99 protein-coding genes and 1 tRNA gene (2 of these 100 cut by a window edge) are annotated in these 115,343 nt (G+C 64.9%); 50 read left to right on the top strand and 50 right to left on the bottom strand.

The genetic code is table 11. The features are described 5' to 3' along the window. Positions 1 to 29, bottom strand: partial view of a helix-turn-helix domain-containing protein gene (locus GQB03_RS07735; protein ID WP_159686954.1) — the start only. Its footprint begins 991 nt before the window's first position; 29 of the gene's 1,020 nt are visible here — the first part of the coding sequence; its start codon is at positions 27 to 29; its stop codon lies beyond the left edge, outside the window. 359 nt (positions 30 to 388) lie between these two features. Here GQB03_RS07735 and GQB03_RS07730 point away from each other — a divergent pair, with 359 nt between their 5' ends. The 12 genes from GQB03_RS07730 to GQB03_RS07675 all read left to right on the top strand — a co-directional run bounded on the left by GQB03_RS07730 (position 389) and on the right by GQB03_RS07675 (position 12,784). Beyond that, positions 389 to 1,537: an amine dehydrogenase large subunit gene (locus tag GQB03_RS07730; RefSeq protein ID WP_159686951.1), complete on the top strand. Its 1,149-nt coding sequence runs from the start codon at positions 389 to 391 to the stop codon at positions 1,535 to 1,537. Beyond that, positions 1,537 to 2,088, top strand: a complete 552-nt coding sequence (locus GQB03_RS07725; protein WP_159686948.1) for a MauE/DoxX family redox-associated membrane protein — start codon at positions 1,537 to 1,539, stop codon at positions 2,086 to 2,088. Before GQB03_RS07730 ends, GQB03_RS07725 begins: the two co-directional genes overlap by 1 nt. Then, a complete protein-coding gene (gene mauD / locus GQB03_RS07720) occupies positions 2,085 to 2,678 on the top strand; it encodes a methylamine dehydrogenase accessory protein MauD (protein WP_159686945.1) in 594 nt (197 codons plus the stop codon). Before GQB03_RS07725 ends, mauD begins: the two co-directional genes overlap by 4 nt. A 14-nt stretch (positions 2,679 to 2,692) precedes the next feature. Continuing rightward, the gene (locus GQB03_RS07715) at positions 2,693 to 3,229 is read left to right on the top strand and encodes a methylamine dehydrogenase light chain (protein ID WP_159686942.1); all 537 of its coding nucleotides are present in this window, start codon (positions 2,693 to 2,695) and stop codon (positions 3,227 to 3,229) included. Between the two features lie 7 nt (positions 3,230 to 3,236). Next, entirely contained in the window at positions 3,237 to 3,701 is a 465-nt protein-coding gene (locus tag GQB03_RS07710) for a c-type cytochrome (RefSeq protein ID WP_200832140.1), read from the top strand. Then, positions 3,698 to 4,126: a c-type cytochrome gene (locus GQB03_RS07705; RefSeq protein ID WP_159686936.1), complete on the top strand. Its 429-nt coding sequence runs from the start codon at positions 3,698 to 3,700 to the stop codon at positions 4,124 to 4,126. Before GQB03_RS07710 ends, GQB03_RS07705 begins: the two co-directional genes overlap by 4 nt. A gap of 31 nt (positions 4,127 to 4,157) precedes the next feature. Continuing rightward, positions 4,158 to 5,534 (top strand): DUF1329 domain-containing protein, encoded by a 1,377-nt coding sequence (locus GQB03_RS07700; RefSeq protein WP_159686933.1) that lies wholly within the window; start codon positions 4,158 to 4,160, stop codon positions 5,532 to 5,534. A 19-nt stretch (positions 5,535 to 5,553) separates the two neighbouring features. Then, complete coding sequence (locus GQB03_RS07695; RefSeq protein ID WP_159686930.1) at positions 5,554 to 7,329, top strand: DUF1302 domain-containing protein; 1,776 nt, start codon at positions 5,554 to 5,556, stop codon at positions 7,327 to 7,329. Between the two features lie 50 nt (positions 7,330 to 7,379). Beyond that, positions 7,380 to 9,743 (top strand): efflux RND transporter permease subunit, encoded by a 2,364-nt coding sequence (locus GQB03_RS07690; protein WP_159686928.1) that lies wholly within the window; start codon positions 7,380 to 7,382, stop codon positions 9,741 to 9,743. 11 nt (positions 9,744 to 9,754) lie between these two features. Next, the gene (locus tag GQB03_RS07685; protein WP_159686924.1) at positions 9,755 to 10,714 is read left to right on the top strand and encodes a WD40/YVTN/BNR-like repeat-containing protein; all 960 of its coding nucleotides are present in this window, start codon (positions 9,755 to 9,757) and stop codon (positions 10,712 to 10,714) included. A 16-nt stretch (positions 10,715 to 10,730) separates the two neighbouring features. Continuing rightward, positions 10,731 to 11,213, top strand: a complete 483-nt coding sequence (locus GQB03_RS07680) for a tellurite resistance TerB family protein (RefSeq protein ID WP_159686921.1) — start codon at positions 10,731 to 10,733, stop codon at positions 11,211 to 11,213. 68 nt (positions 11,214 to 11,281) lie between these two features. Beyond that, positions 11,282 to 12,784 carry an aldehyde dehydrogenase family protein gene (locus GQB03_RS07675; RefSeq protein ID WP_159686918.1) on the top strand — a complete coding sequence of 501 codons (1,503 nt, stop codon included), beginning with the start codon at positions 11,282 to 11,284 and terminating at the stop codon, positions 12,782 to 12,784. 128 nt (positions 12,785 to 12,912) lie between these two features. Here the strand turns inward: GQB03_RS07675 and GQB03_RS07670 are convergent, their stop codons facing one another. From GQB03_RS07670 to flgA, 3 genes are all read right to left on the bottom strand, one after another. Continuing rightward, positions 12,913 to 13,389: a flagella synthesis protein FlgN gene (locus tag GQB03_RS07670; RefSeq protein WP_159686915.1), complete on the bottom strand. Its 477-nt coding sequence runs from the start codon at positions 13,387 to 13,389 to the stop codon at positions 12,913 to 12,915. Beyond that, the gene (flgM, locus tag GQB03_RS07665; RefSeq protein WP_159686912.1) at positions 13,386 to 13,676 is read right to left on the bottom strand and encodes a flagellar biosynthesis anti-sigma factor FlgM; all 291 of its coding nucleotides are present in this window, start codon (positions 13,674 to 13,676) and stop codon (positions 13,386 to 13,388) included. Before flgM ends, GQB03_RS07670 begins: the two co-directional genes overlap by 4 nt. A gap of 133 nt (positions 13,677 to 13,809) precedes the next feature. Beyond that, a complete protein-coding gene (flgA, locus tag GQB03_RS07660; RefSeq protein WP_159686909.1) occupies positions 13,810 to 14,502 on the bottom strand; it encodes a flagellar basal body P-ring formation chaperone FlgA in 693 nt (230 codons plus the stop codon). 353 nt (positions 14,503 to 14,855) lie between these two features. On the opposite strand from flgA, the gene flgB reads away from it, so the two are divergent. The 12 genes from flgB to GQB03_RS07600 all read left to right on the top strand — a co-directional run bounded on the left by flgB (position 14,856) and on the right by GQB03_RS07600 (position 25,612). Next, complete coding sequence (gene flgB, locus GQB03_RS07655) at positions 14,856 to 15,257, top strand: flagellar basal body rod protein FlgB (RefSeq protein ID WP_159686904.1); 402 nt, start codon at positions 14,856 to 14,858, stop codon at positions 15,255 to 15,257. Between the two features lie 12 nt (positions 15,258 to 15,269). Then, on the top strand, positions 15,270 to 15,674 hold the full coding sequence (gene flgC / locus GQB03_RS07650; protein WP_159686899.1) for a flagellar basal body rod protein FlgC: 405 nt from the start codon (positions 15,270 to 15,272) through the stop codon (positions 15,672 to 15,674). Between the two features lie 27 nt (positions 15,675 to 15,701). Next, positions 15,702 to 16,385, top strand: coding sequence for a flagellar hook assembly protein FlgD (locus tag GQB03_RS07645; protein ID WP_159686894.1), 684 nt, complete (start codon positions 15,702 to 15,704; stop codon positions 16,383 to 16,385). A 15-nt stretch (positions 16,386 to 16,400) separates the two neighbouring features. Further along, complete coding sequence (gene flgE / locus GQB03_RS07640) at positions 16,401 to 17,651, top strand: flagellar hook protein FlgE (protein WP_159686892.1); 1,251 nt, start codon at positions 16,401 to 16,403, stop codon at positions 17,649 to 17,651. A 49-nt stretch (positions 17,652 to 17,700) separates the two neighbouring features. After that, positions 17,701 to 18,444, top strand: a complete 744-nt coding sequence (flgF, locus tag GQB03_RS07635; RefSeq protein ID WP_159686890.1) for a flagellar basal-body rod protein FlgF — start codon at positions 17,701 to 17,703, stop codon at positions 18,442 to 18,444. Between the two features lie 135 nt (positions 18,445 to 18,579). Further along, positions 18,580 to 19,362, top strand: coding sequence for a flagellar basal-body rod protein FlgG (flgG, locus tag GQB03_RS07630; protein ID WP_159686888.1), 783 nt, complete (start codon positions 18,580 to 18,582; stop codon positions 19,360 to 19,362). Between the two features lie 24 nt (positions 19,363 to 19,386). Then, the gene (locus GQB03_RS07625) at positions 19,387 to 20,061 is read left to right on the top strand and encodes a flagellar basal body L-ring protein FlgH (RefSeq protein WP_159686885.1); all 675 of its coding nucleotides are present in this window, start codon (positions 19,387 to 19,389) and stop codon (positions 20,059 to 20,061) included. 11 nt (positions 20,062 to 20,072) lie between these two features. Then, entirely contained in the window at positions 20,073 to 21,200 is a 1,128-nt protein-coding gene (locus GQB03_RS07620; RefSeq protein ID WP_159686884.1) for a flagellar basal body P-ring protein FlgI, read from the top strand. 58 nt (positions 21,201 to 21,258) lie between these two features. Further along, complete coding sequence (flgJ, locus tag GQB03_RS07615; protein WP_159686881.1) at positions 21,259 to 22,206, top strand: flagellar assembly peptidoglycan hydrolase FlgJ; 948 nt, start codon at positions 21,259 to 21,261, stop codon at positions 22,204 to 22,206. Between the two features lie 72 nt (positions 22,207 to 22,278). Beyond that, on the top strand, positions 22,279 to 24,210 hold the full coding sequence (gene flgK / locus GQB03_RS07610; protein WP_159686878.1) for a flagellar hook-associated protein FlgK: 1,932 nt from the start codon (positions 22,279 to 22,281) through the stop codon (positions 24,208 to 24,210). Between the two features lie 11 nt (positions 24,211 to 24,221). Then, complete coding sequence (gene flgL, locus GQB03_RS07605) at positions 24,222 to 25,133, top strand: flagellar hook-associated protein FlgL (RefSeq protein ID WP_159686875.1); 912 nt, start codon at positions 24,222 to 24,224, stop codon at positions 25,131 to 25,133. 17 nt (positions 25,134 to 25,150) lie between these two features. Continuing rightward, positions 25,151 to 25,612, top strand: coding sequence for a hypothetical protein (locus GQB03_RS07600; protein WP_159686873.1), 462 nt, complete (start codon positions 25,151 to 25,153; stop codon positions 25,610 to 25,612). 6 nt (positions 25,613 to 25,618) lie between these two features. On the opposite strand, the gene GQB03_RS07595 is transcribed toward GQB03_RS07600, so the two are convergent. Beyond that, positions 25,619 to 27,550, bottom strand: coding sequence for a cation:proton antiporter (locus GQB03_RS07595; RefSeq protein WP_200832139.1), 1,932 nt, complete (start codon positions 27,548 to 27,550; stop codon positions 25,619 to 25,621). Between the two features lie 123 nt (positions 27,551 to 27,673). On the opposite strand from GQB03_RS07595, the gene recQ reads away from it, so the two are divergent. Then, positions 27,674 to 29,485: a DNA helicase RecQ gene (gene recQ / locus GQB03_RS07590; protein WP_235026983.1), complete on the top strand. Its 1,812-nt coding sequence runs from the start codon at positions 27,674 to 27,676 to the stop codon at positions 29,483 to 29,485. Between the two features lie 101 nt (positions 29,486 to 29,586). On the opposite strand, the gene GQB03_RS07585 is transcribed toward recQ, so the two are convergent. The 13 genes from GQB03_RS07585 to GQB03_RS07525 form a co-directional block, all read right to left on the bottom strand. Continuing rightward, a complete protein-coding gene (locus GQB03_RS07585; protein ID WP_159686866.1) occupies positions 29,587 to 29,931 on the bottom strand; it encodes an FKBP-type peptidyl-prolyl cis-trans isomerase in 345 nt (114 codons plus the stop codon). 73 nt (positions 29,932 to 30,004) lie between these two features. Next, positions 30,005 to 30,784, bottom strand: a complete 780-nt coding sequence (locus GQB03_RS07580; protein WP_159686864.1) for a flagellar brake protein — start codon at positions 30,782 to 30,784, stop codon at positions 30,005 to 30,007. A gap of 130 nt (positions 30,785 to 30,914) precedes the next feature. Continuing rightward, a complete protein-coding gene (locus GQB03_RS07575; RefSeq protein ID WP_159686860.1) occupies positions 30,915 to 31,259 on the bottom strand; it encodes an EscU/YscU/HrcU family type III secretion system export apparatus switch protein in 345 nt (114 codons plus the stop codon). Further along, positions 31,246 to 32,373: a flagellar hook-length control protein FliK gene (gene fliK, locus GQB03_RS07570; RefSeq protein ID WP_159686857.1), complete on the bottom strand. Its 1,128-nt coding sequence runs from the start codon at positions 32,371 to 32,373 to the stop codon at positions 31,246 to 31,248. Before fliK ends, GQB03_RS07575 begins: the two co-directional genes overlap by 14 nt. 45 nt (positions 32,374 to 32,418) lie before the next feature. Further along, the gene (locus GQB03_RS07565) at positions 32,419 to 32,754 is read right to left on the bottom strand and encodes a flagellar protein FliT (protein ID WP_159686854.1); all 336 of its coding nucleotides are present in this window, start codon (positions 32,752 to 32,754) and stop codon (positions 32,419 to 32,421) included. Between the two features lie 10 nt (positions 32,755 to 32,764). Beyond that, the gene (fliS, locus tag GQB03_RS07560) at positions 32,765 to 33,172 is read right to left on the bottom strand and encodes a flagellar export chaperone FliS (RefSeq protein WP_159686851.1); all 408 of its coding nucleotides are present in this window, start codon (positions 33,170 to 33,172) and stop codon (positions 32,765 to 32,767) included. A 14-nt stretch (positions 33,173 to 33,186) separates the two neighbouring features. Continuing rightward, complete coding sequence (fliD, locus tag GQB03_RS07555) at positions 33,187 to 34,581, bottom strand: flagellar filament capping protein FliD (RefSeq protein WP_159686847.1); 1,395 nt, start codon at positions 34,579 to 34,581, stop codon at positions 33,187 to 33,189. A gap of 58 nt (positions 34,582 to 34,639) precedes the next feature. Beyond that, a complete protein-coding gene (locus GQB03_RS07550) occupies positions 34,640 to 35,014 on the bottom strand; it encodes a flagellar protein FlaG (protein WP_159686843.1) in 375 nt (124 codons plus the stop codon). 77 nt (positions 35,015 to 35,091) lie between these two features. Continuing rightward, complete coding sequence (locus GQB03_RS07545; RefSeq protein ID WP_159686838.1) at positions 35,092 to 36,504, bottom strand: flagellin N-terminal helical domain-containing protein; 1,413 nt, start codon at positions 36,502 to 36,504, stop codon at positions 35,092 to 35,094. A gap of 575 nt (positions 36,505 to 37,079) precedes the next feature. Further along, entirely contained in the window at positions 37,080 to 37,727 is a 648-nt protein-coding gene (locus GQB03_RS07540; RefSeq protein WP_159686834.1) for an HAD family hydrolase, read from the bottom strand. 70 nt (positions 37,728 to 37,797) lie between these two features. After that, complete coding sequence (locus GQB03_RS07535; protein ID WP_159686831.1) at positions 37,798 to 39,555, bottom strand: GGDEF domain-containing protein; 1,758 nt, start codon at positions 39,553 to 39,555, stop codon at positions 37,798 to 37,800. A gap of 64 nt (positions 39,556 to 39,619) precedes the next feature. Continuing rightward, positions 39,620 to 40,261 (bottom strand): response regulator, encoded by a 642-nt coding sequence (locus GQB03_RS07530; RefSeq protein WP_159686826.1) that lies wholly within the window; start codon positions 40,259 to 40,261, stop codon positions 39,620 to 39,622. After that, the gene (locus GQB03_RS07525; RefSeq protein ID WP_159686823.1) at positions 40,258 to 41,787 is read right to left on the bottom strand and encodes a hybrid sensor histidine kinase/response regulator; all 1,530 of its coding nucleotides are present in this window, start codon (positions 41,785 to 41,787) and stop codon (positions 40,258 to 40,260) included. Before GQB03_RS07525 ends, GQB03_RS07530 begins: the two co-directional genes overlap by 4 nt. A 177-nt stretch (positions 41,788 to 41,964) precedes the next feature. Here GQB03_RS07525 and GQB03_RS07520 point away from each other — a divergent pair. Both GQB03_RS07520 and GQB03_RS07515 read left to right on the top strand, forming a co-directional pair. Continuing rightward, positions 41,965 to 42,040: transfer RNA gene (locus GQB03_RS07520), tRNA-Thr, on the top strand. Positions 42,041 to 42,150: 110 nt separating this feature from the next. Further along, entirely contained in the window at positions 42,151 to 42,837 is a 687-nt protein-coding gene (locus tag GQB03_RS07515) for an alpha/beta hydrolase (RefSeq protein ID WP_159686819.1), read from the top strand. 6 nt (positions 42,838 to 42,843) lie between these two features. Here the strand turns inward: GQB03_RS07515 and GQB03_RS07510 are convergent, their stop codons facing one another. Continuing rightward, a complete protein-coding gene (locus GQB03_RS07510) occupies positions 42,844 to 43,782 on the bottom strand; it encodes a LysR family transcriptional regulator (RefSeq protein WP_159686815.1) in 939 nt (312 codons plus the stop codon). 149 nt (positions 43,783 to 43,931) lie between these two features. On the opposite strand from GQB03_RS07510, the gene speB reads away from it, so the two are divergent. Then, positions 43,932 to 44,906 (top strand): agmatinase, encoded by a 975-nt coding sequence (gene speB, locus GQB03_RS07505; protein ID WP_159686810.1) that lies wholly within the window; start codon positions 43,932 to 43,934, stop codon positions 44,904 to 44,906. Positions 44,907 to 44,971: 65 nt separating this feature from the next. Continuing rightward, positions 44,972 to 46,381, top strand: a complete 1,410-nt coding sequence (locus GQB03_RS07500) for a sodium:solute symporter family transporter (protein WP_159686807.1) — start codon at positions 44,972 to 44,974, stop codon at positions 46,379 to 46,381. A gap of 137 nt (positions 46,382 to 46,518) precedes the next feature. On the opposite strand, the gene GQB03_RS07495 is transcribed toward GQB03_RS07500, so the two are convergent. Next, complete coding sequence (locus GQB03_RS07495; RefSeq protein ID WP_159686803.1) at positions 46,519 to 47,550, bottom strand: AraC family transcriptional regulator; 1,032 nt, start codon at positions 47,548 to 47,550, stop codon at positions 46,519 to 46,521. 142 nt (positions 47,551 to 47,692) lie between these two features. Here GQB03_RS07495 and GQB03_RS07490 point away from each other — a divergent pair, with 142 nt between their 5' ends. Continuing rightward, positions 47,693 to 48,865 carry an isovaleryl-CoA dehydrogenase gene (locus GQB03_RS07490; protein WP_159686800.1) on the top strand — a complete coding sequence of 391 codons (1,173 nt, stop codon included), beginning with the start codon at positions 47,693 to 47,695 and terminating at the stop codon, positions 48,863 to 48,865. Positions 48,866 to 48,928: 63 nt separating this feature from the next. Here the strand turns inward: GQB03_RS07490 and GQB03_RS07485 are convergent, their stop codons facing one another. After that, a complete protein-coding gene (locus GQB03_RS07485; RefSeq protein ID WP_159686797.1) occupies positions 48,929 to 49,297 on the bottom strand; it encodes a VOC family protein in 369 nt (122 codons plus the stop codon). 160 nt (positions 49,298 to 49,457) lie between these two features. Here GQB03_RS07485 and GQB03_RS07480 point away from each other — a divergent pair, with 160 nt between their 5' ends. The 11 genes from GQB03_RS07480 to GQB03_RS07430 all read left to right on the top strand — a co-directional run bounded on the left by GQB03_RS07480 (position 49,458) and on the right by GQB03_RS07430 (position 66,283). Beyond that, positions 49,458 to 50,168 carry a helix-turn-helix transcriptional regulator gene (locus GQB03_RS07480; protein WP_235026982.1) on the top strand — a complete coding sequence of 237 codons (711 nt, stop codon included), beginning with the start codon at positions 49,458 to 49,460 and terminating at the stop codon, positions 50,166 to 50,168. A gap of 197 nt (positions 50,169 to 50,365) precedes the next feature. Continuing rightward, complete coding sequence (locus GQB03_RS07475) at positions 50,366 to 51,586, top strand: hypothetical protein (protein WP_159686794.1); 1,221 nt, start codon at positions 50,366 to 50,368, stop codon at positions 51,584 to 51,586. Positions 51,587 to 52,226: 640 nt separating this feature from the next. Then, positions 52,227 to 52,511, top strand: coding sequence for a type II toxin-antitoxin system HigB family toxin (locus GQB03_RS07470; RefSeq protein ID WP_159686791.1), 285 nt, complete (start codon positions 52,227 to 52,229; stop codon positions 52,509 to 52,511). Positions 52,512 to 52,553: 42 nt separating this feature from the next. Next, positions 52,554 to 53,795: an ImmA/IrrE family metallo-endopeptidase gene (locus GQB03_RS07465; protein WP_200832138.1), complete on the top strand. Its 1,242-nt coding sequence runs from the start codon at positions 52,554 to 52,556 to the stop codon at positions 53,793 to 53,795. Positions 53,796 to 54,792: 997 nt separating this feature from the next. Next, the gene (locus GQB03_RS07460) at positions 54,793 to 55,044 is read left to right on the top strand and encodes a DUF2061 domain-containing protein (protein WP_159686788.1); all 252 of its coding nucleotides are present in this window, start codon (positions 54,793 to 54,795) and stop codon (positions 55,042 to 55,044) included. Between the two features lie 285 nt (positions 55,045 to 55,329). After that, the gene (locus GQB03_RS07455; RefSeq protein ID WP_159686785.1) at positions 55,330 to 56,949 is read left to right on the top strand and encodes a carboxyl transferase domain-containing protein; all 1,620 of its coding nucleotides are present in this window, start codon (positions 55,330 to 55,332) and stop codon (positions 56,947 to 56,949) included. Between the two features lie 14 nt (positions 56,950 to 56,963). Next, the gene (locus GQB03_RS07450; RefSeq protein ID WP_159686782.1) at positions 56,964 to 58,964 is read left to right on the top strand and encodes an acetyl/propionyl/methylcrotonyl-CoA carboxylase subunit alpha; all 2,001 of its coding nucleotides are present in this window, start codon (positions 56,964 to 56,966) and stop codon (positions 58,962 to 58,964) included. Next, the gene (locus GQB03_RS07445; RefSeq protein WP_159686779.1) at positions 58,961 to 59,860 is read left to right on the top strand and encodes a hydroxymethylglutaryl-CoA lyase; all 900 of its coding nucleotides are present in this window, start codon (positions 58,961 to 58,963) and stop codon (positions 59,858 to 59,860) included. Before GQB03_RS07450 ends, GQB03_RS07445 begins: the two co-directional genes overlap by 4 nt. Positions 59,861 to 60,050: 190 nt before the next feature. Further along, a complete protein-coding gene (locus GQB03_RS07440; protein ID WP_159686776.1) occupies positions 60,051 to 63,632 on the top strand; it encodes an indolepyruvate ferredoxin oxidoreductase family protein in 3,582 nt (1,193 codons plus the stop codon). A gap of 95 nt (positions 63,633 to 63,727) precedes the next feature. Then, positions 63,728 to 64,777, top strand: a complete 1,050-nt coding sequence (locus tag GQB03_RS07435; protein WP_159686773.1) for a Glu/Leu/Phe/Val dehydrogenase dimerization domain-containing protein — start codon at positions 63,728 to 63,730, stop codon at positions 64,775 to 64,777. Positions 64,778 to 64,903: 126 nt separating this feature from the next. Then, positions 64,904 to 66,283 carry a sodium-dependent transporter gene (locus tag GQB03_RS07430; RefSeq protein WP_159686770.1) on the top strand — a complete coding sequence of 460 codons (1,380 nt, stop codon included), beginning with the start codon at positions 64,904 to 64,906 and terminating at the stop codon, positions 66,281 to 66,283. 164 nt (positions 66,284 to 66,447) lie between these two features. Here the strand turns inward: GQB03_RS07430 and GQB03_RS07425 are convergent, their stop codons facing one another. From GQB03_RS07425 to gcl, 8 genes are all read right to left on the bottom strand, one after another. After that, positions 66,448 to 67,437: a hypothetical protein gene (locus tag GQB03_RS07425; protein WP_159686767.1), complete on the bottom strand. Its 990-nt coding sequence runs from the start codon at positions 67,435 to 67,437 to the stop codon at positions 66,448 to 66,450. Between the two features lie 309 nt (positions 67,438 to 67,746). Beyond that, positions 67,747 to 69,171, bottom strand: a complete 1,425-nt coding sequence (gene pyk, locus GQB03_RS07420; protein ID WP_159686764.1) for a pyruvate kinase — start codon at positions 69,169 to 69,171, stop codon at positions 67,747 to 67,749. Next, a complete protein-coding gene (locus tag GQB03_RS07415) occupies positions 69,168 to 69,584 on the bottom strand; it encodes a GlcG/HbpS family heme-binding protein (RefSeq protein WP_159686761.1) in 417 nt (138 codons plus the stop codon). Before GQB03_RS07415 ends, pyk begins: the two co-directional genes overlap by 4 nt. Before the next feature lie 30 nt (positions 69,585 to 69,614). Continuing rightward, entirely contained in the window at positions 69,615 to 70,877 is a 1,263-nt protein-coding gene (locus tag GQB03_RS07410; protein ID WP_159686758.1) for a glycerate kinase type-2 family protein, read from the bottom strand. Positions 70,878 to 70,896: 19 nt separating this feature from the next. Continuing rightward, on the bottom strand, positions 70,897 to 71,319 hold the full coding sequence (locus GQB03_RS07405) for a DUF3830 family protein (protein WP_159686755.1): 423 nt from the start codon (positions 71,317 to 71,319) through the stop codon (positions 70,897 to 70,899). Positions 71,320 to 71,370: 51 nt separating this feature from the next. Beyond that, on the bottom strand, positions 71,371 to 72,255 hold the full coding sequence (locus GQB03_RS07400; protein WP_159686752.1) for a 2-hydroxy-3-oxopropionate reductase: 885 nt from the start codon (positions 72,253 to 72,255) through the stop codon (positions 71,371 to 71,373). A gap of 56 nt (positions 72,256 to 72,311) precedes the next feature. Continuing rightward, positions 72,312 to 73,091, bottom strand: a complete 780-nt coding sequence (gene hyi / locus GQB03_RS07395) for a hydroxypyruvate isomerase (protein ID WP_159686749.1) — start codon at positions 73,089 to 73,091, stop codon at positions 72,312 to 72,314. Positions 73,092 to 73,128: 37 nt separating this feature from the next. After that, positions 73,129 to 74,904, bottom strand: a complete 1,776-nt coding sequence (gene gcl, locus GQB03_RS07390; RefSeq protein WP_159686746.1) for a glyoxylate carboligase — start codon at positions 74,902 to 74,904, stop codon at positions 73,129 to 73,131. Between the two features lie 143 nt (positions 74,905 to 75,047). Between gcl and GQB03_RS07385 the strand changes: the two genes are divergently transcribed. Continuing rightward, a complete protein-coding gene (locus GQB03_RS07385; protein WP_159686744.1) occupies positions 75,048 to 75,962 on the top strand; it encodes a LysR family transcriptional regulator in 915 nt (304 codons plus the stop codon). Positions 75,963 to 75,999: 37 nt separating this feature from the next. Here GQB03_RS07385 and GQB03_RS07380 read toward each other — a convergent pair whose 3' ends face one another. From GQB03_RS07380 to GQB03_RS07355, 6 genes are all read right to left on the bottom strand, one after another. Continuing rightward, positions 76,000 to 76,518, bottom strand: a complete 519-nt coding sequence (locus tag GQB03_RS07380; protein WP_159686741.1) for an AmiS/UreI family transporter — start codon at positions 76,516 to 76,518, stop codon at positions 76,000 to 76,002. 10 nt (positions 76,519 to 76,528) lie between these two features. Beyond that, entirely contained in the window at positions 76,529 to 77,812 is a 1,284-nt protein-coding gene (gene eno, locus GQB03_RS07375) for a phosphopyruvate hydratase (protein WP_159686738.1), read from the bottom strand. Positions 77,813 to 77,974: 162 nt separating this feature from the next. Next, positions 77,975 to 78,502, bottom strand: coding sequence for an ureidoglycolate lyase (locus GQB03_RS07370; RefSeq protein ID WP_159686735.1), 528 nt, complete (start codon positions 78,500 to 78,502; stop codon positions 77,975 to 77,977). 136 nt (positions 78,503 to 78,638) lie between these two features. Continuing rightward, positions 78,639 to 80,078 (bottom strand): YfcC family protein, encoded by a 1,440-nt coding sequence (locus GQB03_RS07365; protein ID WP_200832137.1) that lies wholly within the window; start codon positions 80,076 to 80,078, stop codon positions 78,639 to 78,641. Between the two features lie 125 nt (positions 80,079 to 80,203). Further along, positions 80,204 to 81,250 (bottom strand): allantoicase, encoded by a 1,047-nt coding sequence (gene alc / locus GQB03_RS07360; protein ID WP_159686732.1) that lies wholly within the window; start codon positions 81,248 to 81,250, stop codon positions 80,204 to 80,206. 77 nt (positions 81,251 to 81,327) lie between these two features. Next, positions 81,328 to 82,665, bottom strand: a complete 1,338-nt coding sequence (locus tag GQB03_RS07355; protein ID WP_159686729.1) for a C4-dicarboxylate transporter DctA — start codon at positions 82,663 to 82,665, stop codon at positions 81,328 to 81,330. Positions 82,666 to 82,954: 289 nt separating this feature from the next. Between GQB03_RS07355 and GQB03_RS07350 the strand changes: the two genes are divergently transcribed. Beyond that, a complete protein-coding gene (locus GQB03_RS07350) occupies positions 82,955 to 83,617 on the top strand; it encodes a GntR family transcriptional regulator (RefSeq protein ID WP_159686726.1) in 663 nt (220 codons plus the stop codon). Between the two features lie 132 nt (positions 83,618 to 83,749). Here GQB03_RS07350 and GQB03_RS07345 read toward each other — a convergent pair whose 3' ends face one another. The 7 genes from GQB03_RS07345 to uraH form a co-directional block, all read right to left on the bottom strand. After that, positions 83,750 to 85,270: a nucleobase:cation symporter-2 family protein gene (locus tag GQB03_RS07345; RefSeq protein ID WP_159686724.1), complete on the bottom strand. Its 1,521-nt coding sequence runs from the start codon at positions 85,268 to 85,270 to the stop codon at positions 83,750 to 83,752. Between the two features lie 374 nt (positions 85,271 to 85,644). Continuing rightward, entirely contained in the window at positions 85,645 to 86,145 is a 501-nt protein-coding gene (locus GQB03_RS07340) for an ureidoglycolate lyase (protein WP_159686721.1), read from the bottom strand. Between the two features lie 13 nt (positions 86,146 to 86,158). Further along, entirely contained in the window at positions 86,159 to 87,205 is a 1,047-nt protein-coding gene (gene alc / locus GQB03_RS07335; RefSeq protein WP_159686718.1) for an allantoicase, read from the bottom strand. Positions 87,206 to 87,227: 22 nt separating this feature from the next. Next, positions 87,228 to 88,160 (bottom strand): allantoinase PuuE, encoded by a 933-nt coding sequence (gene puuE / locus GQB03_RS07330; RefSeq protein WP_159686716.1) that lies wholly within the window; start codon positions 88,158 to 88,160, stop codon positions 87,228 to 87,230. 21 nt (positions 88,161 to 88,181) lie between these two features. Next, positions 88,182 to 88,709: a 2-oxo-4-hydroxy-4-carboxy-5-ureidoimidazoline decarboxylase gene (gene uraD / locus GQB03_RS07325; RefSeq protein ID WP_159686713.1), complete on the bottom strand. Its 528-nt coding sequence runs from the start codon at positions 88,707 to 88,709 to the stop codon at positions 88,182 to 88,184. Positions 88,710 to 88,749: 40 nt separating this feature from the next. Continuing rightward, entirely contained in the window at positions 88,750 to 89,943 is a 1,194-nt protein-coding gene (locus tag GQB03_RS07320; protein WP_159686711.1) for a urate hydroxylase PuuD, read from the bottom strand. 38 nt (positions 89,944 to 89,981) lie between these two features. Next, complete coding sequence (gene uraH / locus GQB03_RS07315) at positions 89,982 to 90,332, bottom strand: hydroxyisourate hydrolase (protein ID WP_159686708.1); 351 nt, start codon at positions 90,330 to 90,332, stop codon at positions 89,982 to 89,984. Between the two features lie 193 nt (positions 90,333 to 90,525). On the opposite strand from uraH, the gene GQB03_RS07310 reads away from it, so the two are divergent. Continuing rightward, complete coding sequence (locus GQB03_RS07310) at positions 90,526 to 91,452, top strand: LysR family transcriptional regulator (protein ID WP_159686705.1); 927 nt, start codon at positions 90,526 to 90,528, stop codon at positions 91,450 to 91,452. A gap of 37 nt (positions 91,453 to 91,489) precedes the next feature. Here GQB03_RS07310 and GQB03_RS07305 read toward each other — a convergent pair whose 3' ends face one another. Then, the gene (locus GQB03_RS07305; RefSeq protein WP_159686702.1) at positions 91,490 to 91,966 is read right to left on the bottom strand and encodes a universal stress protein; all 477 of its coding nucleotides are present in this window, start codon (positions 91,964 to 91,966) and stop codon (positions 91,490 to 91,492) included. A gap of 465 nt (positions 91,967 to 92,431) precedes the next feature. On the opposite strand from GQB03_RS07305, the gene katG reads away from it, so the two are divergent. Continuing rightward, positions 92,432 to 94,642: a catalase/peroxidase HPI gene (gene katG / locus GQB03_RS07300; RefSeq protein ID WP_159686700.1), complete on the top strand. Its 2,211-nt coding sequence runs from the start codon at positions 92,432 to 92,434 to the stop codon at positions 94,640 to 94,642. Between the two features lie 149 nt (positions 94,643 to 94,791). On the opposite strand, the gene GQB03_RS07295 is transcribed toward katG, so the two are convergent. Continuing rightward, entirely contained in the window at positions 94,792 to 95,715 is a 924-nt protein-coding gene (locus GQB03_RS07295) for a LysR substrate-binding domain-containing protein (protein WP_159686699.1), read from the bottom strand. Between the two features lie 188 nt (positions 95,716 to 95,903). On the opposite strand from GQB03_RS07295, the gene GQB03_RS23165 reads away from it, so the two are divergent. The 4 genes from GQB03_RS23165 to GQB03_RS07275 all read left to right on the top strand — a co-directional run bounded on the left by GQB03_RS23165 (position 95,904) and on the right by GQB03_RS07275 (position 99,433). Beyond that, on the top strand, positions 95,904 to 97,337 hold the full coding sequence (locus tag GQB03_RS23165) for a DUF1302 family protein (RefSeq protein WP_235026981.1): 1,434 nt from the start codon (positions 95,904 to 95,906) through the stop codon (positions 97,335 to 97,337). A gap of 27 nt (positions 97,338 to 97,364) precedes the next feature. Further along, a complete protein-coding gene (locus GQB03_RS07285; protein WP_235026980.1) occupies positions 97,365 to 98,138 on the top strand; it encodes an SDR family NAD(P)-dependent oxidoreductase in 774 nt (257 codons plus the stop codon). Between the two features lie 18 nt (positions 98,139 to 98,156). Then, on the top strand, positions 98,157 to 98,588 hold the full coding sequence (locus tag GQB03_RS07280) for a tautomerase family protein (RefSeq protein WP_159686695.1): 432 nt from the start codon (positions 98,157 to 98,159) through the stop codon (positions 98,586 to 98,588). 350 nt (positions 98,589 to 98,938) lie between these two features. Further along, on the top strand, positions 98,939 to 99,433 hold the full coding sequence (locus tag GQB03_RS07275) for a transposase (protein ID WP_159686694.1): 495 nt from the start codon (positions 98,939 to 98,941) through the stop codon (positions 99,431 to 99,433). Here the strand turns inward: GQB03_RS07275 and GQB03_RS07270 are convergent. Further along, positions 99,387 to 101,030, bottom strand: a complete 1,644-nt coding sequence (locus tag GQB03_RS07270) for a PcfJ domain-containing protein (RefSeq protein WP_159686692.1) — start codon at positions 101,028 to 101,030, stop codon at positions 99,387 to 99,389. The genes GQB03_RS07275 and GQB03_RS07270 overlap by 47 nt on opposite strands. A gap of 501 nt (positions 101,031 to 101,531) precedes the next feature. On the opposite strand from GQB03_RS07270, the gene GQB03_RS07265 reads away from it, so the two are divergent. After that, positions 101,532 to 102,137: a hypothetical protein gene (locus GQB03_RS07265; protein ID WP_159686691.1), complete on the top strand. Its 606-nt coding sequence runs from the start codon at positions 101,532 to 101,534 to the stop codon at positions 102,135 to 102,137. A 404-nt stretch (positions 102,138 to 102,541) separates the two neighbouring features. Here GQB03_RS07265 and GQB03_RS07260 read toward each other — a convergent pair whose 3' ends face one another. The 5 genes from GQB03_RS07260 to GQB03_RS07240 all read right to left on the bottom strand — a co-directional run. Then, the gene (locus tag GQB03_RS07260; RefSeq protein ID WP_159686688.1) at positions 102,542 to 108,040 is read right to left on the bottom strand and encodes a tetratricopeptide repeat protein; all 5,499 of its coding nucleotides are present in this window, start codon (positions 108,038 to 108,040) and stop codon (positions 102,542 to 102,544) included. 77 nt (positions 108,041 to 108,117) lie between these two features. Beyond that, positions 108,118 to 110,094: a hypothetical protein gene (locus tag GQB03_RS07255; protein ID WP_159686687.1), complete on the bottom strand. Its 1,977-nt coding sequence runs from the start codon at positions 110,092 to 110,094 to the stop codon at positions 108,118 to 108,120. A gap of 88 nt (positions 110,095 to 110,182) precedes the next feature. Further along, the gene (locus GQB03_RS07250; RefSeq protein WP_159686685.1) at positions 110,183 to 110,908 is read right to left on the bottom strand and encodes a metallophosphoesterase; all 726 of its coding nucleotides are present in this window, start codon (positions 110,906 to 110,908) and stop codon (positions 110,183 to 110,185) included. After that, entirely contained in the window at positions 110,909 to 113,317 is a 2,409-nt protein-coding gene (locus tag GQB03_RS07245) for a hypothetical protein (RefSeq protein ID WP_159686682.1), read from the bottom strand. 6 nt (positions 113,318 to 113,323) lie between these two features. Next, a protein-coding gene (locus GQB03_RS07240; RefSeq protein ID WP_159686681.1) for a hypothetical protein crosses the window boundary here: on the bottom strand, positions 113,324 to 115,343 show its 3' end. The gene runs 3,068 nt beyond the window's last position; the window shows 2,020 of its 5,088 coding nt (coding positions 3,069-5,088); the start codon falls outside the window, past its right edge — the gene reads right to left on this strand; its stop codon occupies positions 113,324 to 113,326.

Raw genomic sequence — 115,343 nt, 5'->3', positions numbered from 1 at the left:
GCCTGCAGGGCTTCTGCAGCAGTGGTCATCAGGTCTCTCCTTGGGGCGGTCTCGCGTCTTTGGCGAGACGTCTCGCAACCCCGTTTTTTACTTTAGACATAAAGCGGATCCGTTTGCAAGCGTTTCCTCCGCATGCTGCAGCTGCGCACGGAAATGGTGCGTCGCACACAAAAATCCCCAATTTGGACAATGACTTGCACCAAATCGGGGTTGCCGATTTGGGATACCGCCCGGCACGCGTCGTGGGTCAGCATGGATTCCGGCAGCTGGCTCGCAGGCAATACAAGGAGCCCGCCAAGGCATCGCGGGGACACCGCGGTGAATGACTCAGAGGCGCCAGGCGAGGCTCGCATTCCTGCCTGGCGCCGCGAACACAAAGGAGGTTCACGTGCTTCGAAAAACCCTGGCGGGAATCTCGGTCGCAGGCCTGCTCGCGCTCACCGGCAGCCTTGCGCATGCCGAGTTCACGCCCGAGATCGTGTCGGTCGGCAAGCTTGCGCCGGCAGATCCGTACCGCATCTACCTGTCGGACGTGGCGATCAACCACATCGTCGACGGCAAGCTGCATGTGATCGATGGCAAGAACATGCATTACCTCGGCATGGTCGCCACCGGCTATGCGGGCCAGTCGACGCTCTCGCCCGATCGCAAGACCATCTACGTCGCCACCACCTACTACTCGCGCTTGAATCACGGCGAGCGCACCGACGTGGTGGACATCCATGATGCTTTGACGCTGGCGCACACCGGCGAGATCGTCATTCCGCCGCGCCACGCCCAGTCGCTGAACTACAAGGGCACCATCCGCACCTCGTCCGACGGACGCTGGCTGTTCGTGCAGAACGCGACACCGGCCACCTCGGTGACGGTGGTCGATCTTGCGGCGGGGAAGGTGGCGTCGGAAGTGCAGACACCGGGCTGCTGGATCGTGCTGCCGGCCGCGGGCACGCCGGGCCGCTTCTCGACGGTATGCGGTGACGGCACGATGCTCACCGTCACGCTCGATGCGGACGGCAAGCCGGCGACGCAGAAGCGCAGCGCGAAGTTCTTCGACGCCGACAAGGATCCGATCTTCATCCATGGCGAGCAGGACGGCGACGTGTATCGCTTCGTCTCCTACGGCGGCGATCTCTACACCGCAAACGTCGGTGGCGAGACGGCCAGCTTCGAAGCGCCGTGGTCGCTGCTTTCGGCAGGCGAGCGCAAGGCCGGTTGGCGCCCCGGCGGTTACCAGGTGCTCGCCGAGCACAAGGCCAGCGGCCGTCTCTACGTGGCGATGCACGACAAGTCCTACGAGGGCAGCCACAAGAATCCGGCCAAGGAGATCTGGGCCTTTGACCGTGCCAGCCACAAGCGCCTCGGTCGTGTCCCCGGCAGCAACGCGATCGCGGTCGCGGTCAGCCAGGGGGAGGCAGCGCGGCTGTTCGCCTTCGACGCGGTCAAGGGTGGCATTGCCTCGTACGACGCCAGTGGCCTCAAGCCGCTGGGCCGCATCGAGGGCGTTGGCGACACCCCCAACCTGATGGAGATGCAGTGATGGATGCCTTCATGACCGACCCGGTCCTGGCGCGCAGCTGCGGTGCCCTGCTGGCGGTGGTGCTGCTCACCGGTGCCTGGCAGAAGCTGCGCGACCTGGCCGTCTTCCGTGCCCAGGTCGAGCTCTACCGGCTGTTGCCCGAGGTGTTGGCGGGCGGCTTCGCGCTGGCCTTTCCGGTGCTCGAAGTCGCGGCCGGCACGGCGCTGCTGTTCGAGGCCAGTCGCGGCATCGGGCTGGCGCTGACCCTCGTGGTGCTGGGTGTGTCGACTGCCGGCGTGGTGATCAACCTGCTGCGCGGCCACACCGCGATCGACTGCGGCTGCGGCGGCGCGGAAGGCCACACCGAGCTGTCGTGGGCCTTGCCGGCACGCAATGCGGTGCTGCTGGCAGTGGCGATCGTCGCCGGCCAGCCCGGCAGCGACCGCGCCCTGATGTGGATCGATTACCTCTCGGTGGCGGGGGCAACGCTTGCCTTGTTCGCCCTCTACGCCACCGCCAACCAGCTCATTGCCAATCAACCCCGTCTTGCCCAATTGAGGAGCGGATCATGAACGAAGCCCTGATGATTTCGAACGTCTTGCTGTGGATCGCCGTACTTGCGGCACTTGTCGGGCTGTTTGCCCTGGCCCGCCAGATCGGCGTCCTGTACGAGCGCGTGGCCCCGATGGGGGCGCTGATGATGGATACCGGTCCCAAGGTCGGCGAGCCTTCGCCGGTATTCGACCTCACCACCATCACCGGGAACGCGGTGGTCAGCATCGGTCGCGCGCGCGACAAGAGCACCCTGCTGTTCTTCCTCTCGCCGACCTGCCCGGTATGCAAGAAGCTGCTGCCGATCCTGCGTTCGATCCGCTCGAACGAGGGGAGCTGGCTCGACGTGGTGCTGACCTCGGACGGCGAGCAGCCCGAGCATCTTGCCTTCATCGAGAAGGCCGGGCTGCAGGCCTTCCCCTACGTGCTGTCGCGCGATCTCGGGATCGGCTACCGCGTTGCCAAGCTGCCCTACGCGGTACTGCTCGATGAGCACGGACGCATCGTCGCCAAGGGCCTGGTGAATTCCCGCGAGCAGCTCGAGAGCCTTTTCACCGCCAAGGAACTGGGCGTCGCCTCGGTGCAGCAGTTCATCGACCAGCAGGCCTGAGAGGAGACATCGACATGAAATGGCTGGACAACTTCTTCGAACGCAAGACCCGCACGGTGGCGCAGCAGAGTTCGCGCCGCGGGGCGCTGATCCGCATCGGCAAGCTGATGGTGGGGACCGCCTTCGTGCTGCCGGTGCTGCCGTTCGATCGCAGTGCCCAGGCTGCGGCCGGCGCTGCCCACAAGGCTGCCGCGGCCGGCAAGCCCGGCGACGAGGATTGCGAATACTGGCGCTACTGCGCGCAGGACGGCTACCTGTGCTCATGCTGCGGCGGCTCGTCATCGACCTGCCCGCCCGGCACTACGCCCTCCAAGGTGAGCTGGATCGGTACCTGCCACAACCCCGAGGACGGCAAGAACTACCTGATCAGCTACAACGACTGCTGCGGCAAGACTGCCTGCGGGCGCTGCCTGTGCAATACCAACGAGCGCGAGCGGCCGGCCTACCGCATGGGCGTGCACAACGACATCAACTGGTGCATGGCCAACGATTCGACGATGTTCCACTGCACGCTGGCCGCGGTCGTCGGGCTGGCCGACGGGGAAGGGTGAGGCGGTGATGAAGACGCTCCTTGCCATCCTGCTTGCCGCGCTGGCCTTGCCAGCGGCGGCGGCCGACGGTGCCGCGGTCTACGGTCAGCGCTGTGTCGCCTGCCACCAGGCGGGCGGCGTCGGTGCCCCCGGCCTGGCCCCCCCGCTGGCCGGCCAGCTCGCGCCGCGGCTGGCCACCGAGGAAGGTCGCGCCTATTTCCCGAGGGTGCTCGTGTCCGGGCTGTCGGGCCCGATCAAGGTCGGCGAGGAACGTTTCATGGGCGTCATGCCCTCGTTCGCTCAGCTCGACGACGAGGAGCTCGCGGCCGTCCTCAACACCGTGATGGGTGAATACAACGCGGCCGGCCTCCCCGCCGGGCACCGCCCCTACGAGGCGGCCGACATCGCCGCGGCGCGGGCGGAGAAGCTGGCGCCGCACCAGGTGCTGGCGCTGCGCAAGAAGGTGCTGGCCGCGCTTGGGGGCAAGCCATGAAGGCCGTCGCGCTTCTCGCCCTGTTGGTGGCCGGCGGCGCCTTGGCGGCAAGCGATGCGGTGGTGGCCCGGCACCAGTACATCCTCAACTGCGCCGGCTGCCATCAGGTCGATGGCCGCGGCGCACCGACCGGTGACGTGCCCACGCTGCGCGGGCAGCTCGGCCATTTCCTGAAACTGCCGGAGGGACGTGCCTTTCTGGTGCAGGTGCCGGGTACGTCGAATTCGGCACTCAACAACGCCGAGGTGACGCGGCTGCTCAACTGGATGGCAAACGCCTTTTCCGGCGACACCCTGCCGGCCGACTTCACGCCCTACACCGAGGAAGAGGTCACGCGCTACCGCAGCCATCCGCTCGAAGACGTAAGCGCGACCCGTGCGGCGATCGTCGCCTCGCTGGCCGCGCGCGGCATCACGATCAAGTAACTGCAAGAACCTAGACCAGGGAGAAACCCAAATGAATCTCGAACACTTCAGAAGGACCTGCTCAAAGCCGCTGGCATTCGCGCTGGCCGCGCTGCTTGCCAGCGGGGCCGGCGCCGCAGTCAGTGAGCAGGAGGCTGCCAAGCTCGGCAAGGAGCTCACCCCGGCGGGCGCTGAAATGGCGGCCAGTGCCGATGGTCAGATTCCCGCGTGGACGGGGGGGCTGACCAAGGCCCCAGCCGGCTGGAAGCCGGGCCATTCGGACCCCTACGCCGCGGACAAGCCGCTCTACAGCATCGATGCGAGCAACGTCGACAAGTACGCGGACAAGCTGCCCGAGGGGCAGGTCGCCTTGATCAAGGCCTACAAGGGCTATCGTCTCGATGTCTATCCGACCCGCCGCAGTTGCACCTTCCCGGACTGGTTCATGGCGCAGACGAAGAAGAACGCCACCTACGCCAAGACCAGCGCCGATGGCTGGAAGCTCGAGCAGGCGTATGGCGGTGGCCTTGCCTTCCCGATCCCCAAGACCGGCTACGAGGTGATGTGGAACTTCAAGACGCGCTACGTCGGTTCGGCCCGGCGCACCCAGATCTCCGCGATCCTCCCCGAGAAGGACGGCAGCTACACCGAGAACAAGCAGTGGTTCTATGACTGGTACCCATTCGTCGATCCCAAGATCAAGAGCCCGGCGGAGGTCGGTTCGAGCGAATCCAAGCAGATCTACGAGGTGCTGACCCCGCCGTCGCGCGCCGGCGAGGTGTATCTGATCCACACTTTCCATGACCGCGTCTCCGACGCCTGGATCTACTTCCCGGGGCAGCGCCGCGTGCGCCGTGCGCCGGCCTTCGCCTACGACAACCCGATCGCCGGCTTCGACAACCTCTACTTCGTCGACCAGATCAACATGTTCTCGGGCGCCATGGACCGCTACGACCTCAAGCTGATCGGCAAGAAGGAGATGGTCGTTCCCTACAACTCCTACAAGCTGATCGACAAGAAGAACAAGTTCAAGGACCTGCTCGGCCCGGATTTCACCAACCGCGACAAGACCCGCTACGAACTGCACCGCGTGTGGGTGGTCGAGGCGACCGTCAAGGCCGACAAGCGCCATTCCTTCGCCAAGCGCCGCTTCTACGTGGATGAGGATTCCTGGGCGCTGCTGCACGTGGATATGTACGACGCCAAGGGCAACCTCTGGCGGGTGCAGGAAGGCAGCCTCTGGGCCTCGCCCGACATCAAGGCCTGCGTGACCTTCGAGCAGCAGATGTACGACCTCGTCGCGCGTCGCTATGCACTCGACAACTGGACCCAGGAAGGCGACGTGATCGAGCTCGAGGCGGCCAACCGCGACAACTACAACGACGGCTTCTTCAGCGCCGATTCCATCCGCCGCATGGGCGAACGTTGATCGACAAGGGGATGAGGACATGACTACGCATGCATCGGTCCGCCGCGCGCGGACTCCGCAGAAGTCGCTTCTGGCGCTGACCCTCGGGGTGGCGCTGGCGAGTCTGGCAACGCCGTCGCAGGCGGTGCGCTTCGGCTCGGGCGACGGCATCAACGGCAGTATCGACAGCACCTTGTCATTCGGCTTCTCGACGCGCATGTCGGGCCGCGATTGCGAGATCATCAGCAACGACAGCGGCGGCTGCAACCGCGGCACCAACAACGAGCTGCAAAGGAAGCAGGGTGCCAACGGCTACGCCAATGCCGACTTCAACTACACCAACTTCGACAACGGCGATCTCAACTACAACAAGGGCGATGTATTCTCGGCTGCGGTGAAGGGTACCCACGAGCTGTCGGTGCGCGCGCCGGGCGGGCTCTCGGCGCTGGCACGGGTGACCTGGTTCCATGATTTCCAGGCCGACCAGACGCGCCGCACCGATGTGCACGAGTCGGCGACCGACGATGCGACGCTGCTCGACGCCTGGGTTGCCAAGGAGTTCTACATCGGCGACCGGCGCGCCAAGGTCAAGCTCGGCAACCAGGTGATCTCGTGGGGCGAGGACATCTTCCTGATCGGCGGTACCAACCAGATCAACGCTTTCGACCTGCAGAAGTTCCACGTACCGGGCACCCAGCTCAAGGAGATCTTCGTGCCGGCGCCGATGATCTCGCTGGCCAGCGGGGTGACCGACAATCTCGGCGTTGAGGCCTATTACCAGTTCCGCTGGAACGGCTTCAAGTTCGATCCGGTCGGCACCTTCTTCTCCGGCGCGGACGTGATCGGCAAGGGCCGCGGCGCGGCCTACCTGCCCACCTCGGTGTGTAACGACTTCGGTCTGCCGCTGCCCTGCGGTGACCATTCGGGGCTCTCGGATGCGGCGATGATGGCGAGCGGCACGGCGATTCCCTTCGTCGGCGAGAAGAAGCCCAAGAATGGCGGCCAGTACGGTATCAACCTGCGCTACTTCGCCGAAGAGCTCGACACCGAGTTCTCGTTCTCCTACCAGCGCTACCACGACAAGCTGCCCTTCCTCGGTTTCACCGGCAACAACACCGGCGCGGTGACCGGCTATTACGTCGCCTATGGCGAAGACAAGGATCTGTACGCGGTGTCGCTCAACACCAAGGCGGGACCGGTGGCGGTTGGCGCCGAGCTCTCCTATCGCCCGCGCGACAGTGTCGGGGTGGATCCGACGGTGCCGTTCGGCTCGCTGTTCGGTGGCGCCTTCGACAAGAACAGCGTCTATGACGTGGGTTCGCACCCGGGCTATGTCGAGGAAGAGAAGTGGCAGATGCACCTCACCGGCTTCTACACCTTCTCCCATAACGACACGCTGGGCGGGCTGGCCAAGGCGCTGGGCTCCTCCGACGGCTTCATCCTCACCGAGCTGGCGGTGGCGCACTATCCCAACCTCGACACCAGCGGGCACGTGCCGTACTTCCTGCCCAACTATGCGCTGCCCGACCGCACCTCCTGGGGCTACGTCTTCGAGATGGGCCTGAACTACCCGAACGCCTTCGATTCGGGCATCACCATGACGCCGCAGATCGACTGGTACCACGACGTGAGCGGCACCAGCCCGAACGCGATTCCCTTCGTCCAGGGGCGCAAGTCGCTGGCCCTGTCGGTGCTGTTCAACTACCGCGATCGCTGGAAGGGGGCGGTGCAGTACGTGAATTTCTGGGGTGGCGGCGACAACAACCTGATGAGCGACCGGGATTTCCTCGGCGCCAGCATCTCCTACTCGTTCTGACGTAGCAGGCCGGGCGCCCGCGCGGCGTCCGGCCCTCCCTGGATTCCAACATGATCGAGAAACTGGTACTTCGGCTGCAGCGCCTGTTCTTTGCGCATCGCCTCGCCACGCTGGCCGCACTGGCGGTGTTCACCGTGGTGATGGGGGCGTTCGCCGCACGGCTCACCATGTCCGCGGGCTTCGACAAGCAGCTGCCGCAGAATCACGAATACGTACAGACCTTCAATCAGTATCGCGACGTGCTGTTCGGCGCGAACCGCATCATCGTCACGGTGCATGCGAAGCACGGCGACATCTGGAACGTGAAGGCGATGACCCGCCTGTATGAGGTCACCCAGGCGCTGTTCTTCATGCCCGGCGTCGATCGCCGCACGGTGACCTCGCTGTGGACCCCGAACACCCGTGCGGTGCAGATCACCGAAGAAGGCATGAAGGCCGAGGATGTGGTGGGCGGCGACGTCACCGTCAAGTCGCTCACCCCCGAGGCGATTGCCGGCATCCGCGAACGGACCGTGATCGGTGGCTTCATCGGCAGCCTGGTGGCCAACGACTCCACCAGTGCGATGGTGGTGGCCGAGCTCGCCGACCCCGATCCGGCCACCGGCAAGCGGCTCGACTACCTCGATTTCAGCAAGCGCCTCGAGAAGGAGGTGCGCGACAAGTTCAGCGATGCCGACACGCAGATCCAGATCATCGGCTTCGCCAAGCAGATGGGCGACATCTCGGAGGGCGCGACCTCGGTGATCGAGTTCTTCGCGCTGGCCTTCGTGCTCACCGCCATCGCGGTCTATTGGTACACCCGCTCGCTGGCGCTGACCTTCCTGCCGTTGGTGTGCTCGCTGGTGTCGGTGGTGTGGCAGTTCGGCACCATCACCCTGCTCGGCTTCGGCCTCGACCCGCTGGCGGTGCTGGTGCCCTTCCTGGTGTTCGCCATCGGGGTCTCGCACGGCATCCAGCAGGTGAACTACATCGCCAAGGAAGTGATCAATGGCGCCGACGGCTACACCGCCGCGACGCGCAGCTTCTCCGGCCTGCTGGTGCCCGGCACGCTGGCGCTGATCACCGCCTTCGTGGGATTCGCCACGCTGGTGCTGGTGCCGATCCCGATGATCCGCGAGCTGGCGATCACCGCCTCGGTGGGCGTCGCCTACAAGATCGTCACCAACCTGATCATGCTGCCGGTGCTCGCCAGCTACTTCCGTTTCGACAACGCCTTCGTCGAGCGCGCGGGCCGCATGGAAGGCCTGCGCAACCGCCTCATGGCCGGCCTCGGGGTGCATATCGCCAATCCGCGCAATGCCGCGCTGGTGGTGATCGGCTGCACCGTGCTGTTCGGCGTGGCGGTGTGGCAGAGCCAGGGGCGTCACGTCGGCCACGTGCTGCCCGGTGCGCCCGAACTGCACAACGATTCGCGCTACAACCGCGACGTGGAGGATGTGGTGAGCCGCTTCGCGCTCGGCCTCGACCTGCTGACCGTGGTGGTGGAGACGCCCAAGGACGGCTGCTATCGATACGACACCATGGCCTATGTCGACCGCCTCACCTGGGCGCTCGCCAATGTCCCCGGCGTGCTCTCGGCGCAGTCCCTGCCAGTCATGGCCAAGCTCGCCAGCTCGGGCGTGAACGAAGGCAATCCCAAATGGGCCGCGCTGCCGCGCGAGGAACTCACCCTCGGCGAGGCGGTACGCCAGGTGCCCGAGGGCATGCGCCTGTTCAACGCCGACTGCACGGTGCTGCCGGTCAATCTCTATCTTGCCGACCACAAGGCCAGCACCATCAAGGAGGTCGTTGCGGCGGTGAAGGCATGGCGCAGCGCGCACCCGATGGAAGGGGTGACGGTCCGCCTCGCAAGCGGCAACGCCGGGGTGCAGGCGGCCACCAACGAGATCGTCGAACACTCCGAACTGCCGATGATGCTTTATGTATACGCCACCATCCTGGTGCTGGTTTTCCTGGTGTATCGCGACTGGCGGGCGATGGTCGCCTGCTGCGTGCCGCTCACCCTGGCGACCTTCCTCGGCTACTGGTTCATGAAGTCGCTCGACATCGGCCTCACCGTGGCGACCCTGCCGGTGATGGTGCTGGCGGTAGGCATCGGGGTGGACTACGCCTTCTACATCTACAACCGCCTGCAGATGCACCTGGCCCACGGCGAGGACATCGTCACCGCCTTCAAGCAGGCGCTGCGGGAGGTCGGCGTGGCCACGGTGTTCACCGCGGTAACGCTGTCGATCGGGGTCGCGACATGGTCCTTCTCGGCACTCAAGTTCCAGGCCGACATGGGCATGCTGCTGACCTTCATGTTCATGGTGAACATGATCATGGCGATCACCCTGCTGCCGGCGCTGGCGGTCACCATCGACATGCTGATTCCGCGTCGCGGCCCGGTCCGCGCACCGCTGATGGCTCACTGAAAGGAAGCGACATGAAACGCAATCTTGTGGCCGCGGCGCTGCTCTGCGCGCTGGCGGCGAGTGCCGGCGCAGCCGATGCACCGCAGCCGGCGGTGCCGGCAATCTCCGCGCGGCTGGCCGCGCGGGTACCGATCACCGCGATGAGCCGTGCCGGCGACACGCTGGTCGCCGTGGGCGACTACGGCACCGTGGTGCTCTCCAAGGACAACGGCAAGAGCTGGAAGCAGGCGCATTCGGTACCGGTGTCGAGCCTGCTCACCGCAGTCAGCTTCGCCGACGCCGAGCACGGCTGGGCGGTGGGCCACGGTGGGGTGATCCTCAAGAGCGAGGACGGCGGCGAGAACTGGGTTTTGCTGCAGCGTGTCGCCGACGAGCCGGTGCTGCTGTCGGTGAGCTTCGTCTCGCCGGAGCACGGCTTCGTCGTCGGCGGTTATGGCACAGCGCTGCAGACACGTGACGGGGGCGCCAGCTGGACGAAGCTCAAGGTCGGCGAAGGCTACGATGCCGACCTCCACTTCAACCAGATCCTCGCGACCCGCGATGGCAGCCTGCTGATCGCGGCGGAAAGCGGCGCGGCCTTTCGTTCGCGCGACGACGGCGCGACCTGGACGCGGCTGCAGACCGGTGCTACCGGCTCCCTGTGGGGCGGCCTGCAGCTCAAGGACGGCGCATTGGTACTCTACGGCATGAGCGGCCGGGTGCTGCTCAGCAGGGATGGCGGAAACACCTGGAAAACGATTTCGAGCGATACGGAACAGGCTTTCGCCGCCGCGGTCCAGTCAGGGGACGGGCAGCTGGTGCTGGTCGGCGGTGGCGGTGCGGTAGCGGCCCTCGCCAGCGGCGCCGAACGTCTGTCGGTGAACATCCGCGAAGATCGCCAGAACCTGGCCGCGGTGGCCGTGGCCGCCGACGGCCATGTGCTGATGGCCGGGCAGAACGGCATCCTCGACGCGGAAACCAAGAAACCCTGAACGCATAGGAGTGCACATGCTGGAACGACTGGTCAGTCTGCTCAAGGGCGAGCTCAAGGCGGAGGGCAGCGAGCGCGGCCCCTTCGAGCGACGCATGATTGCGGTGGCAGCCCTGCTGCTGGAGGCGATGCATGTCGATCACGTCGACAGCCCGGCCGAGCAGCAGCGCGTGAGGCAGCTGCTGCGCGAGCGCTTCAGCCTGCGCGACGAGGCGGTTGATGAACTCGTGGACATCGCCGAGCAGCGTTTCAGCGAAGCGCTCGACGACTGGGAGTTTGCCGAAGCGGTGCGGGTCGGTTTCGGTATCGCCGAGCGCCAGGAAATCCTCACCATGCTGTGGGAGGTGGCCTATGCCGATGGCCAACTGCTGCAGCTCGAGGACATGCTGCTCGAGCGTCTGGCCCCGCAGCTCGATCTTCCCGAGGAGGCCTCCGAGGCCGCGCGCGCCGAGGCGGTGGCGCGGGCCGGCCTCATGCGGGCACGCCGCGACGGGCAGTAGCGGTATCGCGGGTGGTTTCGTCCATCCGCATTCTTTCATCATAAGACGCAACATCAGGAGACAGTGACATGCAGCTATACCCCGAGCATCCGGTCGGCGAGAACACGCGCGCATTTCTCGAGCGTGCCGGAAGAATGTTGATCGGCGCCGACTGGGTCGGTGCCGCCAGTGGCGAGACGCTGGCGGTGATCGATCCGGCCAGCGGCGAGACCTTTGCCCGGGTCGCCGCGGGCGATGCGGCAGACGTCGACCGCGCAGTGGCGGCCGCACGCAAGGCTTTCGAGCACGGCGAGTGGTCGCGTGTCCGCCCGGTGGACCGCGAACGGCTGTTGCTGCGCCTCGCCGACCTGATGGAGGAGAACGCGCAGGAGCTCGCCGAGATCGAGGCGCTCGACAATGGCAAGCCGGTGACCATGGCGCGCCATGTCGACGTGGCGCTGGCGATCGATTTCATGCGCTACATGGCCGGCTGGGCGACCAAGATCGAAGGCTCGACGATGGAGGTTTCGGTGCCGCTGGTGCGCGACCGTGAGTTCTTCGGCTTCACCCGACGCGAGCCGGTCGGCGTGGTCGGCGCAATCATTCCGTGGAACTTTCCGCTGCTGATGGCTGCGTGGAAGGTGGGGCCGGCGCTCGCTACCGGCTGCACCATGGTGCTCAAGCCGGCCGAAGAGACGCCGCTGACCGCGCTGCGCTTCGGCGAACTGGTGCTTGAGGCGGGCTACCCGGCCGGCGTGCTCAACATCGTGCCCGGTCTCGGCCACACCGCCGGGGCGGCGCTGGCGGGCCATCCGGGCATCGAAAAGGTGGCGTTCACCGGTTCCACCGAGATCGGCAAGCTGGTCGGCAAGGCCGCACTCGACAACATGACCCGCGTCTCCCTGGAACTTGGCGGCAAGAGCCCGGTGATCGTGCTCGACGACGCCGATCCGGCGGTGGCGGCAGCGGGCGCGGCCCAGGCGATCTTCTTCAACCAGGGGCAGGTGTGCACCGCGGGTTCGCGGCTGTTCATTCACAAGAGCCGTTTCGACGACGTGGTCGAGGGGCTGTCCGGCATCGCTGCGGGCATGAAGATCGGGCCGGGTATCGATCCGTCGACGCAGATCGGCCCGCTGGTTTCCTCGGTGCAGCAGAAGCGGGTCATGGGCTACATCGATAGCGGCTTCGAGGAGGGCGCCCGGGCGGCGACCGGCGGTGCGGCCGGTGACGGCCTCGGCTTCTTCGTCAAGCCAACGGTGCTGGTCGATGTGCGCGACGACATGAAGGTGGTGCGCGAGGAGATCTTCGGTCCGGTCGTGGTGGCCTTGCCCTACGAGGACCTCGACGAAGTGGCGCGGCGCGCCAATGACACGCCGTACGGACTGGCCGCATCGATCTGGTCGAACGATTTGTCGCGGGTGCATCGCCTGATTCCGAAGATCAAGGCGGGCACGGTATGGGTCAATTGCCACAACATGCTCGACAGCGCGATGCCCTTCGGAGGCTACAAACAGTCGGGTATCGGACGCGAGATGGGCCGTGCGGTCATCGACCTCTATACCGAGTCGAAGTCGGTCGTGATGATGCTCTGATTCTCCCCTCGTGCAGCCGCCTCGGTGGCTGCTTGAGCTTTTTGCCGCCTTGCCGCTGCCGTGATTCCTCCTCCGGCATCGACACGGCGGTTTCTTTTTTCGGAGGGAGGCCGCCTGGGCCGGCTGCGTCAGGCGCTGCCGAAATGGCGGCCGGAGACGTGCGGGCGCGACTGACCATCGGGCCCGTAGGTGGCCGCGGGCTGTTCGGCTGCGGCCAGCAACACCGCCAGCGCCTGCTGGTTGTGCTGCATGCGCTGGGTGATGAGCCGGCCGTTGAGGGCATTGAGGGCGTGCGCTTCGCTGGCGAGATCGAGTGTGTCCTGCCACTGGGCGAGCGCTGCGGGATTGCCCTCGAGAATTCGCCGCATCACTTCCGCATCCGGCTTGAGCCGGGCCGCGGCGAGCAGGCGGGTACGTTCGTCGGCGGTAAACTGCAGGCGCCGGTACAGCTGGGTCTTCTGTCCGGCCAGGGCCATCAGGGCATCGACGTCGCCGTCGAGCAGGAGGGCCTGCTCCTGACCGAGCAAGGCGACAAAATCCCTGAGCAGGACGTTTTCGTCCTGCACAAGGCGCGCCATGCGGGTGCGGTCGATACCGGGTGTCACGCTCGGCCGGGTTGCGCCTGAAGCATCTGGCGGACGCTCTCGATCAGACCGTCGGCGACCTTCTCGGCATCGACCTTGAAGCGACCTTCGCTCATCGCTGCCTTGATTTCATCGACGCGGGACTGGTCGACCACCGGCGTTGCGGAAATCGTTGCCTCGGCCTGCTGGAGGCTGGAGGACAGCGATGACAACTGGACCTGCGCACCGGGCGCGGCGGAAGCGGGCGCGCCTGCCGCACCTGCCGGCTTGGCCCGGTTGTCGCCGCCGACGTTACCGAGCGACTTCATTGAATTGTCGATTTTCACAGCTTTAACCTCTCTCACGGTTTGGCTGCTCTAACGGCAGGTCGATGGCGGAACTTTAGTCCATTTCCCGCCGCGTGTGGGTACGGAGCTTGGAGAGGCGCAGGCAAGCAATCGTTCAGCGGCCGACCTCGACGACGCCATCGGGCCGTGCAATCCCGCTGATCACACGCCCGCTGGCGAGCCGTACCTTGACCACCTGGCCGGCGGCTGCGCTGTTCAGTGCCTTGCCCTCGTTGCTGACGCTGAAGCCGGCGCCGTTGGTGACGACCCGTACCTGGTCGCGCTGCCTCACCACCGGCGGCAACAGCAGCATGCCCGCACGCAGGGGCTGGCCGGCGGCCACGGCGTATCGCATCGGGTGGCCGATGGCCTGGACGGGGTCGGAGAGGATGTCGCCGGGCAGCGCCGCGATATCGCCATGTGCGCGGTCAAGGTCCTCCGGGCCGAGCGTCTGGCGGGCGGAGAGTGCCCGTGCGGTGGTCAGGTAGTCGGCCTGGACCCTGACCCGCGACGGCACGTAGAGGGTCCAGTTGGCGGGCGCGATGCAGCGTACTCCGACCGTCACCGCACCCCAGGCTCTTGCACCGGCCGGCAGAAAGGCCTGGAGCTGGCGGCAGGGCGGGAGCTGGTTGCGATCGTCGATGCGCCCGGTCTCGATGACGACTTCACCTGCAAGCCCCGCGGTCTGTTCGCCGAGGAATCGTTCGACGACTTCCCTGACCGGCGCTTCGGGCTGGCGCGCCATGACCGGTGGGGCGAGACAAATCAGCAAGGCCAGAACGGAACGGCGGGTGCTTACATGTTTCATGGTGCCATTTGACCATGGCGGGCAGTGCCCGGGCCCGCCGAACAAACCGGTAAATGCCCGCCAATTCCGGCTTCCGCGCCTGCTTTGCCGCAAGGGGGCAAGCGGAAGAAACAATGGACGTGCGCACATGCGCGCGAGGAGGGCGACGTTATTCGCCGCGGCGGCAAAAGCTGCCGGCCGGCTTGCCGCATTGCCGGCAAAACGGTCTGAATTGGATGGTTTTTAAGGGTTTTATCGGGTGATGAGGCGTGACAAGCGGGTCGTAGCATGGCTGGCATGGAAGGTGCATTAGGCAGTACGACAGCCGACGAACCTGATTGCGGCAAGTGCGGCGAATACTTGAGGTAAAGATCATGTCGAACTCGATCAACTCCGATCTCGCGTTTCATCAGCAGGCACTCAATACACGTGCCTATCGGCAGCAGTTGCTGGCGTCCAACATCGCCAATGCCGATACGCCCAACTACAAGGCGCGTGACATCGATTTCGGCAGCGCGCTCAAAGGCGCGCTCGGTTCGCGCATGGGGCCGCTCGCCCTGGCTACCACCAACGCCTCGCATCTGCGTGAGGCGGCGAGCAACCCGCTCGATGCCATGGCGCGCTTTCGCACCGAGCGTCAGGGTGCCGTCGATGGCAATACGGTCGACATGGATGTCGAACGCAGCGCCTTCGCCGAGAACGCGGTCCATTACGAAGCCAGCCTGACCTTCATCAATGGTCTGCTGCGTACCATGCAGCAGGCGATCCAGGGCTGAGGGAGGCGGATCATGAGCATGCTCAACGTTTTCCAGATTGCCGGTTCGGCGCTGACGGCACAGTCGGCCCGGCTCAACGCCACCGCCTCCAATCTCGCCAATGCGGACAGCGTTACCGGTTCGGACGGGCAGCCCTACAAGGCCAAGCAGGTGGTGTTTGCGGCCAAGCCGGTGGCGGGCGGATCGGGTGTCGGCGTCGAGGTCACCCAGGTGGTCGAGAGTGCCGCGCCGATGCGTCTGGTCTACGACCCGGCGAGTCCGGCTGCAAACGGCGAAGGTTACGTGGAGATGCCGAACGTCAATGTGGTCGAAGAGATGGTCAACATGATCTCCGCTTCGCGCGCCTACCAGAACAACGCCGAGATGATGAATACCGCGCGCACGCTCCTGCAACGCACCTTGCAGATCGGCCAGTAAGCGCCGGCACGTACAAAGGACTGAATCATGGCAACCACATCGACCACCGCGCCCGGCACCGCCGCTGCCGACATCTATGCTTCGCTGGCCCGTGCGGCGGAGAAGAAGGATGCGACTGCGACCGACGAGGCGCAGACCAATTTCCTCACGCTGCTGACGACCCAGCTCAAGAACCAGGACCCGCTCAATCCGCTCGACAACGCTCAGGTCACCTCGCAGCTCGCGCAGATCAGCACGGTGGATGGTATCGAGCGTCTCAACCAGACGCTCGCGACGATGATGGACGGCATGCTCGGCAGCGAAACCATGCAGGCAGCGGCGCTGGTCGGGCGCTCGGTGCTGGTGCCCGGCCAGCATCTGACCCTCGGCGAGGGCGGGGCGCTCGGCGGCGTGACGCTCGACGACGCGGCCACCGATGTGACCGTGTCGATCATGGATGCCACCGGACGAGAGGTCGCGGTGATCAACATGGGCGCGCTGGAAGCCGGCACCTATGCCTTCCGCTGGGACGGCACCGCCATCGACGGCAGTGCCGCGGCCGGTGGTCGCTACTCGGTTGCGGTGAAGGCACTCGCCGACGGTGAAAAGGTAACGGCACAGACGCTCGAGCAGGGCACGGTCACGAGCATTACCCGCGGTACCGCCGGGGTCGCCGCCGAAGTGGGTTCATTGGGCATGTTCGGCATGTCCGAGATTCGTCAGATTCTCTGATTCAGGAGTCGGAAAATGGCTTTCCAGCAAGGTTTGAGCGGACTCAACGCGGCATCCAAATCCCTCGACGTGATCAGCAACAACGTGGCCAACTCTGGCAACGTCGGCTTCAAGTCGGGCAACACGCTTTTTGCCGACGTCTATGCGGCGGCGCTCAACGGCGCTTCGGCCGGGACCCAGGTGGGTATCGGCACGACGATCGGCGGTGTGAACCAGCTCTTCTCGCAGGGCAACATCACACCGACCAACAATCCGCTCGACATCGCCATCAACGGCTCGGGTTTCTATCGCGTTACGGAGCCCGACGGCGGCGTCGCCTATACCCGCAACGGCCAGTTCGACGTCGACAAGGACGGCTTCATCGTCAACGTACAGGGCTATCAGCTCACCGGCTACGGTGCCAACGCCGCCGGCGTGATCCTGCCCGCCTCGCCGACCAGCCTGCAGATCGACACCGCGGACCTGACGCCGAACGTCACCTCGCAGATCCTTGCCGGCCTCAACCTCGACTCCCGTGCGCCGGTGTTCGGTACCGGCTCTGCGGTCTTCGACGAGACGGACCCGACCACCTACAGTTCATCGACCTCGGTGTCGGTGTTCGACAGTCTCGGCAATGCGCACGTGACCACCCTGTATTTCCGCAAGGCCGCGTCGGCCACACCCGATGTCGGCACCTGGGAGCTTTACACGCAGGTCGATGGCGCAGCTGCTTCGACCACGCCGATCACGCTCGAATTCAACAGCTCCGGCGCGTTGAACACGACGATGCCGCTGAGCCTGGATATCGACTTCGACAACGCGGCATTCGGCGGCGCGCCCGACATCACCGGTGTCGAGCTCAACTTCACCGGCAGCACCCAGTACGGCAGTCCCTTCGGGGTCAATCGCCAGACCCAGGACGGCTACGCCTCCGGGCGCCTGTCGGGGATCACCGTGGGTCAGGACGGAACCATCCAGGGACGCTATTCCAACGGTCAGTCGCGCAATCTCGGCCAGGTGGTGCTGGCCAACTTCCAGAGCACCAATGGCCTGATCTCGCTGGGCAACAACCTGTGGGCCGAATCGCCCGACTCCGGCCAGCCGCTCATCGGCACGCCGGGCAGCGGCAGCCTCGGCACCCTGACCGCCGGCTCGGTGGAGGAGTCGAACGTCGATCTCACCGCCGAACTGGTGAACATGATCACCCAGCAGCGTGCCTACCAGGCCAACGCCCAGTCGATCAAGACCCAGGACCAGGTGCTGCAGACCCTGGTGAACCTGAGGTAAGGCGCGCCGCGCCGGGCCGGCAGCACACAACCGATAGCGAGCATCGATAATGGACCGACTCATATACACGGCAATGACCGGGGCGAAACATACCCTCGGTCAGCAGGACGCGGTCACCCACAACCTCGCCAACGCGACCTCAACCGGCTTCCGCACCGAGATGCACCGCCTGCGGGCGGTCGAGGTACAGACCGAGGCGCCACTGCATACCCGGGCTTTTGCCGTGGATGCGTCGGTGGCCACCGATTTTTCCACCGGGCCGCTGCAGCAGACCGGTCGCGCCTACGACGTGGCGGTGCAGGGCAAGGGCTGGCTCGCGGTGCAATTGCCCGATGGCAGCGAAGCCTATACGCGCAATGGCAGTCTCGAGGTGTCGGCGAACGGCATCCTGCAGACGCGTGACGGCATGCCGGTGGTGGGCGGTGGTGGGCCGATCACGATTCCGCAGGACAACGAGATCGTCATCGGCCGCGACGGCTCGATCTCGGCAGTGCAGAACACCGGCGCCCGCAACGCAGTGAACATCGTCGGCCAGCTCAAGCTGGTCAATCCGCCCGAGGCCGATCTGGTGCGCGGCGAGGATGGTCTTTTCCGGCTGCGCAGCGGCGAGCCGGCAGCGGTGGATGAAAGTGTCCAGGTTGCCGGCGGCTACCTCGAGGGCAGCAACGTGAATGTGGTCGAGCAGATGGTCACGATGATTTCGCTGGCCCGCCAGTTCGAAATGCAGACCCGCATGCTGAGCAACGCCGAACAGAACGACGCGGCCGCCACGAAGATGCTCGGCACCGGCTGAGCTGCCTGATTTAGGCCGGTTTCCGGCCGGTTTTCGTGCCTTTGCTGCGCGGTTCGGCGATTTAGCATGAAAGCATGGAATCGCGGGTCGGCAGGTGCCGCCCGCACATCGAATCTCTAGACCAGGAGTACCGCCATGATCCGCTCGCTCTGGATCGCCAAGACCGGACTCGATGCCCAGCAGACCCAGCTGGACGTGATCTCGAACAACCTCGCCAACGTCTCCACCGCGGGGTTCAAGCGCTCGCGTGCGGTATTCGAAGACCTGATCTACCAGAACCTGCGCCAGCCCGGCGCCCAGAATACCCAGCAGAACCAGATCGGTTCGGGCCTTCAGCTGGGCACCGGCGTGCGTCCGGTGGCCACCGAGCGCATCCATACCCAGGGCAACCTGAGCCAGACCGGCAACGATCTCGATGTGGCGATCAGCGGCGAAGGCTTCTTCCAGATCACCCAACCCGACGGCACCACTGCCTACACGCGCGACGGCTCGTTCCAGCGCGACAGCACCGGGCAGTTGGTCACCGCCAGCGGCTATCCGCTGGCCGACGGCATCGTGATTCCGTCCGACGCCCAGTCGGTGACCATCGGCAAGGACGGCACCGTCAGCGTGACCCTGCCGGGTACCGCGACGGCAACCCAGATCGGCACCATCCAGGTCGCCACCTTCGTCAATCCGGGCGGTCTGCAGAGCGTCGGCGAGAACCTCTTCGTCGAGACGGCCTCGAGTGGCAATGCCTCGCCCAACACCCCCGGCCTCAATGGCGCCGGCGTGCTCAACCAGAAATACATCGAAACCTCCAACGTGAACGTTGCCGAGGAACTGGTGAACATGATCCAGACCCAGCGCGCCTACGAGCTCAACTCGCGCGCGGTGCAGACGTCCGACTCGATGCTCGGCCGTCTGACCCAGCTCTGATCGCAGGTGGCAACGGGAACGTCGATGAAACGCTTCAGTGACCTTCTCCTGCTCTCACTGGCGCTGCTGAGTGGCTGCGCCAGCCTGCAGTCGACGCCGCCGACCGCGGTACACCAGCCGATGAGTGCGCGGCCCCAGCCACGCTCCGAGATGGCGCCGGCGAACGGCAGCATCTACCAGGCGACGTTTACCCGACCGCTGTTCGAGGACCGTCGCGCGCGGCTGCTCGGCGACACGCTGATCATCAACCTGGTCGAGCGCAATACCGCGACCAAGGCCTCGGACGCGAGCGCGAGCCGCGCATCGACGCTCGATGCCGGCATCTCGGCGGCAAACAAGGTGCCGCTGGCCGGTCTCGCAGGCTTGAGCGTTTCGGGCAACAACACCTCGGATTTCTCGGGGCAGGGTGCGGCCGCGGCCAACAATGCCTTCAATGGCACGATCTCGGTCACGGTCATCGAGGTCTATCCGAACGGCAACCTGCTGGTGTCGGGCGAAAAGCAGATTGCGATCAACCAGGGCAACGAGTTCATCCGCTTCTCCGGGGTGGTGAACCCGAGCCAGATCACCACCAGCAACACCGTACAGTCCACCCAGGTGGCCGACGCCCGCATGGAATACAAGGCCAGCGGCTATATCAACGAGAGTCAGGTGATGGGCTGGCTGCAGCGCTTCTTCCTCGCCGTGCTGCCATTCTAGGGAAACCGCTCATGACCTCCTCGCGATGCTTCCTCACGACCCTGCGCCGAGTGGCAGTGGTGCTGTCCGTGTTCCTCGCGCTGGTGCCCGCAGCCAGGGCCGAGCGCCTCAAGGACCTGGCCTCGATCGCCGGTGTCCGCGACAACCAGCTGATCGGCTACGGTCTCGTGGTGGGCCTCGACGGCAGTGGCGACCAGACCACCCAGACGCCCTTTACCGTGCAGAGCATCATCAACATGCTCGGCAACATGGGTGTGACCATGCCGCCGGGCACCAGCCTGCAGCTCAAGAACGTCGCCGCGGTCATGGTCACGGCCAACCTGCCGCCCTTCGCCCGGCCCGGTCAGCAGATCGACGTCACGGTGTCATCGATGGGCAATGCCAAGAGCCTGCGTGGCGGCACCCTGCTGATGACCCCGCTCAAGGGCGCGGACGGCCAGGTGTATGCGCTTGGCCAGGGCAACGTGGTGATCGGCGGGGCGGGGGCGTCGGGCGGCGGCGCCTCGAAGACCATCAATCATCTCTCGGCAGGGCGCGTCCCGGGCGGCGCGACTGTCGAGCGCAGCGTACCGACCGCGCTCGGCCAGGGCGAATTCGTGCATCTCGAACTCAACGACAACGACTTCGGTACCGCGCAGCGGGTGGTCGATGCGATCAATGCGGCGACCTTCCCGGGGACTGCCCAGGCACTCGACGGCCGGACCATCCAGGTGCGCGCGCCGCAGGATTCCACCAGCCGGGTGGCCTTCATCGGCCGACTCGAGGGGCTCGACGTCACGCCGGCGCAGCAGGTCGCCAAGGTGATCGTCAATTCGCGGACCGGCTCGGTGGTCATGAACCAGGCCGTCGCGTTGCAGAACTGCGCGGTGGCGCATGGCAACCTCTCGGTCACGGTCGGCACCGAGACCACGGTGAGCCAGCCGAATCCCCTGTCCGGCGGGCAGACCGTGGTCGGACAGCGCGGCAACGTCGACGTCCAGCAGGCAGGCGCGAGCCTCATCAACGTCAAGTCCGGCGCGAACCTGTCCGAGGTGGTCAAGGCGCTCAACGCGGTCGGCGCCAATCCGATGGATCTGATCAGCATTCTGCAGGCGATGAAATCGGTCGGTGCGCTGCGCGCCGAGCTCGAGGTGATCTGATGCGCGCCGGGTGCGCCTCGACGCAGTCGTCCCGCGGTCCTTGCGCGAGGCGCAGCGAATGAACACCCTTGACACCGCCAACGCCCTCGACCCAAGAAGCTTCAACGAGCTCAAGCGGCTCTCGAAGGAAAACTCCCCCGCGGCGATCGGTGCGGCGGCGAAGCAGTTCGAAGCCCTGTTCCTGCAGATGGTGCTCAAGTCGATGCGCGATGCCGGGCCCAAGGACGGTCTCATGGATTCGGAGCAGACGCGGATGTTCCGTTCGCTGCTCGATCAGCAGCTTGCCATCCAGATGGCGGGCGCCGGCGGCACCGGGCTGGCCGAGGCGATTGCGCGGCAGCTTGGCGGCACGGTCGGTTCAGCCCCCGGTCAGGCGGGCGGCAGCGGCGAGATCGCGGCAGGCTTCGACGCGCTCGCCGGTGCGGCAATCCGGCAGGCGGCAAAAGCTGCCGCCGAACGGCAGGGGAGCGGCGAAGGCTTGCCGGCAGATGCCGTCACCGAGGCGTTTTCCGGCATCGACGCTGCCGCCATCCCGCAGGGTGCTAGGGAGTTTGTCGGGAAGCTGTGGCCGCATGCCATGGCCGCCAGCCGCGAGACCGGCATTCCGGCGCACTTCATGATTGCCCAGGCGGCGCTCGAGACCGGCTGGGGCAAGGCCGAGCTCAGGCATCAGGACGGGCAGCCCAGCTACAACCTCTTCAACCTCAAGGCCGGGCGCAGCTGGCGCGGCGAGACGGTGGCGCTCGACGCGCTCGAATACAGCAATGGCCAGGCGATACGCGAGCCTTCGCGGTTCCGCTCCTATGGCTCCTACGCCGAGGCTTTCCGCGACTACGCTCGTCTGCTCAAGGACAATCCGCGCTATTCGGAAGTGCTGGGCCAGCAGGATGCGGCGGGGTTTTCGCGCAGTCTGCAGCAGGCCGGCTATGCCACCGACCCGATGTATGCCGACAAGCTGACCCGCATCATCGGCGGCAATACCTTGCGTACCGCGCTCGGCGGATAGTCGATTCGTCGACCTGGCAAAGGTTTTGCTTTGGAGTGACGTAAACACCCAGGCAAACGGAGTACACCCACCATGGCCAGCCTTCTGAACATCGGCGTCACCGGTCTCAATGCCGCCCAGGCAGGCCTGGTGACGACGGGCCACAACATCTCGAATGCGGCAACCCCAGGGTTCACCCGCCAGAGCGTGGTGCTGGGTACCCAGCAGCCGGTGTTCTCCGGTGGCGGGTTCTTCGGGCAGGGCACCCAGGTCGAAACCGTGCGGCGCAGCTACAGCGCGTTCCTCGAGGGGCAGGTGCTCAGCGCCGACACCCAACGCTCCCAGCTGTCGGCCTATTCCGAGGCGATCGCGCAGATCGACAACCTGCTCGCCGATCCGGAGGCCGGTCTGTCTCCTGCGCTGCAGTCGTTCTTCGACGGCGTTCAGGAAGTTGCGGCCAACCCCAGCAGCATACCTGCGCGCCAGTCGATGATCTCGAGCGCCAACTCGCTGGTGTCCACATTCCAGTATCTGGACGGGCGCCTTTCCGACATCCGTGATGGCGTCGAGGCCCAGATCGCGTCCACGGCGACCGAAATCACTGCCTACGCCAAGGAAATCGCGGACATCAACCATCGCATTGCCGTGACCGAATCGGCCGGCACGAGCCAGCAGGCCAACGACTTGCGCGACCAGCGCGATACCCTGATTCGCGACCTCAACCAGTACACCCGGGTCACGACGGTCACCGAGAGCGACGGTTCGATCTCGGTCTTCATGGGCAGCGGCCAGCCGCTGGTGATCGGCACGACCGCCAGCACCCTGGTGGCCCAGTCCTCGAAGGCCGATCCGGGGCGTCTCGAGATCGCGCTCAAGACGCCGGGTGGCGGATCGGTGACGATGCCCGAGTCCTTGCTCGATGGCGGACGGCTTGGCGGCCTGCTTGCCTTCCGCAGCGGCAGCCTGGACAGCGCGCAGAATCAGCTCGGGCTGATCGCGGCCGGCGTGGCGCTTACCTTCAATGCCCAGCATCGTCTTGGCCAGGACCTGGACGGCGCGCTCGGCGGAAGCTTCTTCGGCGAACTCAGCCCCTCGGTGCTCGGCATCGACGGTGCGAGCAGCAATGTGACCGTCGCCTATGGCGATCCGGCCGGCCTGACCGGTGACGATTATCTGCTTACCATCACCGGGGCCTCTAGCTTCACGCTCACGCGGCGCTCGGACGGCAGCGCGGTCAACGCCGCCGACGTGGGGCTGGACATCACGCTCGGCGCGAGCGTCACGCCAGGTGAGCGCTTCCTCATCCAGCCTACCCGCAGGGCCGCCCAGGACATCTCGGTGGCGATCGTCGACACCCGGCAGGTGGCCGTGGCGGATCCGGTACAGGTCGCCGCCAGCAACAGCAACGCCGGGACCGCCAAGATCAGCGCGGTGGCTACGACCGACGTGAGCGGCATGGATGCCGTCGGGGTGCCGGATGGCAAGCCCGACTTCTCGGACATCGTCCTCACCTACGATGCCTCCGTTCCGGGTTTCAATATCAGCGGTGCGGCAACGGTCGGCCCGCTGGCGTTCGACCCGGCGACCGATTCGGCGGGTAAGGACTTCACCATTACCGGCCCGGGCGGTTTCAGCTTCAGCTTCCGCCTGGCGGGCACGCCGCAGGCGGGCGACTCCTTTACCTTCTCGACGAACGACGGTGGGGTGTCGGACAACCGCAATGGCGTGGCGCTGGGGGCCTTGCAGCTCGACAAGACCATGCTGGACGGCAAGGCCAGCTATCAGTCGGTCTATTCGCAGCTGGTGACGACGGTGGGAACCAAGGCGCGGGAAGTCCAGATCGGCGAGAAGGCCCAGACCAGTCTGCTGGAGCAGGCGACCATCGCCCGTGATTCGGTCTCCGCGGTCAACCTCGACGAGGAGGCGGCGAATCTGGTGCGCTACCAGCAAGCCTATCAAGCATCGGCCAAGGTGATGTCGATCGCCAATACCTTGTTCGACGAAATTCTCGCGATCTCGCGATAGGAGCAGACGTCATGCGCGTGACCACAGGCATGATCTTCAATAGTGGCATCAACGCCATCCAGAAGCAGACGGCCTCGCTTCTGGAAACGCAACAACAAGTCTCCACCGGCCGGCGGGTCGTTTCGCCGTCGGATGATCCGATCGCCTCGGCACGCGCGCTGGAGGTACGTCAATCCAGGTCGGTCAACGCGCAATTCACAGTCAATCAGGGGGCGGCCCAGGATGCCCTGGCGCTTACCGAAAGCAGTCTCGGTTCGGTGGAGGATCTGCTGACCTATGTCCGTACGCGGGCCGTGGAGGCCGGCAACGGGACCTACAACCAGAGTGAATTCGAGTCGCTCGCTGCGGATCTGCGCGGGCAGTTCGATGCGCTGATGGGGCTGGCCAACAGCCGTGATGCGGCCAACGGCTATCTGTTCGCGGGATACAAGACCGATACCCAGCCTTTCGTGGGCGATCTCTCCGGCGTGAGCTACCAGGGCGATCAGGGCGACCGGACGCTGCAGGTTTCGACTGCACGCAATCTGCCCATCAGTGGCAACGGCAACGAGCTGTTCGTCAATATCCCCGGTGCGGGTGCCGGTCGCGACGTGTTCTCGATGATCTCCGACTTCATCACCGCGCTCGACTCGGGTACCGGTGTGGCGGCCGCGGCCGGCACCGCCATCGACGAGATGGATCTCGCTCTCGACAATGTGCTCGCCAAGCACGCGGCGATCGGCTCGCGGATGGTCGAACTCGAGTCGCTGAGCGCCATCGGCTCGGACCTCGATGTCCAGTACGCAAGTACCTTGTCGCGCCTGATCGATGTCGATTACGCGCAGGCGATCAGCGATCTGACCATGCAGCAGGGCTATCTGCAGGCGGCCCAGCAGTCTTACCTGCGAGTCACCGGGCTCTCGCTGTTCAACTACCTGAGCTGACTGCCGCGGAGCCGCTAATGAGGGGCATTCGAATCGGACGCGTTGCCGTACTGTCCTTGAGCCTGGCGTTGCTGGGCGCTTGCAGCACTTCGCCTCCGCTTGCCACGAGCACGCTGGTGGCGCCCGCCAGCGTGGCAATGATGCTGCGCGGGAATCTTTCCGGGCAGACCCTGCTGGCGACCGGCGTGGCCTATCTCGCCTACGATCCGCTCGCGCCCAACTGGGAAATCGTCGAGCAGCCGTCGGGCGAGGGGCGATACGTCATGCTGCTGCGACAGCGCAGCATCAACAGCGGTGGGGACGGCGAAGCGCGTCAGGTGCTGGCAAGACGCGCGAACGTCCTGATGCGCGACGGCGGCTACAGCAGCTACCAGTTGTTGCGTCTCGAGGAAGGAGTGGAATCGACCCGACCGTTTGCCCAGCGGGTGGCTGAGGCCGAAATCCGCCTGCTGCGTTCGACGACCTGGCCCGAGTTCTGATCGGGCTCAGGTTCCGGACGGCTTCTCCGTCGCGGCCCGGCGCTCGTTTTCTTCATGGCGGCGCTCTTCGTGGCGACGTTCCTCGGCATGCTGCTTCTTCTCTTCGGCCTGCGCGCGCCGTTCCTCGGTGCTGGGTTTCCGTTCGCCCGGTGGGGCAGGGTCGACCAGGGCGATGATGGTCCAGCCCGGGCCCGGTTCCAGCGGCATCGTGGTGTTGAAGACCTCCAGCTTGCCTTTCGGGTCCAGTGCGAACAGCGGTACCGCGCGTTCGCCATGCATCTCGTGGAAATTTTCGAAAGTGAAGGCCTCGGAAAGATTGGTACGACGGATTTCCGCTCCGCGGTGCACCCGCCGGGAGAGCTCGACGAAATTGGCGCCCTCGATGAATGCCGAGCGGCCGTTGGCCATGGTGCTGGTCCGGGTACGGCCGTTGCCCGCCCCGCTGCCCTTGCTGCCCACGGGCAGGGCAAAGACGTTCTTCGCGCCGAAATCGCCCTTGAAACGGGTGCACGCCAGCGCATTGAGGTGCTCGTCCGCGGTCAGCGCGAGCAGCCGCCCGAGACCGGAGGTGTCGAGATAAAGCTCCGCATGCTCGGACAGCGGCGTGCCGTAGTAGCTCTTGAGGCCGGCCATGCGGGCGCGCGAGACGTTGTCCCAAAGGGTGTCGGTGAGCGTCACCTTGATCTTTTGCTGCTCGAGGGCTCCCGCGATCGTGCGCGCCAGCGGATTGGCTCCGACGATCAGGAATCCGCTCGAATCCGGTTCGGAAACCCTGAGCAGGCGTGCCAGGGGGCCCGCCGTCAGGCTTTGCAGCACGACTGTGCCGATGATGATCACGAAGGTGATCGGTACCAGCAGATCGGCACCCTTGTAGCCTTGTGATTCAAGCTTGATCGCGAACAGTGCGCTGACCGCTGCGGCAACGATGCCGCGAGGCGCGATCCAGGCCAGCAGCGCCCGTTCGCGCCAGCTGAGACTCGAGCCCCAGGTGGTATAGGTGACCTTGAGCGGACGTGCAATGAACTGGACGACCAGGAAGACACCGACCACCGCCCAACCCAGTTCCGCAAAGCTGCCGAAATCGAGCCGTGCGGCAAGCAGGATGAACAGTACCGTGATCAGCAGCAGGCTGAGACTTTCCTTGAATTCGAGGATTTCCTCGATCGGCACGCCCTTGCGGTTGCCGAGGTAGATGCCCATCACCGTGACCGCGAGCAGGCCGGATTCCTCGGCGACCGCATTGGACACGGCAAAGGCGCCGAACACGGCGGCGAGCGTGGCGACATTGAAGAGATAGGCCGGCAACCAGTCGCGCCGCAGTGCGAGCCCGAGCAGGTAGCCGGCAGCCAGGCCCACCAGTGTGCCCATGCCGATCAGGGTGAGGAAGACGATCAGGGTCTGGCTGAGCGCGCCGCCGGCCTCCGACGAGACGATGAACTCGAATACCAGCACCGCCAGCAGGGCTCCGATCGGGTCGATGACGATCCCTTCCCAGCGCAGGATGTTGGCGATCTTGGCATTGGGGCGCACGGTGCGCAGCATCGGCACGATCACGGTCGGTCCGGTGACCACCATGATGGCCCCGAAGAGCAGGGCAAGCCCCCATGAGAACCCGACGAGCCAGTGGGTGGCGATTGCGGTAACGCCCCAGGTCACGAGGACCCCGCTGGTGACGAAGCGGCGAACCACGCGCTCCAGGCCCTGGATCTCTGCAAACTTGAGGGTCAGGCTGCCTTCGAAGAGGATCACCGCCACCGACAGGGAGACGAAGGGGAACAGGAGGTCGCCAAGCAGCGCATCCGGATCGAACCAGCCGGCGACCGGGCCGATGAGGATGCCGGAGAGCAGCAGGAACAGGATCGCCGGCAGGCGGACGCGCCATGCCAGCCACTGGCAGGCGCCGCCGAGTGCCATCAGGCCGGCAATCGTGAGAATCATGTGTTCGGTCATGGGCGAAGTATATTGTGCAAAGCAGCAATTCCTGAAACTGTCGAGGGCATGATAACCGCTCGGGGTGATTCGGCCGCCAGGCGGGGGAGGGCTCGGGTAAAATGCGCGGCCATGTCCCGCGCCAGAGAAATCCTTCAGCACGTCTTCGGCTACCCCGCTTTCCGCGGTGAGCAGGAGGCCATCGTCGAGCACCTAGCGGCCGGCTCGGACGCGCTGGTCCTCATGCCCACGGGGGGCGGAAAGTCGCTCTGCTACCAGATTCCGGGGCTGATGCGGAATGGCACTGCGGTGGTGGTCTCGCCGCTGATCGCGCTGATGCAGGACCAGGTCAGTGCGCTCAAGGAGGCCGGCGTGGCTGCGGCCTACCTGAATTCGAGCCTCGATGCGGAAACCGCCTGGCAGATCGAGCGCGAGCTGATCGCCGGCCGCCTCGACATCGTCTATTTCGCGCCCGAGCGGTTGGTGAACCTGCGCACGCTGGCGATGCTCGACCGCTTGTTCGAGGACGGGCGGCTGGCCTTGTTCGCCATCGACGAAGCGCACTGCGTGTCGCAGTGGGGGCACGATTTCCGACCCGAGTACCTGCAGCTTTCGGTCATCGCCGAGCGCTACCCGGGGGTGCCGCGCGTGGCCCTCACCGCCACCGCCGATGCGCGCGGTCGCGAGGAAATCGCCGAGCGCCTGCATCTGACCGGGGCGCGGCGCTTCGTCTCGAGCTTCGACCGGCCCAACATCCGTTACCGCATCGCCGACAAGGACAACCCGCGCAAGCAGTTGCTGGCCTTCCTGCACGAGCATCGTGGCGAGGCCGGCATCATCTACTGCCTGTCGCGGCGCAAAGTCGACGAAACGGCGGCCTTCCTGGTGGCGGAGGGGATCGACGCGCTGCCCTATCATGCCGGTATGTCGTCGTCCGACCGGACGGCCAACCAGCTGCGTTTCCTGCGTGACGATGGTCTGGTGATGGTGGCGACGATTGCCTTCGGCATGGGCATCGACAAGCCGGACGTGCGTTTCGTCGGCCACCTCGACCTGCCCCGCTCGCTAGAGGGCTATTACCAGGAGACTGGTCGTGCCGGCCGCGACGGGCTGCCGTCGGAAGCCTGGATGGTGTGGGGCGCTGGCGATGTGGTTCAGCAGCGGCGCATGATCGAGCAGTCAGAGGGCAGCGAAGACTTCAAGCGCCAGGGCATGGCCCGGCTCGATGCGCTGGTCGGCCTCGCCGAAGCGACTTCATGCCGGCGGCAGATCCTGCTCGCCCATTTCGGCGAGGCGTCGGGGCCCTGCGGCAACTGCGACAACTGCCTCGACCCGCCACGCACCTGGGATGCCACCGATGCGGCACGCAAGGCGCTTTCCTGTGTGTTTCGCACCGGCCAGCGTTACGGCGCAGGGCATCTCATCGACGTGCTGCGCGGCGAGGAAACCGACAAGGTGCGCGAGCGTGGCCATCACCAGGTGACCACCTTCGGCATCGGCGCCGACCTCGATGACAAGGTGTGGCGTGGCATCTTCCGGCAACTCGTCGCGCGGGGCCTGTTGGGCGTCGATCACGAGCGCTACAACGCGCTGTTCCTTTCCGACCAGGCGCGCCCGCTGTTGCGGGGCGAGACCGAGTTCCTGTTGCGGCTGGCGCCCGAGAAGAAGCGCGGCCGGCGCGAGCCACGTTTCTACGGACGCGACGCGAGCAACGACGGATTGCTGGAGCGCCTGCGTGCCTGGCGTACCGACACCGCCAAGACGCGCAACGTGCCTGCGTACGTGATCTTCCACGATGCCACGCTGATGGAGATCGCCCATGTCCGGCCGGGCTCCATCCGCGAGCTGTCGGGGATCTCCGGCGTGGGTGATCGCAAGCTGGAGGCCTATGGCGAGCAGATCCTCGCGCTGGTGCAGGAAGAGGCCGCAGCCGGGCTTGCCTGAGCACGGCAGGTCGATGGCGAAGTCGGTGCGTGGCAGGTCGGTACGGTGAAACGAAAAGGGCGCCCGGCTGGGCGCCCTTCAGCGGCGGTGGATGCGATGTTTCAGCGCACGCCGAGCAACTCGACTTCGAACACCAGCGTGGCGTTGGGCGGAATCACGCCACCGGCCCCGCGTGCTCCGTAGCCGAGCTCCGGCGGGATGGTGAGCTTGCGCTTGCCGCCGACCATCATGCCCTGGACGCCTTCGTCCCAGCCCGAGATGACGTAGCGCATGCCGAGCGGAAACTCGAAGGGGTCGTTGCGGTCCTTCGAGGAATCGAACTTGGTGCCATCGGTCAGCCAGCCGGTGTAATGCACCGTGACCGTCTTGCCTTTCTCGGCGAGGGTGCCGTTGCCGACTTCTAGCTCTTCGACGATCAGGCCGCTTGGGGTGGTGGTCTGACTCACTGGGATTCTCCTGTGTTGGGCCCGCGCCGCGGGCGTTTGGGCTGGCGCATGTTCGCGCCGGTGACTGTCGGATTCAGAAGGTTCCACGCTCGCGCGCGCTGCGTTCGCGTTCGATCTTGAGGATATAGCGCTGGATCATGCTCGCCGCATTGCCCGACAGCCCCATGAACTGGCAGCCTGCACGCAGCATGCGGATACCGTTCCGGCTGGTGATCTCGAATACGTTGCGCACCTGCAGCCGCGCGGTAATCACACCGAGGTCGGGCAGCATCAGCCGGCAGTCGTGGAATTCGACCTCCGGAGAAAACGTCAGGTCCTTTGGCGGAACCACGATCGCGATGCCACCACCGCTGATATCGACGACCCGGGCCTTGTAGGCGCTGATCGTCCCGGTTTCGTCGGGTACCGGGATCACGCATTCGAGCGCATGGGATACCGGTGCGATGAGACGATAGTAGTCGCGCCGCTGCAGCCGCAGCACCGAATCCGGGGCCGCGGTCCGGAACGCGGGAAAGCCTTCGAACTCGAAGGCGCGCAGCGGGCCTGTCGAGAACTGCACCTTGACCTTGTCCAGCAGCGCGGTGCAGGAAAGGGTGGATGCAACTGCTGCCTTTTCGCGGGCCTGTTCGTCGGCAGGAGGGTCGAGCACCAGGCTGCGGTCGCCCTCGTCGAAGGCAAGAACGGTGGAGAGAAAGAACGCCCTGGATCCGTCGGGATACGCGGTCACGATGCATCTTTTCTGCACCAGACCGCGCAGGATCGTGGCAACTTCGAGCCGATCTTCGAGCATGAATCGGGCATGATCGTCCGACTTGAGCAACTCGATCTGATATCCGTCGGTAGCTTGCGTCATGGGTGGCGTGGACTTCCTGAAGGGGGGATTCTAACCCGATACGCGATGGTAGCGCGGCGCGTGGGCGAGGGATGTTTCGTCAGGTATCCTCGCCGTATCGCTCTTTCCAAGCAGGATACGGGCCAGCTCGTCAGGTGCCAGGCGTCGCCGGTCGCGGGCGCAGGCTTTCGGGCAGCCCTTGTGGCACCGGTGCCGGTGCGGTGCCGCCCTGCTCGATGCGGTAGAGCCAGGCGAGCAATTCGGCAATGGCGACGTAGAGCTGCGGCGGAATGCGCGCATCGAGATCGACCTGCATGAGCAGCGATACCATCTCGGGCGATTCATGCACATAGACACCGGCTTCACGGGCGCGCTCGATGATCTGGCGGGCGATCAGGCCGTGGCCTTTGGCGACCACGCGCGGCGCGGCTTCGCCGGCGGTATAGGCAAGGGCAACCGCTTCGGCCCTGGCCGGGGTTTTGTCAGCTTTCGCCATCCGTGCCGGCCTCCGTTGCGAGTTCGACCGACATGCCCGTCATCGGCACCCTGGCCTCCGCCAGCGCCTCGGCCAGCGCAGCACGACCGCTGCGCAGCGGCTCGGCGGCGCTTTCGTCCGCCACGAAATGCAGGCTCACGCCTGCTTCGGTCAGATGCAGGCGCGCTTCGATCGAACCGAGCCGCGGCAGCGTCAGCCGCAGGCTGGAGCGCCAGCCAACCTGCTCGGGGTCGGCACCATCCCCTTGCGGGTTGCCGGCCGGATCGTCGATGTCCCACTCCACGCGCTGGCCGGGCCAGGCCATACCCTGCCAGGCGTAGTGGTTGGTTGCCAGCGCGTCGAGTTGTTGATGGACGACCGGCAGGAGACGTTCAGGGATCGCCGCCGCTTGTCGTTGCTGCGTGGGGGGCGGTGCCTCCGTGCGGGGGGTGTTGCTGGTGGCTACCGCTTCGTCGCTCGCGGCAATGACACCGGATGGCGGGGGCGCGTTTGCAGGGCGGGCGGCCGAATTTGCCGGTGACTGCGCCGCCGGCGGTGCAGCGCGCCCCTGTGGCTCCCGCATCAGGGTCGTGGCGTCGGTCTCGCCGGAGAGCCAGCGGGCCTGATGCGATTCATAGAACAACCCGCTCTCCGACAAGGCCTGCCTGAGTAGCGGCACCAGCGCCTGGCCAGCGGTGGGCGGCGCCTGTAGCAAGGGGCGATTGGCGGCCAGGCTGGCGGGTTGCGGCGTCGGCTGTCCGGTGAGCAGAAAGCTGATGAGCTTGCCGGTCTGGCTCAGGCTCGTGCTGGATGGTTCCGGTGTCGCCGAGGCGAGCGTCGCGATCACCGTGCCGGGTGTCGTGCGGGCCACCACCAGATTCAGTACGTCACCGGCCTTGGCGGTCGCGCCCCGCAGCGAAAGTGTGACCGGTTTGCCATCGACCTGGGCACGAAAGACGCCGTTGTCCCGGGCTTCCTGCAATGTCGCGATGATCTTCTGCCCGGGCTGGAATTCGGGCAGGTCACTGGCTACCGGCTTTACTGCGCTTGGCGCTCCGACCTCGGGCGGCTCCCGCGAGAAGAAGCTCGCCTCGGTCAGCATCCGCAGGCGCGATGTCAGATCGGCGGGAATCATGAAACTGCGCGTCCTTCAGTCATGAAGCCCCCCGCCCATGAGGCGTCAGGGCTTCATTGCCCCGTAAGCTGCACGCATCTCGCGGCCGCGCACGTTGGAAAACAGCAGTTTGCGAGTGCTGGCAAGCCAGGGTTCCACTTCGGCACGAATCGCCTTGTCGTCTTCGAGCATGCGGGCTATCAGCCGGGCCTTGCGCTGGCCTCCGGCCCCGTCGAGGTCGCCTGCCTGCCTACCTGCAGGTTCGAGCGCGGCAAGCCGGTCGCGTAGCCGGGCGTGCGCCTGCTGCAGTTCGGACAGGCGGGGCCAGTCGTTGCTCCTGGCGGCCTCGACCATGGCACTCGAGAGTTCCGCCATCGATTCCACGATCCCAAGACTGTTCATGGATTTCTCCTCAGGCCGCGCCGGCCGCCTTGCCATCGATCTGCGCCCATGCTTCGCGCAGCTCCCGCAGCAGTCCCACAACCTCGTCGAGCGCCGGCCGGCTGTTGTGCAGGTTGGCGTGAAGCAGCCGATCGGCCATGTAATCGTAAAGAGCCGCCAGGCGTTCCGAAAGTTCGCCGCCGGCCTCCATGTCGAGGCTGATCTTGAGTCCGTTGAGGATAATCTCTATCGCCTTCGAGATCGAATTACCCTTGGTCTGGATGTCCTTGCTGTCGAGTGCTACCGCGGCCGTGCCGATGGCAACCAGTGCACCGTCGAAAAGCATCAGAATGAGCTTGTGGGGATCGGCGGTGGATACGCCTGTCTCGGTTCCGACCTTTGCATAGGCCGCAGCGCGCCCCATCGATGTTCCGAACATGTCAGAAGGACTCCTTAGTTGCTGCTGCTCGAACCCGGCAGGTTCGCGAGTTGTTGGGTGAGGTAGTTGCTGGTCTGGGTGAATCCCGAGAGCAGCGTATCCAGCGCGGTGAATTGCGCCCGGTAGCGGGCTTCAATCCGGGTCAGCCGGGCAGTCAGTTGTTCGCGCTGGTTGTCGATCGACTTTATCGAACTGTTGATGCCATCGGTTCTGCCGGCAATCAGGCCTTCGGCGCCGATGAATCCGTCGATGCGTTCCGAAATGCGCGTCGCGAACCCGTCCACCGTGTCGGTGCCGGCAAAGAACGTACCGACGTCAAGGGTTGGATTGGAAAGTGCTTCGGTGAGCTTGCTGCTGTTGACCTCAAGCCCGCCGGTGGCAGTGAAGGAGACGCCTATATCCGACAGCCGCGCGGCACCGGCCAGGCCGGAGATCGCACCGCCTAGCATGTTGCGCAACTGCGATTGCATGGATCGTGCAGTGGCGTCGCCAGTGAGCGTCGAGGCCTGCTTGTTTTCCGCGTCATAGGCAGTGAGACTCTTTATCGTCGTGCTGAGGTCGTTGTAAGCCTTGACGAAGGCGTTGATGGCCGAAGTCGCACTGCTCTTGTCGTCGGCAACGGTAAGCGCATACGGGGTGCCGACATCCTCTTTGTTCAGGGTGAACGTGACGCCCTCGAGCACATCGGAGAGCGTGTTGGTCGAACGTGTCACGATGATGCCGTCTACATTGACCTGTGCGTCCTGGGCGCCGGCCAGGTTGTAGGTCGGGTCGGAGGACACGCCTGCAACCGTGGGGTCGACGCTGAGCCCCGTGGTGCCGCTGAGCTGGAATGCCTGCTCGGCGCCGGTCGCGTCACCCTTGATGACCAGCTGCTTGACGGTGCCGTTGTTCACGATCGAGGCGCTGATGCCGAGGTCGCCGTCGTTGATCGCGTCTCGAAACGCTTCGAGCGTGCCGCCGGCAAAGTTCAGGGTCTTGGGCGCCGCCGTTCCGGGCGTGAATATGCCACCATCCACCTTGCCGAAGGTGACGATCAGGTCTCCGGCTGCCGGCGCGAATTCGGTCGTTGCACTGGTGGCGGTACGTTGCTCCTTCGCAAGGGCCTGTACTTCGATCGAGTAATTCCCGGCGGATGCTTCACTGGTGGAGGTCGCGGAAAAAGGAGCCCCACCGGCAACCGTTGCCCGTGTCGCGGAAAATTTTGCCGCATCCTTGAGCGTGTTTGCCGCCGTCTGCAGCGTTGAAAGTGCCGACTTGAGCTGGCCGAATGCAGACAGCTTGGACTGGTAGCTGGCTTCCTTGGTAGCAAGGGCGGTAAGTGGGCGCTGCTCGACCGTCATCAACTGGCTGACGAGGCTGTTGACGTCCAGCCCTGAGCCGATGCCGCTTGCGGTGAGTCCTGCCATTGTGCTTCTCCCCGGTTCGGCTGCAAAAACTCCGGCAGCCAGTGTGTCGCGAGGCTTTTCAGGCCTCCTGCTTGACCAACAGGCCCTGCAGTTTGTCCAAGGCCTTGGAAATCGCGAGGATTTCTTCCGATGGAATCTGCTTGATCACTTCGTCGGTAGACGCGTCGACGATCTTGATCACGGTCTTGCCTGTGTCGCTGTCCAGAGAGAAAAGCAGGTTCTGTGCCACCGGCTTGAGCGCATTGCGTACATCGTTCAGCGCCTGGTTGATCTGCTGTTCGGAAGGTGGCGCTGCGGGGAGGCTTTGCTGAAGGGCGTCGACGCCTTGTACGTCTTTGGTCTCAGGAGTCTGGGCCCGCGCCACACCGTTGCTGGCCGTACGTGCTAAATCGGCGGTGGGGATCGGGGTCGATGGGATTGACTGTATGGCCATGATTCGTTCCCTCTTCTGGGCCTACGGCGCGAGGCCGTCAGGCCTCGCGCCGCTGTGTCCGTTTTGCGGAGCGCTGCTTAGCGGAGCAGGCTCAGCACGTTCTGCGGCAAGGCATTGGCCTGGGCCAGCATCGCGGTGCCGGCCTGCTGCAGAATCTGGCTGCGCGAGAGGTTCGCGGTTTCAGACGCGAAGTCGGCATCGGTGATTCGACCGCGGGCAGCCGACAGGTTTTCCGACGTTACCTGCAGACTCGAGACGACTGACTCGAAACGGGACTGCAGTGCGCCGAGGCTGGCACGGCTGCCGTTGATGGTCTGCAGTGCGCCGTCGATCGTCGAGATGGCAGTCTGGGCGCCGCTTGCGCTGGAAATATCCACCGCCGAGACTGAGTTCAGCGTCATGCTCTGGGCGCCGGCGGAAAGACCGGTCAGGGCCGCAGCGGTGGTGCCACCGATCGAGACCGCGGAACTGCCGCTCGAGAGCGTCAGCTTGCCTTTGGTAGTCGCGGCGGTGAGGCCGACGTCAGCCAGGGTGAATGAGCCTGCGCCGGCTGCAACCGTGACGTCGCGACCGTCGACTGCGTCGAGCTGGATGTTGCCGCTGACGATTGAGGCGGTCACCCCGGTCTGGTCACTGATGGCGTTGATCGCGTCCATGGCAGCCTGCTTGTCGGTTGCCAGGGTGCTGGTGGAGGTGATGCTTGCGGTATCGATACCGTTGATCTTGATCGAGCCGGTGCTCGCACCTGCAGTACCGGCAGCGCCGGCCACAGTCGTCGAAGCGGTAGCGGTAACGCCTGCGTTTGCCGAGTTGATCGCTTCGGCTTTTGCGTAGGCGGAGCTTGCCGATTGTCCGGCGCCGCCACCCGCAACGGATGCGCCAACCGATGTGGCCGCACCACCATCAACCGAGATGGTCACGTCGCCGGCAACAAATGCCGTTGCGTTTACCGCAGAGGCGCCGGTTACGGTATAGCCGCCGATCGCGGCGGATTTGGCACTGCCGATGCTGCCGACCGTCAGGGTCTGGCCTGCGTTCGCGCCGACCTGGAACGACTGGCTGGTGAAGGAGCCGTTGAGCAGCTTCACTCCGTTGAACGAGGAGTTGCTCGCAATCCGGTCGATTTCGCTTACCAGAGCGGTAACTTCTTTCTGCAGCGCTGCCCGGTCGGAGGCGCTGTTGGTGGCGTTGGCCGACTGAACCGACAGTTCGCGAACCCGTTGCAGGTTATTGGTAATCTGGACGAGGTCGCCTTCGGCCGTCTGCGCCAGCGAAATGCCGTCGTTTGCGTTGCGGGTCGCCTGATTCAGGCCCTTGATCTGCGATGTCATCCGCTCGGAGATAGCGAGGCCGGCTGCATCGTCCTTGGCGCTGTTGATCCGCAGGCCGGAGGAAAGGCGCTGCAGGGAAGTGGTCAGCGAGGACTGCGAGCTGTTCAGGTTACGTTGCGCGTTGAGGGAAGCAACGTTAGTATTAATCGTCTGTGCCATTTTTAATTCTCCTAGCGAGAGATCAGTTTCCGACAGCTGCGGCCCTTGAGTAGATTTGGCGATCCGCTTGGGCATTGATGTTGCAGCCGTTGAGATCATTTACGGAGAGGGGCGAAAAAACTTTAGAGCGAGGCACTTGCCTCGTTTTTCGCGTCGACGGGCGAATTTTTCGGGAATGCTGTTTGCGTAATTCCCGTCAGGACAGGCACCTTTGCGGGTGAGGGAGCAATGGCCTTGCTGGGTTTCGCCATGCGGGCAGTCGGCACACGCAAAAAATGTTTTTCGTTGACACGCTTTACAACGTAAATCATTCCGGTGTTCGCGTTGCGCTGTAATGGCGGCTCGTCCGCCCATGCGGTTTTCCAGGTCGAGGCGCTCGCGACCCGGGATGGCGGTCAGCGTTGCTCCCTCCCGATCCCGATGATTTCGGAAGGTGTCTTCTGCAAGCTGCAGGCAGGCAGGCGGGTGGACGGCTGCGGTAGCCGTGAGGGGCTGATCGAAACCTGACTGCGGCGGGTGGAGGTTCCGGGCGGAGGCCGGTCAGGAGCTTTCCTGCGACGAAGGCCAGGCCGGATTCAGAGAAGCGTGGCGAGCAATCCCGGGCTTGCAGCCATACGCCAGTTCGAGCGGAGCTCTTCCTCGGTCAGCGCGCCGTAGCCCCAGGTGGCTGCGATGAAAGGCAGCGCATTGCATTCCGCCGAGCTGCCGTCCTCCTCGCGGTCACCGATATAGACCGCCTCTTCGACCGGAATCTGCCGGTCGGTGAGCAGGCGGGCGATCATCTCGGCCTTGTCCCTGAGCCGTGGCTCGAACAGATCGAGCGCATAGACATTGTCGAACAGCCCGCTCCAGCCGAGGTGCTCGAGAATGAGTCTGGTTGGGTGGATGCGCTTGTTGGTGGCAATGTGCAGGTGCCGCCCCGATGCGGCGAGGGCCTTCAACATCACGGTCACGCCGTCATAGTCGCGGGTCTCGAGCAAGCCGGTGCTGTCGTAACTGGCCTTGAACGCGGAGGCGAGGCGCTCGATGGTCGCGCCATCGGTGCTGGCGCTGAGCATTTGCAGCGTCTCGATGAGCGGCGGGCCGATCACCGATGCGTCGATCGCCATTGCCGGTTGGATGCCGGTAGTGGCAAAGGCCTGGCGAAAACTGGACAGTATCGCCGGCGCGGAGTCGATCAATGTGCCGTCCAGATCGAAGATGACGTGCCGATAGCGTGACATGTTGGTAGTTGGGACGCAGGAGGCCTGCATTTTCATGCCATCGGCCGGGCGAGTCGAGCCCCTCGGCCTTTCAGGCGGTCAGGACGCGGTTCTTGCCGGCACGTTTTGCCGCATACATCGCACGATCGGCACGGTCGACCGCGACGTTGGCGGCTTCGTCGTCCATGAGTCGGGTCACGCCGGCACTGAAGGTGATGAGCAGGCGCTGATTGTTTGCCATGAAGTAGCGCTTGGTGAGCTCGCGCTGAAGACGCGTGAGCGTTGCGTTCGCGCTGTCGAGATCGGTGTCGGGCAGGACGATGAGAAATTCCTCGCCGCCGTAGCGGCCGACGCAATCCTGCGGGCGCAGGCTGCTGCGCACCACTTCAGCAAGGTGACGCAGCGCCTCGTCACCGGTCTTGTGGCCGAAGGTGTCGTTGAGATTCTTGAAATTGTCTACGTCGAGCAGGGCCAGCGACAGCGTCGTGCCACGTCTGCGCGCGCGGGCAATCTCGCGCTCAAGCGCCTCGTCGAGGCCCTTGCGATTGAGTGTCCCGGTGAGCGGGTCGTGGCGAACAAGTTCGCTGGCTGCGTCGAGGTCGCGCTGCAAACGACTGATTTCGCTGTTTGCACGGTCGACTTCGGTACGCAGTTCGCTTATTTCCTCGCGCGAGCGCAGGGTGCTTTCCTGCGTTGCACGGGTTTCGCGCATGATGTCTTCGACGACGTCGGAAAGCTCCTTGATGTCGTCTGCTTCGCTGATGCGCTTGGCGCAGAGTTCTAGCTTGTCGTGGTATTCGCCCGTTTCGGCGCCGAATGCGGCAAGGCGATCGACGAAACCCGCCAGCATGAGCTTGAGCCGTTGCTGGGCATCGGACAGTTCGCGCTTGAGATGGCTTTGCTTTTCGATCACGTCGCGCAGCCGGCGCTCCACCGCATCGAGTGCACGAATGTCGAGCGGGCCCGCAAAAGCGTCGCGAATGACGCTGAGCTGCCCATGCAGCCAGCGGTCGTCCTGGACCAGATCGCTGATGTTCTGAAGGACCAGTTGCAACAGGCTGACGAGCCCGTGCCGAACCGCGCGCTGGTCTTCGCCAACCCACTCGAGCCGCAAGGTGAGCGCTTCGAGCCGACGGCGTGTTTCTTCGCTCTGCAGCTTGGTGGGCTCCTTGCGGACGGCATCGGCAAGCTGGTGCACTTCGGCGACGAGCTCGGGCAACTCGACTATCAGTGGTTCGACCCCCGCCTCGAGCACGCGAGCCAGCAGCGCTGCGAGCGGTACGCGGGGGTCCGGTTCGTCGCCGGTCGGCGCGGGGGCGTCTGCCGCGGAGACGATCGGGAGTGCCGCGGCGCTCGCCTCGAAGTCGCCGTTGCGCTGTGTCGCCCAGCTCTTGAGCAGACCACTGAGCCGCTGGAACATCAGCGAATTGTCGGACGATGCCGAAAGAACGTGCATCAGCGCTTCACGCTTGCGCGCAACGGTGAGTCCGGCGTGAGGGCGCTCGAATTCGACGAACAGATCGCGCAACAACGGGGCGAGTTCGGGCTGGTCGGAGGCGGAGGCGCTGGCCATCGAAAGAATGGCCTGGCGCAGCAAGGCCCAGTCCGACTGGGCTACGGCATGTTCGAATGCGCGGGCGAGGCGAGCAGCCTCAGGGCCGGTGCGTGGCAGCGCAACTGCAACAGCCTTGAGCCCGCGCACCGGAAATCGCTCGTCGACGGGCGAACCGGAGATCTCGTGGTACAACATCTCGAAATTGTCCGGGGTCGGCGCGATCCTGCGCATCGCGAGGCGGCGCAGGGCTTCCCGGGCGATTTCGGAAGGACTCTGTCTGGTGTCGTCCGTCATGATGCGCTGTCAGATTGTGGTAAGCCGTTGTTACGACAAGCGAGCGGGGAACTTGAGCGGCATCTTATTCCACCAGCCCGTGTTTCAGGCCGTAGTGGGTGAGCTCGGCGTTGTTGCTCAGTCGCATTTTCTCGAGCAGGCGGGCGCGATAGACACTGACCGTCTTCACCGAGAGGTTGAGTTCCTCGGCAATCTGGGTCGGCGTGCGGCCGGAGGCGATCAGGCAGAGAGTCTGATACTCGCGATCGGAGAGCTTTTCGTGCGGCGGGCGATCGGAGTCGTCGGTGATGGCGTTGGCGAGCTCTTCGGCCAGCGACGCCGAGACGTATTTCTTGCCGCTTGCCACCTGGCGTATCGCGGTGACGAGTTGCTCCGGGGCGCTCTGCTTGTTCAGATAACCCGCCGCGCCTGCCTTGAGGGCGCGGATCGCATATTGTTCCTCGGGATACATGCTGAGCATCAGCACCGGCATGCGGGGGTATTCCTTGCGGATCATCTTGAGCGCGTCGATGCCGTTGCGGTCGGGCATCGACACGTCCATCAGGACCACGTCGAAATGACTCTGGCGAACCTGCTGCAGTGCCTCGACGCCGTTTGCCGCTTCGCCCGCCACCTCAAGGTCGGCGGTGTCGGAGAGTATCTGACGCAGTCCCTGCCGCACGATCGCGTGATCGTCGGCAATCAGGACGCGAATCTGCTTGCTCATGGTCTGACCTCGGACTGTGTATTTGTCTTGTGCTGTTGATCACCGAGCGGCAGCCGCAGCTGCAGGTGCGTCCCGCGCTTGCCCGCGCTGTCGAGCGAGAGCGTTCCGCCCAGGCTTGCTATGCGCTCCCGAATGCCGCGCAGGCCAAAGGATTTCGGCTTGTTGAGATCCTTCGGGGCGATGCCCTTGCCGTCGTCGCTGATCTCCAGCAAGAGCTCGTCGCCTTCCTGCATCAGGCGGACGTCCACCCTGCTTGCACCGGCGTGCTTGCTGATATTCGTCAGCGCCTCCTGGAAGATCCTGAATACCGCGATCGAGGTCTCGTCCGGCAATTCGATGTCGTAGTCGGAGCAGAGCACTTCGCAGGGGGTGCCGGTCCGCCCCGAGAAATCCTCCGCCTGACCTTCGATTGCGGCCGCGAGGCCGAAATCGCGCAGGATGCCGGGGCGCAGTTCGCGGGTCACCCTGCTGACCGTGGCGATGGCCTCGTCGACCAGCGCGCTGATCGATTTCACTCGCGCCTCGATGCCCTCGCGCGGACCGTCGAGCCGGCTCGCCAGCAGGGCGGTTTCGAACTTCATGGCGACGAGATCTCCGCCGAGAACGTCGTGGACATCGCGGGCGATCCGCTCCCGTTCTTCCTCCTTGACGTGTTGCAGGTGGTTCGAGAGCGCGGCGAGTTGGCGTTGGGATGCGCGCAGTTCTTCCTCCACCCGCTTGCTGTGGGTGATGTTCCACATCACCCCCTCCCACACGGGCCTGCCGTTTTCCTGGGTACGCAGCGACGCCCGCAGGTTGATCCACTTGATGTCCTGCTGGGGTGTGACGATGCGGCCTTCCCAGTTGAGCTTCACCCCCTCCCGCGCCGATTCTTCGACCGCCGCGGTGAAGCCGCCGCGGTCCGTATCCAGCAGCAGCGACGAGAACCGCTTGGCATCGGCCATCAGTGCCTCGGGGCCAAGGCCCAACAGCATTTCGCAAGCGTCGCTCGCGTAGGTGAAGCGCAGGCCGCACTCCGGGCATCGCCGCATCTGGAAAATGACACCCGGGGTACTCGCCGCCAGCGAACGCAGTCGGGCTTCGCTCTCCTGCAGCGTGGCAAGCGCCTGGCGGCGCTCGCGACGGTTGCGCGCTTCGCGCAGTTCGCGTTCGATCGCCGGCAGAAGGCGTTCGAGATTGTTCTTGTTCAGATAATCGTGCGCGCCGGCACGCATTGCGGAAATTGCGGTGTCTTCGTCGATATGGCCCGAGGCGATGATGAACGGCACGTCGAGGCCGCGTGCCTTGATGATGTCGAGGGCCGCCAGCGCGTCGAAACCGGGCATGCTGTGATCGGAGATGATCAGGTCCCACTCGCGTTGATCGAGCGCGCTGCGCATCGTCGCGGCGGTGAAGACCCGCTCGCTGTCGACCCTGTAACCGGCAACCTTGAATCGCCGCAACAGTAGCAAGGCGTCATCCTCGTTGTCCTCGATCATGAGGATGGCGAGCGAATCGGGCTGGTCGGCGGGGCGCGCTTGGGACATGTCGTCTGCGTGATGACTGGGGCGACCGAATTATGCCGTTGCAACGCGACCTCTCCAAGTCAATGGACTCGGTCGGTTGATATCGCGGCGCGCGGATTCGGCTATAATCTGCGCGCTTCGCGAGTCCGGCGCTTGTTTCGGACGGGCTTGCGGCAAGCGGCAGACCCGTCTGCCGGCGCCCTTGTAGCTCAGTTGGTAGAGCAGCGCACTTGTAATGCGAAGGTCGGGGGTTCGACTCCTCTCGGGGGCACCATGAACAACGCAAAGGCCCGATCCACCGGATCGGGCCTTTGTTTTTCGCATGCGTCCAGCCGGCGTGTCCGGCTGATTTCAATCCGCGTCTCGTCGAAACGGAACCGCCCGATGACTTCAACTGCCCCGATCATTCTGCCGACCGTCGAGTTGTCGACGACCGAACAACCCACCCATGCGGTGATCTGGCTCCATGGTCTGGGTGCCGACGGACACGACTTCGAGCCGGTGGTGGAAGCCTTCAACGTGGATCGTTTCCCACCAACCCGTTTTGTCTTTCCGCATGCGCCGATGCGTCCCGTGACGATCAACGGTGGCTACGTGATGCGAGCCTGGTACGACATCGTCTCGCTCGATTTCTCCGCTCGTCGGGAAGATCCTGCCGGGGTGCTGGAGTCCGCCGCACAGCTGGAGGCGTTGATCGAGCGGGAGAACGCGCGCGGCATTCCCGACGAGCGCATCGTGCTGGCGGGCTTTTCCCAGGGCGGGGCGATCGCGCTGCACACGGCCTTGCGCCATCCCCGGCGCCTGGCGGGCATCCTCGCCCTGTCCACTTACGTTCCGCTTGCCGATTCACTCGCGGGGGAGGCCCACGAGGCCAACCGGACGACACCGATCTTCATGGCCCACGGGCATGGTGACACGGTGATTCCCTACGATTTCGCCGAGCGTTCGGGGCGGCTCCTGGCGGAGCTTGGTTACCCGATCGACTGGCATCCCTATTTCACCGAGCATTCCATCGCGATGGAAGAGCTGCGTGATATCGAATCGTGGCTGGCGATGGTGCTCACGGCCTGAGGCGTTTCAGCTTCCGTCCGGCGCGCCGAGCGCATGGGCTGCCAGCATGTCCGCCAGAAATGTGTCCCGTAGCAGACTGGGCTGGACATCGCGGTGGGTGATGGCGGCAAAGGGAATGCTTACCTGCAGTCGGTCGGCTAGAAGCGTGTGCATCTGCCCGCTTTCAACCCAGCGATTGGCGAAGTGGTCGGGCATGAAGCCGATGAATTTTCCGCTGAGGATCAGTGTTGCCACGCCCTCCATCTTGTTGGTGCGGGCGGCTGGCGTCTTGTTCGGAAAGAATTCCTGAAAGGTTTCGTTGAGGGTGTAGCCCGGCACCACGAAATCCTGGGCACGCACCAGCTCGAGATCGGGCGGCGTCGTTTGCCGTGCGAGCGGGTGAGACGCACTGCAGTAGAGGAACAGCGTCTCTTCATAAAGCGGGTGGTAGTTCAGCGCCGGCAGCCGGCGGTGCAGGGGTACTACGCCGACCTGCGTGCGCCGTTCGATGACCTCTCGCTCGATTTCGTTCGGCGAAGCAACCGTCAGCGCGATCTTCACATCCGGGCCGCGTTCGCGGAAGCGGGCGAGCGCGTCACCGACGCGGGAGCGCGCATCGGTGACGATGTCGTCGGTGAGGCTCAGTGTCAGGGTGCCGACGAGGCGGCCGTGGGCGGCATTGATGGTGTCCCGAAAGTGTTCCAGATCCGCCAGCAGGCGAAGAGCCGCGTCGTACACCAGGCGCCCGTGGTCGGTCAGTGCGAAGCCCGAGCGCCCGCGCGCGCAGAGGCGCAGATCCAGACGCGTCTCGAGATCTTTCATGTAGCGGCTGATCGCCGAGCGACCGATGTTGAGCTCGACTTCGGCGGCGGAAAAGCCACCGCACTCCACAACTGTACGAAAGACTCGCAGCAGGTGGATGTCCATGTCGCTGACGCAGCCGTAGAGGCTCTTCTGCTTCTTCATGAATGTTTCCGGTTTTGTTACGTGTGAGTTCCTGAATACACATTTACGCTGCCTTTCTCCGTCGCCGATATTTACGTCGAGGCTTTGCCTTGGGTCAAGCGTGAAAAACCGGTCCATCCGGTCCGGAAATCGAACAACGGAGATGCGAAATGTCTGAAAAGGAAATCGTCTATAAACCCCTGCCATCCGAAAAAATCCCGCGTTATGCGGGAATTTCGACGTTCATGCGTCTGCCATGCATGGAGGTGGCGGAAGCGATCGGCGCCGATATCGGCTTGATCGGCGTGCCCTGGGACGGCGGCACCACCAATCGCCCCGGCGCGCGACATGGCCCCCGCCAGGTGAGGGAAATGTCCGCGCTGATGCGCAATTACCATCCGGCGCTCGAACTGAGCCCGTACGCGTTGGCCAACTGCGTCGATCTCGGCGACGCCCCGGTGAATCCGATCTGTGTGGACACCACCTTGAAGATGATCGAGGGGTTTTATCGCGATGTGGTCAAGCGCGGCGTCGCCCCGCTCTCGGCGGGCGGTGATCACCTCGTGAGCCTACCCATCATGCGCGCCCTGGCGGAAAGGCACGGGCCGCTGGGCATGGTTCACTTCGACGCCCATACAGACACCTGGGATACGTATTTCGGCGACTTCAAATACACCCATGGCACGCCTTTCCGGCGGGCCATCGAGGAAGGCGTGCTCGATCCCCGACGTACCGTCCAGATCGGCATCCGCGGCGGCGTATACGACGCGGACGACGGCGCATGGGGACTCGAGCAGGGCATCCGCGTGATCACCATCGAGGAATACAACGATCTTGGCCCGCAGGCCGTCATTGAGGAGGCGCGCCGGGTGGTCGGTACGCGCCCGACCTACGTGAGCTTCGACGTGGATGCGCTGGATCCGGTCTATGCGCCGGGTACCGGAACACCGGAGATCGGCGGGCTGACGACCTTCGACGCGCAGAAGATGCTGCGTTGTCTGCGTGGCCTGAACGTGATCGGCGGCGATGTGGTTGAGGTTTCTCCGCCTTTTGACCCAAGCGGCAATACAGCGCTCGTCGGCGCGACCCTGATGTTCGAGATCCTGTGCGTGATGGCCGACGCGATTGCAGGAAAACGCCAATGAACAAGGACTGACTGGTGCCCGGAATGCGGGCATCCAGAAAACAAGAAATATCAGGAGACAAAACAATGAATATCGATGTCGTAGTGATCCTCGGCTATCTCGCGCTGATGATCGTGTGCGGTCTGTTTGCGATGAAGCGTCTGTCCAGTACCGCGGACTATCTGGTGGCGGATCGCAATCTGCCGTACTGGGTCTATTTCCCTTGCCTGTCCACGGTCATCCTGGGCGGTGGTTCCACCTTCGGTTCGGCTTCGCAGAGTTTTCAGCACGGCATGTCGGGGGCCTGGATCACCTTGATGTTCGGCCTCGGCGTGGTCACCGTCGGCTTGGGGTTTGCGGGGCGCCTGTCACGCCTGCGGGTATTCACGCTGAGCGAAATGCTCGAGCGGCGTTACGCGCACGGCACCCGCTTCCTGCGCGCGGTGGTGGCGTGCATCTACGCCGCCCTGATCTCGGTGGTGCAGATCGTCGCACTCGGTGCCGTGCTCAAGGCCCTGCTCGGATGGGACCTTACCGTGAGCATCCTGGTGGGCGGATTCGTCACCGTGGCCTACACCCTGGTGGGCGGCATGCTCGCGATCACCATCACCGACCTTATCCAGTTCGTGTTGATGACCATCGGCATCGCCATCCTGATCCCCTTCGGGATCGACGCGGCTGGTGGAATGGCGGCGATCAGTGCGGCCGTGCCGCCGGAGTTCTTCACGCTCACCAACATCAGCGGCACGCGCCTGCTCGGACTGTTCATGTCGCTCTACCTGGGCATCATGATCGGCCAGGATATCTGGCAGCGCATTTTCACCGCACGCAATGAGCGCGTGGCGGCGGTCGGCTCGATCTCGGCGGGGATCTATTCGATCGGCTGGGGGGCGGCGATGGGCGTGTGCGGGATTCTTGCCTATGTCTTGCTGCCCGGCCTGGAGTCTCCGCAGGACGCGCTTCCCGCGCTGGTGGTGAAGGTGATGCCCGCCGGATTGAGCGGCATCGTTCTGGCGGCGCTGATGTCTGCATTGATGTCCACCGTGAGCTCCACCATCCTGGCCTCCGCGACCCTGGTGACCAACGACCTGCTCAAACCGGCGCTGGGCTTCGACGAGGGGCGGGAGCTTGCGGTATCGCGCTGGGTGACGGCGGGTGTGAGCGTGTGCGTGATCGTCCTGGCTGTGTTCGTCGGCGACGTCTTCGTGGCGCTCGATACGGCCTACGCATATCTGTCCGGCCGCCTCTTCGTGCCGATCATGGCCGCGCTCTTCTGGCGCAAGGCGACATGGCAGGGCGCGCTGGCGGCGATTCTCGTCGGTGCCACAGTGGTCACGGCGGCACTCCTCCACTACGGCTCCGCGGCCGCCGAACCGGTCATCTTCGGCATCCTCTCGAGTGCGGTTGCGATGGGCCTGGTGAGCGTGTTGGTCGGCGGACCGCGGGCGGATGATCTCTCCGCCTGGAACGAGGTCGCGTCCGAAGAGGTCGTCTGAAACAGACCCGTCCGCGCCCGCCGCTTGTGTCCTTTCAGGCGGCGGCGTGGTACGGGTGGGCCCTGTCGAGTACAGCGAAACGGCCTTTTCCCTTCTCCGGCAGCATCTCGTTTTCCGCCTTGCGCATTTGCCGCGGCTCAACGGCCGCGGATGCTGCCCGGCGAAGTGCCCGTCCAGGCCTTGAACGCACGAGCGAAGCTCTTTTCGTTACGGAAACCGACCTCGGCCGCAATCTGCTTGAGCGGGCGGGCGCTGCGCTGTAGCAGGTGCAGGGCGCGGTCCCGGCGTGCTTCATCCTTGAGGCTTTGCAGCGAGGCGCCTTCTTCCTGAAGCTGGCGGTGCAGGGTGCGCGCCGACACGTGCAACTGCGCCGCCACGTCTTCCGCGGTACTGGCCGCTTCGGGACGGGCGCGCAACAGTTGCCGCACCCGCTCCACCAGCAGCCGGTCGCGCCGGTACTGCAGCACGGTGAGCGGCAGCGCCCGCTGCAGCATGCGGTCCAGCGCGTCCTCGTCGCGGCGCAGCGGCAGGGCGAGATAGCGCGCATCGAAGCTCACTCCCGCGCGGGTCGCATCGAAGCGGATCGGCCCGGCGAACATCAGCGGATACACATCGGCGTGGGGCGGCTCGGGGAAGGGGAATCGCGCCTCGGTCAGGCCGATGCGCGAATCCACCGCCCAACAGGCGTAGCCCAGGCTCATGCGCAGGATCGACACCAGGCAGAATTCGTGCAGTTCGCCGAGCGGCCGGTGGATGGTGATGTCGAGGCTGGCCAGGCCGTCCGCTTCGGCAAGGCTCAGCACGATGTCGCGCGTCAGCAGGCCGTGGTGGCGGCACCAGCGCTTGAGTGCCGTGCCCAGGTCGGGCGCGGTGATCGAGGCGCGGCACAGCATGCCGTAGCTGCCCCACGGCAGCCTGCGCGAGAACCACGCCAGTGCTTCGTCGTCGAGGTCGTGCATGCTGACCCCCGACATGATCTCCATCTGCGCCGCGGTGACCCGCGCGGTGGGGTCTTCCAGGGCATCCGGCGGAATCCTTGCCTGCGCCAGCGCATTGGCAGGATCGGACCCGTAGCGGCGGTGCGCAAGGACGATTGCGCGGATGAAGGCGATCGGTGTGGCCGCCGGGCCGAGGGTCGGGTCGCGAAGCGTCGCGGGGTGCACATACATGGTGGGGCGATGATAGTGGAGGTGGCGCTATTTGCAACCATCTTGGCAGGCTGCTGGCCGCGCGGGCGGTTAGCTTCTACCCTTGCATCTGTGGCCCCGCGTGAGGGCCATCCACGATTCGAATTCCGGAGGAGACCCGTTCATGAACATTCCCAGCCTCGACTTCCACCTGGGCGAAACCATCGAGATGCTGCGCGACACCGTGCAGTCCTTTGCCGCCGACGAGATCGCGCCGCGTGCCGCCGAGGTCGACCAGAAGAACGAGTTCCCCGCCGACCTGTGGAAGAAGCTGGGCGATCTGGGCCTGCATGGCATGACCGTGGAAGAGGAATACGGCGGCACCAGCATGGGCTACCTCGCCCACATCATCGCGCTGGAAGAAGTCTCGCGCGCCTCCGCCTCGGTGGGCCTCTCCTACGGCGCGCACTCCAACCTGTGCGTAAACCAGATCCGTCGCAACGGCAATGCCGCCCAGAAGGCCAAGTACCTGCCCAAGCTGGTGTCCGGCGAGCATGTGGGCGCGCTTGCCATGAGCGAGCCGAACGCCGGCTCCGACGTGGTCAGCATGAAGCTGCGCGCCGACCGCAAGGGCGACCGCTTCGTGCTCAATGGCTCCAAGATGTGGATCACCAACGGCGGCGATGCCGACACCCTGGTGGTCTACGCCAAGACCGACATCAACGCCGGTCCCAAGGGCATGACCGCCTTCATCATCGAAAAGGGCATGAAGGGCTTCAGCCACGGCAGCCACCTCGACAAGCTCGGCATGCGCGGCTCGAATACCTTCCCGCTGTTCTTCGACGATGTCGAAGTGCCGGAGGAGAACGTGCTCGGGCAGGTGGGCGGCGGCGTCAAGGTGCTCATGAGCGGCCTCGACTACGAGCGCGCGGTGCTGTGCGGCGGCCCGCTCGGCATCATGGCGGCCTGCATGGACGTGGTGGTGCCCTATCTGCACGAGCGCAAGCAGTTCGGCCAGAGCATCGGCGAATTCCAGCTCATGCAGGGCAAGGTGGCAGACATGTACTCCACCTGGATGGCGACCCGCGCCTACGTCTATGCGCTCGGTCAGGCCTGCGACCGCACCGACCATGCCCGCACCCTGCGCAAGGATGCCGCCGGCGCCATTCTCTACTCCGCCGAGAAAGCCACCTGGATGGCCGGCGAAGCCATCCAGACCCTCGGCGGCGTGGGCTACACCAACGAATACCCGGTGGGCCGCCTGTGGCGTGACGCCAAGCTGTATGAAATCGGCGCCGGCACCAGCGAGATCCGCCGCATGCTGATCGGCCGCGAGCTGTTCTCCGAAACCCTGTAAGTCGCCTCGCGGCTTGTGCCACTGACGGGCGGCTTCCCTTGCGGGGTCCGCCCGTCAGTCCGTTCACTGCCGCGAAAACATGCCCACCCGGTTGCCCTCGCTGTCCATGAACAGCGCGATGTAGCCGATGTCCTCGCCGATGAAGGTCTTCTCCATCGCCACCGCGCCGCCGGCCGCCTTGACGCGGGCCAGCGGTTCGGCGAGATCCTTGCCCCCGTCCAGATACACCAGGGTGCCGTTGTCGCGCGGCTCCAGCTGCGGCATGTGCACCAGCGCGCCACCGGGCTGCGGCTCGGCATAGGGGAAGATCGCCATCGGGTTGCCGCCGCAACGCTCGCGGCGCAGCGACACCGCAAAGACGTCCTCATAGAAGCGCGTGGCGCGCTCGATGTCGCGCACTGGCAGTTCGAACCAGCTGATCGGTTTGTCCATTCCTGTTCTCCTGTGGCCGGAAGCGCCGGCTCGCGCCTCCCGGATGATCCGCCGCGGGATGCGACGGGCATTGCCATTGTGGTGACCCCCTCCTGACAGCGTGGTGTCAGGAGCCTGCGCGGCATCGCCCCGGGGCCGTGCTAAGGTGACTCATCCACCAATGCCGCCTCCTGCCATGCGTCCCGCCGACCGTCTTTTCCAGATCATCCTCATGCTGCGCAACGGCCGCGTGCTCACCGCGCGGGCGCTGGCCGAGGCGCTGGAAGTGTCGGAGCGCACCATCTACCGCGACATCGCTGACCTCATCGGCTCCGGCGCACCGATCGACGGCGAGGCGGGCGTTGGCTACCGCCTGCGTCGCGGCTATCAGGTGCCGCCCCTCATGTTCACCGGCGACGAGCTCGAAGCCCTCGTCATTGGCGCCAAGCTGGTCCAGGCCTACGGCGATCCCGCGCTCGGCAAGGCCGCCGCCCAGGCCATCGCCCGCATCGAGGCGGTGCTGCCACGCGCACTCGAAGAACGGCTGGCCGGCAGCGATCTGCGCTTCTGCGCACCCGATTTCATGCACCCCGCCCCGCTGCGCGAACCCATGACCCTGCTGCGCGAGGGCATGGAGAAGGGCCTCAAGCTGGAGGTGCGCTATCGCAGGGAAGACGGCGAAGTCTCGCTTCGCACCCTGTGGCCACTCGGCCTGGTGTTCTGGGGCCGCTGCTGGACGCTCGGCGCCTGGTGCGAGCTGCGGCAGGGCTTTCGTACCTTCCGGGTGGACCGCTTCGAGGCGGTGGCGATTGGCGGCGAGCGCTTCGACGATCGATATGGCGAGCTATGGCGGGCCTACCTCGCGAAGGCGCAGGGCGAGTGTGGTTCGTGAGAGCAGGGAGGGAGCTTCCGCGGCCTGACGGTCCGAGGCCCGCTTTCGATCGGCGACTGTCTTTGTCGGAATTCTTTCCACTCCAAGTCACTGATATTGCAGAAAAGTTCGTGCGTCCTTGAATGTTGGTCAGTATTTTATTGGGCGTATTTGTTGCTTGGTCTCAATACCGGGTTGGATTGGACAAGAGGGCGGCCATGAACACGCGCAATGCGATACGCCAACTGCTGATGAGCCTTTGCATCATGATCCTCGCGCCGTCGGTGAATGCGGCGGCTGTTTATTGGAATCTGTTCAACGCCGAGGGTGAAAGCGCCGCCGATGCGGTGTTCGTCACCTACGCTACGCTGGGCGACATGCTCAACGACACCAACCGCACCGGCAGCGGCGTGCCGGACGGATTCGGTGCGGCCGTCAATGTCGTCGGGTCGGGTTCGGACGGGCACACATTCTGGAATCTGTTCAACGCCGAGGGCGAGAGCGCGGCCGATGCGGTGTTCGTCACCTACGCCACGCTGGGCGACATGCTCAACGACACCAACCGCACCGGCAGCGGCGTGCCGGACGGATTCGGTGCCGCCGTCAATGTCGTCGGGTCCGGCTCGGACGGGCATACCTACTGGAACCTGTTCAATGCCGAGGGCGAGAACGCCGCTGATGCGGTGTTCATCACCTACGCCACGCTGAGTGACATGCTCAACGACACCAACCGCACCGGCAGTGGCGTACCGGATGGTTTCGGGGCCGCCGTCAATGTCGTCGGGTCGGGTTCGGACGGAACAAACTACTGGAATCTCTTCAACGCCGAGGGTGAAAGCGCCGCCGATGCGGTGTACATCACCTACGCCACGCTGAACGACATGCTCAACGACACCAACCGCACCGGCAGCGGCGTGCCGGACGGCTTCGGGGCGGGCGTCAATGTCGTCGGGTCAGGCTCGGACGGACACACGTTCTGGAGCCTGTTCAACGCCGAGGGCGAGAACGCAGCTGATGCGGTGTTCGTCACCTACGCCACGCTGGGCGACATGCTCAACGACACCAATCGCACCGGCAGCGGCGTGCCGGACGGATTCGGTGCCGCCGTCAATGTCGTCGGGTCGGGTTCGGACGGAACAAACTACTGGAATCTCTTCAACGCCGAGGGCGAAAGCGCCGCCGATGCGGTGTTCATCACCTATGCCACACTGAACGACATGCTCAACGACACCAACCGCACCGGCAGCGGCGTACCGGATGGTTTCGGGGCTGGCGTCAATGTCGTCGGGTCGGGTGCCTTTGTCATACCGGAGCCGCCGGTCAGTGTTCCGGAACCGAGTGTGATCAGCCTGATTATGGCGGCGCTGGCGTTGATGTTTTGTTCGACCAAGGCACGCTGCAGGCCTGGTTTGAATGTCGTTCGTATCGGCCGAACGTAGATACTTCGTCTGCGTCCCTGTGGTGCCGGCAAGCTGCGCTTGCGGTTCCGTAGCCAGATAGCTGGATCGGTCGGCACTGCCTGTCCCGGAGATGAGAAATGCCCGCTTCGAAGGGGCTTCTCTGGGATGAGTTGATTTGGTGTCGGGTTTTCGGACGGAGTTGAAGTCGCTGGGGATGCCAGGAAAAGACACCGGACACCGCGCGAGGTAGTGCGGCCTGTGAGGCGCTGAGACGTCGGATTGGCCGTCTCGGCCGGCGACTGCTGGTCGGCCTGAACAGCCGTTCGGGCATGTCGCCGCCAAGGTCAGCAACCAGTCGATCCGCGGCCGTCGCTTCGTAGGTTGGCCTCAACGTTCGCACCAAAGAGAAACCACGCTGTCCGCGGCGATAAACCTAACCTACGCTGTCTTGCAAGAAAACGCAGCGTCGCTGACGGCCGAGGTCGCGGCGTTCATTGCGCTGGTCAAGGCGCGCTTTCCTAGGCTCCAGACTGAACGTGTCTTCGCCGATACTTGTTCGATGTCGGAACCCTGATGAACCCTCTCGACGGCCCAACACCTAGACACAAAGGGAATCTGTTGACGTTCCCTATAAGGGAACATAACATTCGAGCCTCTATGGGAAAGATAGCAACTCGATATGCAACTGCTCGGCCTCCCCAAGCTCGACGATTTCAAGCGCAAGCACGCGGATTCGCGGGGCCCGCTCGACGTCTGGCGGGTAGCGGTTGAGCAGTCGCAGTGGAGCGGACCGCAGGATGTGAAGAACCAATATCCGAACGCGAGCCTTTTGGCGGACAACCGGGTGATTTTCAACATCAAGGGCAACACTATCCGCCTCGTGGTCAAGGCGAAGTACCAAAACGGAATCGTCTTGATCGAGTGGATTGGAACGCATGCCGAGTACGACAAAAAGACTTTCTAGAGCACATGGGCAATGCGGCGAACTGGGATAAAGGAGTTGGACATGAAGCAGATTCGAGTGATCAAGACGCAGCGTGACTACGACGATGCGGTTGCTCGGCTGTCCGCTTTGATGGATGAGGACATCAAGCCGGGTTCCTCCAAGGAAGGCGAACTGGAACTGCTCGCGTTGGTCATCGAGGCCTACGAGCGCACCAAGGTCGAACCGGTATCGCCGGACCCGATCGACGCCATCTTGTTTCGCATGGACCAAATGAATCTGGGCAAGAAGGACATGGTTGCGTACCTTGGCTCGCTGCCCAAGGTATCGGAAGTCCTGGCCCGCAAGCGCCCGCTCAGCTTGGCCATGATCCGGAAAGTTCACAAGAGTCTCGGCATTCCGGCGGAGATCCTTCTGGGCGAGGGTGACGACGACATCGACCTCGGGCAAGAGCCGCAGTACGACTACAGCAAGTTTCCGTGGCAGGAAATGATCGAGCGAGGCTGCCTGCAAGGCGCCGTCGAGACGGTTCGTCAGGCCAAGGAACGCGGTGAGGAATTGATTCGGGAGTTCACGCGCGACGTGTCGTTGGGTGCGCATCGTCCGGCGCTACTGCGCGCGCCCCTCCATCAGAGCGGGTCGCGGGTCATGGATGAGTACGCACTGCAGGTATGGCGTGCCATGGTCCTGAAAAAGGCACGCCAGCAAAGGCCTCAACTAAAAACCCAATACAAGGAGGGGGCAATTACCGCTGAGTGGTTGCGTGACCTCGCAAAGCTCTCCCGGTTCGAACATGGCCCCCGTTTGGCGATTGAGTATCTGGCCGACATTGGAATCACGCTGGTAGTCGAAGCGCACTTCAAAAAGACCTACCTTGATGGCGCGGCAATGTTGGACGACGGGGTGCCAGTAGTTGCTTTGACCTTGCGACATGACCGGGTCGACAACTTCTGGTTCGCGCTGATCCACGAGTTGGTCCATGTGCAGATGCATTTGAGGTCGAATCATCTATTCATCGCCGACAATCTTGATGACAAGACCCGGAGCAGCAAGGAAGAAACCGAAGCGGACTCCGGGGCGCAGAGCGCGCTGATCCCGGCTGAGGAGTGGGCTGCGTCGGCTGCGCGTATGAACCCGACTGCGGCCCATGCGATTGCCCTTGCCGACCGGTTGCGGATTCACCCCGCTATTGTTGCTGGCCGGGTGCGTCACGATGCGGATAACTGGCGCTTGCTAAAGGGGATGACCAAGCCAGTTCGATATCTTTTCGCCGATCAATATGGAGGCATCGCCCAAGCAGCCTAACTGAGCATCAACTCCTACCGGCAAAGAAAAGGCCCCGAAGTGCTACCAACACTTCGAGGCCCGGTGAGGTGAATAGGGGTCTACCGAACACCTATGCACGCAATGTCTTGTGCGAAGACAACGAATTCTAGCAGTTCGCAGTGCATGGACAAGCCAAAACCCCTCCACGTTCATGAGGAATGGCTATGGCCTTTATCCGACGAAGGAGCGTCTTCGTGCGCGCATACACCCGCTTCCGCTTCGGCGCGCGGGAGTCTGTGCGCCAACACTGGCGCTCGCACCCCGGTCAGTTAGAACTTTTCGCCTGACCACCACTGCGGGAATCGTCGCTGATTCCCGCCAATGCACTTCTTTTTACTGTTAGCAGTCTTACCATGGCAACGAAGAAACCCAACACTGAACAGACCTCCGCCCGCGTCGCGCCAAGGCTGCCAAGCTGTTGACCAACCCCAAGACGTCGGCGGCGGTGAAATCCGTCGCAGCATCCGCACTGAGTCAGCGTGGCGGCAGCAGGCCGAAGGGTCGCTAACGTCGAGCTCGTTCCGAGGCGCTCATGAGCCTTTATCGGCTGACCGCTGGGGGGGCGAATCCAGCTATCACCTGACGTGACAAGAGGTCATTCACCGCCGATAGCGGGTAACCGACGCATGACCGCCTGAGGCTGGCATCAAGCCCAAGGTCGGCTCAGGCCGATTGCTGACTAATGTCCTGCCCACAACTCGCACATACGCGAATGCCCCGCTACTTGCGCGGCCGGTCGCTGCAACGTATGTATGATCGAGTGCCAAATCTGCGGGGCTGCATCCAGAACGGCAAGAACACAATGTCATTGCGCCACTCCACCGCAATTCGATAAGTCGGGTGCGAGGGGCGCAATGGCCTGCAACCGTACCCGACTTCCCGTCGCCCGCTATCACCCTGATAGCGATTATCTTCTGTACTCGATGTCGCACCATGTTCACACTGACCCCATCAAATCATCGTCAAGGGGCCTGTCATGGCGAAGTGGATTGCAAGCAATCAGCGTACGTTCAAGAAGACGGGTTCGTACTACCTTACCCATATCGCCGTTGCAATATCGGTGGCGTATGCGGTGACGGGGGATTTCGCGAGCTCGCTCACCTTGAGTCTGCTCGAGCCGAGCGTGCAGGCGGTGGTGTATTTCGTTCATGAGCGTTTCTGGAGTTCGAGCAGGCGCGACGGCGATGTTTTGCCGCAGGGCGAGCTCGGGATTCAGGGCCAGGCCTAGAGGCGCTGGATCGAGGGCGGCTGCGATACGCCGCCAGTCCGCCACTGCCCGGTGGTTCCCGACCCCGGGCCTGAGCGGACCGAGGGCCTGCCAGCCGGCCCGGTTCCCAGCGTCATCCGCTTTCATCCGCTGGCGCGATTTGCAACCGCCCTGTCACCCCTTGTCCCGACTGTTTCGCTAGTCTTCCCCAATCCTTGAACGGGCGCGCACACTGTGGGTCCGCAAGTGGCGGCGCCGGCCCGTGTGGCGGGTACCGCGGATCAATCAAACAGGGGACGGGGAGACATGAGCACCATCAAGTCCAGCATCAACACCCGCGCTGCGGATTTCCAGGCCAATGCCGCGAGTCTGCGCGGATTGGTCGAGGATCTGCGCACCAAGGCGGCGGAGGTTTCACTCGGCGGCGGCGAGTCTGCGCGGGCCAAGCATACGGCGCGGGGCAAGCTGTTGCCGCGCGACCGGGTGGGGCACCTGCTCGATCCGGGCACGGCTTTTCTCGAGGTGGGCCAGCTCGCGGCTCACGGCATGTACGACAACGAGGCGCCCTCGGCGGGGGTGATCACCGGGATTGGCCGGGTGCAGGGGGTGGAGTGCATGATCGTGGCCAACGACGCCACGGTGAAGGGCGGCACCTACTACCCGATGACGGTGAAGAAGCACCTGCGCGCGCAGGAGATCGCCGAGCAGAACAACCTGCCCTGCGTGTACCTGGTGGATTCGGGCGGTGCCTTCCTGCCGCGGCAGGACGAGGTGTTCCCCGACCGTGACCATTTCGGCCGCATCTTCTACAACCAGGCCAACATGTCGGCCAAGGGCATCCCGCAGATCGCGGTGGTGATGGGTTCGTGCACCGCGGGCGGCGCCTATGTGCCGGCGATGTCGGACGAGACCATCATCGTCAAGAACCAGGGCACCATCTTCCTCGGCGGGCCGCCGCTGGTGAAGGCCGCCACCGGCGAGGTGGTGACCGCGGAAGACCTCGGTGGCGGCGACGTGCATACCCGCCTCTCCGGCGTGGCCGACCACCTTGCCGAGAACGACGCCCACGCGCTGTATCTCGCGCGGCGCATCGTCTCCAACCTCAACCGGGTCAAGCCGCTCGGTGGCCAGATGAGCCTCGCGCTGGGGCAGGGCGAGGAGCCGATCTACGACCCGGAAGAGATCTACGGCATCATCCCGACCGATACCCGCAAGCCCTTCGACGTGCGCGAGATCATCGCCCGCGTGGTGGATGGCTCGCGTTTCGACGAATTCAAGGCGCGCTACGGCACCACCCTGGTGTGCGGCTTCGCCCAGCTCTACGGCTACCCGGTGGGCATCGTCGCCAACAACGGCATCCTCTTCGGCGAGTCGGCGCAGAAGGGTGCGCACTTCATCGAGCTGTGCGGCCAGCGCGGCATCCCGCTGCTGTTCCTGCAGAACATCACCGGCTTCATGGTCGGCCGCAAGTACGAGAACGGCGGTATCGCCAAGGACGGGGCCAAGATGGTGACCGCGGTGGCGACCGTGCAGGTGCCCAAGATCACCACCCTCATCGGTGGCAGCTTCGGCGCCGGCAACTACGGCATGTGCGGCCGCGCCTACAGCCCGCGCTTCCTGTGGATGTGGCCGAACAGCCGCATCTCGGTGATGGGCGGCGAGCAGGCCGCCAGCGTGCTCGCCACGGTGCGCCGCGACGGCATCGAGGCCAAGGGCGGCGCCTGGAGTGCGGATGACGAGGAAGCCTTCAAGGCGCCGATCCGCGAGCAATACGAGTTCCAGGGCCATCCGTACTACGCCACCGCGCGGATGTGGGACGACGGCGTGGTAGACCCCGCCCAGACCCGCCGCGTGCTCGGCCTGTCGCTGTCCGCTGCGCTCAATGCACCCATCCAGCCGACCAAGTTCGGCGTGTTCCGGATGTAAGGGGAGTCACGAACATGTTTGAAAAAATTCTGATCGCGAACAGGGGCGAGATCGCCTGCCGCGTCATCAAGACGGCCCGCCGCATGGGCATCCGCACGGTGGCGGTCTATTCGGAGGCCGACGCCAGCGCGCGCCATGTGCGCATGGCCGACGAGGCGGTGCTGATCGGCCCCGCTTCGGTCAAGGAAAGCTACCTGGTGATCGAGCGGATCATCGCCGCGGCGAAGCAGACCGGCGCCCAGGCCATCCACCCGGGCTACGGCTTCCTGTCCGAGAACGAGGCCTTCTGCCACGCCTGTGACGAGGCCGGCATCGTCTTCATCGGCCCGCCGGTCTCGGCCATCCACGCCATGGGCTCCAAGTCAGAGGCCAAGAAGATCATGGGCGCCGCCGGCGTGCCGCTGACCCCGGGCTATCATGGCGACGACCAGGACCCGGCCTACCTGCACCAGCAGGCCGACGGCATCGGCTACCCGGTGCTCATCAAGGCCGCGGCTGGCGGTGGCGGCAAGGGCATGCGGCTGGTCGAGAAATCTGCGGATTTCATCGAGATGCTGGCTTCGTGCAAGCGCGAGGCGATCTCCAGCTTCGGCGACGACCATGTGCTGATCGAGAAGTACATCACCCGGCCGCGCCACATCGAGATCCAGGTGTTCGGCGACACCCAGGGCAACTGCGTGTACCTGTTCGAGCGCGACTGCTCGGTGCAGCGCCGCCACCAGAAGGTGCTCGAAGAAGCGCCCGCGCCGGGCATGACGCTGGAGCGTCGTGCGGCGATGGGCAAAGCGGCGGTGGATGCCGCCAAGGCGGTGGGCTATGTGGGTGCCGGCACGGTGGAGTTCATTGCCAACCAGGACGGTTCCTTCTACTTCATGGAGATGAACACCCGCCTGCAGGTGGAGCACCCGGTGACCGAGATGATCACCGGCCTCGACCTGGTGGAATGGCAGCTGCGCGTCGCCGCGGGCGAGCCGCTGCCGCTGGCCCAGGAGCAGCTGCAGATCCGCGGCCATGCGCTGGAGGCGCGGATCTACGCGGAAGACCCGGACAAGGGTTTCCTGCCTTCCATCGGCAAGCTGGTGCACCTCTCGCCGCCGGGCGAAGGGCTGCATGTGCGTGTCGATACCGGCGTGGAGGAGGGCGACGAGATCAGCCCCCACTACGATCCGATGATCGCCAAGCTCATCGTCTGGGACCAGAACCGCGACCGCGCGCTGGCGCGCATGCTGCAGGCGCTGGCCGAGTACCGCGTGGTCGGCGTGTCGAACAACATCGAGTTCCTGTCCCGCCTCACCGCCTGCCCGGCCTTCGCCACGGCGGATCTCGATACCGGACTGATCGAGCGCGAAAAGGCCTACCTCTTCCCGGAGGGCAAGGAGGCGCCGGCCGAGGTCTGGCTGATCGCCGCGCTGGCCGAGCTGCTGCGCGAGACCAACCGTGCCGAGGACAAGGCCGCGCGCGGTCGCGATCCGAAGTCGCCGTGGCACGCCCGCGACGGCTGGCGGGTCAATGCCACCGCGCACCGCGGGCTGATCTTCCGCCTCGGCGAGGTGCAGAAGACGGTGAACGTGGCCTACCGGGCCGACGGCTACACGCTGACGGTCGACGGTCGCTCGGTCGAGGCACGCGGCGAGCTCAATCCGCGCGGCCTGATGCGGGTCGAGCTGGACGGTACCCGCATGGACGCCACGGTGATTGCCGCGGCAGAGAAGCGCCACGTGTTTGCACAGGGACGCGCCTGGCAGCTCGCCAACGTCGATCCGCTCTATCACGCCGGCGAGGGTGGCGGTGCGGAGGGTGGCCTGCTGGCGCCGATGCCGGGCAAGGTGATCGCCCTGATCGCCGCCGAAGGCGCCACGGTGGAGAAGGGCGCGCCGCTGCTGATCCTCGAGGCGATGAAGATGGAGCACACCATCACCGCGCCGGGCCCCGGCACGGTCAAGGCCTTCCGCTTCGCGGTGGGTGACCAGGTGGGCGACGGTGCCGAGCTGGTGGATTTCGAGGTCGCAAAATGAGCCTGCCCGCAAAGGTGCGGATCGTCGAGGTCGGCCCGCGCGACGGGCTACAGAACGAGAAGCAGCTGGTCGACACCGATACCAAGGTCGAGCTCATCGCACGGCTCGGCAAGGCCGGGCTGAAGGCGATCGAGGCGACCTCCTTCGTCTCGCCCAAGTGGGTGCCGCAGATGGGCGACGCGGCCGAGGTCATGGCGCGCATCGAGCGCCTGCCCGGTGTCGCCTACCCGGTGCTGACGCCCAACCTCAAGGGCTTCGAGGCGGCGCTGGCGGCCGGCGCGCAGGAGGTGGCGGTGTTTGCCGCCGCCTCGGAATCGTTCAGCCGCAAGAACATCAACTGCTCGATCGCCGAATCCCTGTTGCGCTTCGAGCCGGTGATGGCGGCGGCGCGTGCGGCCGGCGTCCGGGTCCGCGGTTACGTGTCGTGCGTGCTCGGCTGCCCCTACGAGGGGGAGATCGCGCCGCAGGCGGTGGCCGACGTGGCGGCCACGCTCGCCCGCATGGGCTGCTACGAGATCAGCCTGGGCGACACCATCGGCACCGGTACGCCGGGCAAGACCCGCAGGATGCTCGAGGCGGTGGCCGCGCAGGTGCCGGTCGAGCGCCTGGCCGGGCACTATCACGATACCTACGGCATGGCAATCGCCAACATCGCTGCCTCGCTGGAGGCGGGCGTGGCGGTGTTCGATGCCTCGGTGTCGGGGCTCGGCGGCTGTCCCTACGCCAAGGGCGCGTCCGGCAACGTTGCCACCGAGGAAGTGGTGTACCTGATGCACGGCATGGGCATCGAGACCGGCATCGATCTCGATGCGCTGGTGGCCTGCAGCCTGTGGATCAGCGAGCGGCTGGGCCGTGCGCCGGGCTCGCGGGTGACCCGGGCACGTTCCGCGCGGTAGATTTTTTCTTAATCGTCGATTTTATCCATGCATTAGAAAAATATATTCCACGGAGAGCAGATAGCATTCACCTCGTCGTTCCGTAACCCGGAGCGCAAAAACCTACAACTCACAGGAGACAAGGTCGCAGGGTCCAGCCGGCAGCGCCAAAAGCGTGATTCCGGAGGGCTTGCGGCGCTTTACCAGACCCATGGCAAAGTCCCTTCTCGCAGTCAGCCTCGCAGACAAGTACACCCTTGAAACCGGCCGGGCCTACATGACCGGCATCCAGGCGCTGGTTCGCCTGCCGATCATGCAGCGCATGCGCGATGCGGCCGCCGGTCTCAACACCGCCGGCTTCGTCACCGGCTACCGCGGTTCGCCGCTCGGCAACGTCGACCAGGAATTCTGGAAGGCAAAGAAATTCCTCGAGCCGCACCAGATCCGCTTCCAGCCGGGTCTCAACGAAGACCTCGCCGCCACCTCGGTGTGGGGCACCCAGCAGGTCAATCTCGATCCCAACGCACTCTACGACGGCGTGTTCTCGATCTGGTACGGCAAGGGTCCGGGCGTCGACCGCACCGGCGACGTGTTCCGCCATGCCAACGCCGCGGGCACCTCGAAGCATGGTGGCGTGCTGGTGATCGCGGGCGACGACCATGCCGCCAAGTCGTCCACGCTGCCGCACCAGACCGAGCATGTCTTCAAGTCGCTGATGATGCCGGTGCTCTCGCCGGCGGGCATCCAGGACTACCTCGAATACGGCCTGCACGGCTTCGCGATGTCGCGCTACTCGGGTTGCTGGGTGGCCTTCAAGGCGCTCACCGACACGGTCGAGACCTCCGCCTCGGTGGACGTCGACCCGTTCGCAGTCAAGACCGTCATCCCGACCGATTTCCCGCTGCCGGCCGATGGCCTCAACCTGCGCTGGCCGGATCCTCCGCTGGTGCAGGAAAAGCGCCTGCTGCACCACAAGCTCTACGCCGCGCTGGCCTATTGCCGTGCCAACAAGCTGAACAAGACGGTCATCGACAGCCCCAATGCCAAGCTCGGCATCATCACCAGCGGCAAGAGCTATCTCGACGTGCGTCAGGCGCTCGAAGACCTTGGCATCGATGACGCACTGGCCGCCTCGATCGGCATCCGTCTCTACAAGGTCGGCATGGTGTGGCCGCTCGAAGCCGAGGGCGTGCGCGAGTTCGCCGATGGCCTCGAGGAGATCCTGGTGATCGAGGAGAAGCGCCAGTTCCTCGAATACCAGCTCAAGGAAGAGCTCTACAACTGGAACGAGAACGTGCGTCCGCGCGTCATCGGCAAGTTCGACGAGACCGGCGAATGGTCGCTGCCGCACAGCGACTGGCTGCTGCCCGCTGCGGGCGAGCTTACCCCGGCGATGATCGCCCGGGTGATCGCCGCGCGCATCGCCCGCTTCCACACCTCGGACCGCATCAAGGCCCGCATGGCCTTCCTCGAGAGCAAGGAAGCCGCGCTGGCCAAGCCGCGCCTGTCGATCGCCCGCGTGCCGCACTACTGCTCGGGCTGCCCGCACAACACCTCGACCAAGGTGCCGGAAGGCTCCCGCGCGATCGCCGGCATCGGCTGCCATTACATGGCCACCTGGCTGTCGCCCGAGTCCACCCAGACCTTCTGCCAGATGGGCGGCGAAGGCGTGCCCTGGGTCGGTCAGGCACCGTTCACCGCGACCAAGCATGTCTTCGCCAACCTCGGCGACGGCACCTACATGCACTCCGGCATTCTCGCCATCCGTGCAGCGGTGGCGGCGAAGGTAAACATCACCTACAAGATCCTCTACAACGACGCGGTCGCGATGACCGGTGGCCAGCCCCACGACGGCACCCTGTCGGTACCGATCATCGCCGCGCAGCTGGCGGCCGAGGGCATCCACAACATCGTCGTGGTGAACGACGGCACCCCGCGCGCCTACGGCCCGTCCGACCTGCCGCACGGCGTGCCGATCCGCCACCGCGACGAGCTCGACGCGGTGCAGCGCGAGCTGCGCGAAGTGCCGGGCGTGACCGCGCTGATCTACGACCAGACCTGCGCCGCCGAGAAGCGCCGCCGGCGCAAGCGCGGCAAGTTCCCCGATCCCGCCACCCGCGTGGTCATCAACGACCTGGTGTGCGAGGGTTGCGGCGATTGCAGCAACAAGTCCAACTGCATGTCGGTGGCCTCGGTGGAGACCGAATTCGGCCGCAAGCGCACCATCGACCAGAGCTCGTGCAACAAGGACTACTCCTGCGTGAAGGGCTTCTGCCCGAGCTTCGTCACCATCGAAGGTGGCAAGCTGCGCAAGGGCAAGGCCGCCGGTGCGCCGGCCGATGCCTTTGGCGAGCTGCCCGAACCGAAGTTGCCGGGCACGGCTGCGCCGTGGGGCATCCTCATCACCGGTGTCGGCGGTACCGGCGTGGTCACCATCGGTGCCTTGCTCGGCATGGCGGCCCACCTCGAGGGCAAGGGCGTGTCGATCCTCGACATGGCCGGCCTGGCGCAGAAGGGTGGCGCGGTGTGGTCGCATGTGCGCATCGCCGACCGTCCCGAGCAGATCCATGCGGCGCGGGTCGCCGCCGGTGAAGCCAACGCGGTGATCGGTTGCGACCTGGTGGTCGCGGCCGGCGACGAATCGCTTGCCAAGATGCGCCACGACCACACCCAGGTGGTGGTCAACAGCGCAGAGACCATGACCAGCGAGTTCGTGCGCGGCTTTGCCGCCCAGGCACGCAGCGGCAACGTCGGCGCCAACCCGGATCCGCAGTTCCCGGCCAGCCCGATGGAGCAGCAGATCATCGACGCGGTGGGCAGCCAGAATGCCGAGTTCCTCGACGCCACGCGGGTTGCCACCGCGCTGCTCGGCGATGCCATCGCCACCAACCTGTTCATGCTCGGCTACGCCTGGCAGAAAGGCCTGGTGCCGCTGTCCCGCGAAGCCCTGATCAAGGCGATCGAGATCAACGGCACCGCGATCGAAGCCAACAAGGCGGCCTTCCTGTGGGGCCGGCGTGCGGCGGTCAATCCGGTTGCGGTTGCCGAGGCGGCGACGCCCAAGCGCGCCGAGCCCGAGCATCATCGCCTGTCGGTAAGCCTGGACGAGGTGATCGCGCGGCGCGAAGCGCAGCTCACCGACTACCAGGACGCTGCCTACGCGAAGCGCTACACGACGCTGGTCGCAAGGGTGCGGGCCGCCGAGGCGCGCGTGGCGCCGGGCATCACCCTGCTGACCGAGGCGGTGGCGCGCGGCTATCACAAGCTGCTGGCCTACAAGGACGAATACGAGGTGGCGCGGCTGTACACCGACAGCGACTTCCTCAAGCGAGTCGACGAGCAGTTCGAGGGTGACTACAAGCTGGTCTTCCATCTTGCGCCGCCGAGCCTCGCCGATCGCGATCCGGCCACCGGCGAACTGCAGAAGAAGAAGTACGGCCCGTGGATGCTCAAGGCAATGCGCCTGCTGACCCGCTTCAAGGGGCTGCGTGGCGGTGCGCTCGATCCCTTTGCGCGCAGTGCCGATCGCAAGCTCGACCGTGCGTTGATCGCCGACTACGAGCGCAACATCGATGAAATTCTCGGAGCGCTGGAGCTGTCCAACCACGAAACCGCGGTGGAACTGGCCTCGCTGCCCGAGCAGGTGCGTGGCTTCGGCCATGTGCGCGAGCGTTATCACGCCCAGGCGAAGAAGCGCGAGGCGGTGCTGCTCGAGGCCTTCCGCAACAAGCATGCGGCCGCCGACCCGGCGCGCAGCACGCCGCGCAAGACAATTGCCGTAATCCCCGGCTGAGCCGGAATACCAAATTGCCGCGACCTTCCGGCGCCGCCACAAGCGGCGCGCGGCGGGCCGCGGCATCTTCCAAGACCCATGAAGGAGACAGCAGCATGAGCGTTTTTTCACTGAGCGATTTCGCCGACCACGAACAGGTCGTGTTCTGCAGCGACGACAAGAGCGGCCTCAAGGCCATCATCGCGGTTCATAACTCCAACCTCGGCCCGGCCCTCGGCGGCTGCCGCATGTGGCCCTACGCCAGCGAGGAAGAGGCGATCCGCGACGTGCTGCGCCTGTCGCGCGGCATGACCTACAAGTCGGCGATGGCCAACCTCAAGCTCGGCGGTGGCAAGTCGGTGGTGATCGGCAACCCGCGCACCCAGAAGACGCCGCAACTGCTCGAGGCACTGGCGCGGGCGGTGGACAACCTCAAGGGCCGCTACATCGCGGCAGAGGATTCCGGCACCAGCGTGGCCGACATGAAGTACATGGCCGAGTTCACCCCGTACGTGTCGGGCGTGAAGGACAAGGCCACCAAGGACGGCAAGCGCAGCGGTGATCCCTCGCCGGCCACCGCCTACGGCACCTTCGTCGGCATCCGTGCCGCGGTGAAGGAGAAGCTCGGCCGTGATTCGCTGGACGGCCTGCGGGTAGCGGTGCAGGGTATCGGCAATGTCGGTTTCGATCTTGCGCGCCAGCTCAAGGCCGCCGGCGCCAGCCTGTGGGTGAGCGACATCCACCAGGAACAGCTCGACCGCGCGCAGCAGGAACTGGGCGCCACCGTGGTCGGCTCCGAGGCGATCTTCGGGCTCGACGTGGACGTTTTCGCACCGTGCGCGATGGGTGCCATCCTCAACGACAAGACCATTCCGCAGATCAAGGCGCAGGTCATCGCCGGTGCCGCCAACAACCAGCTCGCCGAGCCGCGTCACGGCACCGCGCTGATGGATCGCGGCATCCTCTATGCACCCGACTATGTGATCAACGCCGGTGGCATCATCGACGTCTATCATGAACGTACCGGCTTCAAGCATGAGGAAGTCACCCGCCACGTGGAGCAGATCTACGACAACCTCATGGAGATCTTCGAGCGTGCCCGTGTCGAAGGCCGTCCCACCGGAGAAGTGGCCGACGTGATCGCCGAGGAGCGCTTCAAGCGCTGATTCCGAGCAGGTGGCGCACGGTTGCGACAAGCCTCCGTGCGCCTGCATCACCCATTACAAATCGGCGCCGGTGCTGCCCGCAAGATCGCGACAGGCCGAGAACCGCCACATCAGGAGGATAGACACATGAAAGGTTCCACCCTTGCGGCCAGCGGCTCGCCGGGCATTGCAGGCAAGATCCACGGCGCCTGGTCGTCGCGGATGGGCTTTCTCATCGCTGCAGTCGGCTCGGCGGTCGGTCTCGGCAACATCTGGAAGTTTCCGTACATGGTGGGGCAGAGCGGCGGCGCCGCCTTCGTTGCCGTCTACCTGGTGTGCATCGCGCTGATCGGTTTGCCGATCATCGTCGCCGAGTGGCTGCTCGGGCGTCGCGGCCAGAAGAACCCGATCAACACGATGGCGGATCTCGCCCGCAAGAACAATCGCAGCAAGGCCTGGGTCACGATCGGCATCAGCGGCACGCTCGCGGCCTTCCTGATCCTTTCCTTCTATAGCGTGATCGGCGGCTGGGCGCTGTCCTATCTGGCCGACGCGGCCGGTGGCACCTTCAACGGCATGGACAAGGATGCCGCAGGCGCGCTGTTCAACGGCATGCTCGCCAGCCCCGCGACGCTGGTGGCTTGGCACACGGTGTTCATGGTCCTGACCGTCGGCGTGGTGGCGATGGGCGTCTCGAGCGGGATCGAGCGCGCATCCAAGCTGCTCATGCCGGCGCTCGGCGTGCTGCTGGTGATCATGGTCGGCTACGGCGTGACCACCGGTGGTTTCGGCGCCGCCGCCGAGTACCTCTTCAAGCCTGACTGGAGCAAGCTCAACAGCACCGTGGTGCTGGCCGCACTCGGCCACGCCTTCTTCACCCTCTCGCTGGGCATGGGCGTGATGATGGCCTACGGCTCCTACCTCGGTCAGGACGTGAACCTGCTGCAGGCCGCCCGTACCGTGGCGATCGCCGACACCGTGATCGCGCTGGGCGCCGGCCTCGCGATCTTCCCGATCGTGTTTGCCAACGGCCTCGATCCGGCCGCGGGTCCGGGCCTGGTGTTCGTCACCCTGCCGCTGGCCTTCGGCAGCATCTCGGGCGGGATGATCCTCGGTGTGATGTTCTTTGCGCTGCTGATCTTCGCCGCGCTGACCTCGTCGATCTCGCTGCTCGCTCCGGTGGTGGAGTTTGTGGAAGAACGCACTCCGTTGAGCCGTGTCGCGTCCACCGTCGTCGCCGGCATCGCCATCTGGGCGCTCGGCATCGCTGCGCTGCTGTCCTTCAACGTGTGGAGCGATGTGAGCATCCTCGGCAACAACATCTTCGACCTGCTCGACAAGCTCACCAGCAAGTTCCTGCTGCCGCTCACCGGCCTCGGCGCGATCGTCTTCGTTGCCTGGTGTCTCGACCGCGAGAGCGTGCGCAAGGAGCTCGGTCTCGGCGAAACCGGGACGATGATCTGGAACCTCGTCTCGCGCTTCGTTGCCCCGATCGGCGTGCTGATCGTTTTCATCAGCAGCCTCTGAGCGTGTTTTAGCAGGTACTGTGACCGGGCGCCGATCCACAAGGGTCGGCGCCCTTTTTCACGAGATGCCCGGATGACGCCGACACGGTGCGTTGTCGAGATGGTCGTTCGAAGGCACGCGGGTCGGGGATCGATTTCCCGCTGGAGCCCGACCCTCGATCACGCTCAACCGATGTCCTCGTCGCTATCCCGTGGCGCGTTGGTGCCGTGGCGCACTTCTCTTTGCCGGCGGGCCGTCAGTGCTGCCAGGGCGGCGGCCGCGCCGTCATGTGTGCTCAGGCCCCGGACGCGGGCGATCCGTTCGAATCCGCCCGTCGAGTCGATCGCGAAGACGCAGCCGGGCGAATAGTCGGGCAGGTTGAGCGAGTAGCGCGCCGAGATCGCGGCCGACGTTTTTTCCCAATGGGCCTTCGCGTTGGCGCGGGTAGCGGGCGAGGGGAACGGGTTGCCGCTCTTCGAGGCCGGATCGTCGGGGGCGATGAGGGCTGCCGGACAGATCACGAGCGTCTTGTTCAGCCAGCCGAAGCGCTGCATCTCGCCGATCTCCAGCAGCGACCCTTCCGATGCACCGGGGACCATGATGATCGCGCGCGCCCTGCCTGCAAGCTCCCTGAAGCGCGCCAGCCATTCCGAATCCGGTGTGCCGAGCTTCATCGCCCCGACCGACGGCTCATTGCCCAACGCGAAAAGTGGCACGTGGGTTGCCAGCGCGTTGGCAAGATCTTCCTCGAGTTCACGGCGAGCCCCGCTACCGAGGGCCGACATGAGATACAGCACGATCCCGACGAGGGGGTGGGTCAGCACCATGCCGATGAAGCCGACGTAAACGACCATCGCCAGGGGGCCCTGCCAACGCGCTTGTACCGCCCGGCCGTCGAGGCTGAAAGGCCTGAGATAGAGGGCGAAACCGTCCGGGCAGTCGAGTTCTCCGGCGTGGTGACGGTCGGCGAACTGCTGCCTGCGGGCCATTGCTTCCCGGGCCGCTCTCCCGGATATCGTGGCTGCGATATGGACCAGCAGCATCGCCAGTGCGATGCCTGCCGCTGCGCCGATCAGCGACGCGGTCGACGCCTTGGCCACGGGATGGGCGCCCAGGAGCGCTGCGGCCACGATCAGATAGGCACAGATGACCGCGACGCGGGCTCGTCGCGGCACGCGGGTGGTCAGGCGCCAGTCCTCCGCGGCGATGCGGTCTCCGAAAACGAGGCCGCACCATTGGCAGTTCGCCCTGCCCGCCAGTGAAACGTTTCCGCATCCGGGGCAGGATCGTGTCCCGGCCGCTGTCGCTGCACTCCCCGATGCCATCCTGCCACCTCGTTCGAGTCCGTGGAACTGCGGGATCTCCGCGCACCGCGAGCCTGCCGTGCCGACGGGACGACGGGCGGCAGACCGGGGCGGCGCGGCACCCATGATTCCATATGGCTGAATCGACGAGGTGAAAAGATTGCAGTCGGTCGCGGCGGGTCAGGCTGTCGGCGGCACCCGTCCGACGTGCAGCAGGTTAGTGCTGCCGGTCTCGCCGAAGGGCATGCCGGCGATGATGAGAACCGTGTCGCCGGCAGCGGCGAACCGGTTTGCGACCGCCGCGTCGGTGGCATGGGAGACCATCTCGTTGATGTCCTGGATGCGTTCGAACGGTATCGGGTGCACGCCCCATGCCAGCGCGAGCCGGCGGGCAGTGGACTGCAGCGGCGTGAGCGCGAGGATGGGCGGCACCGGACGCTCGCGGCTGGCCCGCAGGGCGCTGAAGCCCGAGGTGGTGAAGGCGGCGATGGCGGCCGGTTCGAGCAGGCCCGCGACGCGACGCAGGGCGCAGCAGATCGCATCGGGCGTGGTGGCTTCGGCGGGCGTGTGGCTGGCTTCGAGCCCGCTGCGCCAGATCGGGTCCCGTTCGACCTCGCCGATGATGCTGTTCATGATGCTTACCGCTTCGACCGGGTACTGGCCGGAGGCGGATTCGGCCGAGAGCATGACCGCGTCGGCGCCCTCGTAGATCGCGGTGGCGACGTCGGAGGCTTCGGCACGGGTCGGTACCGGTGAGGTGATCATCGATTCGAGCATCTGGGTGGCGATCACCACCGGTCGCCCGGCGGCGCGCGCGGTGCGCACGATGCGTCGCTGCAGGATCGGCACCTGCTGGGGCGGCAACTCGACGCCGAGGTCGCCGCGCGCCACCATCACGCCATCGGCCTGGGTGACGATCGCCTCGAGGTGCTCGATCGCCGAGGGCTTCTCGAGCTTGGCCATGATCCATGCCCGGTCGCCGATGATCTCGCGTGCCTCGCGGATGTCTTCCGGACGCTGCACGAACGACAGCGCCACCCAATCCACACCCAGCTCGAGTCCGAAGGCGAGGTCGGCGAGGTCCTTCGCGGTGAGCGGCGAGATCGGCAGGATCACGCCGGGCACGTTCACCCCCTTGCGGTCGGACAGCACGCCGCCGACCATCACCGTGGTTTCGGCATGATCGGGACCGAAGCTGTCGACCCGCAGGCGCAGCTTGCCGTCATCGAGCAGCAGATCGGTGCCGGCTTCGAGCGCGGCGAAGATTTCCGGGTGCGGCAGGTTGGCACGGGTGGCGTCGCCTTCGGCCGGATCGAGATCGAGGCGGAAGCGCGCGCCGGCGGTAAGTGTGGTCCTGCCTCCGGCAATGCGGCCGACCCGCAGCTTGGGGCCTTGCAGGTCCATGAGGATGCCGATCGGGCGCCCGGTCTCGCGTTCGACTTCGCGGATCTGTGCGTAGCGCTCGGCATGATCGGTGTGGCTGCCGTGGCTGAAATTGAGACGGAAAACGTCGGCACCAGCTTGGACCAACTCGCGGATGCGTTCGATCGACGAGCTGGATGGGCCCAGCGTGGCGAGAATGCGGGAACGGCGATCGCGTTTCATGCGGCCTCCCGGGCGTTCAGGAGCCGGGTGATGCCGGCGCGCGCAACCTGCGCGTCCTCGCCGGCCTTGACGCCGGAGACCCCGATTGCACCGATCACCACGCCATCCGTGATGATTGGTTCGCCACCTTCGAGCGGGACGATCGGCATTGCCAGGGCGGCATAGCGGCCGTTGTTCACCATGTCCTCGAAGATCTTGCTGGGCTTGCCGCTGAGCACGCAGGCGCGGGCCTTCTCGGGTGCCACCTGGGCACTCATCAGCGGTGCGCCATCCATGCGTTGCAGCCACAGCGCGTGACCGCCGCCGTCGCATACCGCGATGCTGACCGTCCAGCCGTTGGCGAGCGCTTCGGCTTCGGCGCCGGCCGCGATGTGCCTGGCGTCGTCCAGGGTGAGCGAGTTGATCGTTCTCAAGGGTGTCTCCTTAATGGTTGTGCGTTTTGTTCAGCTGATCAGGATGGCGCGGAAATCATTCACGTTGGTGAGTGTCGGGCCGGTGATCAGGCTGTCGCCGAGGGCTTCGAAGAAGCCATGGCCATCGTTGTTCTCGAGGCTGTCGCGAGGCCGGATGCCCTGAGCCCAGGCGCGTGCGAGGGTGTCCGGCGAAACGAAGGCGCCGGCGATCTCCTCCTGGCCATCGACGCCATCGGTGTCGCCCGCCACGGCATGTATGTTGGGCATGCCGTCGAGCGCCACGGCCAGCGAAAGCAGGAACTCCACGTTGCGGCCGCCGCGGCCGTTGCCCTTCACCGTGACGGTGGTTTCGCCGCCGGACAGCAGCACGCAGGGCGGCGCCACCGGCTGGCGATGCGTCCCGACCTGCCGCGCGATGCCGGCCATGACCTTGCCGACGTCACTCGCTTCGCCTTCGATGCTGTCGCCCAGCAGTACCGGCGTGAAGCCTGCCAGCGCGGCGACCTTGGCAGCGGCTTCGAGCGCCATCTGCGGGGTGGCGATGAGTCGGGTGTCGACCCGTGCGAGCCGCGGATCGCCGGGTTTGATGGTCTCGCCGGCGCCCGACTCGAGCAGCTTGCGCGCGCCGGCGGGCAGCTCGATCTGGAAGCGGCGCACGATCTCCAGCGCGTCGGCGCAGGTGGTCGGGTCGCCGACCGTGGGGCCGGAGGCAATATCGATCGGGTTATCGCCCGGCACGTCGGAAATCAGCAGGTTCACCACGCGCGCAGGATGGCAGGCTGCGGCGAGCCGCCCGCCCTTGATGGCGGAGAGATGCCGGCGCACGCAGTTCATCTCGGAGATGGTCGCGCCGGACTTGAGCAGCGCCCGGTTGATGGCCTGCTTGTCCTCGAGGCTCACGCCCTCGCCGGGCAGCGGCAGCAGCGAGGAGCCGCCGCCCGAGATCAGGCAGATCACCAGGTCGTCGGCGCTGAGTCCGCGGACCACTTCGAGCAGGCGTGCGGCAGCCTCCCGGCCGGCGGCATCCGGCACCGGGTGGGCGGCTTCGACGATTTCGATGCGCTCGCATGGCACCGCGTAGCCATAGCGCGTTACCACCAGCCCGGAGAGTTCGCCGGGCCAGTTGCGCTCCAGCGCCTGGGCCATGGCGGCCGAGGCCTTGCCGGCGCCGATCACGATGGTCCGGCCGGTGGGGGGCGGGGGCAGGAATCGCGGGATGCAGTGGCCTGGCTGGGCCGCATTCACCGCGGCGGTGAACATGCGTTCGAGCAGATGGCGCGGGGTACTCGTCATGGTTGGATCCAATTGGTTGTCAGCGCTCACCGAGATCGGTGAAGCGAATCGGCTGGGCACCCTTCCACAGCACCAGGCGGCCCATGTCCATGAGCTGCTCGCCACCCTCGACCACGGTCAGGAAATGATTGCCGGCGAGCTGGCCCATCTTGCTGGCGAACTGGCTACTGCCGTAGGCAAACAGGATTTCCGTCTCGGAGAAGCCGCCCGGGTAGAGCAGCACGTCGCCGCGCGAGGGATGGTTGGTGTGGTTCTCGAAACCGAGGCCAGTGTCGAAGTCGCCGAGCGGCACCCACACCGCCTCGCCGCTCCAGCGCGAATGGATGACCTGGTTGGCGAAGGGCAGCAGCTTGAGGAAAGCGGCACAGGTTCGCGGCGCGGCCTCTTCTTCGAGACGGGCGACGAAGCGCAGCGAGGCGACGTCTATGGCGAGATGGCGCATTCGGATCTCCTTGTCACGTCGGGCCGGGTGCGGCCCGACATCATTTCTCTCTCAGCGACCGATCTCGAAGTTGGCCATCTTTTCGAGCGCCCGCACCATCGCGGAGTGGTCCCAGCCGGCGCCGCCGTGTGCGGTACAGGCGTTGAACAGCTCCTGGGCCGTGGCGGTATTGGGCAGCGACACGCCGAGCTGGCGGCCGGTGGTGAGCGCGAGGTTGAGGTCCTTCTGGTGCAGCTCGATGCGGAAGCCCGGGTCGAAGGTGCGCTTGACCATGCGCTCGCCGTGAACCTCGAGGATGCGCGAATTGGCGAAGCCGCCCATCAGCGCCTGGCGCACCTTGGCGGGATCGGCGCCGGCCTTGGCGGCGAGCACCAGTGCTTCGCCGACCGCCTCGATGGTCAGTGCGACGATGATCTGGTTGGCCACCTTGGTGATCTGGCCATCGCCGTTGCCGCCCACCAGGGTGATGTTCTTGCCCATCAGCTCGAACAGCGGCTTGACGGTTTCGAACGCGGTGGTGCTGCCGCCGACCATGATGGTCAGGCTGGCGGCCTTGGCGCCGACCTCGCCGCCGGAGACCGGCGCATCGAGGTATTCGCAGCCGAGCGCGTTGATGCGCTTGGCGAAGTCCTTGGTGGCGACCGGCGAGATCGAGCTCATGTCGACCACGATCTTGCCCTTCGAGAGACCGGCGGCAACGCCGTTCTCGCCGAACAGTGCGTCTTCGACATGCGGCGTGTCGGGCACCATGGTGATGATGATGTCGGCCTGGCGCGCGACCTCGGCACTGTCCGCGCACACCCTGGCGCCGGCTTCGGTAACGCTCTTCGGCGTCTCGCCGCGGGTGTAGGCATACAGGGTGTGGCCGCCCTTGATCAGGTTGACCGCCATGGGCGCGCCCATGATGCCGAGTCCGATGAAACCGATGTTGGCCATGTTGTTATCTCCTTTGTTCCGTATCCGGGTTGAATTCTGTGGGGATTGGGGGTGTGTCAGGCGCTGAGCGCCTCGATCCAGCCGAGCCCTTCGCGGGTGCCGGCGGCCGGCTTGTATTCGCAGCCGATCCAGCCGTCGTAGCCGGTCTTGTCGATGTGCCTGAACAGCCAGGCGAAGTTGATCTCGCCGGTGCCCGGTTCGTTGCGGCCCGGGTTGTCGGCGAGCTGCATGTGGGCGATGCGCGGCAGGTACTTGACGATGGTGTTGGCGAGTTCGCCCTCCATGCGCTGGGCATGGTAGATGTCGTACTGCACGAACAGGTTGTCGGAGCCGACCGCATCGATGATGTCGATCGCCTGCGCGGTGCGGCTGAGATAGAAGCCCGGGATGTCGTAGGTGTTGATCGGCTCGACCAGCAGCCGGATGCCGGCTTCCTTGAGCTTGCCGGCGGCAAACGCGAGGTTGTCGATGAAGGTGGCGCGCACCGTGTCCTCGGCAACACCGGCGGGGGCGATGCCGGCGAGGCAGTTCACCTGGCGGCAGCCGAGCGCGCTGGCGTACTCGATGGCGCGCCCGACACCGTCCTGGAACTCGCCGATGCGGTCGGGATGGCATGCAATGCCGCGCTCGCCGCCTTCCCAGTTGCCGGCCGGCAGGTTGTGCAGGACCTGGGTGAGGCCGTGCCTGTCGAGACGTTCGGCGAGCGCGTTCTTGTCGAAGGCGTAGGGGAAGAGATATTCGACCCCCTTGAAGCCAGCCTCGGCGGCGGCTTCGAAGCGCTCCATGAAGGGCAGCTCGTTGAACAGCATGGTCAGGTTGGCGGCAAATCTGGGCATTGTCATTTCTCCATCGAATCGGTTTGTGGGAGCGGGCTCAGTCGAGCAGGCCCACTGCGGTAGGCGCGTCCTCGCGACCTTCGGCGAGCGCCTCGAATTCATTGATCGCGTTGATCTCGGTACCCATCGCGATGTTGGTGACGCGCTCGAGGATGATCTCGACCACCACCGGCACGCGGAATTCATCCATCCACTTGCGCGCCTGCTCGATCGCCGGGGCGATTTCCTCCTGGCGGCGCACGCGGATCGCCTTGCAGCCGAGGCCTTCTACCACGGCGACATGGTCCACCCCGTAGCCTTCGAGCTCGGCGGCATTGACGTTGTCGAAGGCGAGCTGCACGCAGTAGTCCATGTCGAAGCCGCGCTGCGACTGGCGGATCAGGCCGAGGTAGGCGTTATTCACCACGATGTGCAGGTAGGGCAGCTTGAACTGCGCACCGACGGCGAGCTCCTCGATCATGAACTGGAAGTCGTAGTCGCCCGACAGCGCCACCACCTTGCGCTCGGGGTCGGCGGCGACCACGCCCAGCGCAGCGGGAATGGTCCAGCCGAGCGGGCCGGCCTGACCGCAGTTGATCCAGTGACGCTCCTTGTACACATGCAGGAACTGCGCCGCGGCGATCTGCGAGAGGCCGATCGTGCTCACGTAGCAGGTGTCCTTGCCGAACGCGTTGTTCATGCACTGATAGACCCGCTGCGGCTTCATCGGCACATCGTCGAAGTTGGTCTTGCGCAACATCGTACGCTTGCGCTCGCGGCATTGCGAAACCCAGGCGCTGCGGTCGCGCAGCTTGCCCGCGGCCTTCATCTCGCGGGCCACCTCGATGAGGCGGTCGAGCGCGGCGCCGGCGTCGGAGACGATGCCGAGGTCGGGTCCGAAAACGCGGCCGATCTGGGTCGGTTCGATGTCGATATGCACGAAGGTGCGGCCCTCGGTGTAGACCTCGATCGAGCCGGTGTGGCGGTTGGCCCAGCGGTTGCCGATGCCGATCACGAAGTCCGATGCGAGCATCGTGGCATTGCCGTAGCGGTGCGCGGTCTGGAGGCCCACCATGCCGGCCATCAGCGGGTGGTCGTCGGGAATCGATCCCCAGCCCATCAGGGTCGGGATCACCGGCACGCCGGTGAGTTCGGCGAATTCCTGCAGGCGGGCCGAAGCGTCGGCATTGATCACGCCGCCACCGGAGACGATGAGCGGACGCTCGGCGGCGTTGAGCATGGCGATCGCTTTTTCGGCCTGGGCGCGGGTGGCTGCGGGCTTGTAGACCGGCAGCGGTTCGTAGGTCTCGATGTCGAACTCGATCTCGGCCATCTGCACGTCGAAGGGCAGGTCGATCAGCACCGGGCCGGGACGCGCCGAGCGCATCAGATGGAAGGCCTGCTGGAAGGCCCGCGGCACCTGCGCGGGTTCGCGCACGGTCACCGCCCACTTGGTCACCGGCTTGGCGATCGACTCGATATCGACCGCCTGGAAGTCTTCCTTGTAGAGCCGGGCGCGCGGCGCCTGGCCGGTGATGCAGAGGATCGGGATCGAATCCGCCGAGGCGGAGTAGAGACCGGTGATCATGTCGGTGCCGGCCGGTCCGGAGGTGCCGATGCACACGCCGATGTTTCCGGCGCGGGCGCGGGTGAAACCCTCGGCCATGTGCGAGGCGCCCTCGACGTGGCGGGCGAGCACGTGGTTGAAACCACCGTTTTTCTTCATCGCCGAGTAAAGCGGGTTGATCGCTGCGCCGGGAATGCCGAACACGGTGCTCACGCCTTCCTTGCGCATCACCGCTGCTGCTGCATCTATTGCTCTCATGCGGGCCATGGTGCTGTCTCCTTTTCTCGAATGCCTGCGGGTTGTTGGGGCAAGAATAGGGGCGATCGGACGATCGAGGAATTGCAGCGGGGCTCGTTTCTGTCGATACTCCAGGTATCGAATCGTGAGGCGGCAATCGACCGCTCCCGCTTATGGATCGCTATACCGAAATCCGCAGCTTTGTCCTCGTTGCCGAGAAGGGCAGCTTTGCCGCCGCCGCGGTGGTCGAGGGCGTCACCCCGGTGGTGATGGGGCGCAGGCTCGATGCGCTCGAGCGCCGCGTCGGCGTGCGGCTCATGCATCGTTCCACACGCGGCCTGGTCCTCACCGATCTCGGTGAGCAGTTCGTCGAACAGTGCCGTCAGCTGCTGCGTGATTTCGACGAGGCCGAGAGCAGCATCAGCGCCGAGCGCAGCACTGTGCGCGGGCATCTGGTGGTGTCGGCGCCGGCGGCATTCGGCCGACGTCATGTCGGCCCCCACGCGCCGGCCTTCAAGGCGCAGTACCCGGCGCTGAAGGTGTCCTTCAACTTCACCGACAGCGTGGTCGACCTGGTGCGCGAGGGTTACGACATGGCGATCCGCATCGGCGACGTCACCGATCCGAACTACGTGCCGGTGCGCCTCTATCCGAACCGGCGGGTGGTGTGCGGCACCCCCGGTTACTTCGAGCGGATGGGGGTGCCGCGGATTCCCGAGGATCTCGCCACCCACAATTGCCTGGCCTTCAACCTGCAGGGCGGCCAGCAGCGCGGGTGGACATTCAGCCGCGACGGGAAGCCCTTCGCGGTGCGGGTCGACGGCGACCTCGACTGCAACGATGGAGAGCTGCTGTACGACTGGGTGAAGCTTGGCCTCGGCGTTGGCTGGCGCTCGACCTGGGAGATCCAGGCCGAGCTCAAGCGCGGCGAGCTGGTGACGGTGCTGGACGATTTTGCGGTCTCCAGCTACGACATCCAGGCGGTCTATCCGCAGCAGCGCTATCTGCCGGCCAAGGTCCGCCATTTCGTCGATTACCTGAAGGGCATCTACAACGAGCCCGGCTACTGGGAGCGCGGGCGGGACTGAGTGCCGGTGGTGCCGGGCGAATCCTGGCGCGGCCGCTTCAGCTGAGCCGGCCGGTGAGGATCAGGAAGCCGGGAATCCAGCCGGTGGCGATGCCCTGGCCGATGGCGGTCCATGCGGTCAAGCGCTGGAGCGGTTTGCGCAGCGCGAGGAGCATGAAAAAGAGCAGCCAGAGGACCGCCCAGGCCGCCCACGATGCGCCGAGCCAGCGCTCGCCCGCGGAGGCGGTGGCGGTGCTGAGCATGTCGAACGATATCGGTATCGCGGTGAGCGAGACGAACAGGCTGAACCAGCCGAGTCCGCGCCCGTCCGCACCGCTCAGGCGGTTGCAGGCCACCCACAGGTAGGTCAGCGAGAACAGCAGGGAGAATGCGCCGGCCTTGATGGAGGCTGCGTCGGCGCCTTCGCCGAGCGCCATGCGCAGCGACACCAGCAGGGTGAGCATGCCGGTGAACACGTTGATCACCATGATCTCGCGCTCGCCGATCCGCCCGAGCATCCACAGCCCGTTGAGGATCAGCACCGCGCCGACGTAGAGAAGCGACAGACCGAGCAGCATGGCGGATGCCTCACGCGTGACGGAATGCCTGCGCACCGGCAAAGCGCGCGGCCGGGCCGAGTTCGCGCTCGATGGCGAGCAGGCGGTTGTATTTCTCCACCCTGTCCGAGCGGCTTGCCGAGCCGGTCTTGATCTGGCCGCAGGCGGTGGCGACGGCGAGGTCGGCAATCGTGGTGTCGCCGGTCTCGCCGGAGCGGTGCGAGACGATCGAGGCGTAATCGTGCTGTCGCGCGAGGCGCATTGCGTCCAGCGTTTCGCTGAGCGTGCCGATCTGGTTCGGCTTGATCAGGATTGCATTGGCAATGCCGTTCTCGATGCCGCTGGCAAGGATCGCGGTATTGGTCACGAACAGATCGTCGCCGACCAGCTGGATGCGGCGGCCCAGGCGCCCGGTGAGCTGCGCCCAGCCGGCCCAGTCGTCTTCCGCCATGCCGTCCTCGATGCTGACGATCGGATAGCCGTCGACCAGATCCGCAAGATAGCCGGCGAAAGCCTCGGCGGATAGCTCGCGACCTTCTCCTGCAAGCCGGTAGAGGCCGTCGTGATGGAATTCGGACGCGGCGCAGTCGAGCGCCAGCGCTACATCGTCGCCGGGCCGGTAGCCGGCCATGCCGATGGCCTCGACGATCAGGTCGAGTGCCTGGTGCGTGCCCGTCACGTTCGGCGCAAATCCGCCTTCGTCACCGACCGAGGTGGGAAAGCCGTGCTTGTCGAGCAGGCCGCGCAGCGCATGGAATACGCCGACGCCGGCCCGCAAGGCATCGCTGAACCGCTCGAAACCCAGCGGCACGATCATGCATTCCTGGATGTCGAGGCTGTTGTTCGCATGCGCGCCGCCATTGATCACATTCATGAGCGGTGTCGGCAGCGTCGCAGTCCTGCCGTCCACCGCGAGGCTGCGAAAGAGCGACTGGCTCCGTGCCGCGGCCGACGCATGCGCACAGGCGAGTGAGGTCGCAAGTATCGCGTTCGCGCCGAGATGCGATTTGTCGTCCGTGCCGTCGAGTTCGCACAGACGCGCGTCGATCGCCTGCTGTGCGCTGATATCCATGCCGGCGAGGGCACGTGCGATGGGCCCTTCGATGTTCCCGAGGGCCTTCAGGACCCCCTTGCCGCCGAACCGCGACGGGTCCCCGTCACGCAGTTCCAGCGCTTCGCGGGCGCCCGTGGAAGCACCGGACGGGACCGAGGCGTGGCCGCGATGGCCGGAGGAAAGGGTCACAGTGGCTTGTAGCGTAGGGTTGCCGCGCGAGTCGAGAATCTCCAGACCCGTGATGCTTGTAATCTCGTTCATAGGATTTCCATGCGGGGTGTTCGGACTACCGGTGCGACCGGTCAGGGCAGCAGCGTAGCGAAGCACGGGCGCCTGTTGAATAGCCACCCGGGTCGGTTCTGTCGATACCCGAAGTACCGTCTGCAACGGGGCCGGCCGGGCGCCGCCGGCGACGCGGCCGGATCAGCGCTGTGCTGCGGGGATGTCGATGTCGAGCGGATCGTCGAGCTCGATCTCGTCGCAGTTCCTGCCGGGCCCGCTGCGGTCGACGACGATATAGTCGGATACCGCGTCAAGGGCGAGCAAGGGGTGGTGCCATACGCCAGGGGCGTAGTTGACGCCCTGATCTCCACGTGCGAGGAACACCCGGATGTCCTCGGTGCCTGGTCTGTCGCACGGCGGCGCCACGACCACGAGGTAGGGGCCGCCCGAGATCGGCATGAACGCCTGCGAGCCGAGCGGATGGCGCTCCAGCATCTCCACGGTAAATGGCAGCCGGCGCGGCTGGCCGCGGAAGATCGAGATGATCGCCCGTCCGTCAGGGCCGGGGGCGACGTCGGCGAGATCGTGATAGCGCTCGGTGTTGCCGGCGTTGATGGTGAAGTGACGAGCCGTGGCGCTGGCCTCGATCACCTGGCCGAAGGGCGCAAAACGCGCGTGTTCGAGTGGTTCGGCCAGCAGCAGCGGGCGGGTCAGCTCGGAAATGTTCATCTCTGTGTGGTCCTTGGTCGGTCGGCGCACCACGTCGTAGCGGCTTCGCCGAAAAATGGGGTTGCGTGTCCGATGCGCGAGGCCCGCTGGCATGCAGGCTACGCGCAGGTCGTCCGGCATGCCCGGTCACGTTCGTTCAGCCAACCCACTGGGTTGCCTGGGCAAAAATCAGGAAACCGGTCGCGATCGCGATCCAGATGCCGAACAGCGGCACGAAGAAGCGCACCCACCTGTCCCAACCCACGCCCGCGAGCGCCAGGGTGGCCATGAAGTAACCGGAGGTGGGATAGAGGATGTTGCTCAGACCGTCGCCGAGCTGATAGGCGAGCACCGAGGTCTGGCGGGTGACGCCGATGAGGTCGGAGAGCGGCGCCATGATCGGCATCGTGACCAGCGCCTGGCCGCTGCCGGAGGGAATCACGAAGTTGAAGCCGAGCTGGGCGATGAACATGCCGATTGCCGAGAACATCGAGGGCACCTCGCTGACCAGCTCGCCAAGGGTGTGCACCATGGTGTCCATGATCTGACCCTGCTCGAGCATTACCGCGACGGCGCGCGCGATGCCGCAGATCATCGCGCCGACCAGCACGTCGCGAAAACCCTCGTTGAAACCCTCGCAGATCTCGCTGGTCCTGAGGCCGGCAACGAGGCCGACGACAACGCCCATGACGACGAACAGGCCTGACATTTCCATCATGAACCAGCCGCGGTTCAGCACGCCCCACACCAGGACGCCGAAGAAGGCCAGCGCCGTGATACCCGCCCAGCGTTGGCGCGAGGTGAAGGACAGGGCGCCTTCATCGGCCGCATGCAGGTAAAGGCGGTGCTTTTCGATTTCCTTCGGGTCCGCGTGCATCAGGCCGGTTTCCGGACTGTTGCGCACCTTGAGCGCATAGCGCATCACATAGGCGATCCCGGCAAGGGTTATGGCGGCGAACAGTGCTGCCCGCAGGTTGAGGCCGGAATAGACCGGCAGGCCGGCCAGCTGCTGGCCGAGACCGGTATTGATCGGGTTGAGCACGCCGGACGTGAAACCCGCGGTGGTGGCGCACAGCGCGACCGCGACCGCGGTGATCGAGTCGAAGCGCAGCGCGATCATCAGAGGAAGGATGACCGGCACGTAGACCAAGGCCAGCTCCTGGGTGCCGATCAGCGTGGCGATGGTCGCGAAGACGATCATCAACACCGGGATCACCAGAATGCTGCGCTCGGCGAAGCGTCGGGTGAGCTTGTCGACCGCGACTTCGATGACGCCGGTGCGGCGGATCACCATGAACATGCCGCCGATGATGAAGGTGAAGAACACCACCATGCTGGCCTCGCGCAAGCCCTTGGGGATCGCCAGCATGAAGTCGACGAGCCCGAGCGGATTGGAGTCGATGACGCGGAAGGAGTCGGGGTCGATGGTGGTGCGCCCGGACGGTCCGGGAATGCGGTCGTAGAGTCCCGCCGGAACGAAATGGGTGAGGATCGCGGCGATCGCCGTGAACACGAAAAGGATCACGTAGATGTGCGGCATCTCGAAACGGTGTCGGGTTTCGGGCCGGGTGGTGGGGGCTGAATCCTGGGTGTTCATTGCGGTGTCTCCTCTTCTGGTTTTGTGTCGCCTGGTGGCGATTCTTGCTTGGTGTGACGCGTGTCGGATGGGCCGGTGCTCCTCGTGGAGGATGCCGGCCCCCGGCGGGTGATGCGGATGGTGCGTTATCCCTTCGCCACTCTGCCCCACAGGCGCAGTCTTGAGACGCCGCCGTCGGGGAAGATGTTGAATCGGACATGGGTGACGGGCCCGAGGGCCGCGATCTCGGTGGTGTAGGTATGCAGCGCATCCATCTCGAGCTTCTGCTCGGGCAGCAGGGTCTGCCAGAACATCGACTGGGTGGTGGCGGAGCTGTCGGTACCGCCGGTGACGAAGGCCGCCTGCAGCGAGCAGCGGTCGGGGAAGTTGCCCTTGAAGAAGGCGGTGTCGACTTCGATCTTCTCGATCGTGCCGGGGGCGCCGAGCTCGAGCACGCACCAGTCATTGCCGGGTTCGCGACGGCGGCGGGTCTCCCAGCCGTCGCCCATGCTGGTGCCGCGACCGGGCAGCAGCAGGCTGGTCACCGAAGAGCCGAAGCTCGCGTCGTTCCATGAGACCGGGCGGCCGCCGTTTTCCATGGCGACGAGATCGACGAGCTGATCGGCCGAGGCCGCCTCGAGGGCGCCGACGGGCTGACCATAGACACGCAGCCGGGCGATGCCGCCGTCGGGGAAGATGTTCACGCGCAGGTGGGTCCAGGCGGCGTTGCTGACCGACTCGAGGACGTGGTGGCTGCTCGGTCCGAGCGCGGTGGCGGGCAGGACCTCGGTCCAGGCGGCGGCCTTGAGCACTTCGACTTCGTCGCTGTCGCTCACGCAGGCCTCGATCGAGACGGCGGGCGGATAGTTGCCGACGAAGTGGCTGGTGTCGACATCGAATCCGCGGATGCGGCCCTTGACGCCGAGCTTGACGAAGCACCAGTCATGGCCGGTGGTGCGCTTGCGGCGGGTCTCCCAGCCGTCCATCCACTTGCCGTTGTTGTCGAACTTGCCGGGGACGAACTGAGCGGGCTCGGGGTTGAGCATGCGGCCGACTTCGGCGAAGAAGTCGTCGGAGGCGTAGAGGGCGCGTGCGCCGAGTCGCGGGTTGGCGAGATCGACCGAGCGCTGCGCCCAGTCGGGCAGCTCTGCGGGCGGGGCGAAGACGGGGGCGCCGGGGGTGTGGCTGGCCATTGGATGTTCTCCGGAAAAGGTTGGTATGCGTTGCCCGGCGGGCGCGGACTGCTCGCCGGGGTGTGGTGTCGCCTTGTTCAGGCAGTGGCCGGGATCAGCACGGGTGCCTGCGGGGTGTGCTCGTGTTCTTCCGTATCGGTGTCGTTCAGGTCGACCACGATTTCGCGGTTGAGTACCTGGTGGGCGAGCTGCCGGTCGACATCCTTCTCCCATACGCCGATCACGACGGTGGCGACACAGTTGCCGATCATGTTGGTGAGCGCGCGAGCCATGCCCATGAACCAGTCCACCGACAGGAGCAGCACCAGGCCGATCGCCGGGATCGCGGGCACCGCGCTGAGCGTGGCGGCGAGGATCACGATGGCCGAGCCGGGGACGCCGTGCGCGCCCTTGGAGGTGAGCAGGGAAATGGCAAGGATGGTCAGCAGATCGACAGTCGACAGTGGCGTATTGGTTGCCTGGGCGATGAACACCGCGGCAAGCGTCAGATAGATCGAGAAGCCGTCGAGGTTGAACGAGTAACCGGTGGGGATGACGAGGCCGACCGTTGAATCCTTGATGCCCATGCGTTCGAGCTTGCGCATGACTTGCGGCAGCACGGAATCCGACGATGCGGTGCCGAGCACGACCAGCAGTTCTTCGCGCAGGTAGCGCAGCAGCTTGAAGATGTTGAAGCCGGCCATGCGCAGGATGAAGCCGAGCACGCCGATCACGAAGATGGTGCAGGTGAGGTAGAACAGTGCCACCAGCATGCCCAGCTGCTTGAGCGAGCCCACACCGTACTTGCCGACGGTGAAGGCGATGGCGCCGAGGACGCCGAGCGGCGCCAGCTTGACGATGAAGCCGATCAGCTTGAAGAAGACGTGCGAGAGTCCGTCGATCGCGGCAGTGATCGGGCGGCCGCGTTCACCGAGGGCAGCGACCGCGGCGCCGAACAGGACGGCGATCAGCAGGACCTGCAGGATGTCGCCCTTGGCAAAGGCATCGAAGAAGGTCGCCGGAATGATCTTCATGATGAAGTCGGTGGTGCTCGTCGCTTGTGCGATGTGCGCCGTGTAGCCGGCCAGCGCGGAGGCGTCGAGGGAGGCGACGTTGACGTTCATGCCGACGCCGGGCTGGAACACATGAGCCAGCAGGATGCCAAGTGCGAGTGCAAAGGTGGTGACGACTTCGAAGTACAGCAGGGCCTTGCCGCCGACGCGACCGACCTTTTTCAGATCGCCGGTGCTGCAGATGCCATGGACGACGACGCAGAACACCAGCGGCGCGATGATCATCTTGATGAGCTTGATGAAGCCGTCGCCGAAGGGTTTCAGTTTGGCGGCGAATTCGGGCCAGAAGACACCGACGGCGACGCCGAGGACCAGGGCGATGACGACTTGCCCGAACAGGGTTTTGTGGAAGCGAGTATTCATTGGACACCTTGCGAAGCGGGTGGAGTATGGCTGCACGGGTGGCAACCGGACTTTTTGCCTCGGCAATGACGAAACGCGGTGGAGTGTCGTCATCATCGGCCATTCGCATTCGAACGCGGGGTTACGCGTTGCCGCGGATGCAGTGTTATATGTTTGGTAAAATGTTAGAGATCACGAATCTGATATACCAATAGAAGTTATTTATGGTAACGCAGAAAACATCGCAGCCGGCATTTGCCCGACACCTGCCGCGATGTGACAATCGCGCAAAACAATCAGAGGTTCTTCAATGGACAGGCTGGAAGCAGAGGGCGAGTTGCTGGCAGATCGGGCATTCAAGGCCTTGCGGGGCTTGCTCACGAATGGATCCTTGCGGGCGGGGCAGTTCGTTTCGATGCCCGACCTGACGAAGACCCTTGGCATGCCGATGGCGCCTGTCCGCGAGGCGGTCAAGCGTGCGGAGTCCGCTTCACTGGTCCGAATCCTGCCAAAACGCGGCGTGGCCGTGATGGAGGCGACGCCTGAATCGATCAAGGACTGTTTTCACTTGCGGACGATTCTCGATCAGGAAGGCGCCCGCGAGCTTGCCCGTGCGGGCGAGGCCGGAGCGCTTGCGGCCCTTCGCGAGCGCCATCAGCGCGTGCTCGAGGCTGCCCGCGATGCGATTACCCCTTCACTGCAGCGTGAGGCGATGGAGGTGGACTGGGCCTTGCACACGACGCTCGCGGATGCGCTCGGCAACGGCAGCGTCAGGGAGATCTATGCACGCAACCGCGATCGGATTTCGGTGATACAGCATTCGCGACCCTTGCTTCCGGACCGGATCATCCCCGCGATGGAAGAGCACCTCGAGATCCTGGACGCGATCTCCGGTGGAGACGAACAGGCCGCGGCGGCCAGGGTACGCGATCATTTTCGCCAAACGCTGCGATGGTGGGGAATCATCGTCTAGGCGGATGTTGCCGCCTGGGTCCGGCCGGCGGCGCCGGTAGCCGGACCGCGGTGGCCATGTCCTGCCGGTTGCACTGCAGGGCATGGCCTGTGCCGGCAGGAGGGAAACCGATCCGCCGGCACCGTTTCGGCATCAATGCGCTTCGGCGGCCTTGGCTGCTTCGATCGCGCCGGCCTGGTCGGCCTTGCCGCCATTGAAGAAGAAATTGAGGACCACCGCGGAGACCGAGGTCAGCAGGATGCCGGATTCGAGCAGCGGATGCAGGCTGTGGGCCATCTGCTGGGTCCACCGCGGAGCGACCAGCGGGATCATGCCGGCGCCGATCGAGATGGCGACGATGTAGAGGTTGTTCCGGTTGCTTCTGAAATCGACGTTGGCGAGGATGCGGATACCGGTGGCCGCCACCATCCCGAACATCACCAGGCCCGCGCCGCCGAGCGCGAATTCCGGAATCGACTCGACCAGCGCGGCCATCTTGGGCAGCATGCCGAGCACGATCATGATCAGGCCGGCGGCAACGCACACATAGCGGCTTTTCACGCCGGTGACACCGACCAGACCGACGTTCTGCGAGAAGCTGGTGTAGGGGAAGGTGTTGAACAGGCCGCCGATGAGGGTGCCGAGGCCGTCGGTGCGCAGGCCCGCGGAGAGCTCGGTGGGCGTGATCCGCTTGCCGGTGAGGTCGGACAGGGCGAGGAACATGCCGGTCGATTCGATCATCACCACGATCATCACCAGTGCCATGGTCAGGACCATCACGACGTCGAAGGTCGGCATGCCGAAGGCGAAGGGCGTGACCACATTGAACCAGTCGGCGGCGCCAACCTTCTCGAAGCTCATCTTGCCGACCGCGACCGCGACGCCGCAACCGAAGATCATGCCCAGCAGCACCGAGATGTTGGCGACGAAGCCGCGCCCGTAACGTACCAGCAGCAGGATCGCGATCAGAACCAAGCCCGCGATCGCCATGTTGTCGAGTGCGCCGTAGTTGGGGTTGTCGACCATCGGAATCTTGCCGAGCTTGATCGGTACCGCTTCCGAGCCGGCCGGCAAGGCCGCGGTGGCTGCCGCTGCGGCTTCGCGGGCGCTGTCGACCATGGCCACCAGCGCCGGAACGTCGGTGCTCTGTGCCAGGAAGGACGGGCCGCCCATGGCCCAGCCTACCCCGACGCGCATCAGGCTGATGCCGATGATCGCGATGATGGTGCCGGTGACCACTGGCGGGAAGAAGCGCAGCATGCGGCTCATCAGCGGGGCGACCAGCATCGCGATGATGCCGGCGCCGATGATCGCGCCGAAGATCGCCCGGGCACCGTCCGGGCCGCCCTGTATGTTGGCCATGGCCACCATCGGGCCGACCGAGGCAAAGGTGACACCCATCATGACCGGCAGCTTGATGCCGAAATACTTGCCGAAACCGAGTGACTGGATGAGCGTCACCAGCCCGCAGCAGAACAGGTCGGCCGAGATCAGCAGCGCGACATGGTGATGATCGAGATTGAGTGCCCGGCCGACGATGAGCGGCACGGCGATTGCGCCGGCGTACATGACGAGCACGTGCTGCAGGCCAAGCGTGAACAGTCGGCCGGTTGGCAAGCGTTCGTCGACGGGATGGACCTCGTCCGACTGCGTTGATGGTGGTTGCTGGGACATTTGCTTACCCTCCGGTGTAAATGGATGCATTCCTGCGGACGCTTACTGATGGATACATCTTACGAACATGAACCGACGTGGATAGCTCCCGGGCTTTATAGACATAATCAGCAAACGGATATTGTGGTGCCGCAGCAATATCGGTTTTGATCGAATTTGACTGGTGCGATGCCTGATTCTTGTCCGCTCGGCCGATGCGCCACGGCCGTGGCAGAGCGTCTCCAGGCCGGTGGGGCCGGGCGGGCTGCGACGGTGGTGGTCGGGAAGGGGGCAGCAGTGAACGCAATACGGCCCATCGCGGTCACGATGACCGGACGGGCCGTTGCATGCCGGGTCGCGCAGGCGCCGGCACGGCGCCGCGGGAATCGCAGGTATCAGTTCAGCGCCGGAATCATGACGCTCTGCTCGAGTTGAACCTCATCGCAGTTGTGCCCCGGTCCGGCGCGGTCGACCACCAGAAAGTCGCACACCGCGTCGAGTGCGAGCAGCGGATGGTGCCAGACCCCCGTGGCGTAATTGACGCCCTGGTCGGCGCGGGCGAGGAAGACCCGAAGGTCCTGGTCCGTGGGCGGTTTGCCGGCGGGCGCGACGACGACGAGATAAGGACGGCCGGACATCGGAATGAAGGCCTGCGATGCGAGCGGATGGCGCTCCATCATCTGTACCTCGAAAGGCAGGGTGCGAGGCTGGCCGCGGAAGATCGAGACGATCACGCGCCCCTCGGGACCGGGCTCGACCTTCGCCAGATCGTGATAGCGCTCGGTGTTGCCGGCGTTGATGGTGAAGTGCTGTGCCGCCTCGCTCGCCTCGATGACTTCGCCGAAAGGGGCGAAGGCTTCGCGGGTGAGGGGTTCGATGGACAGGTTACGTGCCATGGGTCCCCCCGATCTAGCGCTTCGCGACCTTGCCCCACAGGCGCAGTCTTGAGACGCCGCCGTCGGGGAAGATGTTGAATCGGACATGGGTGACGGGCCCGAGGGCTGCGATCTCGGTGGTGTAGGTATGCAGCGCATCCATCTCGAGCTTCTGCTCGGGCAGCAGGGTCTGCCAGAACATCGACTGGGTGGTGGCGGAGCTGTCGGTGCCGCCGGTGACGAAGGCGGCCTGCAGCGAGCAGCGGTCGGGGAAGTTGCCCTTGAAGAAGGCGGTATCGACTTCGATTTTCTCGATCGTGCCGGGGGCGCCGAGCTCGAGCACGCACCAGTCGTTGCCGGGCTCGCGACGACGGCGTGTCTCCCAGCCGTCGCCCATGCTGGTGCCGCGGCCGGGCAGCAGCAGGCTGGTCACCGAAGAGCCGAAACTCGCGTCGTTCCACGAGACCGGGCGGCCGCCGTTTTCCATGGCGACGAGATCGACGAGCTGATCGACCGAGGCCGCCTCGAGGGCGCCGACGGGCTGGCCATAGACACGCAGCCGGGCGATGCCGCCGTCGGGGAAGATGTTCACGCGCAGGTGGGTCCAGGCGGCGTTGCTGACCGACGCGAGGATGTGGTGGCTGCTCGGACCCAGCGCGGTGGCGGGCAGGACCTCGGTCCAGGCGGCGGCCTTGAGCACTTCGACTTCGTCGCTGTCGCTCACGCAGGCCTCGATCGAGACGGCGGGCGGATAGTTGCCGACGAAGTGGCTGGTGTCGACATCGAATCCGCGGATGCGGCCCTTGACGCCGAGCTTGACGAAGCACCAGTCATGGCCGGTGGTGCGCTTGCGGCGGGTCTCCCAGCCGTCCATCCACTTGCCGTTGTTGTCGAACTTGCCGGGGACGAACTGGGCGGGCTCGGGGTTGAGCATGCGGCCGACTTCGGCGAAGAAGTCGTCGGAGGCGTAGAGGGCGCGTGCGCCGAGTCGCGGGTTGGCGAGATCGACCGAGCGCAGAGCCCAGTCGGGCAGCTCGGCGGGCGGGGCGAAGACGGGGGCGCCGGGGGTGTGGCTGGCCATGGTGAATTCCTTTGGTGTCGTGTTATTTGTTGTTGTAGGGATGATGCTCGATCCAGTGGCGGGCGACGTCGACGCGGCGACAGACCCAGACACGGTCGTGCTTTTCGATATGGTCGAGAATGCGCTGCAGCGCGCGGAAGCGTCCCGGCCGGCCGAGCAGGCGGCAGTGCATGCCCACGCTCATCATCGCCGGCCGCTCTTCGCCTTCGTCGTACATCACGTCGAAGGCATCGCGCAGGTACTCGAAGAACTCGTCGCCATGCGAGAAGCCCTGGGGCAGGGCGAAGCGCATGTCGTTGGTGTCGAGCGTGTAGGGCACGATCAGGTGCGGCACGCTGCTGCCATCGCTCTTGGCGACCTCGGTCCACATCGGCAGGTCGTCGCCGTAGTAGTCCGAGTCGTAGAGAAAGCCGCCGTAGTCGGCCACCAAGCGACGGGTGTTGATCGAGTCGCGGCCGGTGTACCAGCCCAGCGCGCGCTCGCCGGTGAGTTGCTCGATGATCTCCATGCCGATACGCATGTGCTCGCGCTCGATCTCTTCGGGGACGCTCTGGTAATGGATCCAGCGCCAGCCGTGGCAGGCGATCTCGTGGCCGAGTGCCTTGAAGGCGGCGGTGACCTCGGGGTTGCGCTGCAGCGCCATCGATACGCCGAACACGGTCAGCGGCAGGCCGCGGCGCTCGAACTCGCGCAGGATGCGCCACACGCCGACCCGTGAGCCGTACTCGTAGATGCCTTCCATCGACAGGTGGCGTTCCGGGTAGCTGGCCGGGTTGAAGAGTTCGGAGAGGAACTGCTCACTGCCGGGGTCGCCATGAAGCACGCAGTTCTCGCCGCCTTCCTCGTAGTTGAGGACGAACTGCACCGCCACGCGGGCGCGGCCGGGCCAGTTGGCCTGCGGCGCGTTGCGTCCGTAGCCGACGAGATCACGCGGGTAGCTGGAATCTTGATTCACGCGGGTGTTCTCCTGAAGAGGTCAGGCAAGCAGCGATTCGAGCCGGAAGCGGCCGATCTTCGCAATCTGGTTCAGACAGGCACGGAACTCGGTCGGCCTGTCATTCTTGAGGCGTTCTGCCACGGTGTCCATGATCTGGTAGCGGCTCAGGCCCTTGACCGCGATCACGAACGGAAAACCGAAGCGCTGCCGGTAATCGATATTGAGTTGCCGAAGGCGGGCAAGTTCGTCGGCGCTGCACTGGTCGAGGCCGGCACCCTTCTGCTCGCCGGTCGAGGCCTTGGTGAGCGTGCCATCGGCCGCTTCCTTGCCGGCCAGTTCCGGGTGGGCGCAGATCAGCGCCAGCTGCTCGTCCTCGGAGGCGCCATCGACGGCGGCCACCATTGCCCCGTGGAGCGCGTCGATCGTGGTGAAGGGCCGCTTTTCCCAGGCGCGCTCGGCGACCCATGGAGAATGCTCGAAGATGTCGCCGAGACGTGCGACGAACGCATCCCTGGAGAGGGCCGAGAGCGTGGCGAGGGTGTCCCGCTGAAGTGTGGTGGGGGCCATTGTCTGTGCTTTCCTGTTCACGTGGTTGAGCGTCGCGACTTCAATCGGTGGTTTTCGCGCCCTGGGCGAACCAGGTTGCGATCAGCGCACGCTCGTCATCGGTGATGTGGGTGAGGTTTGCGAGCGGCATGTAACCGCTGGCCACCGTCTCGGCGATCTTCGCCGCATGCTGGCGGACCTCTTCAGGTGTCTCGAGCATCACGCCCTTGGGCGCCTGGGCAAAGCCTTCCTGGGTCGGGTGGGCCGAATGGCAGGCCACGCAGCGTTGGGACAGGACGGTGTGGAGCTGGGCATAGCCGATCTTCTCGCCGCTGGCGTCGACCGGCTTGGGTGCCATCAGCACCGCCAGTGTAGCGAGCAGGGCGACGCCGGCCGCCGGCAGCCACCATTTGACCTGGCCGCGGTGACGCAGCACGAAGAACTGGCGGATCAACACGCCGGCCAGCATGATCACCGTGAGGATCAACCATCCGTGCTTGTTGGCGTAGGTCATCGGATAGTGGTTGCTGATCATGATGAACAGCACCGGCAGGGTGAAGTAGGTGTTGTGCACCGAGCGCTGCTTGCCGATGATGCCGGGACGCGGATCGACCTCCTCGCCTGCGTGGATCTGCGCGACCATGCGGCGCTGCCCCGGCATGATGTGGAAGAACACGTTGGCCACCATCATGGTGCCCATCATCGCGCCGACGTGGATGTAGGCGCCACGGGCCGAGAACACCTGGTGGAGCAGCCAGTTGCAGGCCACCACGAAGACGAAGACGATCGCCGCCAGCAGGCCGTCGCGGCCCAGCAGGTTGCGGCACAGCAGGTCGTAGACGATCCAGCCGCTGGCCAGGAAGGCGATCGAGATGGCCACCGCGGTGCCCGGCGCGAGTTCCATGACCTGCTTGTCGATGAGGTAGTTCGAGGCGCCGATCCAGTAGATGATGGCCAGCAGCGTCATGCCCGACAGCCAGGTGGTGTAGGCCTCCCACTTGGACCAGTGGAGGTCCTTGGTGAGGGGTTCGCCCTTGGGGCCGGTGAGGAACTTCTGGCTGTTGTAGAAGCCGCCGCCATGCACCGCCCACAGCTCGCCGAATACGCCGCGCTCCGCATCGGCGGCTTTTTTCGGCGGCTTGAGCGAGTTGTCGAGCATGACGAAGTAGAACGATGCGCCGATCCAGGCAATGCCCGTGATCAGGTGCAGCCAGCGCACCAGCATGTTTGCCCAGTCGAGCAGATACGTTTCCATCCTGGATTCTCCCGTGGTCGTTGATTCGGGCCGCGTGCTCAGCTGCCGCGGTAGGTGGAATAGCTCCAGGGCGAAACGAGGAGCGGTACGTGGTAGTGGGCGGTGGTGTCGGCAATGCCGAAACGCAGGGCGACCTCGTCGACGAACGGTGGTTCGGGCAGATCCAGCCCCATCGCCCGGAAGTAATCGCCGGCGCCGAACACGATCTCGTAGCGTCCTGCCTCCATCGCCGCGCCTTCGAGCAGCGGCTGGTCACAACGGCCGTCGTGGTTAGTGATGCAGCGACCGAGTTCGTGGCGTCCGCCGTCGAGGCGGAAGAGGGTCACGGCGATGCCGGCGCCGGGCCGTCCGTGGGCGGTGTCGAGTACATGAGTGGTGAGTCGTCCCATTGCTGCGTTCTCCTTGGGGTTCCGTGCAATTCTGATTGAGTGCAGTCTATGGCCGTTTCGACTTGCGTGATTGCGTATGTTTTTATAAGCAATATACGAATATCTTTATTGTTCTGGGCGTCGGCTTGGCCTTGAATCGGGTTATCGTCCGGGAAGTCCACCGGAAGACGATTCCCGCCAGGAGGTTCATCCCATGCGCAGTAGCGACAATCCGCTCGACACCTATCTGCTCCGTGTCTTCTCCATCCTGGTTTCCGAACGCAGCGTATCGCGGACGGCGCTCAGGATGAACCAGTCGCAGCCCGCCATCAGCGCCGCACTCAAGCGTCTGCGCGATGTTCTGGGCGATCCGTTGCTGGTCCGCGAGAAAGGGGGCATGGTACCGACAGAGCGGGCGCTGGCGTTGCTGTCGCATGCCAACAGCGCGCTCGCCGAGATCGATCGCATGACCGGCGAGCCCGAAGCGTTCGATCCGCTTACCAGCAAGCACGCCTTCAGCATCGGTGCGCCTGACTATCTCGCGCCGGCCTTCTTCGTGCGCGTTGCGGAAGCATTCAGGCGCGAGGCGCCCAACGCGTCGCTCGCCCTGCATACCCTCGGTCCCGACTTCGATTTCGAGCGCGCGCTCGCCGAGGGCCGGCTCGAGACCGTGATCGGCAACTGGCCGGAACCGCCGGACCGGATGCATCTTTCGATGCTGCTCGAGGACGAGATCGTCTGTCTCGTCGGGGCCCGTCACCCCTTCGCGAGAAAGGAGATGACGATCGACGATTACCAGCGCGCCACGCACGTGGTTCCGATGGCCTACGCACCGACCCAGCGGGGGCTGATCGACACCACCCTGGCGGCGTTGAGGATTCAGCGTACCGAGCGGGTCATGGTGCAGTCATTCACCGTGGCGCCGTACCTGCTGCAGGGAACCGATCTGGTGTTTACCACCACCCGGCATTTCGCGAATTTCTACATGCCCCTGCTGCCGCTGGCGGTCCTGCGGGCGCCGATCGCCTTCCCCAAGATGCGCTTCTACCAGCTGTGGCACGATCGCAATCATCATTCCGCCGCGCATCGCTGGTTGCGCAGGCTCGTCCAGGAGGCGGCGCACTGCTTCGACGCGGCGTAGGACCGGCCGGCCCGCGCCGCGGCAGCGCGGGGGCGCGCTATCGATCGATCGGCACCAGGATGACCGGCACGTCCGCCTTCATCGTGACCTTGTGAGCGACCGAGCCGATCAGCAATTCACCGATCGCGCTGTGACCGCGCGAGCCCATCACGATCATGTCGGCCAGCACCTCCTTGGCGGTGTCGAGAATGCGCGAGGCGGGTTCCCCCTCCAGTGCCCGCACGCTCGCCAGGACCCGTGAAACATCCATCTCGGGATTGGCCTGCACAAAGGTGTCGATGCGGGCCTTGAGCAGTGCTTCTGCGCGCTGATGGCCGGTTTCGCGGATTTCGCTCAGCTTCTCCCTGGTGATGAATTCCTCGTACGGCATCATGCTGCTCGATGGCAGGCTGATCGTCACGGCATGCAGCTTCGCGCCGAACTTCGCGGCGATTCCCACCGCATGCCTGAAAACCGCGGGCGAGCGGGGTGTAAGGTCGGAGGCGTAAAGGATCGACTTGATCTCGTAGCTCATGGACATTCTCCTTGCATTCTGATTCGGGTGTCGAATGGACGATCGTGGACGCCGGCAAGACGCCGGTCCGGGTGACCGCATGGAGTCTATGGCGCCGGCGTCCCCGGCGGTCGGGCAAGCGGTGATACCGGGTATATGGGAAACCGCATGTCGTACGCGACATTGGGCAAGCCCGGCCAGCGGACAGGGCAGGGATGCGTCAGGACCGTCGCCGTCCGGTCCGGATCGCCCGACAGTTCGCCCGGGACGACATGTTCCGGAAGCATCATCAAGAATAGCTATTATCAAAAGACAAATAATCAATCGGGTAAATCGTTCCGTCTCAAAATCTTTGGCCTAGACTAGGTTTCAGACCGTGGCAAACGGTCCGTCAGCCGGACGCACGGCTTGCGCTGAAAGAGAATTCCCCGCCCCGTGGCAGGCGATGCCGGGTCCGGGTGGCGGGACAACAACCGGAGAGGAGACATGGAAAGCAATAATGTCGAAACCAAGGGCAAATGCCCTGTCATGCACGGCGCGCTCACCCGATCGGCTGCCGGCGGCACGTCGAATCGCGACTGGTGGCCGAACCAGCTCAATCTGGGCATCCTCCATCAGCATTCGTCCCTGTCGGACCCGATGGGCGAGGCCTTCGACTATGCCGAGGCGTTCGCCGGACTCGACCTTGCGGCGGTCAAGAAGGACCTCCACGCACTGATGACGACCTCGCAGGACTGGTGGCCGGCCGACTACGGCCACTACGGCGGCCTGTTCATCCGCATGGCCTGGCACAGCGCCGGCACCTATCGCACTTCGGATGGTCGCGGCGGTGCGGGCTCCGGCTCGCAGCGCTTCGCCCCGCTCAACAGCTGGCCCGACAACGCCAACCTCGACAAGGCGCGTCGGCTGCTCTGGCCGATCAAGCAGAAGTACGGAAAGCGCATTTCGTGGGCCGACCTGATGATTCTCGCCGGCAACGTCGCACTCGAATCGATGGGCTTCAAGACCTTCGGTTTCGGCGGCGGAAGGCAGGACATCTGGGCGCCCGAAGAGGACATCTACTGGGGCTCCGAAGCCGAGTGGCTGGGTGACAAGCGCTACAGCGGCGAGCGCGAACTCGAAAAACCGCTCGCGGCGGTGCAGATGGGCCTGATCTACGTGAACCCGGAGGGGCCCAACGGCAAGCCGGACCCGGTCGCCTCGGGTCGCGATATCCGCGAGACCTTCGCCCGCATGGCGATGAACGACGAGGAGACGGTCGCGCTGACGGCGGGCGGTCACACCTTCGGCAAGACCCATGGTGCCGGTGACGCAGCAAACGTCGGCCCCGAGCCTGAAGCCGCGCCGCTCGAGGAGATGGGGCTTGGCTGGATCAGCCGATTCGGCAGCGGCAAGGGGCGCGATGCGATCACCAGTGGCATCGAAGGCGCCTGGACGCCGAACCCGACGCAGTGGGACAACGGCTACTTCGACGTGCTCTTCGGCTACGAATGGGAACTGGTCAAGAGCCCGGCCGGGGCATGGCAATGGACGCCCAAGGATCTTGCCGAGAAGGACATGGCGCCCGATCCGGAAGACCCGTCGAAGCGCGTGCCGATCATCATGACCACCGCCGACATGGCGATGCGCATGGACCCGATCTACGAGCCGATCTCGCGCCGCTTCCACCAGAACCCTGCAGCGTTCGCGGACGCGTTCGCACGCGCCTGGTTCAAGCTCACCCACCGCGACATGGGCCCGATCTCGCGTTACCTCGGGCCGGAAGTGCCGGCGGAACAGCTGATCTGGCAGGATCCGGTTCCAGCGGTCGATCACGAGCTGGTGGATGCGCGGGACGTTGCCTCGCTCAAGGCTACGGTCCTCGCCTCCGGCCTGTCGATTGCGGAGCTGGTGTCGACCGCCTGGGCGTCGGCGTCGACCTTCCGCGGCTCGGACAAGCGCGGTGGCGCCAACGGGGCTCGCATCCGCCTCGCGCCGCAGAAGGACTGGGCGGTGAACCAGCCGGCCCAGCTGGCCAGGGTGCTTGGTGCGCTCGAGAAGATCCGGGCCGAGTTCAACGACGCGCAGTCGGGCAACAAGCGCATCTCGATCGCCGACCTGATCGTGCTCGGCGGCTGTGCGGCCGTCGAGAAGGCGGCGAAGAACGCCGGCCACGACATCGAAGTTCCGTTCGCGCCGGGCCGCACCGACGCCACGCAGGCGCAGACCGACGTGGAGAGCTTCGAGGTGCTCGAGCCGATTGCCGACGGCTTCCGCAACTACCTCAAGACACAATACACGGTGTCCGCCGAGGAGTTGCTGATCGACAAGGCGCAGTTGCTCACGCTGACCGCCCCCGAGATGACGGTGCTGGTCGGCGGCATGCGCGTGCTCGGCGCGAACGCCGGGCAGTCGCAGCACGGTGTATTCACCCGGCGGGCGGATACGCTGAGCAACGATTTCTTCGTGAATCTGCTCGACATGGGCACCGCCTGGAAACCGGCCTCGGGCGATGCGCAGACCTTCGAGGGACGCGATCGCAAGACTGGGGAGGTGAAGTGGACCGGTACGCGTGTCGATCTGGTCTTCGGTTCGAACTCGCAGCTGCGGGCGCTGGCGGAGGTCTATGCATGCGGGGACGCGCAGGAGAAATTCGTTCGCGATTTCGTGGCAGCGTGGAACAAGGTGATGAACGCCGACCGTTTCGATCTCGCCTGAGCCCGGTGCAATGACGGCCGGGGCCTTGCCTTCGGCCTGAAGACGGAAAGCCCGACCATTTACATGCGTCGGGCTTTTTCCTGCCGGCGCCCGGATCAGAGCGGAACGGACGTGGGACGAGCTGTCCGCCGCGCCGTGCGGAAGCGCGTCTACCGGGCGCTGTGCGACGAGCCGGCCTGCGATCGCGCTTCCCGTTCGGCCTCGATCGTCTCGAGGAAGGCCGCCAGGATCGGCGACTGGTCGGCCTTCCGGTAGATGCAGGTGAGGTCGACGAAAAACCCGGGCGGCGCTTCATGCACCCGGCGATAGACCACGCCGGGAAACTGCAGCGTCGTGGCCGAGGTCGGGACCAGGCACACGCCGAAGCCGCTGGCCGCCAGTGCCACGGCGGTGACCGCATCGCCGACTTCCTGGGAGACCCTGGGTTCGAAACCCCGTTCTGCGCACAGGCCGATGATCTTGTCGATGAAGCTCGGGCGCGCACCGCTCGGGAAAAGGATCAGCGGGTGATGGGCGAGATCGGCGAAGCGCACGATCTCCTGGCGCGCCAGCGGATGTTCGGTGGGCACCGCGAGCAGCAGGTTCTCGGTGGTGACGAGCAGGGTGCCGATGTCCTCGTGCGGCGCCAGCATGCGGTTGAATCCGACCGAGATGCGTCGCTGCCGCAGGGCTTCGATCTGTTCGTTCTTGGTCATGTTGTGAAGCACCACCTTCACGTCGGGGTAGCGGTTGCGGAAGGCCAGCAGCAGCGTCGGGATCACGTCGAGGATGGCCGAGCCGAAGATCGCGACATCGAGACGGCCGAGCCTGCCCTGGCCCGCACGCTGGGTGCGTTCGGTGGCCTGTTCGACCAGCGAGCGGATGTTGCGCGCCTCGTCGAGCAGCAACTCGCCGGCCGGCGTGAGTTCCATGCCGCGCGGGGTGCGAATGAAGAGCGTGACGCCCAGTTCCTCCTCGAGCTGCTGGATCTGTCGGGTCAGCGGCGGCTGCGAGATGTGCAGGCGGGTCGCGGCGCGACCGATGTTGGCCTCCTCGGCGACGGCGATGAAGTAGCGCAGGTGGCGAAGATCCATGGTCGGGCTCCCTCCGGGGTACGTGGCTGTCCGGATCATACCTCCAGGGTATTGCGTTGTCCGAATAATGGTATTGGACGGTAATCCTCTCGATCGATAACTTTCCGCTCATCCCGCCACGGCCGCGTAGCGTCGCCGCAAGCAGAGCGGGCAGCTGATTCAGACAAAAAGCGCATCAGGAGGAAGACATGAAAAAGCGTCCCTGCAACTCCGTTTCCAGACGCGGCGCGGTGCCGTTCATCGCGGCTGCTGCAGTCGTGGCGAGCGGGGCGGCCTCGGCGTTCCAGATCGACACCGGCAACCCGGATGTCCGCATGACGTGGGACAACACCGTCAAGTACAGCGCCGGCTGGCGGGTGCGTGGCGTGAACTCGGAGGTGGCGGACAACTCGATCGGGCCGCAGGCGAATACCAATGACGGGGACCTCAATTTTGACCGCGGCCTGATCTCCAATCGCCTCGACCTGCTCTCCGAACTCGACGTGCGCTTCAAGCGCAACATGGGGTTCCGCCTCAGCGGCGCTGCCTGGTACGACCAGGTGTACAACGAGTCGAACGACAACCCGGGTGCGCTCGGCGGGGCGCTGGTCAACCAGCGCTCGGCGCCGTACAACGAATTCACGCGTGCAACCAAGCAGCTGCACGGTCGCAAGGCCGAGTTTCTCGATGCCTTCGTGTACGGCAACCTGGCGCCCTCGGGCATGAACCTCAACCTCAAGGCCGGTCGCTTCACCCAGCTCTACGGCGAGAGCCTGTTCTTTGGCAGCAACGGCATCGCCGGTGCACAGACGCCCCTCGACCTGGCACGCGCGCTGTCGGTGCCGAACTCGCAGTTCAAGGAAGTCGCGCGGCCGGTCGGACAGATTTCCGGCCAGTTGCAGATCAACGCCGACGTGACGCTGGGCGCCTATTACCAGATGGAGTGGCGCAAGTCGCGCCTGCCCGCCGCCGGCAGCTATTTCAGCTTCGCCGATTTCGTGGATGCCGGCGTCTATCCAAAGAGCGGTCGTCGCCTCAGGTTCCGCATCCCCACCGGGCACGAGATGCATCTGTATGCCGAAAAGACACAGGTGGGCAATACCCTGGGCGAGGTGAATCCGGGCACCCTGCCCGACGAGGGCGTGATCCGCGGCATGCGCATCTACGGGCTCGATCACGTGTTTATCGTTGGTCCGAACATGGCCGACGCGGCGCGCCTGTTTGCCGAGGTGTTCGAGTTCGATCTGGCCGAAGAACTCGTGGACCAGCTCGGCGGCAACCAGATCCTGACCTTCTTCAGCTGCTCATCCCGGGCCCACGACATCGCCTTTGGCGTGCACCCGGAGGCGGGACGCTTCCACCATGTATCTTTCCGCCTGAACTCCACGGAAGATCACGTATACGCGGGCGACCTGATGGGCAAGTACGGCATCCCGATCGAGCAGAACGACCGCCACGGCATCACGGCGGTGAAGACGATCTATTTCTTCGATCCGTCGGGCAACCGCAACGAGATCTTCGTGGGCGGCCACACCCGCTACCCGGACAGTCCCAAGCTGACCTGGACCATGGATCACCTGGGGCTGGCCGCCTTCTCGCAGTCGCTGCACGTGCCCGAGAGTTTCCTGGGCGTCACTACCTGATCGAAAGGGGACGAGATGGAGCATAGCGTGAGCAGGATCGATAGCGATGCGGATCGCACGGAGATCGCCGTCGTGGTGGGCGCCACTGGTGCCTTCGGCAACAAGGTGGTCGACCGTCTGGTCGATGCCGGCCTCAAGGTCGTTGCCGTGGCGCGCCGCGCCGCTGCGCTGGCCGAACTGCAGGCCCGCCAGCCGTCCATCGGCATTGCCGTGGCCGATATTTCGGAGGATTCGTCCATCGCCGCCATCAAGGAAGTGCTCGACCGCCCCGTGCGTGCCGTGGTGCACGGCCCCGGCGTCGGCGTCGCGGGAGGCATCCTCGTCGCCCCGACCGCCACTATGGTCGACGCGGTGAACATCAAGGTCGGTGGCCTGCTGCGTCTCTGCCGAGCGGCCGACGAGCGTTTCGTGAAAGGCAGCCGCATCGTCGCCATCGGTGGTCATTATGGTCTCGAGCCCACCGCCTACGCCGCCTCGGCGGGCGTGGCCAACGCGGCGCTGGTGAACGTGTCCCGCCAGCTCAGCCTGGCCTACGGCCCGCGCGGCATCACCAGCCATGTGATTGCCCCGGGGCCGGCCGATACCGAGCGTCTGCGCAATGTCGCCAGGGCGCGTGCCGAGCAGCGCGCGTGTTCCGTCGACGAGGTGCTGGACGAACTGAGGGAAGAGTCGTCGATCGGCGCCTTCACCACACCGGAGCAAGTGGCCTGGGCGGTGAGCATGCTACTCGACCCCTGCGCGGACGCGATGACCGGCTCGACCCTGATGCTCGACTCGGGCCGCCGCCGTGGTCTGCCCTGAGCCATAAGGAGAAGACAGATGCCAGTCGTCAATTTCCACTTGCTCGAAGGGGCGAGTTCGCCCGGCCAGGACGAACAGCTGCTGCTTTCGGCGTGTCGTCTCTACGCGGAGGTGCTTGGCGCGCCAATGGACCGCGTGCGCGCGTTCATCACGACGCACTCACCGTCACGTTTCGCGATCGCCGGCGAGCTCGCAGCGGTCAACAAGGTGCATGCGCCGTTCTTCGAGTTCATCGTCCTCGAAGGCCGTTCGCTGGCGCAGCGTCAGCGCCTCTTGAAGGACTTTACCGAGTTGCTGGTCGAAGTTCTTGGCGTCAGGCGTGAGCATGTGCGCGGGGCCTGCCGGCTGGTACGGCCGGAAGACTGGGCGATTGGCGGCGAACCCGCCAGTGCCTTGCGCAAGGACGAAATCGCCGCGCGGGCCGCCCCTGCGTCCGGTCAGATGCCCTGAGTTACCGCAGATCTCTCCCTCCCGACCGATAGCTGCCCGATCTCCCCGGGTATGTCGGTCGACCTCCGCCCCTTCGCGTCCGCACGGTCGCGGAGGGGATTTTTTGTGGTTCTTCGCGTTCGCAGGGGGAAATAGTGGTTGACGGATCGGAGGTTGGTATATCGGCAGTCGCCAAACAAACCAGCCCCCGTTCTCTTGGTCATCATGTCAGACGCCATGTTGGGCCTGGTCTTCCGGGAAGGCCATGTCGTAGATTCATTCGAGGTGCGAGCCGGCGGCTCGCCGCTTGTCTCCCTCTCCGAGGGTCCATCACGTCACGCTCCTCGCGGGCACTGCGGCAGCGCCGACGTATGCCCGATCGGGACTGTTTTGATCAACGGATTTGGCTGAACGTACCGACTTGCCGGCACGCCCGCTACCACTGTAGCGGGCGTGAGGTCGAGCGCCTGAACTGGCTTGATGCGGGCGAAAGCATCACAACGAGGATACGTGCCTGGGTCGAAGCGGTCGCGGTGGATTTGGGCGTCGCCTTCGATCTAGAGGTGCCCGCCCATCACCCAAATGCAGCTGCGGGCTACGACCTGTGTCACGTCGTAGTTCCGCTTCGGTCGGGCCGTGGTCTGCCGGGCGAGGAGCGATCAAGCAACGCGTTACACCGCGCACCCGCCCAACGTCAGGTGCTCGAGCGTTCTCGATGGTTGTTGCGGCGTAACCGCGACAACCCGGGCAACGAGCAGGGTGTCGAACTTCGCGAGTTGTTGGTGGCTACTTTTGTCGACAAGCGGCAGACTTCTGAGGTCATCTCGCAGCCAATGCACGAGCGATTTTGTTCCGAAGGACGGTGAAGCCTTTCGCGCCCGTGACTTCGCGCTTAAGTGCTGCCAGATTCGCGTCGACGATTCGCTCTTGATCAAAACCCTGAGTTTCAAGATCGGTCAGCCAATCCCAGCAGCGCTTCAAACGAGCCTGCAGGGTTTGCTCTCTGGACAGATGGACAAAGTCGGCCACGGCCTGGCGGCATTCTTTCGAAGGCCATCGGTTCCTTTCCGCGAAGTGCTGGACGACGGAAAGGCGAAGATCGGTTGAGGCGGTTTGAACAATCTCGAACTCAACGGTCGAGCACACCTTGCCCGTGTGGTTGTCGATCACGGAAAAAATGAGGCTTCGACCGTTCGAGACTCGACCGCTGTAGCGGGCAACGCAGTTCGTTTGTGCTTCTCCCTGCCGCTTCAAGGCATCATTGGACAGGAGCTGGATCAGGCTGCGCTCGCCCATGTCTACCGGTGCGTCGATGATGCTTGGGCTGCGTGTCGCACTGAGCTGGAATGGCCCCGACAGGCCGAGAATTTCCGCTCGCCGCTTGCGCCAGCGATGCGCAAGTGTGGCCAAGCGCGTTGTTCCTTGGCGAAGCAGCCAATGGTCGACTATCCGGATGCCTGGATGAGTTTTGTTCGGGTCGTTGTAGCCCAATTCCGTGCGGTCAGCCAGCGCTCTCAGCATGGCGCTTCGCATGCCCTCGACGTTCTCCTCATCTGTCTGTCTTGGCATGAAGGCCTGCACCTGCGGACGACCAGTCGGCGATGTCACGCGGGCCGCGAGCGATTTCTCGCGGCACCAGGCGCGTGCGAGCAGCGAGTGCAAGGGCCATTCGTCAAAGGCGCTGGCTGCTTCGGTGAGTCTGGCAAAGTGGTGCCACGCGTCTACGTTGATCGGGCGGTCTTCGGGACACAGTGCGTCCAGCGTGAGCAGAGCATCCTCTTGACGACGGAACGCGTTCAGTCGGAAGGGGAGTGTTCCGAAACGCCGGACGGTGTGCGGCGCGACCCCGAATCGCTGGGCAAGGTCACGCCAGACCGATTGACCGCAGTCGATTCGGCGGCGGATGTCCTCCATTTCCGGGCCACCGCCCTGCGAGAGAATGTCTGCGAGTACCGGGTGTTTTTGCGTAAAGGTGATTCGGCGCGCTCGCGCCTGCCCTTTCGGAGCTGTCAGAAAGTTGTAGATTCGCGTGTCGATGTAGGTTTCACGCGGCGGTCGGCGTGTTACGTCGGTCTCTGAACGCGGCATGCTGATGGCCACAAGGGAGGGGTTCAGTCCAGCGCTGAACTCTTTCAGACGGGCTTGGAAGTCAAGCTTCCAGATGAAGGCGAGTGCCATGCCGCCCACGTGGCTCGCCTCGAACGCTCTTTCGCAAACGCGTTCGACCAACTCGGATAGAGGGTATTTCCCCATGAGCCGTTCGGCTTGAAGTACAGGTTGGAATACGTCGATCCGTGAGCCGGTCGTGCCGCTGAGCTCGTCTCCTATATGGTCGATTTCCATTCCCTTGGCGGCAAGTCGAGCGATGCGCGCGAAGATGTCGGTGGAGGTGTTCCGCAGCCCAAGGGGGAACATGGCGCACACGACGACTCCGTTCTCGAACTCGACGACGTTGAGCGTCATTGCATCCGGCACACGTGAAGTGACGCAATCGCAGACCGGAAAGGCAAGCTGTTGAACAATCCCGTTTCCGCAACCGCCGTACCTCGAAAGCACCGTGGCTCGGGGTGTCGCGGGGAATTGCGAGGTGGATCGGGTGGCTTCGCATGCAGGGTTTTCGGGCATGGGTGTCATCGCATGTCCCGAGGGGCGGCTGAATTCAATCGAGATGACGTCAGGTCTCGAATGGCGGGGCAAACGATATGTTGGCTTTGGGCACTTCGAAAGTGGCGGGGCTCATTTGTGTACGCGGTTGGCTCTTGTCGGCTGAGATAGGTTTGTTCAGGCGGATGTTCAGTGAGAGTGTGTTGAGAGGGTTTGGTCATTTTTCCGGTTTCATCTGTTACTGTTCTGTGCTTGAATGGTCCCAGAAGTGTCCCAAATTTTCAACGACGGCCGGGTGGTAATGTGAAGCGTCCTCTGTATTCAGCTTTTCGACTCCTGTTGTGTTCTTCGATAGCCGGCGTGACGGTTCAACCGTCCCTGGTACGAGCTGTTCCAATTTCCGAGGCCCGGTTGCTGGCGGCTGACATCATCGAACTTGCGCAGCGCAAGCCGTTCTGGTGTGTCGAGCGAAGCGGCGATGGTCGAAGCTGCCGCAACGTTCTGATCGTTGAGGCCTCCAGCGGTGTCGGGCTCTCGATGAATCGTCTGGCCCTGGTGGTCAATAGAAGTGAACGGGTGGGCCTGTCGGAGAGGTTCGAAATGTATTTCGAGGGTGACGCGCTATGCATCACCAGGGGTAGCCTTGTTGCCGCACAAAGAGTTTGGCGTCGTGCAAGCGGTGACGAGGTCGGGGCGCTCGCGACCAATATCTACCAGGTGGCGGCTGAAGCCGACGAACTCGAGCGCGCCTATGCGTCGGCGATGTCTGAAATCGGGAAAATGAACGGAGATGCTCCGGATACGCGGATGTGCCTGACCATGACGCGGGTCGGTTCGGACGACGAGCATATCGCGACGATCATGGACTGGCTGCCCACGAACATGGACGCCGTTCCCTCGCGCCGCGAGCATCACAGCTTCGCCGCGCTGCCCTCCGACCCGGGGTTGAGTCTGCGAGCGGAATGATGCGAGTCGGGAACGGTCCCTCCTTCGGACAGACCCAGTTCATCATTCCGCGGGCTCGTCCTTGCTTGCTGGATCTCTCGCACCCGGTGGCTTGAGCGCACCCGTGCATTCCTGAACCAGCGCCTCGGCGATCTCGGTCCGCCCGATGTATTGGGAAACAGCGTCCGTAGGGTGCCACCGGCAGATTCCGGGACGCTCGTGACGCAGTAGATGACGCACCTGTTGTAGGGGGACCCGTCGCTGAATCCATTCTGATGCCTCGATTTCTTGACTGGATCATGGCCGTCCGCCTGCTTCAGGGGCTCGATGATCGGTCCTTCAGAATCTCCTTTTCATGTCCGGACTCCTTCCCCGATAGGGGTACAACACGCCCCTTGTACTGATTTCGGGGGGACTGGTGAGGCTCATGGCCGTAACCACGGCGGGCCGTCCTCTTCCACGTTCAGATCTTCCAGCAGAACCTGTTCGTTCGACAGGGTAACGAGGCCTTTCTGCTTCGGGTCATCACGTCCGGTGTCGACTTCGACGAGGCATTCGAAAAGGACGCGCTGAAAAAGTATGGTCACCGAGAATCCGATCCGCCCGCCGTTACAGGCGTCCAGGGGACGTATCGGGTGAATGATCTGCGCGCACGCCTCTTGTTGCTCGGCAGCACCCAGTTCGCTCCATCGAATGTCGGCCGGCCGTTCTACCAGAAGAAAACGACCGTGCTTTCCCCGGACGTGTTGAAAGAAGAGGCGGATATAGGCGATGGCACTGGCCTCGTCGGAAATAGCCAGATTCCAGTCGGCATTCGCCTCGTAGATCGGTCCGTTCGACCAGTCGAGTACGCGCAAGCTCTTTTCGAGTTGGGCGAGTGCGAAGATTTCGCGCCGTCCGTTTCTGGCCGAATCGATCAGGACGAGAAGGTGAGCATCTGGGTAGAAAGGAAGCGTGGCCATGCGGATCTCGATGCGATTTCGCAATCGATCGAAGGTCCACGGATGAAAGCCACATTGATCGAGCACCCAGTCCCGTTGCTGGACCGGAAGTCGCTTGTGCAGAAGCAGGCCTGCTGGCTCCTCGCAGATCAGTGGGCTGGGGACGTCATCATCCGGTCTGGGTGAGTCGAATACGTGGCCGAGCTCGTGAAGCGCGTAGAGCTGCGCTTCGGTCATCTTGTCCAGATTTCCAGTCGGTCGAGCCGCCTTGGCGGGAGCCGCACTGGATGCTCGGTTACCGGGCAGGAGCCACGGCGGTGCGTCCTCGCGGACATGGAGGTCTTCCTGCAGGATCTCCTCGTCGGAAATGACGACGAGCCCCCTTTTGCTGCAATCCACCACGCCGAGATCGATGGACATTCTTGTCCCGAACAGGGAGTCCTTGAAAATGATCTGCCCACCGAAGACGATCTTCCCGTCGTCATCGGTCTGCAAACGGGTGAGCGCTTGAATCCTGCTGGCGCATGCTTCCCGCTCTTCTGCAGTCGCCTCCGCGTTCCAGGCGATGTCCGCACCCCGCTGCACGATGAGAAACCTGCCGTGGCGTCCGCGCACGAAGCGGAAGAAGAACTGCAGGTAGTCCCGCGCTTTCCCCTCGTCGGACAGGTCAATCTGCCAGGTGGTGTTGGCCGCGTAGATCGGGCCATTGGACCAGTCCAGAATGCGGATCTCCTGACCGAACCTGGCGAGTGCGAATATCTCGTTTCGACCGGGCCGTCCGGGGTCTATCAGTGCCAGAAGATGCGCTCCCGGGTAGAAAGACAGAGGTGCGTTCCTGATCTCTATGCGGTCGCGGATTGCGGCGTACGTCGACGGGTGGATACCGCATTCGTCGAGTACCCAATCCCGCTGATCGGGTGCGATTGACGCGGTGAGCGGCAGGCCGCCCGGTTCATCGCAGAACGGCAGGATTTGCTGTTCGCTGGCATCGACGGGCTGGCTCAGCAAAGCGCCGATCTCGCGATGCTCGAAGAACACCGACTCGTCGGTTTCCATCAGAAGCAGGTCGCGTAGAAGGTCGTACTGGCCCGATTCTCGCAACAGTTCGAGGAGCAGCTTCCGTGCCGAAGGCCGATGGCGCTCCGCCACCGGCGAGCTTTCGAAGCGCTGGAGGACGGCGAGTGCATCGTCGCATGCCGCGACTGCCTGCTCCACGCGCCTGGCCGACCTGAGGCAACGCGCGAGTTCGAGCTTGCAATTGATGAGATTGTTCAGGGTGCCCGCGCTCATCTCCCCGGCGTCGTAGATCTCGGCTGCACGCGCGAAATCTTCTGCGGCCAGCTGGAACTGGCTGAGGTTTTTGTAAGAGATCGCCCGCCAGTGCAGCGCCATCGCCAGCGTGTCACGGTACTCTGGATTGGCAAGGTCGAGTCGCTCACAAAGCGCTATTGCTCGCCCGTAGTCGTCGATCGCCGGTTCCTCGCGATGCAGATTCGCGTAGCTGACGGCGCGATTGTTATGTGCCAGAACCAGGTTATGGGTGTTATCCGTGTCGCTCAGTTCGATGGATCCGTAGAGTTCGATGGCTCGGCCATAGTCCGCGCAGGCATCCTCGTGCCTGCCAAGTGAGGCCAGGTTCCAGGCCCGGGTGCAATAAGCCTCGGCGAGGCTCGTGCGGTAGTTGGGTTGATCGGATGTGATCTGTTCGCGCAGTTCGATGGCCTGGCTGGCCGGGCCCAGCGCAAGATCGAAGCTGCCGCATGAGCCGAGCACCACCGCGGTGTTTCTGAACGCGCTGGCAAGCTGGGCCTGGTGTCGGTCGGACCACCTTGCGAGTTTTGGCTGGACTTCGAGCCGAAGTGACAGGACCGATTCGAAACGGGCAATCTGCGCGTCGCGCGAGCCCTGAGCCCATTCGATGATCGCCAGGACCGACAACATGTCCGCCCGTCCCCATTCAAGCTCTGCCAGCTCGGCCGGGTTCAGGCTGTTCTCGCGCACGAATCGATCCGACCAAGACATGGCCTCCGAAGCAAAGGAGTGCGCCTCTTCAGTGCGTTTGTCCTTGTGAAGCAGCCAGGCCTTCTCGCCCAGCAACTCGAGCGAGCGGTGGCGGTTGGACGTGAATTCCGGGAGACGTTCGAGGCAGACCAGGAGAAAGTCGACGATCTCGCGCTTCTGACCAACCTCGAGGGTGGTGTAGCGCGGGCTGAATTCGAACACCTCTTCAAGCCAGTTGACGAGATCGAGGGTGGGCCATGTGGATACCGCTGGTTGTGCCCCGAAACCGAGCAGGGCCTGGTTGATCCCCGGTGATATTTCTTCGTTGCCGAAATGGTCTATCCAGGCCTCACCAACCATTGGATGGGCGGGCCGCCAGACCCGCTCTAGACCTGAAGTCTCACCAATCACATAGCCGCCAAGCCTCGCCAGTGCCGCCTCGATGGACGCACGGGAAATGGCAGGAACTTCCGGGATAAAGGGCCGAAGCGCCGAGACCGCATTCAGAAGTTTGCGCTCCGAAATCGGCCGGGCAACCATGCTGAGACACCACATGACGGCTTCGGGAAGGCGGCGCGGGACGAAGTCGGCGCAAGCCCGGGTCATCTTGTCGAAGTAGGTTGCGGGAAGGGCCGATTTGCTGGGACTGTCGAGAAAGCCAAGGAGGTCCTGCTGCGCACTTGCCGGATGCGATCGGTAAAGATCCTTCAGCAGGGTGCCCCAGTGCTGCAGGAGTAACGGCATCCCGCCGCTTCTGGCATGGATGGTGCGCAGGAAATCTGGCGACAAAGTGGGTCTCGGCGTGTCACCCCACGCGCCGAGCAGCATCGACGAGGTAAGCTCAAGTGCCATGGCCTCGGCTTCCCATCGGTTCCAGGGCTCGGCTCCGTTCTCGCTCAGTCGTATCAGGACCTGTTCGATGTCCTGCGACGAGGCGATGATGATGACGTTGCGCGGCAGCGATGAGAACGGTCGGAGACCCTGCAACAGATTGTCAGGCGATACCGCCTGATTGACCGCGTCGATGAATATGAAGAACGGAACATCGGGGTGGGCGTCTCGCGACTGGTGCAGCAAGGCCGACAGCTGACGCTGGACTTCCGCAGCCTGCAGCGTGGCCTGGGGGGTGGGCTTCCCCATGAGGCGTCGCGCCGAAGCAAGCCAGTGCATCCGCACGGGAATACCGATACTGCGTTCCTGTCTTGCACTGCCGAGCGAGGGTGCGGCGACATCGATGGATGGCGGCTTCTCGCCGAGATCCGCGAGGTCGTCAGCCTCGCCGCTCCCGACTGGCGGCGTCACTTCGAATTCTGGTTCGGGAGCACTATCCATGGTGAAGAACAGCGCATGCTCACGAACTTGCGCATACATCTGCGCCATCAGCACGCTTTTTCCGATACCCGATGGCCCGATCAGAACCAGTCGCGTGGCGCCCACCGCATTGCGTGCCAGGCTGTGTGCGTGTTCGAAAATGCGCGTGACTTCGGCCGGGCGCGGGATCGTGGTGCGCGCAATCGCCAGGGCTTTCTCGCCGTGATTGAGGTCGAAGGTCCGGCTGATGCGCTCGGTCTCGGCCGCGACCAACTCGAGCGCCATCGGCAATTCGTATTTCTGCTGAATACGCTCAACGAGCGTTCGCACGTTCTCGTGGGCCGGTGATGAATCCAGAGGGCGGTCCCGCTGGCCGTCCTGCCAGGTGTCGGTGAGTTCGTGGGTGTCGAGGTAGCGGCGCTGCACGATCGTGATCGTCGTGCGCCCGGTACCCGGCAGACGTCGCCAGGCCACGCTGTGGAGCAGCCCCGGTACGATCCGGCCCTGCAGTGTCTTGTGCAGATCGCGGCAACCCATCGGCATCAGATACAGATAACGCTCCCGCGCCGCTTCCGGGTCGACGAGGAGCAGCGAATCTTCCCAACTCCAGCCATCCACTGTCGGTGGTGTCGGCGCGGGAATCGGCGCCTCCGGTTCGGGGGGCTTGCCCCACACAGCGAAAAATTCCCTGCGGGACTCGTGATTGTCGGGTTGCATGGCTTCGCCATCCGGCGCAAACCATTGAAGCTCGATGCCCAGCCTTGCTTCATTGTCATAGCCCGTCAGAGCGAGATTGAGCCGAAGATACGGGCGCATCAAATCGCACATGACACGCAGAACGACGGACAGCCCCTCCGCAATCGCCTCGGGTATCTGGCATGTCAGATCTCTTTCGTGATGGCCAAACAGTACGTTGCGGACCTGTTGCATCAGGGTAAACACACCAAATGCGGCACCGCCCTCGCGGATGATCTGCGAGTCGTTCGGACCTGTTCCGAAAGAAGTGTGGAGAACGAGCTGCTCCGGCTCGAGGATTCCGAAGAACTCGGGAAACGGTACCTGTAGATCGTCGTCGGTGACCGAAAGCAGCAGATCGTGGCCTGCGCGCGAGAGTCCGGCCGCCCGGTGCAACCAGCTTCGCCCGCCACCGATGCATTTGGCGTCGTTGAGCGTGGCGAACAGGATCTTCTCGCCGATGGCGGCGGTCGCCGGGAGGAGGCCGGTGGGCTGCCTGTTGTCGATCTCCTGGCTCAACCAGAGGAACTGGCTGGCCACGGCCACGAAATGGAAGTGAATCAAGGCTTCATACAGCAAGACATAGTCGGCCAGCAGTGCAGAGCCCCGGAAAAGTCCGCGAATACGAAACTGGATTGGCACCGGCCAGTCGGATCGCTGGATACGCGGAGATTTCGGACCGACCAGCCGATCGATCAGGGATAACAGCCACTTGAGCTTGTCAGCATCCTCGAGATCAAACGGCAAACCCGCTTCGTAGGTCAGTCTGCGCAGCAGTTCAATTGCCGCCGGCGGCGCGAGGTCGTCCGCCTCGGCTTCGAACCAGGAGGAGATCCGGTCCGCGATGTTTTCCATGACGGGAATGCCATACGGCTTTTCGATCCGGCCGGCCTCGACGTGTTTTTTTGCCGACTTCACCAGGGTGAGGATATTCATCGAACAGTTCCACTAGGGTGCGGTTTCCAGACGGGTGTCCGTCACGCGAAATCGAGGTTCACGACTGCGCGCAGGGGCTACTCCTCGAGTTGCGGTCCTTTCTTCCATGCGATGCGAGCGCCCAGGATCGCGGCGAGGATGGCAAGCGCGAAAATGACATATTCCCAGGCGTGAGCGCTGTGGTAGAAGTGCATCGCCGCCTGGTAGGCGGGGTCCGACTCCACGTCCTCCCAGGCCCGTCCATCGGCTTTGAAGGCGACCAGAAACCATTCGTAGTCCGGGTAGGCGAGCTTCAGTATCACCTCCAGGATTTCCTTGGTCGCCACAAAGAAACCGATTGCACCCGCGATGGCCCGCGTCCATTTCCACTGGCTTTCGCGCTCTTCGGCAAGGACGTGACCAGCCTCGGCAACGTCCAGAGAAAGCTCGTGGAGCATGCGGTCGAGGTCCAGCGCCTCGCGCCAGGCACGGTGGATGCGGTTGTGGTGGCCGATATCGCTTACATGAGAGAAGCGGAAGAAGAGCCGGAACTTGGCCAGTTCGTAGCGCAGGTGGTTGGCGCGTTCGTGATCTTCCCCGGGGCGTGAGCGGTTCGGGATGAAGGCGCAGTCCTGCGTCAGATGCAGCAACTGGAGATACTCGTGGTAGGCCACCAGCGCCAGCGGTAGGTAGGTCGGGGTCGCACCGGTGGAGATGAACTGCTTCAGGAATTCCGGCTCGCCGCTGCGTGTGACCACCGCGGCGCCCTGGGTTGCGAAGGCATGCACGACGTTGTCGAACGTGCGTACCGCGCCGCCCCCGACGTCCTCGGCCGCCAGTGCGTAATCGGTGGTGAAGCGCCGGCTCAGGCGGTAGGCGGCGGCGGGCAAGGCCTCGAGCGGGGTCTCGGCGGCACACTGAACCGCGGAAAAGGTGAAGATCCTGCCGTGGTCGGTCGGCCCAAGTTCCTCGATGAGGCCAAAGCCGCTGTTGCCGGGGCCGGCTTCGAGCGCGCCATCGGCGTTTGCGGCCTTGTCGAAGCCGACAAGCGCACGGGCCAGTTGTTGCAGGCTCACGGGCGGCATGTCGGTTTCGAGCAGGACGGGCGTCCTGACCGTGCTGCGCCCGACTGCGCGTGCGAGGCGCCGGGGCTTCAGGCAGCCCTCGCTGGCCGGCGTCGTCAGTTCGGCCTCGGTTGCCTTGCGCAGGCCGAACTTCTGCCCCTCGTCGATGACGCACAGCTCGCCTTGCTCTAGATCCTCCAGGCACGGCCGGGCCTCGCTGCAGACGGGGGCGAGCGCCTGCCCCCGATCCGCGGCATGACCGAGGGCATACAGCGCCTCTTCGACCAGCGGGAGTGGCAGCGGCGTGTTTTCGTTGGTGCCGTCAACGAAGCGCAGGCCCAGATTGAGCAGCACGATGCCGCTCGCCGGGCGATAGAGGGTGATTGCCTCGGGAACAACGCACAAGCGCTCGACCAGCTCGGGCGGGATGCCCTGCGCCTTCAGTCGCGCGTGCGCCGTGACGCCCAGCGCGAGTGCGAAGAGGCCTGGTAGCGCGCCGCGTTCGCACTGCAAAGGCAGATCGCCGTTGTAGGCCGCACGAACGAAGTCGTGGACCTTCGATGCGCCGGCGCCGTGGAGAATGCGATCGACTGCCGGCGCCAGGTCCTGGTGGAGCGCATTGCGGGCCGTGCCGGCATCGATCTGCCGCCACAGCGCATGCTTCTTCGAGGCCGCCTCGCGCGCAGAGTCGAGCCGCTGGCGCAGATCGCCGTCGGTGCGGGACTCAAGCCACCGGCCGTAGGCCCGCGCGCTGACGCTCAGCGCGTCGCTGTCCGCCACCGTTGCCTGAGCGACCCTGAAGCGTCGGCAGAGCGATGGCGCATGGCGCCACAGTTGGCGAAGCAGCGCACGCTTGCCGTGGTGGCAGCTGTGGACCAGCCGGCTGCGCAGGTCTTCTCCGGGCGATCTCTCGCTCGGCGCCGGCAGGAGGCGGTAGCCGAATATGAAATTGATCCTGTGCCCATCGACGCGGATATCGTGCCCTGGCTGGGCCTGGCTGGACGAAGACAATGGTGGGCTCCACGAGATTGCGCGGGAGGGCGCTGTCGCTTGGACAGGCGGTTCCCGAGGGGGCTGGTTTCAGGATGGATGGCATATGTTATGGGGCGATGTGCTCTTCGGGTAGGTCGACCGTGCTCAAATGGCCGCCTTTTCCACAACCTGTATCAAGAAAAAACACCCTGCCGCCCAACGCACCATGCACGACCAGCGGGGCATCGGTGGATCGAATGTCGTGCCCCACGATTGCCGTCGTGCCCGCTGGCAGTTGATCGACCCAGTCATAGGTGCGAATCGGTCGCTCCTGCCCGGGTGCCAGCCGGCCCTCGCCGTACAGCGCCAGCCAGCGCACCCTGTCCCGGATGCGGCGCGGCATGTCGGCCGGCGGCGCGTCAAGCCCGATCATGAGCGGATCGACGGCGCCGTGGGCGAGCACGTAATGTCCGACGTTCAGCCATAGTGGCGCTGCCTGGTACGCCGCGACAAAGCGCCGGGCCAGTGCCGCGCCGCCCGCCTCGGCGATGGACGCGAGCGTTGTCGTCAGCATCTCGGACGGTGTGACCGGATTGCCTATCAGGTGCCGATAGAGTCGATCGTCGTGGTTGCTCCTGACCAGCGTGGCGCGTCCCGACGCGATCAGATCCAGCGCGATACCAAGCGTCCGGCCCGACTCCGGGCCGTAGTCCACCAGGTCGCCGAGCAACACGAGGTGGCGGTCGGGTGCGACATCGGCCGCCCGTAGCAGCGCCTCGGCCTCCCCATGCACGTCGGCGATCACGCGCAGGCGCTGCAGCGGCGTATGCACATCATGCTCCGGCCGGCTCATTCAGTCGCCCCTCGGCATCAGCTTGAAGGCCAGCAAAAAGGCGACGGCGGCGGCCAGGCCGGCGATCATCAGACCGCCGCGGCGCATCTGCGGCGCCTGCAGCGCGCATTCGCGGATCTGCCTGGTCAGCGTGCACGTGCTTGCAATCTGCTCGCGCCAGGTAAATCCTGAATCGTCACGGATGTCGAAGATGCCGGGCGGCGCAGAGGGTGCATCTGTCGCCTTGGGTGTTGTCGAGTTCGCAAGCGGTTTCGCCCGTGTAAAGCCATTGTTGCAGAGTGCTGCAAAGGCTTCGGCGAAGGGTTTGCCGTCGAGCCGCTGGTCCTGGAAGGCCAGGTCGAGGCGACGTCCGAGCTGTCCGTCAGTAGGCTCGAGCTGACCCGAGGCCATCGCAATCTGTTCGCTCGGGCACTCGAGTTCGACGGCCACATCGGTGATGCTCAGAATGGTCACAAAGGTAGCTGTCGCCGCGGCGAGCGCCGAGAACCACGACCAATACCGCCGCTTGCGATTCTCGTTGGCCGCTTCGAGCCGCTCGATGCGCTGCCGGATGACCCGCTCGGCCTCCACCACGTCACGGGCCAGGTCGGCCTCGATGACGTTCAGCCCAAGGTTTTCCCGCCACAGGTGGAGCACCTCGTTGTGGTGCGCCATGTGGCTGATCTTGGCAAAACGAAAGAACAGCCTGAACCGGGCCAACGATTCCACCAGGCCATTCAGATGTCGCTCGTCGTGCTCGCTGGCCGGAACGCTCGGCAGAATCGCGGATTCCTGCACAAGCTCGAGCAGGTAGAGATATTCGTGGAAGCAGATCTCGCCGATGGGACGGTAGGCACGGGCGAACGCGTCTGCGAGAAAGGACTTTAGAAATTCCGTACCGTCGTTCAACACCACCAGGCTGGCCCCCTGGGTCGCCACCGAGTGATGAACCGTCGAGAACGGCGAAAACACGTGCGCGTCGATCTCCGCAGTCGTTGGTTGGTAGCGCTTGTCGAAATGGCGTGCCAGGCGAAAGCCGAGTTCCCGCGCAGGTGCGCTGAGCCCGTCCGTGATCGTGCAGGGTTCAGGCAGGTCCAGCCGGACCGCCGTGTAGGTGAAGAGCCGCATGCGGCTGTACGGCGCGGCCGGGGCTGTTGCCTTCGAGGTGCCGCTCTCCGGCGCCAACCCGGTCGGACCGCTTTCCAGCGGGCACTGTTCACCGAGCGGCCAGATCGCTTTGCCCATGGGTGGCAGCAGCGCCAGCAGCCAGTCGAGCAGGTGGCTTCGGGCTGGCAGCACTTCAAACAGCGCGAGCGTGCCGTCGGGATTCTCGTGCAGCAGACGATATGCGGCGGCCGGGTCGGATTTCTGGCAGGGCATGCCGATGTTGTCCGCGCCGGGCGACTTGCCCGCATCGGCGCGAAGGACGTGATCGATCCTTTCCTCTTCCTTCTTTCCCTTTCCCTGCTTTCTTGCGTCGGCTGTCGCCTTTGCAGCGCCATCGTCGGCCAGTGTGCCTGCGGATTGCGGGCGTCTTGGGGGCGGGGCCACGAGCGTGACGAGTTGTTCCAGCGTGGCTTTGCTGTGGGCCGTCTCCCCGGGCGACGAATGGCGCTGGACCGCGATGGCGCGATAGAACAGCGCGGTCGGCCGGCCCTTGTCGTTGCGCGCCAGGGCGAGTGTTACCACATCCATTTCTGCCGGGACCTTCGCCAGGCGGCCATTGCTCACGTCGCGCCACAGCAGGTCGCCGCCGGCGACGTCTTCGGTCACGGTGGCGTGCAGGTACCCGGCATGGCGCACCAGGTTGGTCTTGCCCTTCTCCTTTGCCTGCGAGAGCGAGTGGATCGCGCGCAGAAACCCCTCGTGCGTCAGCGCCTTGTCGCCACAGCCATCGGCCAGCGACAGCGAGAGGTTCAACACCCCGATGCCGGACCCATGAAGCCGCACCCAGGCATCGTCCAGGGTGAGGGCCGGTGGCGCGCCATCGAAGCCGCGCGCCTGCAGGTACAAGCGGAGCTGACCAAAGATGTCCACCGCCCGCGGCCCGGCCAGCCCGCCACCGGCTGTTGCCGGACGTCGCTCGGCGCGTGCAATCTCGAAGCTGCGATAGCCGGCGCCCTGCTCGAGCGTGTCGTTCTCGAGGATGCGTGCGGCTACCGGGTACAGGTCGCCGCTCAGGGTCTGGCGGGGTCTCTCGGTCGCGCCCGCAGCGCCCGGCTGCTGCCAGATCGGGGCCGCGCCTTCGGCCGGGCATGCTCTTCCGGCGAGCGCAGCCAGCGCCGCGATTTCGATGCTGCCGAGGCGCGACTCGATGTTGCAAGGCGCGTGGTGTGCCGCGGTGTCGGCGGCGCCATCACAGGGGAAGCGATCGAATCGGAACGGTAGCTGGAATACCACCGCGTTGTCGGCAATCAGGGGGAGCGCCATCGTTGGTCAGTTCCTTTTTTCCGGGTGCTCTGCGTCGTGGGGCGGCGCGTCCGCTTCGACAAACCAGCCCTTGTCCACGCTCAGGTGGTGCACCGGCAGGTCGCTCATCAGTGGCTCGTCGTCGAGCATTTCGACCTGCCCCTGCTTGAGTCTCAGGGTGGCGGCGAACAGGGCGCCGCCAAAGAGCACCGTCGCCCTGGTCTCGAAACTACCGTCTTCATTGCGGTGCGGCGCCAGTGGCAGGAGATGTGCCGCCAGGTCTTGCCGGGCTGCCCGCGTGGCTGCGGTGCTCCAGGGCAGGTCCTCCGGGGTCTCGACAATGCGAAAGACGCCGTCCTGCGCGCTGAGCTGATTGCAGAAGAGTCTGAGATAGTCCGCCGCAGAAGCCGCGTCCTCAAGGCGGCACCAGCCTTGTCCCGAGGCGAAATGAAGCGGTGCCGCGGTGCCATCCAGGTGTAGCGTGGCATCGCGATGCGCCAGCAATGCCGCACTGCGTGGGCGGCCCTGCTCGTCCGTGCAGTGCAGGCGGATCAGCCATGCGTGCGGCAGCGAGCAAATTTCATGGGCATGTGCGCGACTGGCCTGAGGGATGTCCAGGCTTCTGCCGACACTCTGCCTGAGCGTATCCAGCATCGCCGTGGGGATGTCCGGGACGTCGGCTGCCAGCGATGCGAGCTGATCTGCCGGCAGTGGCGGAAACCACCATGCGCCGCGCACTGAGGTTGACGGCGCGAGCGCCTCCGCATGCTCGAGATCCCGAGTCATTTCTTCTGCACGATCACAGGCCCCGTAGGCGCGCGCGCGGTTCCTGAGTGCCTTGGCCAGGTCGTTGCGCCAGGCGGGCGGGCAGTGCTCGCCGAGGGCCTCGACCAAGGTTAGACCGATGTCGATGGCGGCGTCGTAGTCGGCGATGGCGGCGAGCGCTCCGTGGCCCGGTGCGTCCTGTCTGGCGACGCCGCGATTCATGTAGGCGGCGGCGAGGTCGTTGCGCCAGGCCGGCGGGCAGTGCTCGCCGAGGGCCTCGACCAGGGTTAGGCGGATGTCGATGGCGTCGTCGTAGTCGGCGATGGCGGTGAGTGCCCCGTGGCCGGGTGCATTGTATTTGGCGTTGCCGCGATTCATGTAGGCGGCGGCGAGGTCGTTGCGCCAGGCGGGCGGGCAGCGCTCGCCGAGGGCCTCGACCAGGGTTAGGCGGATGTCGATGGCGGCGTCGTAGTCGGCAATGGCGGTGAGTGCCCCGTGGCCCGGCGCATGCTGTCTGGCGTTGCCGCAATTCACATAGGCGGCGGCGAGGTCGTTGTGCCAGGCGGGCGGGCAGCGCTCGCCGAGGGCCTTGAGCAGGGCCTGGAGGATGTCGATCGCGGCGTCGTAGTCGGCGATGGCGGCGAGTGCCCCCTGGCCCGGCGCATGCTGTCTGGCGTTGCCGCGATTCACATAGGCGGCGGCCAGGTTGTTGCGCCAGGCGGGCGGGCAGTGCTCGCCGAGGGCCTCGAGCAGGGTTAGGCGGATGTCGATGGCGGCGTCGTAGTCGGCGATGGCGGCGAGCGCCCCGTGGCCCGGCGCGTGCTGTCTGGCGTTGCCGCGATTCATGTAGGCGGCGGCGAGGTCGTTGCGCCAGGCGGGCGGGCAGCGCTCGCCGAGGGCGTCGACCAGGGTTAGGCAGATGTCGATGGCGGCGTCGTAGTCGGCGATGGCGGTGAGTGCCCCGTGGCCCGGCGCATCCTGTCTGGCGTTGCCGCGATTCAGGCAGGCGTTGGCGAGGTCGTTGCGCCAGGCGGGCGGGCAGTGCTCGCCGAGGGCCTCGACGAGGGTGCGGAGGATGTCGATGGCGGCGTCGTAGTCGGCAATGGCGGCGAGCGCCCCGTGGCCCGGGGTGTTCCGTCTGGCGACGCCGCGATTCACATATGCGGCGGCGAGGGCGTCGCGCCAGGCCGGCGGGCAGTGCTCGCCTGACGCGTCGATGTACGCACCGATGCTATCCACCAACTCATCCAGTTCCTGGATGGCAAGCTGGTGTTGCCCGAGT

The sequence above is a fragment of the Cognatazoarcus halotolerans genome (genome assembly GCF_009800965.1).
Taxonomy (GTDB): Bacteria; Pseudomonadota; Gammaproteobacteria; order Burkholderiales; family Rhodocyclaceae; genus Cognatazoarcus; species Cognatazoarcus halotolerans.
Note: the sequence above shows the minus strand (reverse complement) of the source record. Positions and strands in the feature narration are given on the sequence as shown.

Bases quoted from the DNA above. Each gene is read 5' to 3' on its own strand.
- GQB03_RS07725 (WP_159686948.1), top strand. From the start codon at position 1,537: ATGGATGCCTTCATGACCGACCCGGTCCTGGCGCGCAGCTGCGGTGCC.
- mauD (WP_159686945.1), top strand. From the start codon at position 2,085: ATGAACGAAGCCCTGATGATTTCGAACGTCTTGCTGTGGATCGCCGTA.
- GQB03_RS07715 (WP_159686942.1), top strand. From the start codon at position 2,693: ATGAAATGGCTGGACAACTTCTTCGAACGCAAGACCCGCACGGTGGCG.
- GQB03_RS07710 (WP_200832140.1), top strand. From the start codon at position 3,237: ATGAAGACGCTCCTTGCCATCCTGCTTGCCGCGCTGGCCTTGCCAGCG.
- GQB03_RS07705 (WP_159686936.1), top strand. From the start codon at position 3,698: ATGAAGGCCGTCGCGCTTCTCGCCCTGTTGGTGGCCGGCGGCGCCTTG.
- GQB03_RS07700 (WP_159686933.1), top strand. From the start codon at position 4,158: ATGAATCTCGAACACTTCAGAAGGACCTGCTCAAAGCCGCTGGCATTC.
- GQB03_RS07695 (WP_159686930.1), top strand. From the start codon at position 5,554: ATGACTACGCATGCATCGGTCCGCCGCGCGCGGACTCCGCAGAAGTCG.
- GQB03_RS07690 (WP_159686928.1), top strand. From the start codon at position 7,380: ATGATCGAGAAACTGGTACTTCGGCTGCAGCGCCTGTTCTTTGCGCAT.
- GQB03_RS07685 (WP_159686924.1), top strand. From the start codon at position 9,755: ATGAAACGCAATCTTGTGGCCGCGGCGCTGCTCTGCGCGCTGGCGGCG.
- GQB03_RS07680 (WP_159686921.1), top strand. From the start codon at position 10,731: ATGCTGGAACGACTGGTCAGTCTGCTCAAGGGCGAGCTCAAGGCGGAG.
- GQB03_RS07675 (WP_159686918.1), top strand. From the start codon at position 11,282: ATGCAGCTATACCCCGAGCATCCGGTCGGCGAGAACACGCGCGCATTT.
- flgM (WP_159686912.1), bottom strand. From the start codon at position 13,676: ATGAAGTCGCTCGGTAACGTCGGCGGCGACAACCGGGCCAAGCCGGCA.
- flgA (WP_159686909.1), bottom strand. From the start codon at position 14,502: ATGAAACATGTAAGCACCCGCCGTTCCGTTCTGGCCTTGCTGATTTGT.
- flgB (WP_159686904.1), top strand. From the start codon at position 14,856: ATGTCGAACTCGATCAACTCCGATCTCGCGTTTCATCAGCAGGCACTC.
- flgC (WP_159686899.1), top strand. From the start codon at position 15,270: ATGAGCATGCTCAACGTTTTCCAGATTGCCGGTTCGGCGCTGACGGCA.
- GQB03_RS07645 (WP_159686894.1), top strand. From the start codon at position 15,702: ATGGCAACCACATCGACCACCGCGCCCGGCACCGCCGCTGCCGACATC.
- flgE (WP_159686892.1), top strand. From the start codon at position 16,401: ATGGCTTTCCAGCAAGGTTTGAGCGGACTCAACGCGGCATCCAAATCC.
- flgF (WP_159686890.1), top strand. From the start codon at position 17,701: ATGGACCGACTCATATACACGGCAATGACCGGGGCGAAACATACCCTC.
- flgG (WP_159686888.1), top strand. From the start codon at position 18,580: ATGATCCGCTCGCTCTGGATCGCCAAGACCGGACTCGATGCCCAGCAG.
- GQB03_RS07625 (WP_159686885.1), top strand. From the start codon at position 19,387: ATGAAACGCTTCAGTGACCTTCTCCTGCTCTCACTGGCGCTGCTGAGT.
- GQB03_RS07620 (WP_159686884.1), top strand. From the start codon at position 20,073: ATGACCTCCTCGCGATGCTTCCTCACGACCCTGCGCCGAGTGGCAGTG.
- flgJ (WP_159686881.1), top strand. From the start codon at position 21,259: ATGAACACCCTTGACACCGCCAACGCCCTCGACCCAAGAAGCTTCAAC.
- flgK (WP_159686878.1), top strand. From the start codon at position 22,279: ATGGCCAGCCTTCTGAACATCGGCGTCACCGGTCTCAATGCCGCCCAG.
- flgL (WP_159686875.1), top strand. From the start codon at position 24,222: ATGCGCGTGACCACAGGCATGATCTTCAATAGTGGCATCAACGCCATC.
- GQB03_RS07600 (WP_159686873.1), top strand. From the start codon at position 25,151: ATGAGGGGCATTCGAATCGGACGCGTTGCCGTACTGTCCTTGAGCCTG.
- GQB03_RS07595 (WP_200832139.1), bottom strand. From the start codon at position 27,550: ATGATTCTCACGATTGCCGGCCTGATGGCACTCGGCGGCGCCTGCCAG.
- recQ (WP_235026983.1), top strand. From the start codon at position 27,674: ATGTCCCGCGCCAGAGAAATCCTTCAGCACGTCTTCGGCTACCCCGCT.
- GQB03_RS07580 (WP_159686864.1), bottom strand. From the start codon at position 30,784: ATGACGCAAGCTACCGACGGATATCAGATCGAGTTGCTCAAGTCGGAC.
- GQB03_RS07575 (WP_159686860.1), bottom strand. From the start codon at position 31,259: ATGGCGAAAGCTGACAAAACCCCGGCCAGGGCCGAAGCGGTTGCCCTT.
- fliK (WP_159686857.1), bottom strand. From the start codon at position 32,373: ATGATTCCCGCCGATCTGACATCGCGCCTGCGGATGCTGACCGAGGCG.
- GQB03_RS07565 (WP_159686854.1), bottom strand. From the start codon at position 32,754: ATGAACAGTCTTGGGATCGTGGAATCGATGGCGGAACTCTCGAGTGCC.
- fliS (WP_159686851.1), bottom strand. From the start codon at position 33,172: ATGTTCGGAACATCGATGGGGCGCGCTGCGGCCTATGCAAAGGTCGGA.
- fliD (WP_159686847.1), bottom strand. From the start codon at position 34,581: ATGGCAGGACTCACCGCAAGCGGCATCGGCTCAGGGCTGGACGTCAAC.
- GQB03_RS07550 (WP_159686843.1), bottom strand. From the start codon at position 35,014: ATGGCCATACAGTCAATCCCATCGACCCCGATCCCCACCGCCGATTTA.
- GQB03_RS07545 (WP_159686838.1), bottom strand. From the start codon at position 36,504: ATGGCACAGACGATTAATACTAACGTTGCTTCCCTCAACGCGCAACGT.
- GQB03_RS07540 (WP_159686834.1), bottom strand. From the start codon at position 37,727: ATGTCACGCTATCGGCACGTCATCTTCGATCTGGACGGCACATTGATC.
- GQB03_RS07535 (WP_159686831.1), bottom strand. From the start codon at position 39,555: ATGACGGACGACACCAGACAGAGTCCTTCCGAAATCGCCCGGGAAGCC.
- GQB03_RS07530 (WP_159686826.1), bottom strand. From the start codon at position 40,261: ATGAGCAAGCAGATTCGCGTCCTGATTGCCGACGATCACGCGATCGTG.
- GQB03_RS07525 (WP_159686823.1), bottom strand. From the start codon at position 41,787: ATGTCCCAAGCGCGCCCCGCCGACCAGCCCGATTCGCTCGCCATCCTC.
- GQB03_RS07515 (WP_159686819.1), top strand. From the start codon at position 42,151: ATGACTTCAACTGCCCCGATCATTCTGCCGACCGTCGAGTTGTCGACG.
- GQB03_RS07510 (WP_159686815.1), bottom strand. From the start codon at position 43,782: ATGAAGAAGCAGAAGAGCCTCTACGGCTGCGTCAGCGACATGGACATC.
- speB (WP_159686810.1), top strand. From the start codon at position 43,932: ATGTCTGAAAAGGAAATCGTCTATAAACCCCTGCCATCCGAAAAAATC.
- GQB03_RS07500 (WP_159686807.1), top strand. From the start codon at position 44,972: ATGAATATCGATGTCGTAGTGATCCTCGGCTATCTCGCGCTGATGATC.
- GQB03_RS07495 (WP_159686803.1), bottom strand. From the start codon at position 47,550: ATGTATGTGCACCCCGCGACGCTTCGCGACCCGACCCTCGGCCCGGCG.
- GQB03_RS07490 (WP_159686800.1), top strand. From the start codon at position 47,693: ATGAACATTCCCAGCCTCGACTTCCACCTGGGCGAAACCATCGAGATG.
- GQB03_RS07485 (WP_159686797.1), bottom strand. From the start codon at position 49,297: ATGGACAAACCGATCAGCTGGTTCGAACTGCCAGTGCGCGACATCGAG.
- GQB03_RS07480 (WP_235026982.1), top strand. From the start codon at position 49,458: ATGCCGCCTCCTGCCATGCGTCCCGCCGACCGTCTTTTCCAGATCATC.
- GQB03_RS07475 (WP_159686794.1), top strand. From the start codon at position 50,366: ATGAACACGCGCAATGCGATACGCCAACTGCTGATGAGCCTTTGCATC.
- GQB03_RS07470 (WP_159686791.1), top strand. From the start codon at position 52,227: ATGCAACTGCTCGGCCTCCCCAAGCTCGACGATTTCAAGCGCAAGCAC.
- GQB03_RS07465 (WP_200832138.1), top strand. From the start codon at position 52,554: ATGAAGCAGATTCGAGTGATCAAGACGCAGCGTGACTACGACGATGCG.
- GQB03_RS07460 (WP_159686788.1), top strand. From the start codon at position 54,793: ATGGCGAAGTGGATTGCAAGCAATCAGCGTACGTTCAAGAAGACGGGT.
- GQB03_RS07455 (WP_159686785.1), top strand. From the start codon at position 55,330: ATGAGCACCATCAAGTCCAGCATCAACACCCGCGCTGCGGATTTCCAG.
- GQB03_RS07450 (WP_159686782.1), top strand. From the start codon at position 56,964: ATGTTTGAAAAAATTCTGATCGCGAACAGGGGCGAGATCGCCTGCCGC.
- GQB03_RS07445 (WP_159686779.1), top strand. From the start codon at position 58,961: ATGAGCCTGCCCGCAAAGGTGCGGATCGTCGAGGTCGGCCCGCGCGAC.
- GQB03_RS07440 (WP_159686776.1), top strand. From the start codon at position 60,051: ATGGCAAAGTCCCTTCTCGCAGTCAGCCTCGCAGACAAGTACACCCTT.
- GQB03_RS07435 (WP_159686773.1), top strand. From the start codon at position 63,728: ATGAGCGTTTTTTCACTGAGCGATTTCGCCGACCACGAACAGGTCGTG.
- GQB03_RS07430 (WP_159686770.1), top strand. From the start codon at position 64,904: ATGAAAGGTTCCACCCTTGCGGCCAGCGGCTCGCCGGGCATTGCAGGC.
- pyk (WP_159686764.1), bottom strand. From the start codon at position 69,171: ATGAAACGCGATCGCCGTTCCCGCATTCTCGCCACGCTGGGCCCATCC.
- GQB03_RS07410 (WP_159686758.1), bottom strand. From the start codon at position 70,877: ATGACGAGTACCCCGCGCCATCTGCTCGAACGCATGTTCACCGCCGCG.
- GQB03_RS07405 (WP_159686755.1), bottom strand. From the start codon at position 71,319: ATGCGCCATCTCGCCATAGACGTCGCCTCGCTGCGCTTCGTCGCCCGT.
- GQB03_RS07400 (WP_159686752.1), bottom strand. From the start codon at position 72,255: ATGGCCAACATCGGTTTCATCGGACTCGGCATCATGGGCGCGCCCATG.
- hyi (WP_159686749.1), bottom strand. From the start codon at position 73,091: ATGCCCAGATTTGCCGCCAACCTGACCATGCTGTTCAACGAGCTGCCC.
- gcl (WP_159686746.1), bottom strand. From the start codon at position 74,904: ATGGCCCGCATGAGAGCAATAGATGCAGCAGCAGCGGTGATGCGCAAG.
- GQB03_RS07385 (WP_159686744.1), top strand. From the start codon at position 75,048: ATGGATCGCTATACCGAAATCCGCAGCTTTGTCCTCGTTGCCGAGAAG.
- GQB03_RS07380 (WP_159686741.1), bottom strand. From the start codon at position 76,518: ATGCTGCTCGGTCTGTCGCTTCTCTACGTCGGCGCGGTGCTGATCCTC.
- eno (WP_159686738.1), bottom strand. From the start codon at position 77,812: ATGAACGAGATTACAAGCATCACGGGTCTGGAGATTCTCGACTCGCGC.
- GQB03_RS07370 (WP_159686735.1), bottom strand. From the start codon at position 78,502: ATGAACATTTCCGAGCTGACCCGCCCGCTGCTGCTGGCCGAACCACTC.
- GQB03_RS07365 (WP_200832137.1), bottom strand. From the start codon at position 80,078: ATGAACACCCAGGATTCAGCCCCCACCACCCGGCCCGAAACCCGACAC.
- alc (WP_159686732.1), bottom strand. From the start codon at position 81,250: ATGGCCAGCCACACCCCCGGCGCCCCCGTCTTCGCCCCGCCCGCAGAG.
- GQB03_RS07355 (WP_159686729.1), bottom strand. From the start codon at position 82,665: ATGAATACTCGCTTCCACAAAACCCTGTTCGGGCAAGTCGTCATCGCC.
- GQB03_RS07350 (WP_159686726.1), top strand. From the start codon at position 82,955: ATGGACAGGCTGGAAGCAGAGGGCGAGTTGCTGGCAGATCGGGCATTC.
- GQB03_RS07345 (WP_159686724.1), bottom strand. From the start codon at position 85,270: ATGTCCCAGCAACCACCATCAACGCAGTCGGACGAGGTCCATCCCGTC.
- GQB03_RS07340 (WP_159686721.1), bottom strand. From the start codon at position 86,145: ATGGCACGTAACCTGTCCATCGAACCCCTCACCCGCGAAGCCTTCGCC.
- alc (WP_159686718.1), bottom strand. From the start codon at position 87,205: ATGGCCAGCCACACCCCCGGCGCCCCCGTCTTCGCCCCGCCCGCCGAG.
- uraD (WP_159686713.1), bottom strand. From the start codon at position 88,709: ATGGCCCCCACCACACTTCAGCGGGACACCCTCGCCACGCTCTCGGCC.
- GQB03_RS07320 (WP_159686711.1), bottom strand. From the start codon at position 89,943: ATGGAAACGTATCTGCTCGACTGGGCAAACATGCTGGTGCGCTGGCTG.
- uraH (WP_159686708.1), bottom strand. From the start codon at position 90,332: ATGGGACGACTCACCACTCATGTACTCGACACCGCCCACGGACGGCCC.
- GQB03_RS07310 (WP_159686705.1), top strand. From the start codon at position 90,526: ATGCGCAGTAGCGACAATCCGCTCGACACCTATCTGCTCCGTGTCTTC.
- GQB03_RS07305 (WP_159686702.1), bottom strand. From the start codon at position 91,966: ATGAGCTACGAGATCAAGTCGATCCTTTACGCCTCCGACCTTACACCC.
- katG (WP_159686700.1), top strand. From the start codon at position 92,432: ATGGAAAGCAATAATGTCGAAACCAAGGGCAAATGCCCTGTCATGCAC.
- GQB03_RS07295 (WP_159686699.1), bottom strand. From the start codon at position 95,715: ATGGATCTTCGCCACCTGCGCTACTTCATCGCCGTCGCCGAGGAGGCC.
- GQB03_RS23165 (WP_235026981.1), top strand. From the start codon at position 95,904: ATGAAAAAGCGTCCCTGCAACTCCGTTTCCAGACGCGGCGCGGTGCCG.
- GQB03_RS07280 (WP_159686695.1), top strand. From the start codon at position 98,157: ATGCCAGTCGTCAATTTCCACTTGCTCGAAGGGGCGAGTTCGCCCGGC.
- GQB03_RS07275 (WP_159686694.1), top strand. From the start codon at position 98,939: ATGCCCGATCGGGACTGTTTTGATCAACGGATTTGGCTGAACGTACCG.
- GQB03_RS07270 (WP_159686692.1), bottom strand. From the start codon at position 101,030: ATGACGCTCAACGTCGTCGAGTTCGAGAACGGAGTCGTCGTGTGCGCC.
- GQB03_RS07260 (WP_159686688.1), bottom strand. From the start codon at position 108,040: ATGAATATCCTCACCCTGGTGAAGTCGGCAAAAAAACACGTCGAGGCC.
- GQB03_RS07250 (WP_159686685.1), bottom strand. From the start codon at position 110,908: ATGAGCCGGCCGGAGCATGATGTGCATACGCCGCTGCAGCGCCTGCGC.
- GQB03_RS07245 (WP_159686682.1), bottom strand. From the start codon at position 113,317: ATGGCGCTCCCCCTGATTGCCGACAACGCGGTGGTATTCCAGCTACCG.